Origin of the sequence: Streptomyces sp. NBC_00377, assembly GCF_036075115.1 — a bacterium.
Taxonomy (GTDB): domain Bacteria; phylum Actinomycetota; class Actinomycetes; order Streptomycetales; family Streptomycetaceae; genus Streptomyces.
In genome coordinates, this window is sequence record NZ_CP107958.1 from 1 (window position 1) to 113750 (window position 113750).

96 protein-coding genes and 22 pseudogenes (1 of these 118 running past the window's edge) are annotated in these 113750 nt (G+C 69.2%); 50 read left to right on the forward strand and 68 right to left on the reverse strand.

Annotated elements, in window-relative coordinates:
- Positions 1–423 precede the first annotated feature (423 nt).
- The 7 genes and pseudogenes from OHS71_RS00005 to OHS71_RS00035 all read left to right on the forward strand — a co-directional run.
- A complete protein-coding gene (locus tag OHS71_RS00005; RefSeq protein ID WP_328475491.1) occupies positions 424–807 on the forward strand; it encodes an ankyrin repeat domain-containing protein in 384 nt (127 codons plus the stop codon).
- 91 nt (positions 808–898) lie between these two features.
- Positions 899–1288 (forward strand): hypothetical protein, encoded by a 390-nt coding sequence (locus tag OHS71_RS00010; protein WP_328475493.1) that lies wholly within the window; start codon positions 899–901, stop codon positions 1286–1288.
- Positions 1285–3921 (forward strand): DEAD/DEAH box helicase, encoded by a 2637-nt coding sequence (locus OHS71_RS00015; protein WP_328484347.1) that lies wholly within the window; start codon positions 1285–1287, stop codon positions 3919–3921. Before OHS71_RS00010 ends, OHS71_RS00015 begins: the two co-directional genes overlap by 4 nt.
- 100 nt (positions 3922–4021) lie before the next feature.
- On the forward strand, positions 4022–5032 hold the full coding sequence (locus tag OHS71_RS00020; protein ID WP_328475495.1) for a helix-turn-helix domain-containing protein: 1011 nt from the start codon (positions 4022–4024) through the stop codon (positions 5030–5032).
- Between the two features lie 86 nt (positions 5033–5118).
- A complete protein-coding gene (locus tag OHS71_RS00025) occupies positions 5119–6033 on the forward strand; it encodes a helix-turn-helix domain-containing protein (RefSeq protein ID WP_328475497.1) in 915 nt (304 codons plus the stop codon).
- Between the two features lie 418 nt (positions 6034–6451).
- Positions 6452–6751, forward strand: a complete 300-nt coding sequence (locus OHS71_RS00030) for a hypothetical protein (protein ID WP_328475499.1) — start codon at positions 6452–6454, stop codon at positions 6749–6751.
- Between the two features lie 45 nt (positions 6752–6796).
- A pseudogene (locus tag OHS71_RS00035) lies at positions 6797–7871 on the forward strand (helicase associated domain-containing protein); the annotation flags it as partial.
- A gap of 40 nt (positions 7872–7911) precedes the next feature.
- Here OHS71_RS00035 and OHS71_RS00040 read toward each other — a convergent pair.
- From OHS71_RS00040 to OHS71_RS00070, 7 genes and pseudogenes are all read right to left on the reverse strand, one after another.
- A pseudogene (locus tag OHS71_RS00040) lies at positions 7912–8121 on the reverse strand (hypothetical protein); the annotation flags it as partial.
- The gene (gene tpg / locus OHS71_RS00045) at positions 8097–8645 is read right to left on the reverse strand and encodes a telomere-protecting terminal protein Tpg (RefSeq protein WP_328475501.1); all 549 of its coding nucleotides are present in this window, start codon (positions 8643–8645) and stop codon (positions 8097–8099) included. The gene tpg and the pseudogene OHS71_RS00040, both read right to left, overlap by 25 nt.
- Before the next feature lie 10 nt (positions 8646–8655).
- Positions 8656–10875: pseudogene (gene tap / locus OHS71_RS00050) on the reverse strand (telomere-associated protein Tap).
- A gap of 34 nt (positions 10876–10909) precedes the next feature.
- Positions 10910–11287, reverse strand: a pseudogene (locus OHS71_RS00055) (AAA family ATPase); the annotation flags it as partial.
- Positions 11287–13110 (reverse strand): transposase family protein, encoded by a 1824-nt coding sequence (locus tag OHS71_RS00060; RefSeq protein ID WP_328475503.1) that lies wholly within the window; start codon positions 13108–13110, stop codon positions 11287–11289. The gene OHS71_RS00060 and the pseudogene OHS71_RS00055, both read right to left, overlap by 1 nt.
- A gap of 81 nt (positions 13111–13191) precedes the next feature.
- Positions 13192–13395: a hypothetical protein gene (locus tag OHS71_RS00065; protein ID WP_328475505.1), complete on the reverse strand. Its 204-nt coding sequence runs from the start codon at positions 13393–13395 to the stop codon at positions 13192–13194.
- 1149 nt (positions 13396–14544) lie between these two features.
- Positions 14545–15291, reverse strand: a complete 747-nt coding sequence (locus OHS71_RS00070; RefSeq protein ID WP_328475507.1) for an RICIN domain-containing protein — start codon at positions 15289–15291, stop codon at positions 14545–14547.
- Between the two features lie 147 nt (positions 15292–15438).
- Here OHS71_RS00070 and OHS71_RS00075 point away from each other — a divergent pair, with 147 nt between their 5' ends.
- Both OHS71_RS00075 and OHS71_RS00080 read left to right on the forward strand, forming a co-directional pair.
- On the forward strand, positions 15439–15735 hold the full coding sequence (locus OHS71_RS00075; protein WP_328475509.1) for a hypothetical protein: 297 nt from the start codon (positions 15439–15441) through the stop codon (positions 15733–15735).
- Positions 15736–16475: 740 nt separating this feature from the next.
- Positions 16476–16661 carry a hypothetical protein gene (locus tag OHS71_RS00080; protein ID WP_328475511.1) on the forward strand — a complete coding sequence of 62 codons (186 nt, stop codon included), beginning with the start codon at positions 16476–16478 and terminating at the stop codon, positions 16659–16661.
- Between the two features lie 150 nt (positions 16662–16811).
- On the opposite strand, the gene OHS71_RS00085 is transcribed toward OHS71_RS00080, so the two are convergent.
- The 3 genes and pseudogenes from OHS71_RS00085 to OHS71_RS00095 all read right to left on the reverse strand — a co-directional run bounded on the left by OHS71_RS00085 (position 16812) and on the right by OHS71_RS00095 (position 19932).
- Entirely contained in the window at positions 16812–17369 is a 558-nt protein-coding gene (locus OHS71_RS00085; protein ID WP_328475512.1) for a hypothetical protein, read from the reverse strand.
- Between the two features lie 152 nt (positions 17370–17521).
- Positions 17522–18363: pseudogene (locus OHS71_RS00090) on the reverse strand (IS5 family transposase).
- Positions 18364–18582: 219 nt separating this feature from the next.
- On the reverse strand, positions 18583–19932 hold the full coding sequence (locus OHS71_RS00095) for a cytochrome P450 (protein WP_328475515.1): 1350 nt from the start codon (positions 19930–19932) through the stop codon (positions 18583–18585).
- Positions 19933–20396: 464 nt separating this feature from the next.
- Here OHS71_RS00095 and OHS71_RS00100 point away from each other — a divergent pair, with 464 nt between their 5' ends.
- On the forward strand, positions 20397–20939 hold the full coding sequence (locus OHS71_RS00100) for a hypothetical protein (RefSeq protein ID WP_328475517.1): 543 nt from the start codon (positions 20397–20399) through the stop codon (positions 20937–20939).
- Between the two features lie 194 nt (positions 20940–21133).
- Positions 21134–21300 (forward strand): annotated as a pseudogene (locus OHS71_RS00105) (DNA-3-methyladenine glycosylase 2 family protein); the annotation flags it as partial.
- Between the two features lie 192 nt (positions 21301–21492).
- Here OHS71_RS00105 and OHS71_RS00110 read toward each other — a convergent pair.
- The 7 genes from OHS71_RS00110 to OHS71_RS00140 all read right to left on the reverse strand — a co-directional run bounded on the left by OHS71_RS00110 (position 21493) and on the right by OHS71_RS00140 (position 26866).
- Entirely contained in the window at positions 21493–22563 is a 1071-nt protein-coding gene (locus OHS71_RS00110; RefSeq protein ID WP_328475519.1) for a terpene synthase family protein, read from the reverse strand.
- 19 nt (positions 22564–22582) lie between these two features.
- Entirely contained in the window at positions 22583–23602 is a 1020-nt protein-coding gene (locus tag OHS71_RS00115) for a polyprenyl synthetase family protein (RefSeq protein ID WP_328475521.1), read from the reverse strand.
- Positions 23599–24618, reverse strand: coding sequence for a Rieske 2Fe-2S domain-containing protein (locus OHS71_RS00120; protein ID WP_328475523.1), 1020 nt, complete (start codon positions 24616–24618; stop codon positions 23599–23601). Before OHS71_RS00120 ends, OHS71_RS00115 begins: the two co-directional genes overlap by 4 nt.
- Positions 24615–25115: a polyprenyl synthetase family protein gene (locus OHS71_RS00125; protein ID WP_328475525.1), complete on the reverse strand. Its 501-nt coding sequence runs from the start codon at positions 25113–25115 to the stop codon at positions 24615–24617. The genes OHS71_RS00120 and OHS71_RS00125 overlap by 4 nt, the downstream gene beginning before the upstream one ends.
- Before the next feature lie 280 nt (positions 25116–25395).
- Positions 25396–25827 carry a hypothetical protein gene (locus OHS71_RS00130; RefSeq protein WP_328475527.1) on the reverse strand — a complete coding sequence of 144 codons (432 nt, stop codon included), beginning with the start codon at positions 25825–25827 and terminating at the stop codon, positions 25396–25398.
- A gap of 596 nt (positions 25828–26423) precedes the next feature.
- Entirely contained in the window at positions 26424–26648 is a 225-nt protein-coding gene (locus OHS71_RS00135) for a helix-turn-helix domain-containing protein (protein ID WP_328475529.1), read from the reverse strand.
- Positions 26645–26866: a hypothetical protein gene (locus tag OHS71_RS00140; RefSeq protein WP_328475531.1), complete on the reverse strand. Its 222-nt coding sequence runs from the start codon at positions 26864–26866 to the stop codon at positions 26645–26647. Before OHS71_RS00140 ends, OHS71_RS00135 begins: the two co-directional genes overlap by 4 nt.
- 473 nt (positions 26867–27339) lie before the next feature.
- Between OHS71_RS00140 and OHS71_RS00145 the strand changes: the two genes are divergently transcribed.
- Both OHS71_RS00145 and OHS71_RS00150 read left to right on the forward strand, forming a co-directional pair.
- A complete protein-coding gene (locus OHS71_RS00145; RefSeq protein WP_328475533.1) occupies positions 27340–27672 on the forward strand; it encodes a hypothetical protein in 333 nt (110 codons plus the stop codon).
- Between the two features lie 381 nt (positions 27673–28053).
- A complete protein-coding gene (locus tag OHS71_RS00150; protein ID WP_443046831.1) occupies positions 28054–28770 on the forward strand; it encodes an HNH endonuclease family protein in 717 nt (238 codons plus the stop codon).
- Between the two features lie 376 nt (positions 28771–29146).
- On the opposite strand, the gene OHS71_RS00155 is transcribed toward OHS71_RS00150, so the two are convergent.
- Together OHS71_RS00155 and OHS71_RS00160 are read right to left on the reverse strand one after the other, a co-directional pair.
- Positions 29147–29797 (reverse strand): DUF6766 family protein, encoded by a 651-nt coding sequence (locus OHS71_RS00155; protein WP_328475535.1) that lies wholly within the window; start codon positions 29795–29797, stop codon positions 29147–29149.
- 158 nt (positions 29798–29955) lie between these two features.
- The gene (locus tag OHS71_RS00160) at positions 29956–30378 is read right to left on the reverse strand and encodes a hypothetical protein (RefSeq protein WP_328475537.1); all 423 of its coding nucleotides are present in this window, start codon (positions 30376–30378) and stop codon (positions 29956–29958) included.
- 325 nt (positions 30379–30703) lie between these two features.
- Here OHS71_RS00160 and OHS71_RS00165 point away from each other — a divergent pair, with 325 nt between their 5' ends.
- The 3 genes from OHS71_RS00165 (at position 30704) to OHS71_RS00175 (ending at position 32954) form a co-directional block, all read left to right on the forward strand.
- Positions 30704–31030 carry a plasmid stabilization protein gene (locus OHS71_RS00165; RefSeq protein ID WP_328475539.1) on the forward strand — a complete coding sequence of 109 codons (327 nt, stop codon included), beginning with the start codon at positions 30704–30706 and terminating at the stop codon, positions 31028–31030.
- Between the two features lie 52 nt (positions 31031–31082).
- A complete protein-coding gene (locus OHS71_RS00170) occupies positions 31083–31262 on the forward strand; it encodes a DUF5133 domain-containing protein (RefSeq protein ID WP_328475541.1) in 180 nt (59 codons plus the stop codon).
- Between the two features lie 756 nt (positions 31263–32018).
- Positions 32019–32954 carry a DUF5996 family protein gene (locus OHS71_RS00175; protein WP_328475542.1) on the forward strand — a complete coding sequence of 312 codons (936 nt, stop codon included), beginning with the start codon at positions 32019–32021 and terminating at the stop codon, positions 32952–32954.
- A 26-nt stretch (positions 32955–32980) separates the two neighbouring features.
- Here OHS71_RS00175 and OHS71_RS00180 read toward each other — a convergent pair whose 3' ends face one another.
- Positions 32981–33532, reverse strand: coding sequence for a YceI family protein (locus OHS71_RS00180; protein WP_328475544.1), 552 nt, complete (start codon positions 33530–33532; stop codon positions 32981–32983).
- 326 nt (positions 33533–33858) lie between these two features.
- Between OHS71_RS00180 and OHS71_RS00185 the strand changes: the two genes are divergently transcribed.
- Both OHS71_RS00185 and OHS71_RS00190 read left to right on the forward strand, forming a co-directional pair.
- The gene (locus OHS71_RS00185; RefSeq protein WP_328475546.1) at positions 33859–34281 is read left to right on the forward strand and encodes a CBS domain-containing protein; all 423 of its coding nucleotides are present in this window, start codon (positions 33859–33861) and stop codon (positions 34279–34281) included.
- A 24-nt stretch (positions 34282–34305) separates the two neighbouring features.
- A complete protein-coding gene (locus OHS71_RS00190) occupies positions 34306–34530 on the forward strand; it encodes a DUF6480 family protein (protein WP_328475548.1) in 225 nt (74 codons plus the stop codon).
- Between the two features lie 135 nt (positions 34531–34665).
- On the opposite strand, the gene OHS71_RS00195 is transcribed toward OHS71_RS00190, so the two are convergent.
- Positions 34666–34908, reverse strand: a complete 243-nt coding sequence (locus OHS71_RS00195) for an acyl carrier protein (RefSeq protein WP_328475550.1) — start codon at positions 34906–34908, stop codon at positions 34666–34668.
- 173 nt (positions 34909–35081) lie between these two features.
- On the opposite strand from OHS71_RS00195, the gene OHS71_RS00200 reads away from it, so the two are divergent.
- Positions 35082–35384 (forward strand): STAS domain-containing protein, encoded by a 303-nt coding sequence (locus tag OHS71_RS00200; protein WP_328475552.1) that lies wholly within the window; start codon positions 35082–35084, stop codon positions 35382–35384.
- Positions 35385–35389: 5 nt separating this feature from the next.
- Here the strand turns inward: OHS71_RS00200 and OHS71_RS00205 are convergent, their stop codons facing one another.
- The 4 genes from OHS71_RS00205 to OHS71_RS00220 form a co-directional block, all read right to left on the reverse strand.
- Complete coding sequence (locus OHS71_RS00205) at positions 35390–35734, reverse strand: ANTAR domain-containing protein (protein ID WP_328475554.1); 345 nt, start codon at positions 35732–35734, stop codon at positions 35390–35392.
- A 749-nt stretch (positions 35735–36483) separates the two neighbouring features.
- Positions 36484–36621 (reverse strand): hypothetical protein, encoded by a 138-nt coding sequence (locus tag OHS71_RS00210; RefSeq protein WP_328475556.1) that lies wholly within the window; start codon positions 36619–36621, stop codon positions 36484–36486.
- Positions 36622–36740: 119 nt separating this feature from the next.
- A complete protein-coding gene (locus OHS71_RS00215) occupies positions 36741–37673 on the reverse strand; it encodes an anti-sigma factor RsbA family regulatory protein (protein WP_328475558.1) in 933 nt (310 codons plus the stop codon).
- Complete coding sequence (locus OHS71_RS00220; protein ID WP_328475560.1) at positions 37673–38026, reverse strand: STAS domain-containing protein; 354 nt, start codon at positions 38024–38026, stop codon at positions 37673–37675. The genes OHS71_RS00215 and OHS71_RS00220 overlap by 1 nt, the downstream gene beginning before the upstream one ends.
- Positions 38027–38656: 630 nt before the next feature.
- Here OHS71_RS00220 and OHS71_RS00225 point away from each other — a divergent pair.
- Positions 38657–39030, forward strand: a pseudogene (locus tag OHS71_RS00225) (IS5/IS1182 family transposase); the annotation flags it as partial.
- 128 nt (positions 39031–39158) lie between these two features.
- Here the strand turns inward: OHS71_RS00225 and OHS71_RS00230 are convergent.
- Complete coding sequence (locus OHS71_RS00230; protein ID WP_328475562.1) at positions 39159–39563, reverse strand: ATP-binding protein; 405 nt, start codon at positions 39561–39563, stop codon at positions 39159–39161.
- Positions 39564–39827: 264 nt separating this feature from the next.
- Between OHS71_RS00230 and OHS71_RS00235 the strand changes: the two genes are divergently transcribed.
- Both OHS71_RS00235 and OHS71_RS00240 read left to right on the forward strand, forming a co-directional pair.
- Positions 39828–40358, forward strand: a complete 531-nt coding sequence (locus OHS71_RS00235) for a methanogen output domain 1-containing protein (protein WP_328475564.1) — start codon at positions 39828–39830, stop codon at positions 40356–40358.
- On the forward strand, positions 40355–41935 hold the full coding sequence (locus OHS71_RS00240; protein WP_328475566.1) for a SpoIIE family protein phosphatase: 1581 nt from the start codon (positions 40355–40357) through the stop codon (positions 41933–41935). The genes OHS71_RS00235 and OHS71_RS00240 overlap by 4 nt, the downstream gene beginning before the upstream one ends.
- A 40-nt stretch (positions 41936–41975) precedes the next feature.
- Here OHS71_RS00240 and OHS71_RS41225 read toward each other — a convergent pair.
- Positions 41976–42181 (reverse strand): annotated as a pseudogene (locus OHS71_RS41225) (DUF6417 family protein).
- Between the two features lie 101 nt (positions 42182–42282).
- Positions 42283–42630 carry a hypothetical protein gene (locus OHS71_RS00250; RefSeq protein WP_328475570.1) on the reverse strand — a complete coding sequence of 116 codons (348 nt, stop codon included), beginning with the start codon at positions 42628–42630 and terminating at the stop codon, positions 42283–42285.
- A 101-nt stretch (positions 42631–42731) separates the two neighbouring features.
- On the opposite strand from OHS71_RS00250, the gene OHS71_RS00255 reads away from it, so the two are divergent.
- The gene (locus OHS71_RS00255; protein ID WP_328475572.1) at positions 42732–43796 is read left to right on the forward strand and encodes an IS630 family transposase; all 1065 of its coding nucleotides are present in this window, start codon (positions 42732–42734) and stop codon (positions 43794–43796) included.
- A 69-nt stretch (positions 43797–43865) separates the two neighbouring features.
- Here the strand turns inward: OHS71_RS00255 and OHS71_RS00260 are convergent.
- Both OHS71_RS00260 and OHS71_RS00265 read right to left on the reverse strand, forming a co-directional pair.
- Positions 43866–45379: pseudogene (locus tag OHS71_RS00260) on the reverse strand (transposase); the annotation flags it as partial.
- A 72-nt stretch (positions 45380–45451) separates the two neighbouring features.
- Positions 45452–45554 (reverse strand): annotated as a pseudogene (locus OHS71_RS00265) (methyltransferase type 11); the annotation flags it as partial.
- A 103-nt stretch (positions 45555–45657) separates the two neighbouring features.
- Between OHS71_RS00265 and OHS71_RS00270 the strand changes: the two are divergent.
- Both OHS71_RS00270 and OHS71_RS00275 read left to right on the forward strand, forming a co-directional pair.
- Positions 45658–46407, forward strand: a complete 750-nt coding sequence (locus OHS71_RS00270) for a class I SAM-dependent methyltransferase (protein WP_328475576.1) — start codon at positions 45658–45660, stop codon at positions 46405–46407.
- Between the two features lie 230 nt (positions 46408–46637).
- Entirely contained in the window at positions 46638–46913 is a 276-nt protein-coding gene (locus tag OHS71_RS00275; protein WP_328475578.1) for a hypothetical protein, read from the forward strand.
- Between the two features lie 8 nt (positions 46914–46921).
- Here OHS71_RS00275 and OHS71_RS00280 read toward each other — a convergent pair whose 3' ends face one another.
- Positions 46922–47137, reverse strand: a complete 216-nt coding sequence (locus tag OHS71_RS00280; RefSeq protein WP_328484349.1) for a transposase — start codon at positions 47135–47137, stop codon at positions 46922–46924.
- A gap of 346 nt (positions 47138–47483) precedes the next feature.
- Positions 47484–48301 (reverse strand): annotated as a pseudogene (locus tag OHS71_RS00285) (IS5 family transposase).
- Positions 48302–48591: 290 nt separating this feature from the next.
- Between OHS71_RS00285 and OHS71_RS00290 the strand changes: the two are divergent.
- Positions 48592–49315, forward strand: a pseudogene (locus OHS71_RS00290) (helix-turn-helix domain-containing protein).
- 90 nt (positions 49316–49405) lie between these two features.
- Here the strand turns inward: OHS71_RS00290 and OHS71_RS00295 are convergent.
- The 5 genes from OHS71_RS00295 to OHS71_RS00310 form a co-directional block, all read right to left on the reverse strand.
- The gene (locus tag OHS71_RS00295) at positions 49406–49906 is read right to left on the reverse strand and encodes a cupin domain-containing protein (RefSeq protein WP_328475580.1); all 501 of its coding nucleotides are present in this window, start codon (positions 49904–49906) and stop codon (positions 49406–49408) included.
- Between the two features lie 36 nt (positions 49907–49942).
- On the reverse strand, positions 49943–50365 hold the full coding sequence (locus OHS71_RS41230; RefSeq protein WP_443047146.1) for an alpha/beta hydrolase: 423 nt from the start codon (positions 50363–50365) through the stop codon (positions 49943–49945).
- On the reverse strand, positions 50272–50754 hold the full coding sequence (locus OHS71_RS00300) for an alpha/beta hydrolase fold domain-containing protein (RefSeq protein ID WP_328484351.1): 483 nt from the start codon (positions 50752–50754) through the stop codon (positions 50272–50274). The genes OHS71_RS41230 and OHS71_RS00300 overlap by 94 nt, the downstream gene beginning before the upstream one ends.
- On the reverse strand, positions 50751–51695 hold the full coding sequence (locus OHS71_RS00305) for an NADP-dependent oxidoreductase (protein ID WP_328475582.1): 945 nt from the start codon (positions 51693–51695) through the stop codon (positions 50751–50753). The genes OHS71_RS00300 and OHS71_RS00305 overlap by 4 nt, the downstream gene beginning before the upstream one ends.
- Before the next feature lie 97 nt (positions 51696–51792).
- Positions 51793–52368, reverse strand: coding sequence for an NAD(P)H-dependent oxidoreductase (locus tag OHS71_RS00310; protein ID WP_328475584.1), 576 nt, complete (start codon positions 52366–52368; stop codon positions 51793–51795).
- A gap of 391 nt (positions 52369–52759) precedes the next feature.
- Here OHS71_RS00310 and OHS71_RS00315 point away from each other — a divergent pair, with 391 nt between their 5' ends.
- The 5 genes and pseudogenes from OHS71_RS00315 to OHS71_RS00335 form a co-directional block, all read left to right on the forward strand.
- A complete protein-coding gene (locus OHS71_RS00315) occupies positions 52760–53263 on the forward strand; it encodes a MarR family winged helix-turn-helix transcriptional regulator (RefSeq protein ID WP_328475586.1) in 504 nt (167 codons plus the stop codon).
- A gap of 302 nt (positions 53264–53565) precedes the next feature.
- Positions 53566–55569, forward strand: a complete 2004-nt coding sequence (locus OHS71_RS00320; RefSeq protein ID WP_328475588.1) for an ATP-binding protein — start codon at positions 53566–53568, stop codon at positions 55567–55569.
- A gap of 76 nt (positions 55570–55645) precedes the next feature.
- Entirely contained in the window at positions 55646–56143 is a 498-nt protein-coding gene (locus OHS71_RS00325) for an SRPBCC family protein (RefSeq protein ID WP_328475590.1), read from the forward strand.
- Positions 56144–56281: 138 nt separating this feature from the next.
- Entirely contained in the window at positions 56282–56866 is a 585-nt protein-coding gene (locus OHS71_RS00330; RefSeq protein ID WP_328475592.1) for a terpene synthase family protein, read from the forward strand.
- Positions 56867–57128: 262 nt separating this feature from the next.
- A pseudogene (locus OHS71_RS00335) lies at positions 57129–57956 on the forward strand (TnsA-like heteromeric transposase endonuclease subunit); the annotation flags it as partial.
- A gap of 152 nt (positions 57957–58108) precedes the next feature.
- On the opposite strand, the gene OHS71_RS00340 reads toward OHS71_RS00335, so the two are convergent.
- Both OHS71_RS00340 and OHS71_RS00345 read right to left on the reverse strand, forming a co-directional pair.
- Entirely contained in the window at positions 58109–60643 is a 2535-nt protein-coding gene (locus OHS71_RS00340) for an ABC transporter permease (protein ID WP_328475594.1), read from the reverse strand.
- 27 nt (positions 60644–60670) lie between these two features.
- Positions 60671–61444 carry an ABC transporter ATP-binding protein gene (locus tag OHS71_RS00345; RefSeq protein ID WP_328484352.1) on the reverse strand — a complete coding sequence of 258 codons (774 nt, stop codon included), beginning with the start codon at positions 61442–61444 and terminating at the stop codon, positions 60671–60673.
- Positions 61445–61788: 344 nt separating this feature from the next.
- Between OHS71_RS00345 and OHS71_RS00350 the strand changes: the two genes are divergently transcribed.
- From OHS71_RS00350 to OHS71_RS00370, 5 genes and pseudogenes are all read left to right on the forward strand, one after another.
- Positions 61789–62952 (forward strand): sensor histidine kinase, encoded by a 1164-nt coding sequence (locus OHS71_RS00350; protein WP_328475598.1) that lies wholly within the window; start codon positions 61789–61791, stop codon positions 62950–62952.
- Entirely contained in the window at positions 62949–63632 is a 684-nt protein-coding gene (locus tag OHS71_RS00355) for a response regulator transcription factor (RefSeq protein ID WP_328475600.1), read from the forward strand. Before OHS71_RS00350 ends, OHS71_RS00355 begins: the two co-directional genes overlap by 4 nt.
- A gap of 1001 nt (positions 63633–64633) precedes the next feature.
- Positions 64634–64816, forward strand: a pseudogene (locus OHS71_RS00360) (trypsin-like serine protease); the annotation flags it as partial.
- Between the two features lie 350 nt (positions 64817–65166).
- Positions 65167–66864, forward strand: a pseudogene (locus OHS71_RS00365) (GAF domain-containing protein); the annotation flags it as partial.
- Positions 66865–67174: 310 nt separating this feature from the next.
- Positions 67175–67666 (forward strand): PP2C family protein-serine/threonine phosphatase, encoded by a 492-nt coding sequence (locus OHS71_RS00370; protein WP_328484353.1) that lies wholly within the window; start codon positions 67175–67177, stop codon positions 67664–67666.
- 18 nt (positions 67667–67684) lie between these two features.
- On the opposite strand, the gene OHS71_RS00375 is transcribed toward OHS71_RS00370, so the two are convergent.
- The 5 genes from OHS71_RS00375 to OHS71_RS00395 all read right to left on the reverse strand — a co-directional run bounded on the left by OHS71_RS00375 (position 67685) and on the right by OHS71_RS00395 (position 75654).
- Complete coding sequence (locus tag OHS71_RS00375) at positions 67685–68845, reverse strand: substrate-binding domain-containing protein (protein WP_328475602.1); 1161 nt, start codon at positions 68843–68845, stop codon at positions 67685–67687.
- A 56-nt stretch (positions 68846–68901) separates the two neighbouring features.
- The gene (locus tag OHS71_RS00380; protein WP_328475604.1) at positions 68902–70008 is read right to left on the reverse strand and encodes an ABC transporter permease; all 1107 of its coding nucleotides are present in this window, start codon (positions 70006–70008) and stop codon (positions 68902–68904) included.
- Positions 70005–71597, reverse strand: coding sequence for a sugar ABC transporter ATP-binding protein (locus tag OHS71_RS00385; RefSeq protein WP_443046832.1), 1593 nt, complete (start codon positions 71595–71597; stop codon positions 70005–70007). Before OHS71_RS00385 ends, OHS71_RS00380 begins: the two co-directional genes overlap by 4 nt.
- Before the next feature lie 91 nt (positions 71598–71688).
- Positions 71689–74556, reverse strand: coding sequence for a SpoIIE family protein phosphatase (locus OHS71_RS00390; protein WP_328475606.1), 2868 nt, complete (start codon positions 74554–74556; stop codon positions 71689–71691).
- A gap of 129 nt (positions 74557–74685) precedes the next feature.
- Entirely contained in the window at positions 74686–75654 is a 969-nt protein-coding gene (locus OHS71_RS00395; RefSeq protein WP_328475608.1) for a cyclase family protein, read from the reverse strand.
- Positions 75655–76076: 422 nt separating this feature from the next.
- On the opposite strand from OHS71_RS00395, the gene OHS71_RS00400 reads away from it, so the two are divergent.
- Complete coding sequence (locus tag OHS71_RS00400) at positions 76077–76394, forward strand: hypothetical protein (RefSeq protein WP_328475610.1); 318 nt, start codon at positions 76077–76079, stop codon at positions 76392–76394.
- Between the two features lie 235 nt (positions 76395–76629).
- Here the strand turns inward: OHS71_RS00400 and OHS71_RS00405 are convergent.
- Positions 76630–76771, reverse strand: a pseudogene (locus OHS71_RS00405) (IS701 family transposase); the annotation flags it as partial.
- Between the two features lie 118 nt (positions 76772–76889).
- Positions 76890–78098: a PAS domain-containing protein gene (locus OHS71_RS00410; RefSeq protein ID WP_328475612.1), complete on the reverse strand. Its 1209-nt coding sequence runs from the start codon at positions 78096–78098 to the stop codon at positions 76890–76892.
- Between the two features lie 354 nt (positions 78099–78452).
- On the opposite strand from OHS71_RS00410, the gene OHS71_RS00415 reads away from it, so the two are divergent.
- From OHS71_RS00415 to OHS71_RS00425, 3 genes are read left to right on the forward strand one after another with little or no spacing between them, the layout of a single operon-like run.
- Entirely contained in the window at positions 78453–79826 is a 1374-nt protein-coding gene (locus OHS71_RS00415) for an ATP-grasp domain-containing protein (protein ID WP_328475614.1), read from the forward strand.
- Entirely contained in the window at positions 79823–81829 is a 2007-nt protein-coding gene (locus tag OHS71_RS00420) for a PEP/pyruvate-binding domain-containing protein (protein WP_328475616.1), read from the forward strand. The genes OHS71_RS00415 and OHS71_RS00420 overlap by 4 nt, the downstream gene beginning before the upstream one ends.
- Positions 81826–83280, forward strand: a complete 1455-nt coding sequence (locus OHS71_RS00425; RefSeq protein WP_443046833.1) for an MFS transporter — start codon at positions 81826–81828, stop codon at positions 83278–83280. Before OHS71_RS00420 ends, OHS71_RS00425 begins: the two co-directional genes overlap by 4 nt.
- Before the next feature lie 204 nt (positions 83281–83484).
- On the opposite strand, the gene OHS71_RS00430 is transcribed toward OHS71_RS00425, so the two are convergent.
- The 5 genes and pseudogenes from OHS71_RS00430 to OHS71_RS00450 form a co-directional block, all read right to left on the reverse strand.
- Positions 83485–84126 carry a hypothetical protein gene (locus OHS71_RS00430; protein ID WP_328475618.1) on the reverse strand — a complete coding sequence of 214 codons (642 nt, stop codon included), beginning with the start codon at positions 84124–84126 and terminating at the stop codon, positions 83485–83487.
- A gap of 49 nt (positions 84127–84175) precedes the next feature.
- Positions 84176–84277, reverse strand: a pseudogene (locus OHS71_RS00435) (IS5/IS1182 family transposase); the annotation flags it as partial.
- 481 nt (positions 84278–84758) lie between these two features.
- Positions 84759–84992 (reverse strand): annotated as a pseudogene (locus tag OHS71_RS00440) (hypothetical protein); the annotation flags it as partial.
- Positions 84993–85091: 99 nt separating this feature from the next.
- Entirely contained in the window at positions 85092–85544 is a 453-nt protein-coding gene (locus tag OHS71_RS00445) for a hypothetical protein (RefSeq protein WP_328475620.1), read from the reverse strand.
- A gap of 266 nt (positions 85545–85810) precedes the next feature.
- The gene (locus OHS71_RS00450; RefSeq protein WP_328475622.1) at positions 85811–86518 is read right to left on the reverse strand and encodes a nitroreductase; all 708 of its coding nucleotides are present in this window, start codon (positions 86516–86518) and stop codon (positions 85811–85813) included.
- A 406-nt stretch (positions 86519–86924) separates the two neighbouring features.
- Here OHS71_RS00450 and OHS71_RS00455 point away from each other — a divergent pair, with 406 nt between their 5' ends.
- The 5 genes and pseudogenes from OHS71_RS00455 (at position 86925) to OHS71_RS41235 (ending at position 90092) form a co-directional block, all read left to right on the forward strand.
- Positions 86925–87620: a TetR/AcrR family transcriptional regulator gene (locus OHS71_RS00455; RefSeq protein ID WP_328475624.1), complete on the forward strand. Its 696-nt coding sequence runs from the start codon at positions 86925–86927 to the stop codon at positions 87618–87620.
- A 219-nt stretch (positions 87621–87839) separates the two neighbouring features.
- Positions 87840–88982: an FAD-dependent oxidoreductase gene (locus tag OHS71_RS00460; protein WP_328475626.1), complete on the forward strand. Its 1143-nt coding sequence runs from the start codon at positions 87840–87842 to the stop codon at positions 88980–88982.
- 50 nt (positions 88983–89032) lie between these two features.
- A pseudogene (locus OHS71_RS00465) lies at positions 89033–89390 on the forward strand (Tn3 family transposase); the annotation flags it as partial.
- Positions 89379–89792, forward strand: a pseudogene (locus tag OHS71_RS00470) (SARP family transcriptional regulator); the annotation flags it as partial. The pseudogenes OHS71_RS00465 and OHS71_RS00470, both read left to right, overlap by 12 nt.
- Before the next feature lie 18 nt (positions 89793–89810).
- Positions 89811–90092: a Tn3 family transposase gene (locus tag OHS71_RS41235; RefSeq protein WP_443046834.1), complete on the forward strand. Its 282-nt coding sequence runs from the start codon at positions 89811–89813 to the stop codon at positions 90090–90092.
- Positions 90093–90242: 150 nt separating this feature from the next.
- Here OHS71_RS41235 and OHS71_RS00475 read toward each other — a convergent pair whose 3' ends face one another.
- Positions 90243–90365 carry a hypothetical protein gene (locus tag OHS71_RS00475; protein WP_328475628.1) on the reverse strand — a complete coding sequence of 41 codons (123 nt, stop codon included), beginning with the start codon at positions 90363–90365 and terminating at the stop codon, positions 90243–90245.
- Positions 90366–90551: 186 nt separating this feature from the next.
- On the opposite strand from OHS71_RS00475, the pseudogene OHS71_RS00480 reads away from it, so the two are divergent.
- Positions 90552–91385 (forward strand): annotated as a pseudogene (locus OHS71_RS00480) (IS110 family transposase); the annotation flags it as partial.
- Between the two features lie 9 nt (positions 91386–91394).
- Here the strand turns inward: OHS71_RS00480 and OHS71_RS00485 are convergent.
- From OHS71_RS00485 to OHS71_RS00495, 3 genes and pseudogenes are all read right to left on the reverse strand, one after another.
- Positions 91395–91592, reverse strand: coding sequence for a transposase family protein (locus OHS71_RS00485; RefSeq protein WP_328475632.1), 198 nt, complete (start codon positions 91590–91592; stop codon positions 91395–91397).
- Between the two features lie 87 nt (positions 91593–91679).
- Positions 91680–93386 (reverse strand): M4 family metallopeptidase, encoded by a 1707-nt coding sequence (locus OHS71_RS00490; protein ID WP_328475634.1) that lies wholly within the window; start codon positions 93384–93386, stop codon positions 91680–91682.
- Between the two features lie 418 nt (positions 93387–93804).
- Positions 93805–93957, reverse strand: a pseudogene (locus OHS71_RS00495) (IS630 family transposase); the annotation flags it as partial.
- 42 nt (positions 93958–93999) lie between these two features.
- Between OHS71_RS00495 and OHS71_RS00500 the strand changes: the two are divergent.
- Positions 94000–94488, forward strand: coding sequence for a DUF6882 domain-containing protein (locus OHS71_RS00500; RefSeq protein ID WP_328475637.1), 489 nt, complete (start codon positions 94000–94002; stop codon positions 94486–94488).
- A 101-nt stretch (positions 94489–94589) separates the two neighbouring features.
- Here the strand turns inward: OHS71_RS00500 and OHS71_RS00505 are convergent, their stop codons facing one another.
- The 9 genes from OHS71_RS00505 to solA form a co-directional block, all read right to left on the reverse strand.
- Complete coding sequence (locus OHS71_RS00505) at positions 94590–95615, reverse strand: hypothetical protein (RefSeq protein WP_328475639.1); 1026 nt, start codon at positions 95613–95615, stop codon at positions 94590–94592.
- A 120-nt stretch (positions 95616–95735) separates the two neighbouring features.
- A complete protein-coding gene (locus OHS71_RS00510; protein WP_328475641.1) occupies positions 95736–96719 on the reverse strand; it encodes a D-2-hydroxyacid dehydrogenase in 984 nt (327 codons plus the stop codon).
- Position 96720: 1 nt separating this feature from the next.
- Complete coding sequence (locus tag OHS71_RS00515; protein WP_328475643.1) at positions 96721–98172, reverse strand: NAD-dependent succinate-semialdehyde dehydrogenase; 1452 nt, start codon at positions 98170–98172, stop codon at positions 96721–96723.
- Between the two features lie 41 nt (positions 98173–98213).
- Positions 98214–99494, reverse strand: a complete 1281-nt coding sequence (locus OHS71_RS00520; RefSeq protein ID WP_328475645.1) for an NAD(P)/FAD-dependent oxidoreductase — start codon at positions 99492–99494, stop codon at positions 98214–98216.
- A gap of 318 nt (positions 99495–99812) precedes the next feature.
- On the reverse strand, positions 99813–100580 hold the full coding sequence (locus tag OHS71_RS00525) for an amino acid ABC transporter ATP-binding protein (protein ID WP_328475647.1): 768 nt from the start codon (positions 100578–100580) through the stop codon (positions 99813–99815).
- Positions 100577–101533 carry an amino acid ABC transporter permease gene (locus OHS71_RS00530; protein WP_328475649.1) on the reverse strand — a complete coding sequence of 319 codons (957 nt, stop codon included), beginning with the start codon at positions 101531–101533 and terminating at the stop codon, positions 100577–100579. Before OHS71_RS00530 ends, OHS71_RS00525 begins: the two co-directional genes overlap by 4 nt.
- Before the next feature lie 7 nt (positions 101534–101540).
- The gene (locus OHS71_RS00535; RefSeq protein ID WP_328475651.1) at positions 101541–102479 is read right to left on the reverse strand and encodes an ABC transporter substrate-binding protein; all 939 of its coding nucleotides are present in this window, start codon (positions 102477–102479) and stop codon (positions 101541–101543) included.
- Positions 102480–102666: 187 nt separating this feature from the next.
- Positions 102667–103347, reverse strand: a complete 681-nt coding sequence (locus OHS71_RS00540; RefSeq protein ID WP_328475653.1) for a haloacid dehalogenase type II — start codon at positions 103345–103347, stop codon at positions 102667–102669.
- 120 nt (positions 103348–103467) lie between these two features.
- A complete protein-coding gene (gene solA / locus OHS71_RS00545) occupies positions 103468–104604 on the reverse strand; it encodes an N-methyl-L-tryptophan oxidase (protein ID WP_328475655.1) in 1137 nt (378 codons plus the stop codon).
- A gap of 277 nt (positions 104605–104881) precedes the next feature.
- Between solA and OHS71_RS00550 the strand changes: the two genes are divergently transcribed.
- Entirely contained in the window at positions 104882–106504 is a 1623-nt protein-coding gene (locus OHS71_RS00550) for a PucR family transcriptional regulator (protein WP_328475656.1), read from the forward strand.
- A 422-nt stretch (positions 106505–106926) separates the two neighbouring features.
- Here the strand turns inward: OHS71_RS00550 and OHS71_RS00555 are convergent, their stop codons facing one another.
- The 4 genes from OHS71_RS00555 to OHS71_RS00570 all read right to left on the reverse strand — a co-directional run bounded on the left by OHS71_RS00555 (position 106927) and on the right by OHS71_RS00570 (position 111491).
- Positions 106927–107985, reverse strand: coding sequence for a tartrate dehydrogenase (locus OHS71_RS00555; protein ID WP_328475658.1), 1059 nt, complete (start codon positions 107983–107985; stop codon positions 106927–106929).
- Positions 107986–108077: 92 nt separating this feature from the next.
- Complete coding sequence (locus OHS71_RS00560; RefSeq protein WP_328484356.1) at positions 108078–108962, reverse strand: LysR family transcriptional regulator; 885 nt, start codon at positions 108960–108962, stop codon at positions 108078–108080.
- Positions 108963–110043: 1081 nt separating this feature from the next.
- Entirely contained in the window at positions 110044–110226 is a 183-nt protein-coding gene (locus tag OHS71_RS00565) for a hypothetical protein (RefSeq protein ID WP_328475660.1), read from the reverse strand.
- Positions 110223–111491, reverse strand: coding sequence for an aspartate aminotransferase family protein (locus tag OHS71_RS00570; protein WP_328475662.1), 1269 nt, complete (start codon positions 111489–111491; stop codon positions 110223–110225). Before OHS71_RS00570 ends, OHS71_RS00565 begins: the two co-directional genes overlap by 4 nt.
- A 246-nt stretch (positions 111492–111737) precedes the next feature.
- On the opposite strand from OHS71_RS00570, the gene OHS71_RS00575 reads away from it, so the two are divergent.
- Entirely contained in the window at positions 111738–113363 is a 1626-nt protein-coding gene (locus OHS71_RS00575) for a PucR family transcriptional regulator (protein ID WP_328475664.1), read from the forward strand.
- 351 nt (positions 113364–113714) lie between these two features.
- A protein-coding gene (locus tag OHS71_RS00580; RefSeq protein WP_443047147.1) for an IS6 family transposase crosses the window boundary here: on the forward strand, positions 113715–113750 show its 5' end (the start). It continues 675 nt past the right edge of the window; only the first 36 of its 711 coding nucleotides appear in the window; it begins with the start codon at positions 113715–113717; its stop codon lies off the right edge, out of view.

Here is a 113750-nt window from a genome sequence, read left to right on the forward strand (position 1 = left end):
GCGAACCACCGCGCTGCGCGCGGTGGCTGCGCTCCGCTCCGCGGGAGCGCTGGCGGGTGGCTGCGCCACCCGCGCACCCAGCTTGCGCAGCAAGCTGGGTGACGGCCCGTCCGCTGCGCTCCCGGGCCTGCGGGACTTCCGTCCCGATTTCAGGCCTCCGCTTTGCTCCAGCCTGGTCGGCGGGTCCGCTGCGCTCCCCCGCCTGACGGCTCTTCCGGCTGCGCCTCCAGAACCGTTGAGCCCGCTTACGCGGGCCGGGCTGGCTAGGGGGAAGGGGGGTGCTCGTTCGGGTCGGGTTTCGGTGTAGTGCGTGCCTAAGAGTGATGCAGCATGTAGCGTTGGAGAAAATACGGGATACCCACCAACCACTCGTACGGAGCCGGTGACTTAGCGGCCTGCGGACTGGGTGGGGAGAAAGGCGTTATGGTTTCCGATGTGCTGAAAACTGTTCGTGACGTGGAGCCGTGGACGCCCGCGCATCAGGCCGTGGAGACAAGTGACTACGAGACACTCGCCGTGCTCTTGGACTCCGGGGCCGACCCGAACGAGATGTGCTTCGGGCACACGCTGCTGACTCACGCGATCGACCTCGAGGGGGACAGTCACCTGCAGTCGGGGCATCCACTTCACACGGCCACCACGGCGATCCTGCTGGCGTACGGTGCCGATCCGCGTCTGCCAGCCGCCGATGGGGAGACTCCTCTACAGATCGCCGAGCACTACGACCACGAGCCGGCGCAGCGGTTGCTTCAGCGCTTCCTGGCGCCCACGACGGTTGAGGCTCCAGGGAGTGCGCGTGGCGAATGATCGGGAACCTTCGGTACCTTCCCTCCACGGTTCGGGCTGTTCTTACGAGGATGTCTCGATCTATGTGGATGCGGTGGACGGGGCTCGGGTCGTGACCTGGCTTCAGGGCTCTCTCGGTCTCGAGGACAGCGGGCCGTGCCTGGCCGTCGGGCCGCTGTGTGTGTCCGGCGAGGACAACGGCTACGCCACGGGCCAGCGGGCCCATCCCTTCGACTTCCTTGAATGGCCGGCCGTGCTGGAGTGCGAGGCCTCCGCAGGAGCGCCGGCCGATGTGGTGCAGGCCGTCGCGGTCGTACTCGAAGCACTGTGGCGTGGCGGCTTCAAAGCTGTGGCCGCCTGTGACTTCGAGGACGAACTGCCCGCACGCGGCGGGGCGGACAGATACCCCTTCCCTCCTGCCTCCGACAGGTCACCAGCTTCTACTTGCTCGTGGTGGAGGAAACTGATTTCTCCCGGGAAAAGAAGGGGTGGAATTCTGTGATCAGCCTCCGGGAGCATCAGGTAACACAAAAAGCAAAAATTCGGGAGTGGGCTAGTTTCTTTGCAAGATCGCCTATGCCTGCCCGGGGAGCGCGGGGCATGCTGGTGTCCGCGACCGGATCCGGGAAAACGATCACCGCTGCCGCGAGTGCGCTCGAGTGCTTCCCCGGCGGGCGGATCCTCGTCACCGTCCCGACCCTTGACCTGCTCGTGCAGACCGCCCAGGCGTGGCGGCTGGTGGGCCACCGGGCACCGATGGTCGCGGTGTGCTCGCTGGAGAACGACCCGGTACTGAACGAGCTGGGAGTGCGCACCACCACCAACCCGATCCAGCTCGCCCTGTGGGCCAGGTCCGGGCCGGTGGTCGTGTTCGCCACGTACGCCTCTCTCGTGGACCGCGACGACCCGGAGGACCCGACGGGCCAGCGGAAGGTTCGCGGGCCGCTGGAGGCCGCCCTGACGGGCGGGGAGCGGCTCTACGGACAGCAAATGGACGGCTTCGACCTCGCGATCGTGGACGAAGCGCACTCAACCGCAGGCGATCTTGGCCGTCCGTGGGCGGCAATCCACGACAACGCCCGCATCCCCGCTGACTTCCGGCTCTACCTCACCGCCACCCCGCGCATCCTCGCCGCGCCCCGGCCGCAGAAAGGCGCGGGCGGCCAGGAGGCGGAGATCGCGACCATGGCCGACGACCTCGACGGCACCTACGGCGCATGGCTCGCCGAGCTCGGACTCTCGGAGGCGATCGAGCGCGAAATCCTCGCCGGTTTCGAGATCGACGTGCTGGAGATCCGCGACCCCTCACCCGTCCTCGGGGAATCCGAGGAGGCGCGGCGCGGCCGGCGCCTGGCCCTGTTGCAGACCGCGCTCCTGGAGCACGCCGCCGCGTGGAATCTGCGCACCGTCATGACGTTCCACCAGAAGGTCGACGAAGCCGCCGCGTTCGCGGAGAAGCTCCCCGAGACGGCAGCCGAGCTGTACATGAACGACGCCTCCGACGAGGACCTGGCGGCCGCGGACCGGCTCCCCGCGTCGTCGATCGACGCGGCCTTCTATGAACTGGAGACCGGCCGGCACGTGCCGCCGGAGCGGGTGTGGTCGGCGTGGCTGTGCGGCGACCACCTCGTCAGTGAGCGGCGCGAGATCCTGCGGCAGTTCGCCAACGGCATCGACGCGGCCGGGCGCCGGGTCCACCGCGCCTTCCTCGCCAGCGTTCGCGTTCTCGGGGAAGGCGTCGACATCACCGGCGAACGGGGAGTGGAGGCCATCTGCTTCGCCGACACCCGCGGCTCCCAGGTCGAAATCGTGCAGAACATCGGCCGCGCGCTCAGGCTGAACCGCGACGGCACCACGAAGGTCGCCAGGATCATCGTGCCGATCTTCCTGGAGCCCGGCGAGGACCCCACCGACATGGTCGCCAGCGCCTCCTTCCGCCCCCTCGTAGCGGTCCTTCAGGGCCTGCGTTCGCATGACGAACGTCTGGTCGAGCAGCTCGCTTCCCGTGCGCTCACGAGCGGGAAGCGCAAGGTCCACGTCCGGCGAAACGAGGACGGGCAGATCGTCGAGGCCGGCGGCGAGGACCAGGAGCAGGACGACACCGACGCCGCTGCCGAGGCGGCCCTGCTGCACTTCTCCAGCCCGCGCGACGCCGCGACCATCGCCGCCTTCCTGCGCACCCGGGTCTACCGGCCGGAGTCCCTGGTGTGGCTGGAGGGCTACCAGGCCCTGCTCCGGTGGCGGAAGGAGAACGAGATCACCGGCCTCTACGCCGTTCCCTACGACGTCGAGACCGAAGTCGGGGTCACGAAGGATTTCCCGCTAGGGCGCTGGGTCCACCAGCAGCGGAAGGCACTGCGGGCCGGAGAGCTGGAGGAGCGGCGCAAGACCCTGCTCGACGACCCGGAGGCCGGCATGGTGTGGGAGCCGGGCGAGGAAGCCTGGGAGAACAAGCTCGCCGCGCTGCGGTCCTACCGACGGGCCATGGGGCACCTCGCTCCGCGTCAGGACGCGGTGTGGGGCGAGGGCGAGGCGATGGTGCCGGTCGGCCAGCACATGGCCAACCTGCGCCGGAAGGGCGGCCTGGGCAAGGACCCGGAGCGGGCGGCACAGCGCGCGAAGCAGCTGGCCGCAGTCGACCCGGACTGGAACTGCCCCTGGCCACTGGACTGGCAACGCCACTACCGCATCCTCGCCGACCTCGTCGAGGACGAACCCGGCGGTGTCCTGCCCGAGATCCAGCCGGGCGTGCTGATGGACGGCGATGACATCGGGCGGTGGCTCCAGCGGCAGTCCCAGCCGGCTACTTGGGCCCAGCTGTCGACCGAACAGCAGGAGCGGCTGTCCAAGCTGGGCGTGAAGCCCGTCCAGGCACCGTCTCCCGCCCCTGCTGCCACGCGTGCGACTAAGGGCCCAGGCAAGGCGCAGCAGGCGTTCCAACGCGGCCTGACAGCCCTCACGCAATGGATCGAGCGCGAAGGCCACCGACCGGTACCCCGTAAGGCGGTGGAGACCTTGCCCGACGGGACCGAGACCAAGCTCGGCATCTGGTACAGCAACATCAAGACCAGGCGCGACAAGCTCACCCAGGAGCAGCTGGTCGCGCTCCGGAAGTTGGGCGTCGAATGGGCATGACAGACACCCAGTCCGTCATGGTCTTTCGATCCGTACACGCAGAGCCGGCGGCCCTACCCTTCGATGGCTTGATGAGGACATGATGGGAGGGGGTGGTCACGTGATCGAGACCGTGTTGCGCAGTGAGGACCTACCAATAGCCGATCGCTTCGCGTGGTGGCGGGAGATGACGTCGCAGACACTCACGCCCACGGAGATCACCAGCGACCACGCCGATGACTTCCGTGCCTGCTTCCAGCTGCTGGACCTTGGGGCCGCTCAGGTGTCGGTGCTGTCCTATCCGTCATTGCGCTCACGTCGCACGTCGGCGCTGGTGCGTCGCTCCGACCCCGAGCTGTACCACCTGGCCCTGACAGTCAGAGGCCGACAGAGCATCTCCCGTTGCCAGCGTGACGCGTCAGTGGGGGTTGGGGATCTGTTGCTGTACGACAGCTCGCAGCCGTGCGACGCCTCGGCCTTCCCCGACGACGCCGGTGCCGTCGAGGGGATCGTCGTGAACGTGCCACGTACGGCGATTCCTCTCCCTGCGGCGAAGGTGGACCGCCTCCTCGGGGCTCCGTTACCGGGCGACAGCGGTATGGGGGCCCTCCTGTCACAGTTCTTGATCCGCCTGGCACCTGAGTCCCACGCATGCCGGCCGCAGGACGCCATACGTCTGGGCGGACTCACCGTGGACCTGATCACCGCGTTCCTCGCGCACCACACGGACACCGAGGACAGCGTTCCACGTGAGAGCCGTCAGCAGGCGCTGATGGCCGGCATCCACTCCTTCATCGAACGCAATCTGGCCGACCCCCAGTTGTCGCCCGCCACCGTCGCCGCCTCCCACCACATCTCCGTGCGGTACCTGCACCGACTGTTCCAGGCTCAGGGCGTCACCGTAAGCGCCTGGATCCGGCACCGGCGCCTGGAGGGCTGCCGCCGGGACCTCGTCAGTCCCCAACTGTCCGACAGGCCCATCGGCTTCCTGGCCGCACGCTGGGGCTATGTCCGTGCTTCCGAATTCACCCGCGCATTCCGCAGGGCCTACGGGATCCCGCCGAACACGTATCGGCAAGAGGCACTCCTCGGCACACAGCGCACCGACCGCCAACCGAATGTAGGGCCCTGAGAGAGAGGAACGGCGGGACAGTGATCTGGACGGCATTTTCGACGGAACACCTGTCGGGAACCGAACGATTCGACCACTGGGAAGCGATGATCTCCCAGGCGCACTTTCGCACCACGATGGCCAGCGATCACCTGGATGACTTCCTCGCCAGCTCTCAGGCACTGAACCTGGGCGACATCCAGACCTTCGCGCAAAGCTACCCGCCCATGCATGCGCGCCGGACCCCGGCGATGATCCGGCAAGGTGATCCGGAGGTGTTCCAGCTGTGGCTCACCGTCCGTGGGGAAGTCGGGCTCAGCCAGTCGGGCCGGCACGTCGGCGTCGGCGAGGGCGATCTGGTGCTCTACGACTCCTCCCGGCCCTGCCAGGCCCAAACCGCGGCCCGTGACCACCCGGACGTCTCATCACTGATCGTGCAGATACCCCGGGCCAGACTGCCCCTGCACTCCAACACCCTCGACCGGCTCACCCTGACCCGCATCCAGGGACAGACAGGCATCGGCGCACTGTTCCGCCACTACCTCACCGACCTGATGAACCACGCGCCCCAGTACGAGGAATGCGACGCACCCCGCCTGGCAGGCGTCACCCTCGATCTGCTCAGCGCCATGCTCGCCCAGGCCGCCCGGACCGAAGACCTCCTGCCGCCCGAAACGCAGCACACCGCCCTACGTACCCGGATCAACGCGTTCATCCAGCAACACCTCGAGGACCCCGGCCTCACACCGACCTCCATCGCCGCCGCCCACCAGATCTCCGTCCGCTACCTCCACCAGCTCTACCAGGGCCAGGGAACCACCATCGCCGACGGCATACGCCGCAGCAGATTGCAACGCATCCACCGCGACCTGGCCGACCCCCGCCTCAACGCCCGGTCCATCAGCTCCATCGCCGCACGCTGGGGATTGCTCGAGCCCACATCCTTCAGCCGCGCCTTCAAGACGCTGTACGGCATCACACCACGCGACCACCGCCACCAGACCCGGTACCGCGGGTTATAGGCCGTGCGCTGAGTGCCAACAACCGTGCACGCGATGCCAACAACACCACGAACACATCCAGCACCATGTCTATTCAACCGCCCGTTAAATCGCGGGTAGACAGCCACGGATCTCAGAGGGAGGCAGTGACAATTGCGCCGTCCTCAGTTCCGGCCGATACAGGCCACACCATCTGGCCGTCGGCTCGGCGCACTGAAAGCCGTCTGCACACCGTCCGCAACCGCTGACGGCCGCGCCACTGCCGCCATACCTGCGGCCCCCGGGCGTCCCGCCCGAAGGGCGAGGGCAGCATTGAGGGCCCATGGCCAGCCCGCTCCAAATTCTCACGTCCACGACCAAGGGGGAAGTCATGCGCAAATCGCTCCGAATTGTGACTGCAACGCTCGTCACTGCTGTATCGTCCGCGAGTTTGATGCTGATGCCGACCGCAGCTGTGGCTGCCCCAGCATGCACACATCCGAGCCACACCAATAACAGTTCCTCGTACGGCTACGTGCTCGTCGACGCACTCGCCCGCCGCAGCGGCCCCTCCACATCCTGTGACGCCTACGGCTACGCGAACAGGAACGCGAAGGTCTACTTCCACTGCTACGTCGTTGGCGAGTCGATCGACGGCGAACCCAACTGGATATGGGGACGGATCGAGGGCACCCAGCAAGAGGGCTGGTTCAGCATGAAGTACCTCAACAACCGAGGCGTCTTCACGAACCACTGCTAATGGGAACGTCGCGGACTCGCAACGGCCCGCGGATGGGCCTCCGAAGCGGATCTGCGCCGGAAGGGCGGCCTCGGGAAGGACCAGGAACGGGCGGCGGAGCGCGCGCAGCAGCTGACGGCGATCGACCCGGATAGGAACTGCCCGTGGCCACTGGACTGGCAACGCCACTACCGCGTCCTCGCCGACCTGGTCGACGCCGACGGCAGCCTCCCCGACATCCAGCCCGGCGTGCTGATGGACGGCGACGACATCGGGCGGTGGCTCCAGCGGCAGTCCTAGCCGGCTACTTGGGCGCAGCTGTCGACCGAGCAGCAGGAGCGGCTGTCCACCCCTTGGTGTGAAGCCCGTCCAGACGCCGTCTCCCGCCCCGGCGGCCACCCGCGCGACGAAGGGCCCGGGCAAGGCGCAGCAGGCTTTCCAGCGCGGCCTGGCGGCCCTCGCGCAGTGGGTCGAGCGGGAGGGTTTCGACCGGTCAGTGCCGCGCGGCCACAGCGAGCAGATCGCGGTCGACGAGGAAGCGGAGCCGGTGGCCGTGAAGCTGGATGTATGGACTTCGAACACCCGTGCCAGGTGGGACAAGCTCAGCCCCGAGCAGCAGGCCGCCCTCGCCGCCCTGGGCGTGCCCTGGGCGAAGGCAGCGGTGCCGGCCCCGTCCAGCCCGGCATCGGTCGACGACGGTCCCCTCCAGCCCGCGCCATCGGACGCACAGGCGCAGAAGGGCCACGACCAGGGCGACACCGTGACGGAGAACGAGACCCAGGCGGCGCAGGGCAGTGCGCGGGCGCGGCGCATGAACGAGCTGATGCGCAAGCACACCAAGGCCGAACTGCTGCGCATGGCCTACGCAGGCGGCCTGATGCCGTACAACAACCCCGAGAAGTGGAGCAAGGACGAAATCGCCTCCACCGTGGTCGACACCGAGTTCCGCGCCGCCCACCAGCCCGCCCCGGCCCGGCCCGGAGCAGTCACCGCACGGACCGTCCCGGCGCAGCTGCTGCCGCAGCCGCAGCCGCAGCAGGACCACCATGACGAGTGCGACAAGTCGGTGTACGACGGCGGCACCTGCACCTGTGACCTCATCGAGCAGTACGGACCGCCCTCCGAACAGGACGATCACTGAGACAGTCACCCGATCGGGGAGGCACGTTCGGCGCCACGGCTCAGGCGCGGCTCCGCGACGCGATCAGCCGGTTGGTCAGCTCTACCGTGGCGAGGTACCACCAGAAGATCCAGTCGAGGAATGCTTCGTCGTACTCGCCGCGCTGGTCGGCCCGGCGGTGGCGCAGGTCGAAGCGGTTGGCGATCTCGAACAGCGCGCCTTCGTCCTTCCCGAGGTGCTGCTTGATCAGGGCACGGCGTTCCTCAAGGATGCGCGGACCTCCTCCAGCTGGCCGGCGCGGCGGCCGTTGTCCTGGAAGTACATCTCCTTGAGTGCTTCGGCGGCGATCTGCTGGAGCTGCCGGTCGGTGGCGCCGGCCTCTTGGCCGTCGGAGAGGCGGGCGGCGTAGCGGGGCGGCAGCGCGACGGTCAGGTGTCGAAGGCGGTCCTCGTCCGTCGTGCCGATTGGTGCGGTGTAGCCGATGCGGGCGCGGGTGTCGATGACGATGCCGCCGGTGGTCGCCGCCTTTTGCCGCGCCTGGGCGCGGATCTGCGGCTGCCACCGCTTCTTCACCTCCCGCTCCAGGCGGGCGGCGAGGTCCGGGCGGGGCTTCTTGATCTGGTTCTTCACGTACCGCTCGACCGTGCGCTGCGAGATCCGCAGCATCTGGGCGACCGCTTTGGTGCCCTTGAGCTGCTTGACCAGGTACCGCATCTGCGCTCCCGCGCTCTTGGGCGCCGGGCGGGTGAACGCCTTGTGCACTGCGGCGTCCAGGCCGTTGCCGAACAGGCTCATCGCGCTCTACCTACTCCCCGGTGTCCTGGTCGGTGACGGTACCGTCCTTGATGTACCGCGCGAGGTTGAGGTCCGGGGCGTCGAACTGCTCGCGGACACCCTCGCCCCACAGCACGCTCTGAGTGCCCTCCCACTTCACCAGGCCCGGGTTCACGCCGAGCCTGAATCCGCCGGGCAGCGGCTTGCCGTCCCGGTAGGGCAGGAAGTCCAGCGGTGACGGCCCGTCGGAGGCGTAGACGGCGCAGTCCGAGAGGATGGCCACCGGGTACTGCCCGGTGAAGGCGGCGTGCTTGACGATCTTGCGGTGCATGTTGATCCGGGTCCGGGAGATGACGGCGGCGCGGATGTCCGGGCGCCAGGTGGGCCGGGCAAGGGCCCGCCACGGCTGGCCGGGTTTCCAGCCCTCCCCGCGCGGGCGCTCGCGCAGCTTGCCGATGCCGCCCTTCACGGTCGCTTTGATCGCGGACACCACGATCGCCAGCTGGGGGTCCCGCTGCCGGTAGCCGTCCATCGCTGCGAGGAAGTCGGCCGGCTCCATGTCGGCGTGCACGCCGAGGTCGGCCATCGTGGCGAGGTAGGCGTCGCGCAGCCGGTTGTACCAGGCGTCCAGGTAGCGGCCGTTGTCGTGGCGGACGTACGCCTCGACCGGCGCGACGTCGTAGCCGAGCTCCACTGCGTACGCCACGGTCGGCGTGGCGTACCAGGCCGAGCCCTCGGGCCGCTCCCCCTTCGGCGTGAACGGACTGGGCAGCAGCCCGGCGTCCAGCTGCGCCCACTTGTCCTTGGCCACCTTCACGCGGGACAGGTCGACGTGGGACAGGTCGACCAGCCAGGAACCGGGCAGCTTCGGATCGAAGACGGGGTTCTTGACGTGCGTCGGCGCCCCCAGACCGACCGTGAGTCCGTTCGCGCCAGCGGCGAAGGCCATGTTCACGTCGACGCCCACCAGGTGAGGGCGAAGGCATTCGGCGTCGGTGAGCGGGCGCGCCCAGTCGTACGCCTCCTCCACCAAGACTTCAGCCGGGGTGCGGTGGTGGAAGCGCGGCAGGTCTGCGAGCAGCGGGTGCCCGTCGGGGGCCTCGCACGGTGCGCAGTCCACCGGATCCTTGCCCAGAGAGCCGGGGTTGTGCTCGGAGTGCCGCTTGCCCGTTGCGTCCGGTTCGGAGGCACGAGTCGGCGGGTGCAGCGCGGTCATCAGCTCCAGGCCGGTCACGGCGGTCGATCCGCGCGGCGTCATCACGCGGGCCGCATACGTGCCCAGCAGCCTGGCCAGGTCCGCAGGCGGCAACTGCCCTGTGTCGGCCCAGTGCCGGGTGTCGAGCGCGTCCCACGACGGAATGCACAACTGCACGCAGGAGCGCTCCGAGCCCTGCGCGGGGCGGTAGATCCTCGCCCACGGCCCGAACCCGCGCTTGGTCAGCTGCCAGTCGGCGCGCGTCAACTGCTTGATGACCTTGTGGCCCTCCGGGATCCGCCCGGCCAGGCGCTCCTCCTTGGTGAGCGTGACCGGCAGGCCGTAGTGCTCGCACGCGGCCCCGGTCAGCACGATCAGCGGGTCGGCGTCCTTGCCCGGCCCGGACAACTTCGGCTGACCGAGCCGCCCCTCGCTCAGCGTCCACTCCACCAGGGCCGCAATCGACTTGGCCGGTACGTCCAGGACCAGGCCGCCGACGCAGTACGCCAGCACCTGACCGTCCTCAACGTCGACGACCGCGAGCGGACCGTTCTCGAACCGCGCATCGGCGCCACCGGCTGGGCTGCTGGCGGGGGCGGCCTTACGCGCGGGCGACCGACGCGACGTCGGCCTGGTCGTGGCCCCCGGATGCGGCACAGCGGCAGGGCGCAGCGCGGTGTCCTCAGAAGCCGGCTCCTGGATCGAGCCTGTGGGTTCGGTGCGGGCTTGGGCCGGTTCAGCTGCCGATGGCGCAGGAACGGCCACAACGTCAGGCGTCTCGGGGACCGTCGTGTCCTCAAAGCGCACCGGAGCGTTGGCGGGGTAGAGCCGGGCGAGCTGCTTGAGCATGCGGGCATAGGCGTCGCGCTCCGGCGGCCGCGGCTCGGTCTTACCGGCCTCTCAGCCGCCGACCGTCGCGCGCCGCACCTGTAGTGCGGCGGCCACCTCGTCCAGCGTCAGGCCGTGCGCCTGGCGCAGCCGCCTGCGCTCCGCCGGGGGCGGCAGCGGGGAACGGGACGCGATGAGCGCGTCGACTGCGTCGAACAGCTCGGACATGCAGCACCTCCAGTCCCGCAACTTCGAACGCCTCCCCGTTGAGCCACTGGGCCTCGTCCACGAGGAAGGTGCGGGGGTGTTCAGCCAGGGCGTTCTTCAGCAGGCGGTCGAACTCGCTGGGGTGGCGGGGCGGCTCGCCGGGCAGGTCGAGGGCGGTGAACAGCTCGTAGCGCACGGCCCGGGCGGTGGGGCGGGCGCGGAAGGTGACCCGTCGGACGTCCTCTGCGGGTTCGAGTTCGTGCAGGCAAGTGTTGACCGCGAGCGTCTTGCCGTGGCCGGCGCCGCCGTGGATGCACATCATGGCGCGTGCGGCGACGGTGTCGGTGATGTTCTCCCGGGCGGTGAGCAGGGCGCGGGTGGTGACCACGGACGCATCGGGCAGGTCGACGTACTGGTAGGTGGCCGCGGTCATCAGGTGTCTCCTGCGGGTCGGGAGCCGGGATCCGGCGCAACGTCCGCTGGCGGGTCTGCTGGAGCGGCGGCGGGCGGGGGCGTCGCTGTGCCGGCCGCAAGGGCGGGCGGGGTGCGCCAGTGCGCCGGAGGCGGGGCGGGCGGGATCAGGTCGGGCAGTGCCAGCCGTGCGACGTCGGTGTAGTCGGCGGCGGCGAGTTCACGCTCGGCCTGGGCGGCCGTGACGGCCCCCAGCCGCTGGGCGGGCTCCGCACTGGTGGCGGGGGCGAAGCGCTGGCGGCGCAGGCGTTCAGCGGCCTTCACGTCGGCGCGCAGGCGCCGGGCGCGCTCCGCACGTGCCTCGCGCAGCGCCTGCAACTGCTCGGGAGTGGCCGCGTCCGTGAGGTGCGCCGGGCCGAGGTGGCGGCCACGGGCGTCGCAGACCTCGATCTCGTGGTCGTGGTGCGGCATGTAGCGCACGCGGACCTGGCGGCCGGCCTGGCCGGTCATCCACGCGGCGGTGTAGGTGCGGCCGCGCCAGCTCACGCCGTGGCTGGTCAGCTTCCGGGGCCGGCCGTCGTCCTCGAGGGTGAAGGCCCACAGGTCGGCGGCGGGAATGTCGGTGACAGGGGTCGGATCGGCCTGCCACGCCTCCAGCGGCGTGCGGCCGGACAGGGCTTTCGGGCGGTGCGCGGTGTTCCACCAGTTCGTCCACGCCAGGACCTCCGCGGTGAAGTCCTGGAACGACAGGGCGGACACCGCCCCCGCAGTACGTCCGCGCCGCTGCGAGCGGGGCCCGGTGGGCCCGGCGGTGTAGCCGGGCAGGGCGGCGAACAGCATCCGGTCCGCAGCCCGGTTGAGGCTTTCCACCGTTCCTTTCAGATGCGGGCTGTAGGCGGGCAGGTCCTTGACCGTCACACCCATCGCGCCGAGCGCGGTGGTGACGGCGGCCGACAGGAAGTCCTTGCCCCGGTCCATCCTCACCAGCTCCGGCACTCCCCCGGCCGGGCCGTAGGGCTCATCCCGCACCACTGCAGCGCGTAAGGCAGCCAGCACCGACGCGCGGGAGGGATGGCCCGGGGTGACAGCGGTGCCGGTGATGACCTTGGTGGCGGTGTCGATGAACCAGGTGATCCACGGGCGCACCAGGTCGCCGTCGGCGTCGACCAGCAGCGGGGCCTGGACGTGGTCGGTCTCCCAGGCGTGGTTGCGCCATGCCGCCGGACGCTTGCCGAACACGTCATAGGCGCGTGCTGCCTCCGGTCCGATGGCGAGACCGGCGCGCTCCCCCGCCGTCAGATCACGGCGCAGCGCGCGCAGGAACGTCGACAGGGACGGGACCGGATCCAGCAGCGGCACCTGCGGCAGGGCTGCCCCACCCGGAACAGCCACCGGGTCCGGCGGGACGGGCGCGGCAGTACCGGACGTTTGCGCGCATACGCCCCCGGCCTCGGCCGCGGCGCGCTCCATGAGCTGGCGGTGGACTGCGGAGGCGTTGCCGTGCCAGTACGCCAGCAGCACCCGGATCTCTGCGGTGATCTCGAACCGGCCGGTGTGGCGGGCTCCGGGGTGCGCAGCCGCCGCCGGGTTCTGGGATGCCTCGGCCAGCCACCGCCACACCGTGCGCTCCGATGCCCCCAGGCACTCCCCCGCCAGCCGCACGTGCTGTCGCGAAAGACCGCCCCGGGCCCGCAGCGCCAGCAGGCGACGCACCGCAGGCGCCCGCAGCGCAACCAGCGACTGCTTCCCGAGCACACCCGCCGGATCCCCCGGCGGTGGCAGCCACTGCCCTCCCGCGTCAACGCCGTGGCCGCCGTTGGTGTCCTGCGGTCCGTTGTCCGTCATCGCGCGCTTCTCCTCCTCGCCGAACGGGGTGAGGTTCTCTGCCGTCGGAACCGGTGTGCCCCGGGCGCGTGAGAGTGGCCGTCATGAGTACGGACCGAGCCGGGCGCAGGCCTGGTCGATTGCGTCCCGATCCACGCCCGCACCGGGGTCGCGGCCCCGGGCTGCACAGACATGCGAGGTGATCTTCGCCCAGGTACGGAAGTTGCCGCGGGCGGTCCGCTCATCCGTCCGCCCCAGGTCGGCCGGATCGGCGTCCTCCCACACCGGGGTCTGTAAAGCCGTCACACGGCCAACCCCACCCGCCCCGGCCACCCACCCATACAGAAACAGGCAAACCCAACACAATTGGACCGCGACCTGCTAGCCACACCGTGACAGCCACCCGGTCACCCCATGACAGCAACCAGTTCCACGACCCGGCCCCGTGGTCTGCTGCCAGCACCCCACCCCACTGACATCGGCCTGTACTGCCCCTGGCTCACCCACGAAGGCACCTGCATGCCGGCAGTGACGGCAACTACCATCCCGGCACAGCGAGCCTCATATCCGACCGGTCAAAAGGCGTCTGCGACAAGAAGGCGCCCCCGCGCCTCTTCCCCAGTCAGAGGTGGGGCGCCGGCAATCAGCGACGTGCCCGGTGGAGGCGTCTGTCCAGTGTCGGCTTATGGCGTCCGGGCCGACTCTCCTGGATGTGCTCGCACGTTCGGGCCCCTGCTGAGAACTCGGCGCCGGTGCGTTCCGTCATCGCCCGGAAGAACGCCCGACCATCCGGGGACTGGCTACTGGTCGTCCAGCGATAGCCGGGACCATCCAGAAGTGCCCTGTCGACAAGGCGTGTACCAAGGCCTTGCCGCTGCACTTCCGGGGAGAGCGAGATTTTCGAGATGACACCCCGCTCGCACTATGACAGACCTTCCACACGAGCCGCGCATCCGATATCCCGTCACGCCCGTAGACACGAATATCCTGGAACCCAGCAGGCACCGTCGCGGCGTGGAGCAGGAAGAACCACTCGGTCCTCGGACGGCGAAGAAGCATCCACCGCCAACGAAACTCATCCAGCCCGTCAGGCGTCCTCATCGGAGCTCCCTCGCCGGCCCACTGCCGAGTCCAAGTCTCGCGGGCGTCACTGCCGTTGTCCTTCAAACCACAGGAACAGCCACCCCCACGACAGCCGACCTACCCCACACTGGCCGGAAAAAAGCAGCCACTTGGTCACCTCATGACAGCAGACCGGGCCGCAAACCCTCCCCATGACCAGGGCATCGAGCATCTCATCCCGCTGACACCCACCCAATGCCACCAACGCGCCCACTCACACTGAAGGAGGCCCGTCGGCATCCCGCCGATGGGCCTCCTTCATGCGTCTGGCGAGACTGCACGGGGTCAGCGGCGGTACAGCTGGCCGGCGAGTCCCTGCACCGTTGCTCAGGCTCAGTCTATGGGCACGCCGACTTGCTGTAGGGTCCAGCGGCGCGAGGGGTGCGTGTCGCAGGTGTATTGGACGAGCTCGACGTTGTTGGCGGTGGAGACACCACCCGCGACCGTCGCACACTTGTGGGTCTGCACGTTGATGATCTGGTAGGAACTGCCGTTCCAGGCGATGATCCAGCGGCGCGAGGGGTGCGTGTCGCAGTTGTATTGGACGAGCTCGACGTTGTTGGCGGTGGAGACACCACCCGCGACGGTCATGCATTTGCGGGTCTGCACGTTGAAGATCTGGTAGGAGCTGCCGTCGAAGTTGGTGAAGACCCAGCGGCGCGAGGGGTGCGTGTCGCAGTTGTATTGGACGAGCTCGACGTTGTTGGCGGTGGAGACACCACCCGCGACCGTCGCACACTTGCGAGTCTGCACGTTGACGATCTTGAAGTCTCCCCCTACCCGTGCCGAGGTATTGGGCGTGGCCAACTGCGCAACCGCAGTATCGGGCCAGAACATGGCCCCGGCTACAAGAACTGCAGATGCCGTCAAAAGACGGCGCGTCCGGTTTTTGCGCATAGTGGGACTCCACTTGTGAGGGAGTTGAGAAAGACATTGGCTCGTCCGCTGGGCCCCGGTCCAGGGCTTCTGCGACTGTGGCCGACGGGCTCCGGCGCCTCGGAGACGGCCTGACAGTGGGGCACCGATAAAGGTGCGCCATTCTCTCCCGTCCATCGAAGCACGACGCGTACAAATCGGCATCCGAGCACATCGAGCGGATCGTCGGCGAGGACCAGGAGGAGCGGCAGCACAAGCGGGGGCATGGATCGGCAATCAGCGGAGCAGGGCCGCGACGCTGTCCCCAGAGCGGATGGAACAGCTGTCCGCGATCGGAATGCGGTGGACGTGATGGGCGCCGTCGTCACCGCGGCCGGCGCGCTCGCGGCCGGCTATCTGCTCGGGCGGCTGCGCCCGTGGCAGCGGCTGGGCGACTGGGCGACCGATCAGGTCCGCTTCACCGGGGCGTGGGTCCGGGGTGGCGTCACCCGCCAGGCCGTCGTCGTCCTGGTCCACGCCGTCACCGCGCCGCGCACCAGCTGGCGCATCATGCGCACCCCCGCCACCGAGACCCGAACGCCGACGCCCGTACGCGATCCGGACTGGGTCGCCAACCGCACCCGCCACGACAAGGGAGGCACCGCGTGAGCACCGAGCAGCACGACGCCGACGCGTACGGCCAGGAGCTGGGCCGCCTCAGCCACCACCAGCACGAGGCCACGGCGGCGCGCTTCACCGTCTTCCAGGCCCTGGCCGCCCGCCGGGATCGGACACGAGCAGGCCGACGACATCGTGGCGAAGCTGGAGGCCGGGGCGGTGGCCGGCGCCCAAGGAGGAACGGCGCGGTCTCCATCCGCTCCAGGATGACCAGGGTCTCGGGCTGCCCGACCAGCGGGTACCGGCGGTGCGAGGCGGGCCTGCTGCCCGGCCCGTACGCGCGCAGCAGCTCCTCCAAGCGGGCTCGGTACTGCTCCAGGAACGCCTCCAGGGGCTCGATGTACCCCGCGCGTTCCTCGTTGCCCACCGCGCTCAGCGCGACGTCCAGGAAGTCCGACCCGTCCGGCCAGTGGCGCGTCCCCGGTGCGGCCACGGCCCACGGGAGCGGCCGAGCGCAGGACGTCCGTCGCCTCCAGCGGCGGCACCGGGTCCGGGGTGGGTTCGTCCGCCGTCGTCTCCTCCGGGGCGGGGGAGGCCGGCTGTTGGACGTGGGCGAGCAGCATGGCGCTGGAGGCGACGCGCCCGCGCCCGGCGGTGGCGGTGGTGTCGGCGATGCGCAGCAGGTAGCTGGCGACGTCGCGGACCCTGCGCGGCCACTGGGAGAAGGAGCTGGAGACCGTGTTCCTGGACGACCTCGAGTTCGCGTGGGGGCCGCGCATCCGACTCAGCCGGTGAGCAGCCGGGAACGAGCAGCGGGGCCGGACAGGGTGATCCTGTCCGGCCCCGCTGTCGTCGGGTCAGCCGAAGTCGAGCGTGTCCTGGCGAAGTCGGCCGGGGCCGGAGTGGGCGGGGGCGCCGTCGCCTACGCGCTGGGCATCGACCCGGCCGAAGCCGTACGCCGCATGCTCGGCATGTAACTGCCGTCGTGCCCGGAACCCGGCCGCCCGCGGTTCCGGGCACGACGGCGGTACGCCACTCCGCTCTGGTTATCCGAGCGGTTCTCGGGACGCCAGTCCAAGGACATCTGCACCTGGAAAGACGCGGCCTTGGTAGTGGGAGAGTCCTTCTCAGAAAGGAGGTTCGTCGCTGTAGCCACCTGGTTGGGCAGGGGCCTTGACCGGGACCGGGAAACTGGTAGCCCATGGGTCGTCTGCCGGGGGCGATGCAGAACCACCCCACCCGCCGGAAGGCTGCCGGGCCGGGGGCACCGGCGCCGGCGCGGCGGGTGGAGTTGCCGGTGCTTCGTCCGGTTCGAGGCCGTCAATGTCGTCGTTCCACAGTCGGCGCAGATGTTCGCGGCAAGTCGTCGGATCGTTCTCGTCCCAGCGGCTGTCTTCCGGCTCCGGCCAGCGACGGCCGTCGGGATCCCGATCTTGCAGCTGGCACAGAGCGATCAAGAGGGCATCGACGACCGCCCATTGGCTGGTCGTTGTCCCGGTGAGCAGACGCCGGATGGTTTCCCTACTCACCTTGTGAGGGTTGGACTCGGTGCCGGTGAGCGCCGCGATCTTCGGAAGCGGAGGACGCGCTGCAAGCCGGTAGTGCACATAGAGCTCGGCGACGAGGTCCCGCTTGGGACCGGGCGGCAGCACATCTTTACCGGGCATTCGAAGCATTCGCGGCATCCGACAACTCTGCCACGAACGAGCTCAGTTAGACACAGGAAAGCTCAGTCTCACCTGGTATCGCGCCACACGACACCCCATGTGATCTCATATGGCCCCGCTCAAGCCGCACTTGACCTCACCTGAACTCACATCAGCTGGTCTTAGAACTCCTAACAAAGGCGTTGGACGTGGCGGTGGGTGATCAGGCAGACGGCGAGGCCGAGGAAGGCTTCGTGGATGTCGTCGCGTCGCTCCCATCGGATGCGGAGTCGGCGGAAGCCGTGGAGCCAGGCGATGGTGCGTTCGACGACCCAGCGGAAGGTGCCCAGGCCGGTGCCGTGCGGTTGTCCCCGTTCGGCGATCGCCGGCCGGATGCCGCGCTCGCGCAGGAGGCGCCGGTATTTGTCGTGGTCGTAGCCGCGGTCGGCGAAGAGCATGTCGGGCCGTCGGCGCGGCCTGCCGACAGCCCCGGCGACAGCCGGCACCTTGTCGAGCAAGGGCAGGAGTTGAGTGACGTCGTTGCGGTTCCCGCCGGTCAGAGACACCGCGAGCGGGATGCCCTGTCCGTCGGTGAGGACGTGGTGCTTGCTGCCCGGCCGTGCGCGGTCGACCGGGCTGGGACCGCTTTTGGGCCCCGGCGGGCGGCCCGGACGTGGGAGGAGTCGATCACCGCCCTCGACCAGTCCAGCTGGTTCTTCGACCGCAGCTTCTTCAGCAGCACCGCGTGCAACTTGTCCCAGACGCCGGCCTCGTTCCAGGCGGCCAGGCGCCGCCAGCACGTCATGCCCGAGCCGAAGCCCAACTCCTGGGGCAGGTACTCCCACTGGATGCCGGTATGCAGCACGAACAAGATCCCGCACAGAGCCTGCCGGTCCGGCACTCTTGGCCGGCCCTCAACCTGCTTCGGCCCCGGCTCGGGCAACAACGGCTCGATCAGCGACCACAGTTCATCCGAGACGATCCACGGCCGCGACTGTCTCTTCCCCACGCAGAGAACAACGAACAGACCCACCGACAGTCACATGATCAACAACTTTTGTTAGAGCCCGTAAGCGAATCCACCAGGCGCGCCTGGTGCGCGCCCACACGGTGAGCAACGACCCAGAAGAAGCCCGGTTGTGGCCCCTTGCGGTGCCGCTTCCGCTGAACCGCCTACGGCACCGGAACGGCTCGCCCGGTCGCAGCAACAAATGCCGTGCCGGGCTCGGCTCTGGGATGCGGGGCGGTCGGGTCATCGGGTTCGCAGGGTGGCGTGCAGCCGTGTGGCCGGCTGGAGTTGCAGTCCGGCTGTGGGTGTCGGGTCTCCTTCGATGTCCAGGTGGAAGCGCTGGGCAAGTGTGGCGAGGACGAGTGCTGTCTCAACCAGCGCGAACCGTGCGCCGAGGCAGGCGCGTTGGCCGCCTCCGAACGGGAACCAAGCGCAGGTAGGCGTGGTCTGTGCGGGGCCGGCGTCCCAGCGTTGGGGGCGGAAGGCAAGCGGGTTCGGGAACCAGCGGGGGTCTCTGTGGGTGACCCATTGGCTGCACCAGAGCGTCGTCCCGGCCGGGATCGGGCTTCCGTGCAAGGTGGCGCCGTTCTGCGCGAGTCTGGGCGGGATCATCCATCCGGGTGGGTACAGACGCAGGGCTTCTTTGATGATCTGCTGAGTCCAGGTCAGCTGTTCGTAGTCGTCGATGGTCGGCGGGCGGCCGCCGAGTACGCGGTCGAGCTCTTCATAAAGCCGGTGGCGGGCGTCCGCGGATGCCGACAGGAGGTACCAGGTCCAGGTCAGCGCCGTGGATGTGGTCTCGTGGCCGCCGATCCAGAGGGTGACGGCTTCGTCGCGTACCTGCGTGGTGGTCAGGAGCCGGCCTTCCTCGTCCCGGGCTGTGAGCAGTGCGCTCAGCAGGTCCTCACCGTGGCCATGTCCGTCCCCTGCTGTCTGGCGGGCGTGGATGAGCCGGTCGATCTCGTGGTCGATGGTCGCGACGGCGGCGAGCAGTCGCCGTCGGGCAGGGGTGCGCACCCATGGCGGCAGGAAGAGCCCGATCCCTCGTAGTTCGGCGCCGATCTCCCGTCCTGCCTGCGACATCGCCTCACCCAGCGCGCGGGCCTGGTGCCCGAGGTCGTTGCCGAACAGCGTGCGGACCACGATCCGCTGGGAGAGCAGCGACATCTGGCGCAGCACGTCGACGCGGCTGCCGTCTCGCCAGTCGTCGGCGAGCGCCGCTGCGCAGTCGACCATCGTCGTCGCGTATCGGCGTACCTGGCGGGGCCGGACGGTGGGCTGGACCATGGATCGCTTGCGACGCCATTCGGCTCCTTGGCTGCGCATGACGCTGTTGCCGATCAGTCGTTTGAACGCCCAGCCGGCGTCCAGGGTCTCGTAGTCTCGCTCGTCGGCTGCGAGCAGTTCCGCGATGTGCTCGGGGTGCGCGAGGAAGAGGATCCGCATCGGGCCGAGCGACCAGGTCACCGCGTCTCCGTAGTCGTCGCGCAGACGCTCTAGAAACGCCAAGGGGTCACGCCCGAAGGCGGGCAGGTTTCCCAGCAGCGGTAGTCCGCGCGGGCCGGCTACGGGACGGAAGGGAGGGGTGAGCACTCCTGGCCAACGAGCCGCGCCTGGCACGGTTGCGCCACAAGGAAAGCAGAGCCGCAGCGATGCCTCCGGTCTTGCTGGCCATCACCGGCGGTCTCGGTCAGCGGCGGCGAAGTTCCTCGGACCAGTACCGAAGCTGGTCTTCGAGGGTGAGGTTGTCGCCGCGGGCCACGGTCTGCAGCAGCTCGGTGCACACGGTCCGATCGTGCGAGGACGCCGGGCCGGAGCCCTTCCGGGAGCAACCCAAATCGGCGGCCGGACGGGCAGTGGGGCGACGTGCCGGGGAGATCACCATGGTTACCCAGGGGCACGGCGCACCACGCCCTCGGCGGGTTCATCCTTACGGGGGCCACCCGGCACGGCGGCAGGGTGGTGCACGGCCCGGTCGGTAGCGTGCGGCGCATCAATGCTCGGGCAGCGTGTCAGCGCCGCCCGGCGTGGACCGCCCACACTCGGAGGCATTCCCCGTGACCACCCTCAGTGGCGTACTCCCCCCGATCGGGCTGGAGATCCCCTGCTCCAGCTACGCGGTCAACGTCCCGCTGCAGATCAACGTGCTCGGCCTCGTCACCTTGGACATCAAGGGCGGCATCAGGTTCCGCGTCGAGGAGAGCATCCCCGGCGGCCAGGGCGGCGTGAAGATGAGGATCATCGGCGAGGAGTACAGCGCCGACTCCCCCATCCTGGGCAAGGTCACCCTCTCGCAGGCCGACGTCGACACCACCCCGCTCAGCCTCCTCGAAGTCACCAGCACCATGCCGCCGGTCCTGCGCCACACCCTCTTCCACGACTTCACGCTCACCATCGAGAAGCCCCCGGGCGGCGGTGGCCCCGCGGTCCTGTCCAACACCCGGACGATGACCACCCTGTGCGACCGGCTCACCGTCTTCCCCCCGCAGGGCAACATCTACCAAGTCCAGCAGCCCGTCGACTTCGCCCCGCTCGACAACCCCGGCCAAGTCGTCGCCCAGCTCCTGCCGTTCCCCATGACCAGGTCCCACAACCCCTGACCGACACCCCCGCGGGGCCGGTCGCCGGTGCCCTGGCGACCGGCCCCGCAGACGGCGCTGTCCTCGGGGCACAAACCGCAGCCGCACCCGACTCAGCCGCCGACGGACCGGAAACGTGCTGGCCACCGGACGGATAGCAACGGCCGACGGCGGGAGTCCCCCTCCACACCCGCATCGCCGATCGACCGCTCGACGGTGCCCCGGCTCCCGGCCCGCTGCCCGCGCTTCGGGCGGTGCCCTCGGCACGCGAGTGGGCGCTCATCCCCTCCTGGGAGTGGCAACAGGCGGGCGTGGACCCAAGCGGGCGGACACGGTTCAGAGGGCCGTGCGGCTCGCCTCGCGGCTGGCTGCACGTGCCGCCGGTCTGTGTGGAGGTGCGAGGTAGAACGCTTCCGGGAGTCCATCCGCGCTTAAGGAGCGGCGGGGCCAGGACGTCGACTGCGTCGGTGATCCGTACGTCCTCGGCCTCGGGTCGTCGGCGTCCCGCTGCGGGAAGCCCCACGGGTTGTTGGCCGCGGCGTCGAGAACGTCCCGGACCATCTGCTCCTCGACCTCACCAGACAGCCCCGCACCTCGCCGTCGCGCTGAGCTGGTCCCACCACCAGGAGATAGCCGGGTACGGAGGGGCTGTGAGGCCCGTTCCCGGCGGCGCGTGTTCGGACACGGTCACCTCCGGCCCGCCCCCGGGGGCGTAGTAGCGCAGGGCGTGCGTGCCGAAGTAGAGGTTCCCGGAGACGACGTTTTCAACGTAGTGCAGGTAGCGCTGCAGGTCCGGGCTGGCGGTGGGCAAGATTTCCGCGCGCAGTCTCGTGTACAGGTGCAGGATGCGGTCGCGCAGGGCGATGCCGTCGGTGATGGACTGGGCTTCGGTCAGGTTCGGGTCGTCGATGCGCAGGGCGCTGAAGATGTTGTCCTTCGGTCTGCCGGCTTCCTTGGCGAGCGAGTAGCGGTCGTTGTCCAGGGCGGCGGCGAAGAGTGCGGCCAGGCAGGCGGCCCGCACCTTGGGGGTGCTCAGTTCCGCCTCGGGGAGATTCGTCATGGCGAGGCCGTCGATGTAGCCGAGGGTCGCAAAACACCCGACGGCGCCGATCCGCATGGCGATGTACTCGTTGACGCCGGGGTGGTGGCCGCGCTCGCGCATCGCCACTTCCCACAGCATGGTCTGAAGCCATTCGGCCTGAGTGCGGGTGAAGCGGACGAACTGGATCGGCGTCAGGACCCGCTTCATGCGGTCGAAGACCTCAGCGGCCGCGACCACCACGGGCGTTGTGCAGTCGGGCAGCGCCCCGGCTGTCCAGCACACCTGCACGCACCGGGCGATCTCCTCGACGACGTCGCCGAGCGGCCTGTCGGCGTCTGGGGGAATCACGGAGTCGTTGATGAGGAAGGCCCAGGCTGAGTAGTCGGACAGGGCTTGCCCGGCTTCCCCTCGGGCCCAGGGGAACAGGTGGGCGGTGAGGAGGGCCCCGCCGCCGCCGTAGGCCAGGAGCTTTTCGGGCGGGTGTCCGAACCCGAACTTCTGTGTCCACCGGATGCTGTTTTCGGCGAGTGCCGCCTTTTCCGGGCTCTCCTCGGGCGTAAAGGGGCAGTAGAAGTCGAAGGGAACGTGTACGGATACGGTCATGGCGCCTCTTCACCGGGGTTCAGGATGACCGTTGGAGGATCATCTTCGTCAGCTCGGCCAGTTCTTCCACGGTGACCGGGTCGGGGTCGCAGGAGTTGAGGGCCGCGAGCGCTTCCCCGGCGTTCTCCCGTGCGAGTTTCACCACCGCCTCGCGCACCCCATCGCGTTCCAACTCGTGTGCGATGGTGCGGCATTCGGCTTCCGTGGGGGGTTCCTTCCTGCGGTACAGGGCACGCAGGCGCTCTGTCGGCGGGCCGTTTTCGTTGATCGCGAGTGCTATCGGGACGGACAGTTTCCGTGACCGCAGATCCGACATGGCCGGCTTCCCGGTGGACTCGGGATCGCCCCAGATTCCGAGGACGTCGTCGGTGCACTGGAACGCGACGCCCAAGAGAAGACCAAACCGGCCCAGGTGCTGTACGCGCTCGTCGTCGGCGCCGGACAGGATCGCCCCGAGGGTGCAGGCACACGAGAGGAGCTCGGCGGTCTTGCCCGCGATCATGTCCAGGGCATCGTCGAGCGTTGCCGTGGTGTCCTTCTCCATGAGCGTGTCCACGAACTCCCCTTCGATGAGGGTCTGCACGGCGGACAGCAAGACGGGAACCGTACGGTCGGCGTGGGGCGCGCCGGTCAAGGCCTGCACGGAGCCGAAGAACAGGGCGTCTCCGGCGAGGATCGCGGCGGGTACTCCCATGGCCGACCACAGGGATGCGCGGCCTCTGCGCAGCCGGTCGTTGTCGATGATGTCGTCATGCAGCAGTGAGGCGTTGTGCACCATCTCCACGGCCAGGGCGGCGGGCAGGGCCTGATGGTCGCTTCCGCCCAGGGCCCGGCAGGAGAGGATCACCAGAGCGGACCGCAGGCACTTTCCCGGGTTCGACCGAAGTGAGTTGCCGTCCCGGTCCCACCAGCCGAAGTGCACTCCCACCGGGTGCTGTATCGCTTTGGGAAATTTGCTGACCGCCGAGCGCAGTGCCGGGGAGGCGAGCGCGTAGGTGTCCTCGAGTATGTGACGGGCGGTTCGCCGAGGCGCCCTCATACGGTGTCCTGGGGGTAGAACTGCCTGCACCATTTCCGGTACCGGCCGATGGGACCGTCGCCGGCTGCCAGATGTGGCGGGTCCTTGTATCTCTTCGCGTTCCACAGGGGAACGTCTCCGCCGTTGTCAGGAAGCATGACGGTATTGAGGTTGGCCCACAGGGCGGCGTGCGAGGCCAGTGCCGCATACACGCCCTTCACGGGACGCGGGAGGGTGGAGCGGACGCTGAACAGGAAGGTGGAACGGACGCGCCATGCGCCGGACGGGATGTTCATCAGCCATGCCCGGAGAGATCCGTAGGGGATGTCGATCTCTGCCAGCAGGTATCCCAGCCCGTGGATCTCGGAGGAGAAGGCGTGGGCAAAGGTGTGGCCTCCGGGGAGTCTGAGGCGCAGGGCGAAGTCCGCCGACCAGCTTTGGCCGTCCGGCTTCAGGCCGGTGACTTCGCATCCGACGATCGTGTTCTGGTGAAGACGGGTCACGGGGCCGGTGTCGACGAAGTTCTCCATCACCTCCTGCGGGTGGGAGGAGAATTCAATGGACGCCTGGGCGGGGGCGCTCCATCCGGTGTCGTTCAGGCGGGGGATCTCCCAGACGGGTGGGGCACCGGCATGGTGGTTCCAGGCAAGGATGAACCCGCACATCTCACGTACCTCGACCGTACGCAGGGCCGCCTTCACGGGAGCCGCGTCGTATGACCGGACGCAGGCGCCGGTGGCGTCGAAGCGGAAGCCGTGGAACGGACAGACAAGCGTGTCGCCTTGCACTGTTCCGCCCACTCCGAGGTGCGCTCCGAGATGGGGACAGTAGGGGCGGTTCCCGTGAAGCGTGCCTTGAGCCGTGCGCCACAGAACCACGTCCTCGCGCCCCAGCCTCCTGGTGACGACCTGGCCGGGCTTCACCTCGCCGGCCAGGCCCATGTACCAGCCGTCCGGTATGGGGAGAGGGCTGACTCCCGGCGGGTAGGCGGGGCTCGGCTTGTGGTCGTGGGCTTTCCAGGTACGCAACCGCTTCATGGCCTGCCCCCCTCGGTGAGCTTCAGGGCTTCGTCGATCAGCGCCTGCACGGCGGCCGGCAGCACCGGCACCGTCCGGCCCGCGTCCGGCGCCTCGGCCATGGTCTGCACGGCGGCGAAGGACAAGGCGTCGCCCGCGAGGATCGCCGCCGGAACACCCTTGGCCGCCCAGAGCGCGGGCCGGCCGCGGCGCAGCGGATCCTCGTCGATGACATCGTCGTGAAGCAGGCTGGCATTGTGGACCAGTTCCACCGCCACAGCCGCCACCCGCGCGGCGCCCACCGCCCGGCACGCCAACAGGGCAAGGGCCGCGCGCACTCCCTTGCTGACAGCCGGCGCGTCCAGGACCGTGCCGTCGTCACTCCACCACCCGAAATGCAGCCCCGCGACATGCCGGACCTGAGGAGGCAGGGTGTGTACCCGGGACCGGACCAACGGCGCAACCAAGGCCGCGGCCTGCGCGAGAATCGTCTCGCAGTCACGAGGTGAGTCAGCCACTCGAACCCCTTCCAGGCATCAGGCCGTATCCACGCCAGGATCAGGGTGCAAGCGGAACGAGGGGCAGGGAGTGACGACCGGTGCGCGACGCACACCCCCCGACCCACTCCACCCCCGTGCACGACACCCTGCGCCGCACGCGCCCACCTCATACCGGCCAGCCAGCTCACCCCGCCCGATCCCAGCCGGATGGGTCGTGCCGGCGTCTCCACCGTGCCTTTCGTTCCTGGACTGGCAGACGCGCAGCTCAGGAACGAAAGGCGGGCGCTGGAGCAGTGGGCTAGAACCCGGGGCTCACCCAGTGCGCCATGACTCCCGTGCGTCCGTCGCCGTTGCTGAGGACGGCGGCGTCGGTCGTCCCGATGCGGTAGGCGTGGAGGGTGATGACGTCATTGACGTCGAACTTCTCCAGGATGGTCTGCCCGGCGGTGGTCTGCATGACCGTGTTCCCGCCGGTGATTGCTTCCGTGCCGGCAATGAGCTGGGTGCCTTTGAACAGTGCGGTGCGGACGAGCGCACTCGCCGATGCGGACCCCCCGGTGTACGAGCGGGCGTGGTAGGAGATCTCCCACACCCCGGGGTGGGGGATCGTGAGTTTTTCGACCTCGGAGATCAGCTGATCGGTGCGGTCGCCGGTGAGGTTGTGGGTGAAGTCGACCGGGCTGGTCTGGAGCCACGTCGAGCCCCGCCGGTAATTCGCTGGAGTCGTCATGCCATTTCGTTCCTTTGCCGCGCTGGGACACTGACCGTGCCGGGTGCTCTTGCCGCCGGCACCGGCCCTATGAGAGCGGCGGCACACGCGGTGGCGGTAGGCGGCCCGGGCCCCTCCAGGCCAATTCGGTCTTACGGGTTTATCCGACCCTTTCGATCCCGCGCCAAGGGCCTCCCGCACGCAGAAACCCTTCTCCATACAGGCGTTCACCACGTCGTGGAGCTCCACAACGGCGGGAATACGGCCCCGCCGCCACCCCGCCCACCCCCCGCAGGGGTGAACGACGCCACGCCCGTATTGACGCCGGACACGGTCACTCGTGCAGGCGGTAGCCACCATCACGCTGGTGCCGGGCTCCCGTGAGCGCCTCCCCGTCCGCATCCGGTTCGAGGCCGGTGAGGGCGGTCATGGCCCTCACCCGCCTCCACTCAGGTCCGGGAAGGGTGACGGACTCCCCGGACCGCTCAGACAAGGTCGGCCCGGAGCTGCTGCCCGACAGCCAAGCACGTCCCACGACGGTGGTCGGGGACGCAGGACTCCGGCCCGTTCAGGTCGGCCCGACCCCGCCGTATTCACACCACGCGGCCCCATCCTTGCTAGCTGGTCAAACGGCAACTCTGCCAGCTGCGTCCGTCGCGGGTGAGTGCACCGCGCTCCTCCAGGTTCGCCAGGTGATAGGCCACCGACGCCGGGCTACGCAGCCCGAGCTCCCGCGCCAGCTCCCGTACCGACAGCGCCTCTCCGCGATCTCGGATGGAGTGACGGATGCAGGCGAGGACCTCCTCCTCGCGCACCGTCAGATGCTGCGGCCGGCGGTTCACTGCTGCCGCTCCAGCGCACGGCCCTGGCGGCGCAGCTCTTCCCGGCCGGCCGGTCCCTGGGTCCAGTACGGGTGCCACCACAGGCGTACGGACAGCCGGAGCAGACGGCGGCGCAGCGCCGTGACATTGCGGGGCCGGGGCGCGGCGAGCGCGCGGTAGGTCGCGTTCCAGGCGTGCTGCATCTGCATCAGGTCGTCGGGGAAGTCGGTGCCGTCCACACCCATATTAGATCTCTTGTTCGATTTCCTTGCCAAGCGACACACCCGGCACCGCCCGCCACAGCCGGACAGACGGGGTTGCGGAGCTAAGCCGGCCCCGGTGGAAGATGCACACCGCCTCCAGGAACCGGCAGGCAAGCGACTCACTAGACCCACCGTGAAGGCTTCACGCGCCGCCGCCCTAGCCACACCGGGCATTCGACGCCGGCCCCGCCGGCAGGTCACCGACTCCCTTATCCGTCACAGAACACGGATTCAAGATCTCGCCCGGCCAGGAAGTCGCAGCTCACAGCTATCGAATACGCCTGCACAGCAGGCGAGAGTGCTGCCCGTCCAGCGGGGTTGCGCGGCTAACCGCCACCCCCTTCAACCTGCCTGCACACCCCCGCCGCTCCCGACGCTGTCCCTGCCCGCGGTTCCGCCCAGAAGGGGTGACATACCAGCGATCACTGCACCCCGATCAGGAGCCGATCATGAACACCCCCACCCTCCCCGGCCACGCCCTCTCCGGCCTCGCCGCCGGCACCTCGGCCCTCGCCCACGCCCCCTGGTGGATCGTGCTCCCGCTCCTGCTCCCGACCACCGCCACAGCCATCACCACCCTCGTCACCACCTGCACCACCGCCCGCACAGAAGCCATGCGACGCCGACACGAGGACGCCTTCCTCGACAAGGCCGTCCAAGCCGCGGACTACACGGCGGGCCTGGACCACATCGCCCGCGTCCGGCAGGCCGCCGCTCCCCCGCCACCGGATCCCGCGGCGCAGACACAGCAGCCGGCCGAACCCCCGACACTCCCGCCATGACGGCTCTCCCTGCTACTGGACTGAGCCCCCGATGCACCGCCGTGCAACGAGGGCTCAGGAGCATGCCGCCTTCCCGTATCCCTCGCGCAGGCGGCCGCTCGGGCGGTCCTCGTCTCCGAGCCCCGCTCCCAGGTAATCCGGGACTGCTCCATGCGCGGATTGGTGACAACGGCTATGCACCGCGTCGCCGGCGGTCCCGGCGGGTCGCCGACAACCACAACACGGTCCCAGCCGCTATTTGTTGGCCACCCTGCGGACACCGAGAGGGACAGCCGCGCGTCCTTGCTGTGGCGTTTCTCCAGGTGAACCCATACACCCGCCCGGGTGAAACGGTCTGCACCACCCTCCCGGCTGCAGGGCGCTGGCCGCAACAACCCGGATGTGATCAAGAAACTGACCCGCATCGCCGCCGTACTCACCCTCGCCACGCTGCCCCTCACTGCCCCGGCCTCCGCAGCAACGGCCCAGCCGTCATCTCCTGCCGCAGGTCCGGTTGTCATGTCGCTGGCGCCTGCTGGCGCGCAGGATGTGCCGCTGTTCCAGGCCCTGGAGTGGATCGGCGAGGCGCCCGTGAGCCGGGACGGCTACAGCCGGGACCTGTTCAAGCACTGGAACAAAGGCCTCAACCCCACCGACGGGTGCGACACCCGCAAGGAAGTCATCCTGTCCGAGGCCAAGCTCGCCCCGGAGACCGGAGCACGGTGCGCACTGTCGGGCGGGCGCTGGTTCTCGGAGTACGACCAGGTGTGGGTGACCGCGGCGTCCTCGCTCGACGTCGACCACATGGTCCCGCTCGCCGAGGCGTGGGACTCCGGGGCGTCGGCGTGGACGGCCGCCCGGCGTGAGGCGTACGCCAACGACCAGGGAACACCGACCTCGTTGATCGCGGTCTCGGGCAGTTCCAACCGTTCCAAGAGCGACAAGGACCCCGCCGACTGGCTGCCCGTCGACGCCTTCCGCTGCGAGTACGCGACCGCCTGGGTGGCCACCAAGCCGCGCTGGCAGCTGCCCGCCGACCCGGCCGAACGCGACGCCCTCACCCACCTCGCGGAAGTCTGCCCGGACGCCACCGTCACCTACGAGCAGGTACCGAGGTGATACCGGCCTGCACATAACACCAGGCGGCGCGCCCACCCCGGGAAGGGAAGGGCGCGCCGCCGAGGTGCCGTGTCTGCCGCAGCCGCCGCGCGGCATTCCCCCGCAGGAGGTGGGGTGGGTCAGTGGCGGCCGCCTCGGCGGTGGCCCCAGGACTGGTCGTCGACGAAACGGCCGTGGTCGTTGCGCAGGGTCGACGCGGCCCTTCCCCACTCTTCTGATCGTGGCTCTGGCTGCAGAGGCATCAGGCGAGCCGGTCCTCGCTTCGCGCGGCTGACAGGGTGCCGATCCCGGCGATATTCGTGGCACGAATGAATACACGCGCCCTTCAGCCGAATGCCTTGTCCGAGCTCTCTGACGAGGTGAGGACACGTTGCGCTCATCCCTCGACGCCGGTGGAGGTGTGGGGGGTGCCCACAGGTTTGGACTCCGGGGAACCACGCTGGCGCAGGTAGACGGAGAGGATGGCCATGGATGCAACGGCCAGCAGCTCGGACTGCCAGTTCTGCAGGCTGCGGCTCCAGAAGTCGGCGGACACGACGTACTGCGTCCACCCGATAGGGGCTTGCAGCTGCCTCAGCTGCTGCTCGTTGTAGGCGGCGACGCCCCCGATGGACTGAGCCAGCCAGGACAGAAGGAACAGCGCGGCCATCACCAGGCCGAGCGACCGGGAGAACACCGCCTGGCGCACTCCGCCCACTGCCGCCCAGCGTGGGGAGTCCGGGCCCGCGTGCTCGCCGACCCGCTGGTCCTCATCCGATTCAGGGCCGGCCTTCTGCATCTCCTTCGACTCCGGTGAGCCGCGTTGCAGCAGCCAGACGGTGGCGAAGATGTACAGGAAGAACTGCAGGTACTCCGACTGCCAGTTCTCCGTCACGTCCACGGCGAAGTCCGAGGACGCCGGGTAGTCGAGGAAGCCGATCTGCGCGAGGCCGTCGGTGGTGAGCGCGATCGCCTGCCCGGCCAGGGCGAGCAGGAAGGCCAAGCCGAAACCCAGCGTTATGCCGTTGTCCCCTACAAAGCGGCGCATGCCGTGTTCCCTGACGGTGCCGGCGTCGTCCCGGTGCGAAGAGCCGGACGGGGGCGGCGGCGTGGCGGCGGTCATCGCTGCATCAGGCCCACCGCAGTGAAGTAGGCCAGTCCTCCCAGGACGACGGTCAGGCAGAGGGTGAACATGGTGCGCATGCGTCAACTTCCCTTGACCGAGCACTCGTAGGGCTGACCGGGGCGAGGCTTGCATCCGGCGGCAACGATTTTCCAGCCGTCCTGGAACTGCGAGAGGAACAACGTGTCCGAAGCCAGCACGGCGCGTGCCTGACGGCCATGGACGTCCACGCCGCGGACCGGCCCCCCGGCGGGGAGGTTTTGGGCCTCAATGGCGTCGACGCATACCTTCTTCGCTGCACTCTCCACCTCCTTGCGTGTCTGCGGCGCGAGAGCCGTACACAGTGCTGCCCGGTCGCCTTCGTTCAGTGCCTCCTCGAAAGCCGTGGCCGCAGTGGAGACGTTCGCACTGCGCTGCTCGGTGCCGCCGCAGGCGGCCAGGACCAGCAGGAACAGGCAGAGCGACGGGGGCCGGGCCCTGGTGAAACGCCGGCCTTGTCCACTCACGCTGGCACTCCCCTTCGCAGATGCACGTCCTGTCTCATCGTGGCGGCCGTCTACCCCGGCCACTGCCGGACACGCCTTGTCTCCCCGCCCGCAACACGCGCATGGGCGTTCACCGACCTTGAGGAGAAGCCTCCGCCACGGGGGCGCGGTGGCCGTGTACTCATCCGTTCGGTGGCTGCCTGCTCGCACACCCCGGCCTCCCCGCATCAGATGGAATCAACGCGTCCCGGATCCAGGTGAGGAGCGCCGGACGGCGGGTACGCAGGAGATCAACCGGAGCGCCTGCGCGGCCGAGCGGGCCGCGCCTGCCCGAAAGGAGAGCGTCATGCCGCAGGGCTCCAGCGCGAAGCGTGAGCGTCAGTACGAGCACATCAAGGAGAGCGCCGAGAAACGCGGTACCTCCAAGGGCCGTGCGAAAGAGATCGCGGCGCGCACCGTGAACAAGGAACGGGCGCGCTCCGGCGAGTCGAAGACAGCGAGCAAGACGTCCACCCGGGACCCGAAGTCCGCTCCGCAGCGCGGCGGTGAGCGCTCGCACCGCGGCGCTCAGGGGCCGACGAAGGACCAGCTGTACGCGGAGGCGAAGAAGCGCGGCATCAGCGGCCGTTCGTCGATGAACAAGAAGGAATTGGCCAACGCTCTGGGGCGCTGACCGAGCCGGGCCGCCCCGACAGAAGCGGGGGCCGCTGCTTCCCCGTGGCGGGATGCCGACCCACGTCCGGCACGCCGAGAACGGCAGCGAGCAGACCCGCCAGCGGATGGACGACGTCGCCTACACGCTGTGCGTATCGACCGGCACCCGCGACATCGACACCGCCCTCATCGCCGCCCGCCACCAACTGCCCGGAGCCCGCGCCAAGGACGACTCCCTCCTCACCGCCTGACCGCTTGTCTCCCTGCCTCGGTTCTGCCAGCCATGAGCAACAGGGTGAGTGCCCACATGTACAAGGGGCCGGTCCGCGACCGGCCCCTCAGCGCACCGAATCCGACCGACCTCGGGCTGGGACAAGCAACAGCATGATGTTGCGAGGCCGAGAGGGCCACACGGACCGGCCAGCAGAGGGCGTGGGCTGGCACGCTGGTCGCCATCGTAAGTGCGGCGCGTCGTCTAGTGCGTTCAGGTGGGCAGCCGGAGGAGCAGGAGGTCGTGGCGCGATTGCGGAGGCGAGCCCAATTCCACCCTGCCGCCGCCGGTCCACGCACCGGATACACGGTGGAGTCCACCGTGCCCACTCACCTCTGGCGGCGTCGGCGAGGACGTGCGGACCACCACGGGTTCGGCGGCTCGCGAAGGAGAGCCTGGCGGGTACCTGGCGAGTCTTCCCCCAGACGCTCTGGAAAACGTGGACAGGCTCAATCCACGTCCAGGGCTGCGCCGCTGGGTTTACGACCTGGGATGCCGCGCCGGCCGCCCTGGCCTACACGGAGCTGGAGGAGCGCGCCGCGCTCTGTGTCTGCCTTGACCGGGGGCCGACCGCCCACGTCGCCTCGTCCACGGTCGGACGACGGCGTGACCTGGGCGGTGTCCGTGCGGTGGTCCGGGCTGAACCGCTCTCTCGGCGGCGTGCCGGATGTTTCCTGCGGGGTCATGATGAGACTGCCCGGCCGCCGCGTGAGCGCCGGGCGGGAAGGGGCAGGCGATGGATCTGTTCCCGCCGGTGCCGCTGGCGGAGTGGCGGGACACCAAGGAGACGCTGCACCGCTTCGCACAGATCGTCGGCAAGATCCGCTTGGCCGCGAGCGCCCGGCGCAACCACTGGTGGAACGTCCCGTTCCATGTCACTGGGCGCGGTATCACCACCCGTCCGATGGGTCAGGTCGACGGGAATCCGATCTTCACGCTCGACTTCGACTTCGTCGACCACCGGCTCGTTGTCATGACGCTGGACGGCGAAGAGCGGTCCGTTCCGCTTCCGGGCCAGTCCGTCGCGTCCTTCTACGACCAGACCCTGGCCGCTCTGGCAGCGCTGGGCATCCGAGCAGACATCGCCATTCCCAGGCCCTTCGATCTGCCTGACACCGGCCGGCCGTTCATTGAGGACACCGAGCACGCGGTCTACGACCCGGTGGCCGCGAACCGCTACTGGCGGGTGCTGAGCCAGGTTGCGTCCGTGCTCGAGGAGTTCGCGGCGGGCTTCTCGGGGAAGACCAGCTCGGTGCACCACTTCTGGCACACCTTCGACATCGCCCACAGCCGGTTCTCCGGGCGCCGGGTCGACCAGCCCGGGCAGGTCGACCCGGTCACTCGGGAGGCGTACTCCGCGGAAGTGATCAGCTTCGGCTTCTGGTTCGGCGACGACACCTTTGCCGAGCCCGCGTTCTACTCGTACACCGCGCCCGAGCCCATTGGCCTGGCCGAAGCGCCGCTCAGCCCGGCGTCCGCGCAGTGGGTGGCGAAGGGCGACAGCCACCTGGCCGTGCTGCGCTACGACACGGCCCGCGCCGAGGCCGATCCACGTGCCGCCGTGCTCGCCTTCTACGAAAGCGCCTACCAGGCCGGGGCCAAACGCGCCGGATGGGACATCGCGGCGCTTGCGTGCCCCGGCGGAATCACGGACCCGGTCCGTCACTCCTGACGGGTGTGTCGGCCGGTCGGGCGCTGCTAGCCCTGTTTGATCGCGGAGATGTCGAACTCCAGGACGATCTTGTCGCCGACCAGCACGCCGCCGCCTTCAAGGGCCGCGTTCCAGGTCACGCCGAATTCCTTGCGCGAGATGGTCACCGATCCTTCCAGGCCGACCCGCAGGTTGCCGTACGGGTCGACGGCGTTGCCGGTGTACTCGAAGTCGACGGTGACCGGGCGGGTGGTGTCCTTGATGGTCAGGTCGCCGGTGACTCGGTATTCGGTGTCGGAGCGAGGCTCGACCGCGGTGCTGCGGAAGGTGATGTCGGGGAATTTGGGAGGGTCCAGGAAGTCGTTGGTGCGCAGGTGCTGGTCGCGCTGTTCGACGCCGGTGTCGATGCTCTCGGCCTTGATCACCACCTGGGCGGTGGACCGGGTCGGATCGGCGCCGTCCAGGTGGGCGGTGCCTTCGAACTGGTGGAACGCGCCGCGGACTTTGGTCACCATGGCGTGGCGGGCGACGAAGCCGATCCGGGTGTGGGCGGGGTCGAGGACGTAGTCCCCGGTGAGTTCAGGGATTTTGACGGTCATGGTCAGGCGCCTCCGAAAGACCGGGATCCTGGCGGCGGTACGCCCGGATCGTTCCGGCCCCACGTTAGGACGCGGCCGATTCTCGTCCCGGCCAGACACACGGGGTGGCGGAGTGCACTCTGACCGGCGTCCTCGGGCCGTCGGCTTGCCACTGCCGGCCTTCCTTGCACCTGTGACCGAGACTGAGCCGGGCAGCTCCAGGGCATGGTGCTGTCGAAACTGCTGAACAGTCGCTCTGGCGACGCCGTGGGGGCTGGCCCTCCGCGCGGGTACTCGGTCTGGGAACGGTGGTGGAAGAGCACCGCCCACACCTGGAGGGATGTCCCATGACCCAGCATGTCAGCGACGTCATGACGAGCGCCCTGGTGACCGTCGAGCCGCAGGCCTCGGTGACGGCTGTGGCCCGGAGGATGCGGGACGAGAACATCGGCGCCGTTCTCGTCACCGACGGCGAGCAGCTGCGTGGCCTGGTCAGCGACCGTGACCTGGTGGTGCGCGCGCTGGCTGAAGGCGGCGACCTAAACAACATGACCGTGGCCGAAGCGTGCAGCGAGGATCTCGTCACGGTGGGGCCCGACGACGATCTGACTCTCGCGGTCGAAGTGATGCGCGAGCATTCCGTCCGCCGTGTCCCGGTGATCGATGAAGAGCAGCATCCGGTGGGCATCGTCTCCCTGGGTGACCTGGCCATCGAGCGCGACTCCGGGTCTGCCCTCGGCGACATCAGCGCCGCGCGGTCGAACCAGTAGCGAACCCTGAAAGGAGTGTCCGTCATGACGACTCCTGATCCCGACCCGCGGCGAACTCCGGGAGTCGGGCCAGGCGGCGATGTACCACCCGGTGAAACGCCACCCGCCGAGGGAGGCACCTACGGCATCTCCTATCCCGTGCCTGAACTGCGCAAGGGATGGGGACCGATGCCGCTCACCCTGATCCTGGTCGTGGTGGCGATGGTAGCGATCGGGCTGATCGCCATGGTGGTGGCCCTGGTCGCGTAACCGCCCTGAGGTCAGCACCACGTAGTCAGGGCCGACGCCACTGCTGCCCAGCGTCTGCGTCCCGCCTTCCCACGGACTCGGCTGCGGGCCGCACCGCCCGCAAGCGGGTGCGGCCCGCGCTCTCTCCGTCAGAGCTCAGCTGACAGCCGGGCCGGCTTCCTCGGTACCGGACAGTTCGGCCAGGAACTGATGACACCGGGCTGCGCGTTCCGAGTCCTGCTCCATCACGGTGCGGAAGAACTCGGCGATCTCCTTCTTCCCGGCGTTCTCCGCGTCGCGCACATACTGACCGTAATCGTGTCCAGCCTTCAAAGAGTGGTACTGAACGGATACGAGGTCGTACACGACGTCACTGAATCCCGTTTCACCTGTCGCCATGAGTCCTCCTTGTATGAAAATCGGAACAATGACCGTGTATCACCACTTTGGCGACTGAAACGAACTGCCGCCGGTTCCATCAGGCGCGCGGCCGAGGCCCGGCGACAGGTTCTTCGCCGGTGTCCGACGGCGCGGCACGGCGTGGGCATGGCCGCCGACCTGTGAGCCTGGTGATGATGACGCCGATCGCGCAGGCCCTTCACGGCCGGGGCCCGCTCCCGGCCGCCGCCGGGGCGGGGCTCTCCGGGTACGGCTCGGCGCCGCCGTCACGGATCGTGGTGGACCTGGGCGGCGGCACCTTCATGGACTCCAGCGGCATCAACGTCTTCGTCACCACCCACAAGGCCGTCAGCAGCAAGGCGGGGTGGCTGCGCATCGCCGCCGCGCAGACGCCCGTCCTGCGCGTCCTGCGCCTGGTCGGCATCGACACGTTCATCACCTGCCACCCCACCGTCGAGCAGGCCCTCGAACCCTGACCGCTCTACTGGGGCCGGCCTGGAACACCGTCCTGACCCGGGCGGCGCTGCACGGCCTGGCCCAGCGCGCGCTCCACCGTCTCCGGAAGTGGCTGCCCCAACGCCCAGTCGATCATCATCTCGGCGATCGTGTGCAGTTTGATGTTGGTGTGCTGGGAGACCTCACGCAGCACCTCGAACCCGGCGGCCGGCGCGATCCGGTGGGCCGCGACCAGGACACCGATCGCCTGGTCGACCACCGCATGAGAGTCGACGGCTTGCCGCAGCTGCGCGTTCTCCTGCTCCAGCCGGGTCACCGCAGGATCACGCGTTCCGTCGGGCAGCTGCTTCTGCTCGCGGGAGGTCGTCATTCCGGGTCTCCATACAGGGGCCGACGTTTCCAGTACGCCTGCCCCGGACCGGAACGGCAAGACACCCTCAGCGCAATATGAAGATCACATAGGACAAGAAGGGGAACCCTTCGCCGACCATGGACGGCGAAGAGCCCGGGAGGCTGACTGCCCAACCCCTGCTCATGCGAGTCTCCCTCGCGCAGGCCCTCACACCTGGCCCCCTGGTGGCCATCGCAAAGCGAGGGCTGATGCCGTCACGGGGATACGTAGACAGCATCAGCACTGCACACAGAGTGTGGCAGGTGCTCCTCGTGCCCGAAAGGTGGCACAGCTCGTCCACGGTTGGCCGGGGGTCGCCCGACTTCGCCGGACGACGCTTCGGCTCTGACCAGCCGGTGGTGAGACATTCCCGGATGCGTGGCCGGCGGCACGGGGTCTGCCAGCGGAACCCCCTCGTACACCCCGCCCCGCCCCACCTCTCAACAAACCAGCAACACACCAGGTCAGCCGTCGCCCTGTACACGGACAAGCCCCCCTCCGAGCGTCAGGTGGTCCGCTATGGGCAGTGCGAGGGGAGGCAGGGGCCGTAAGTCGTGTCGCTGTGTATCCCCAGGATCCGGGTGCCGGCGTCCTCCAGCATGAGCCTCAGCGCGCGACGAGCCAGATCTCCGCGGTAGGCCTCACTACCGAAGGGAGTCCGCGTGCCTTGGCTTACCCCGTCGACGCGTTGTTCACCGTGTACTCCCACGCGAAGGACAACGACAGCATCAAAAGCCACGACTCCTGCCGAACGGGTGGACCTGCACATCGCCGCTGACGGCAGACCAGGCGGCCATCGCGGCGGTGCGGTCGAAGGCCCCGTCGGGCCCGGTGTCGAGGGTGTCGTAGCGGCGTACTGCCTCCATCCGGGCTGCCTCGTCTGCCGCGCTGTGCGCTGCTGGGGGTGTTGCTACACCGGGCCGGGTGCCCTGCTCGCGGCCATCGTGGGCGGCCGCCCGGACAGGGTGGCCGCCCACGCGTGCGGTTACAGGCTGAGGTAGAAGCGCACCGTCGTGCCGTCGTCGCCGGTGTGCACGCGCACCAGGTCGGCCACGTAGTGGACCAGCATCAGGCCCCGGCCGCCCAGTTGCCCGCGCTCCGGCGGGCGCCGGCCGGCCAGCGGATCGGTCAGCCGGCCCGCATCGCGGACCTCACACACCAGTTGCCTCTGCTCGGCCCAGATGGCGAGTGTCCCGCGGCTTCCGCCGTGGACCACGCTGTTGGTCGTCAGCTCCGCGACCGCCAACTCCACATCCATCAGCCGCTCCCCTACCAGGCCCAGCCGCATCGCCTGAGCGAGAGCGAACTGGCGGACGGCCGGAAGGTCCTCCCCGCCGTAGGAGAAGGCCGCGGCGTCCGGTGCCGGCGCAAGCGCCTGGTTGTAGCGATCGACGATTGCCTGCCAGTCGTAGGCGTCGCTGACCGACTCGCGGCCATCCCCGCTGATGAGGGTCGGGTGGGTGACCTTCGCATCGGCGATCACCTCCGGGTCCAGCCGCACCTCGTCGTAGGGGCACAGGATCGTCACCGCCCTGCCCTCGAACGCGGCGTTGATCAGCGCCTCGTGCTGCGCGCATGCCGGGTACTCCACCGCGCTGCGCCCGGCCCAGATCGGTTCACCGATGATCCGCACACGCCCCTTGGGGTGGGCGTCGGCGAACCCGCGCAGCACCTTGGGGATGATCCGCCCCGGGTTGCGGCCGGCCTCGGTCATGTCCAGGAACAGGATGCCCTCGGCGTCCCCGCCCAGACCGGCCTTGATCAGGTCCAGGTTGGGGCCGGGCACCGCCACGGCCATCGGCTCGCCGCTGGCCAGGCCCTCGCGCAGGAAGGCCACCGTCTGCTGCGTGTACTCCTGCTCGGTGCGGTAGAACAGGGCAGGGTGCACAAACGCCTCGTGGGTGGTCACCGTGCTCATCACAGAGCCACCTCGATCCGATCCAGGCCCGGCCAGAACATCTCCAGAACCCGCGGCAGCTGCGGCGGGGGATTCTCGACCACAACCCTCCCGTCGGGCAGGTTCATGGCGGTGACCGCCAGCGCACTCACCCCGGCCACGTCGACGAACGCCACATCCGACAGCTCCACGTACGACACGCCGGCGTGCCGCTGGGCCAGCTCGGACAGGGCCTGCTCCCACGACGGACGCGTCAGGGCGCTGATCTCACCGCGGGCACGTATCCCGGAACGACCGGGCAACGGGCTCACCTCCAACGCGACCTTCCCGGGCGCCACCGCGCCGGCACCGCCCACCGGATGTGGGGCATCCACGCTCGGACTCCTTCACATCAAGCCACCTGCCGGCCGCCCCGGCCCGGGCAGGAGAGAAAACTCCCCCAGCGGCGGAGTGTATCCCTGCAACAGGCCAACCCCGGACGGCCGGACAGACGCAGTCTCTCCCCAAGGCGCTACCCGGGGCGGACCCCTACTCCATGCTCATCATGCCCAGGGCAGGCGGCAGCAAGTGCGTCGATGCCCCAGGTCCCGGCTCCGAGCTGGCCCGGCGTACCTTGCCTGTGAGCTGGGCGTGACCCTGTTCGCGGCGCGCAGTTCGAGGCGGCTGACGGGCTGACGGCCGGGCCCGCCTCAGCGGTCGTCGAGGGGAAGGACAGGGCTGCACAGGATCTGGCGGACGACCGGCATCAACTGGCCGGGCCCGCTGGCGCTGGGCAACTCCCTGGGGACGTCTCGTCGCTGAGCCAGGTCGGGCGACCCGTGACGCCCGACCGGCCCGGCCCTTGATGTGCCGCAAGCCCGCTGCGCAGCGCCGGTGACATTGGCGGGAAGAGCGATCCGTCGGCTGACCGAGCGGGCGCTGGCCCAGGTGGGCGGGCGAGAAGCCGTCCAAGAAGACGTTTATGCAGGTCCGGTCCTATATGCAGCTCTCGTCCCTGCCCCACTCTGACCGTCACCGCCGTCGGCCTGTCGGAGAACGCCCTGGGAATACGCCTGCTCGACGAGGCGAAGGAGAAGTACCCGACCATCTCCAAAAACCGGGTCGACACCGGCTGCAAGAACACCGTCGTCGACCAGGGCGCCCGCCTCGGAACCGATGTCGAAGTCGTCAACAGAAACCCGGATACCCGTGGGTTTCACGTCGCGAGAAGACGCTGGATGGCCGAGCGGAGTATCGGTTGGATCATGCTGCACGCCGTCTCGCCCGCGACTACGAGACCCACCCCCACCGCTCCGAAGCCATAATCCACGTCGCGATGATCCACCTCATAAGCCGACGACTCACCCGCGAAGCCACCCCGAACTGGCGCGACACCTGAACCTCGAAACAAACATCGTCTCCTGCACAAAACGCTCTTTAAGGCGAGCTGGTGGCGGGGTCTCGCGACCGAGTTGGAGTCTTCCCGGAGCGGCGACACTATTGATCCACGGGTGGTAGGAGGCGCGCTCAGGGGGCGGGGCTGAGTTCGGCCCAGACCGTTTTGCCAGGGTGGCGTGGGGTGACGCCCCAGCGTTGGGAGAGTCGTTCGAGGAGCTGCATACCGAAGCCGCCGGGCTCGGTGTTCTCGGTGGCGCGTATGCGCGGCCAGCTGTCGCTGTAATCGCTGACCGCGATGCGCAGCAGCCTGCCGTTCCAGGTGAGTCGGATCAGGGGTGGGCCGGCGCCGTGGCGGATGGCGTTGGTCATCAGTTCCGAGACGAGCAGTTCGACGGTCTGGATCATCCGGTGCTGGCGCAGCGGGCCGCCAAAACCTTCCACGCAGTCGCGGACCCAGTGCCGGGCAGCCGCGATGCTCGCTGTGGCTGCGGGGAAACGCGACTCGCAGGATGGGAGGGTCGGTTCGCCGTTCATGAGGTTCCTCCAGCGGGGGCCCTGCGCCGCCGCCGACTGGTGCTGTGCACGGCCGGTGGCAGTCATCTGTCGGGTTACCCCTGCCTGTGTGGCGAACCATCAGTGCCTGTCGGGTGACCGGCAGATCCTGTGAAGGTCGTTTGCTGCTCTCGACGGGACTGGTGGTGGCGGGCTGGAGGGCGCTGGCAGAATCAGATCCCGTTACACGAAATTGAGGCCACGCCGGTCGCGCTGCCGCCGGGGCCCGAGGGCGAGGGAGCCGGTATGGGACAGGTTTCGGATGTGGAGATTCCTCTGGACCGTGATGTGTTCCTGCGGACTTTGGTGCGTGAGCTGGCGACGTCGCTGGAGTCGGTGATCGGTCTGGAGGAGGCGTCCGGCTACGTCAGCCTCGTGGGGCAGGCCGTCGGCACGCAGATCGACGAGATGTACCTCAAGGCACTGGGAGCCGACCGGCTCACGGGTGAGCAGGTCGCCGAGGCGCTCGTGGACCTCAAGCGCCGCATTAACGGTGACTTCTACGTCATCGAGCACGACGAGACGAAGATCGTTCTGGGCAACCGGGTGTGCCCGTTCGCGGAGAAGGTGATGGGCCGGGAGTCGATGTGCATGATGACGTCCAACGTCTTCGGCACCATCGCCGCCCGCAATCTCGGCTACGCGCGGGTGGAGCTGGAGGAGACCCTCGCGCGCGGCGACGCGGGCTGCCGCGTCGTGGTGCACCTGGTCCCTGACGTGGACATCGAGACGGTCAGTGGCCGTGAGTACTTCGGCGACCGGGCTGTGGCCCCATGACCGTTGGCCTCTTCCGGGCCATCACCAAACCGCTGCCTCATCCGGTGCTGCTGTGCGGGGCCGACGGCCGCATCCTGGCCGCCAATCCCGCGGCCGTCCGCTGCGACGACCGGTTGCGCCCGGGCACCAGCCTGTTCGACCTGCAGTCCGACGACACACCGCAGCTGCGTCAGCAGCTGAGCGTGTGGCTGCGCAGCGGCAGCCCCGTGCCCGGCGTACTGGTCCTCAAGGACGCTGACGGCCGCATACGGCGCTTTCGCTGTCACGGGGCGCGGGCCACCTGGTGGTACGGCCCGCAGCCGGCCCTGCAGCTGCACCTAGTCGAGGCCGGGGCGTCCGACCGGTTCGCCGTGCTCAGCCAGCAGGTGGAGGCGCTGAACCGAGAGGTGGCCTTCCGCCGGGCCACCGAAGTCGACCGGGCGCGGCTGCTGGCCGCCGAACAGGCCGCTCGCGGCCAGTTGCAGCACCTGTACGACCTGACCGCCGCCCTGGCCGGTGCGATCACCCTCGCGGAGGTTTCCCGCGTCGTCACCGAGGTGGCGCCGGCTGCCCTGGGAGCCACTGCGGCGGAGCTCTATCTGCACTCGGCGCGGCTGGTACCGCCCCTGCAGCCGGAGGACAAAGGCCTTCCGGTCGGCGCGGGCGGCTGGACCGACCTGGACCGGCCGTCCTGCGCGGACGGATCGCTTCCTCGTGAGGCCACGGACGCGGTTCCGCTCGCGTTGTCGCTGGAGGCGGACGGCGTCCAGCTGGGCATGCTCATCGTGCACGGCTCACTCACGTCCACCGCGTCCGCGCATGTGACGGCCGTGGCCCAGCAGGTCGCCCAAGCCCTGCGCCGGGCGGGCCTGCACGAGCACGAGCACCGGGTCGCCGAACGCCTGCAGCTCAGCCTGCTGCCCCGGCTGCCACAGCTTCCCGGCCTGCAGACGGCCACCTGCTACGCCCCGGGCAGTGACCTGCTCTCGGTCGGCGGCGACTGGTACGACGTCTACGACGTGGACGCCGATCACATCGGCCTGAGCATCGGCGACGTCGCCGGCCACGGACTGCACGAAGCGACCGTCATGGCCCAGACCACCGCCGCCTTGCGCAACATCGTGCCGCGCTGCGGCACCGACCCTGCCGCCGTCCTCGACGAAGTCAACACCTTCCTGGGCCGCTATCACCCGGAGCGGATGGCCACCGCCTGCTACCTGGTCTTTAACCGCCGCACCCGCACCCTGACCTACGCCACCGCCGGCCACCCCCCACCGCTGCTCATCCACGCCGACGGCTCCAGCGTCTACCTCAACCACGCCACCTCCCCGCCCCTGGGCCCCGTCCGAGGCGTCCGCTACCGGCAGGCCGAGACCACCGTGGCCGAGAGGGACACTCTGCTGCTGTACACCGACGGGCTGATCGAGCGGCGTCGCGAAGACCTCGCCATCGGAATGGAACGGCTGACCGAGTTCGCCCGCACCACCAGCGGCCTGAACATCACCGAGCTATGCGACCGCTTCCTGCACCACCAGCCCGAGGCGGCCTTCCCCGACGACCGGGCCCTGCTCGCCGTCCGCTTCCCTCCATCGGTCTGACCGCCCCTCCCTCCAGCACAGAAGGCAAGGGCGTTACGCGTCAGCTCTTCGACGGGATGCGTGCGCCGATCTCGCGCGCCAGGCGGTCCGCGTCCTGCGCGGCCGCCCCGCCCTCCTCGGCGGCTGTGCGCAGCACTTGGACCAGCTCGTAGCCTCATCCAGCGTCAGCAGGCGCAGCCGCTCGGTGTCGTGCTCCATGGGCGCGAAGTCGATCTCATCGAGGTCAAGGTGTTCGTAGCCGTCCATGATCAGGGCAACGTCACAGACCGTCGGCAGGACACGGCACGACTACCCCTGCGGCCCCGGCCTTCAGTAGCCCGTCAAGTCCCGGGCGGCGTACTCGGCCTCTACTGGTAGGCCTGGTTCAGCGCCCAGATCGCCCAGACGATCACGGCCAGCGACAGCACAACGGCCGTCGTGCCGAGTGCGACTCCCGCCCGCGCCCGGGAGGGAGTCGCCCCCTCCTGGCTCCGCGCCCTGTGCAGCGCGACGAGGCCGCAGACGACCGCACCGATCCCCGCAGGCACGATGAAGTACACGGGAAAGAAGCGGACCCCGTTCGGGACCCAGGCAGGCAGAAACGGGCACATCAACATGGCGACGGCGGCAGCGCCCAGCACAAACGATGTCGTGCCCCTGTGCTTACGTGCCGTCAGCTGTTCGCTCGACCCGACTGCCTGCTCAACGGAACTCATGCTCCGGAGGCTAGTGCCGCATCAGGCAACGTTCGCCCGTTGTGAGTTGACTCGCCGTCCGGGTGCTGTGCCGGACGGCGAGGGGCCGTCATTCTGTCCGGATGGCAGAGCGTGTACGGGTCCGCGAGATCGATGACGATGAGGGACGGCGGCTGCTGCGGATCGTCCGCCGTGGCACGGGGTCGGTGGTGACCTGGCGGCGGGCCCAGATGGTGCTGCTGTCTGCGCAGGGCATGCCGGTGGCGAAGGTTGCCGAGGTGTCGTTCACCAGCGGCGACCGGGTCCGCGACGTGATCCATAACTTCAACGCTGATGGATTCGACTCGCTGTATCCGAAGTACTCCGGAGGCCGGCCGAAGACCTTCACGCTGCCCGAGCGCCGCGAAATCAAGAAGCTCGCCAAGTCCAAGCCGACCGAGCACGACCTGCCGTTTTCGACGTGGAGCCTGACCAAGCTGGCGGACTTCCTGGTCGCCGAGGGGGTGGTCGACGACATCAGCCACGAGGGCCTGCGCACCCTGCTCCGCGAGGAAGGCGTCTCCTTTCAACGCCTGAAGACCTGGAAGACCTCCCGTGACCCGGACTACGCGGCCAGGAAGGCCCGCGTCGAGCACCTCTACGCGATCGCCGACGGCGAGGTCATACCCGAGGAAAGCGAGCCCGAAGTCGTCTTCTGCATGGATGAGTTCGGCCCGCTCAACCTCATGCCCCATCCCGGGAAGCAGTGGGCCGAGCGCGGAGGTAAGCAGAAGGACCCCGATCGTGAGCCGCGTCGGCGGCGCCGGGCGACCTACAACCGCTACGGCGGAGTGCGGCACCTGTTCGCCGCCCTGGACCTGGCCAAGGACAAGCTCTACGGCCACATCAAGCCCATCAAGCGGCGCACCCAGTTCCTGGAATTCTGCCGCTACCTGCGCACCCTCTACCCTTCGACGGTGCGGATCGCCATCGTCTGCGACAACTTCTCCCCGCACCTGACCACGAAGAAGTGCCAACGCGTCGGCACCTGGGCGGCGACGAACAATGTCGAGATCGCCTACAGGGGAGCCGCCCCGGTGTTCGTCGGCTGCGGCATCTTCGCCAGCCTGGGCGTGGGCATCGCCCTGGCCTCCGACGCCGTGCGGCACGCCGAACTGCCCCGGCGGCAGCCAGGCGTGACCATCTAAGCAACCCAACCGCAGCCCCGCCGACCAGCCCGCAGCAGGGGCTGGTCGGCGTCTCCCGATGAGCGGCGGTCACTCGCCGTCTACGGCATCCGGATCACGCAGTGGTCGCAAGCCTCCGGGCAGGTCGGGGAGCTGGAAGGAGTAGCGGCCGAGCATGTTGATGTGGTGCCGCACGAATGGCGAGAGGCGGGCCACGTCCTCGTCGCGGACGTCGAAGCCGTCCGTGCGCAGCTGGTTCACCGCGGCGTCCGTGTACCGCGTCGTGAACAGCACGAGGGCGTTGAGGACCAGGCCGAGCACGCCGAGCTGGTCTTCCATGCCGTCCTGGTAGCGCTGGTAGAGCTGCCCTGAGCGGCCGTGGAAGATGTTCCGGGCGAGTGCGTGGCGGCCCTCCTGGAGGTTGGCCTGGGCCTTGATCTGGCGGCGGTAGCCGGGCTCGTCGGCCAGGGGCAGGATGTGCAGGGACTTGGCGATCCGCCCGTAGTGCGCAATCGCGTCCCCCAGCGGGGTCGGCCGCCCGTCCCGGGACAGCATGCGGATGACGTCGTAGGCGCGCACGCCGGTGTGGATGGAGCCGATGATCCGCAGGATGTCCTCCCACTGCCGCTCGATCCGGGCGAGGTCCACCCGACCACGGGCAGCGTCAGTGAATGCGCCGTAGTCGGCGGTGCGGTCGATGCGCCACATCTTCTGGTCGGGCAAGTGCGCCAGTTGCGGCGCGTACGCGAACCCGGCGAGGGTGAGCAGGCCGAACACGATGTCGCTGTAGGAGGCGGTGTCGGTGACGATCGTCTCGGGGCGCTTGCCGCCGTCGCGGTCGTAGAGGACGTCCAGCACGTACAGCGAGTCGCACGGAGTGCCAACTACCACCTTCCCGCCCAGCCCCGCCGCCTGGTCATTGATCATGTTGAGCCAGGTGGCGCCGCCCCGGCGCCCGAAGTACTTCGGGTTCGGCCGCGCGTACACGCTCGGCACCGGCACGACGAACCGCATGCCGTCCACGGAGGCCACCAGCCCGCCGCCCCACGCCTGCGCGAGCGGGATCGACGCCTGGTAGTCGATCAGCGCCGCGTTCGCAGCCCGGTACGTCGCCAGGCGCAGATAGGTCTGGTCGACGTGCGACAAGCGCCCGTACTTCAGCGCGTCCGCAGAGCCGATGACCGGGGTGTAGCCGACGTTGCACGCGTGCGCCACCAGCAGCGCGGCGATCGTCACGTTCAGGTCCTTCAGCCTCGCCTCGCCGCCGGTGACGGACGTGAACGCCTTGTCGGCGCCGGTCCACGAGAACACCTCCAGCAGCACCTCGGGCAGGTCGACCCGGGGCAGCATCGCCTCCACCGCCTCCCGCAGGGCACGCAGGGAGGCTCCAGGGCGGCGAAGTGCAGGCGGCCGTCGTCGTCGAACACGATCTGGGAGTTCGCCGGCACCCGCCCGGCGATCTCACGGTAGGTGCCGTCCAGCAGCGCGGCCCGCGCTGTCAGGTGCTCGCCCGCCTCAGCGGGCAGGTTGAGCGAGGCCAGCACGGTGGGCTTGGCCTGCTCCCACGCCGCTCCGTCCAGCAGCTTCGCTCGCGGGTCGCCCCCGGGCCTGATGTGATGGGTGAATGCCTCGGCCGGCGAATACGCAAAGTGATGACTGGCTCCCAGGTCACCGTCGCGCATCGAGGTGTCGAGGCCCAGACTGCGGGCGCCGGGCAACTGGTCGAGCACGCCAACCAGGTAGTAGCCCGTGCCCGCAACCGATGTCCAAGACTGTGCCCCGGTCGGGAGGATTCGAACTGCTCCGCAAGAGGATCCTGCTGCAGTGACCCACTCTCGATATTCGGGTGAACGGAGGGAAGGGGCTGCGTAGGGTGACGGGCGTGGACCCAGCTGACTTCTACACCGGCATCGTCGCGGAGATCTACGGACCGCTGAAATCCTTCTCCCAGGACCCCGAACCCTACGCAGCCTTCATTCAGCAAACCGGCATGCCGGCACTGGAGCTGGGGTGCGGAGACGGTGACCCCCTGCTCGAACTGCGCCGACGCGGCCTGGACGTCGACGGCGTCGACTCCTCCGCCGACATGCTGGAGCGGCTCCGACGCCGGGCAGCCGAACAAGACATCCGTGCCACCGTGTTCCACCAGCGCATGGAGGCCTTGAACCTGCCCCGCCGCTACCGGGCGATCTTCCTTGCCGGGCCGACCTTCACCCTGCTCCCCGACGACGCCACAGCGCTCGCCGCCCTGCGCGGCATCCGCGCTCACCTGGCTGAGGGCGGCACCGCCCTGGTGCCCCTGTTCACCCCCGCACCGACCCCCGCTGAACAGATCGGCCGAGTGCGCACGTCCGCCGCACCCGACGGCGCCGAGCTCCGGGTATCCGTCGTCGCCGAGCAACGCGACGAGACAGCCCGGACACAGACGACGCTTCTACGCTACGAGCGGCACCACGGCTCAGACAGCACCATCGAAGAGCGCCCGTGGACCATGCATTGGTACACGCCGGAGCAGTTCGAGAAGTTGGCCACGCCCGTCGGCCTGGCCCTGACTGCGGTAACCGATTCGGACGGCAAACCAGCCTCTGCTGATGGCACCGACTTGCTGCACTTCCGGCTCCAAACCACCTGACTGCGACCTCGATCACCCTCCGCAACCGCTCCCCAAGATCTGTGCCAGAACCCAAAACTCGCTGACATTGATCTTGCTGAGCCCCGCGAGGTGACTCCCGGAAGCACCTCCAAATGACTCCCCACCGAAGGCTCTGGTCCACTTTCTGTGGACGCCTCACCGACAGTGATGTCAGTGGCATGTGGTGAGATGGCCGCGCTCTATCAGCCGCCTGGTGGGAGGTCGTTCCGATGCCTGTGTACTCTTCGCTGACCCGTGCTCTGGCTGAGGCTTTGGTCGATGTCCTCTGGTTCGTTGAGGGGTGCGAGGACGAGCAGATGGATCCGGATGACGCGGTCAAGGTCTTGGAGGGTGTCGCTCATCTGGTGGCTCAGCTGTCGAGTGATCAGCGAAGCGAGTTCATCGACCTACTCGGTTCGATGGCTGCAGAGGAGGCCGATCCTTCGCGCCGTGAGTTCTTGGAGGGGTTCCCTTATGGTTTTGGACTCGTTGTGGACGACTCCTGACCTGGGATCTATGCGTAGAGCAGGACGTGCTTGCGGAGGAGTTCGAAGCCCGCGCGACCGAACATCTGGCGCTTGATCATTTTGAGCCGGTTGACGTGGCCTTCGACGACGGCGGAGTTCCAGGGTTGTGAGAGGCCGGCGATGACGGCGTCGAGGTCGCGTTCGAGATGCTGGGCGAATCGGCGGAGACTGGGCAGTTCGGTGGTCGCGGTCGCCGCTGCGATCCAGTCGGGTAGTTGGTCGCCTTACAGGTGGGTGAGCATGTGGGCGAAGGAGCGCACGTGCTCGGCGAGTGCTGCGAGTTCGGGGCAGTTGGCCAGGGCGGCGTTGAGGTGAAGTCGGTCGTTCTCATTCAGTGCGTCGGGATTAGTGAGGACCCAGCGTGTGACGGCTCGGGCAGATGGCGGCCGGGGCCCGACCGGCTGGGGCTTGCCGCGAAGTGTCCTGCTGACGTAGTCGCGGACGCTGCCGTAGCCGCGTGGATAGCCCTGTTCTCTGATCTCCTCCCATAGTTTCCAGGCGCTGGTGCAGCCTTCCTGCCAGCGCTGGTCGAGGTATGGCTTGCTGTCCCTAACAAAGGCGTTGGACGTGGCGGTGGGTGATCAGACAGACGGCGAGTCCGAGGAACGCTTCGTGGATGTCGTCACGTCGCTCCCAGCGGATGCGCAGGCGGCGGAAGCCGTGGAGCCAGGCGATCGTGCGCTCGACGACGTAGCGGAAGATGCCCAGGCCAGTGCCGTGCGGCTCGCTTCGCTTCGCGATCACGGGGCGGATCCCTCGCTGCCAGAGCAAGCGGCGGTACTTGTCGTGGTCGTAGCCGCGGTCGGCCAGCAGCGCGTCGGGGCGTCGGCGCGGTCTGCCGACCCGGCCCGCGACTGCCGGAATCTTGTCCAGCAGCGGCTCGAGTTGGGTGACATCATTACGGTTGCCGCCGGTCAGCGACACCGCGAGCGGGATGCCCTGCCCGTCGACGATGAGGTGGTGCTTGCTGCCCGGACGTGCGCGGTCGACCGGGCTGGGTCCGCTTTTGGGCCCCTTCGGGCCGCGCGGACGTGCGAGGAGTCAATCACCGCCCGGGACCAGTCCAGCTGGTTCTTCGACCGCAGCCTCTCCAGCAGCAGCACGTGGAGCTGGTCCCAGACGCCCGCCTCGTTCCAGGCTGCCAGGCGCCGCCAGCAGGTCATCCCCGAGCCAAAGCCCAGCTCCCGCGGCAGGTACTGCCACTGGATGCCGGTATGCAGGACAAAGAGGATCCCGCACAGGGCCTGGCGGTCCGGCACTCGAGGTCTGCCCTCGACCAGCTTCGGCGCCGGCTCGGGCAGCAACGGCTCGATAAATGACCAGAGTTCATCCGACACGATCCACGGTCGCGACTGGCGTTTCCCCACGACCAGACCAACGAGCGGACAAGCCAACAGTCACATGATCAACAGCTTTTGTTAGAGCCAGCAATCGCACCGCCTGGAAGAACCGCTTCCTGCCCGAGCTCCGCGCGGGTCACCTGCACCCCGCAGCCTGGTGCGACCAGAACGGGTGCCAGCCCCGGCGGGAGGACAGCATCAGCAGACCGTTGACGGCAGTCAGCAGCGCCAACCGCAGCTCCCAGGGGAGCTGGATGTCATACCCGAGTTCTAGTCTTCTGAGTCGGGAGTTCCTTTTATATATGTAGGCTTGCGGTATGGCTCGTACGGGGCGGCCGAAGGCCGAGTTGGTGCTGTCGGTGGATGAGCGGGCGGCGCTTGAGGGGTGGGTCAGGCGTCGCTCGACTCCTCAGTCATGGGCGGTGCGGTGCCGGATCATCCTGGCCTGCGCGGACGGCATGTCGAACAAGGATGTCGGTGCCCTGGTGGGCATGACGGGTCAGTCGGTGGGCCGGTGGCGGGCGCGATTCAACGAGCATCGCATCGCCGGTCTGGGTGACCTGCCCAGATCCGGCGGCCCCCGCTCGGTGAGCGACGAGCAGGTTGCCGCAGTGGTGAAGCGGACGCTGGAGTCGACACCGAGGAACGCCACGCACTGGTCGACGAGAGCGATGGCCAGAGAGCTGGGCCTCTCCCAGTCGACCGTGTCAAGGATCTGGCGAGCCTTCGGCCTGCAACTACGCCACCCACAAGACACCGGCCGTCAAGACCTGGCTGCTCGCCCACCCCCGATTCCATCTGCACTTCACGCCTACCGGCTCGTCCTGGCTCAACCTCGTGGAGCGGTGGTTCGCAGAACTGACGAACAAACAGATACGGCGAGGGGCCCACAAGAGCGTCCAGGCCCTTGAGAAGGACATCCGGACCTGGATCGCCGCATGGAACACCGATCCCAAGCCCTACGTCTGGACCAAGACGGCGGACGAGATCCTCGAACGCCTCACCTCATATCTGAACAGAATTCCTGACTCAGAAGACTAGGCGATGGACCCCGAACGATCTGGTCCTGCTGCTCAGCTCAGCGGGGAACCTCGCCCTGCCGGCCGGTGCCGGGTTTGCCGGCCCTGCGAGTCACAGGAATTCGCTCCGGTAGGTCGAGGCCAGCTCGGCCGCACGGCGGCGACGCTCCATGACCTCGCCCTCGGACAGCTGCGGCGGCGGCGCGTCCTTGCCTGCGACGACATCGCCGATGCGCAGGAAGTATTCGTCCTGGCCTGCCGGGGTGCACATACACAGCATGCGGGCCGGCGCACCCGAGATGTTGCGGAAGTTGTGCGGCGCGTTGGCCGGAATGTTGACCGTGGCCCCGGCCCTCACGGTGTACTTCTCGCCGCGGAAGGTGAACTCGATCTCGCCCTCGAGGATCGTGAACATCTCCTCGAAGTCGTGCCGGTGCGGGGGCGGGCCGCCGCCGTCGGGCACACGCATGTCGATCAGGCAGTACCGGCCGTCGGTCTGCTCGCCGGTGACCAGCATGGCGTACGTGTTGCCCACCAAAGAGATGTACGTCGTGGCGGGATCGTCGGGGTCCGCCACGGTCAGCGAGCGGGACAGGTCGTCGTCGGGGATCATCGGAATCGTCTCCTTCAGAGGTCAGTCAGGTGAGGATCAGGTGCCGGGCGGGTCGAATGGAGTCCGGCAGTCTCCCGGCCGTAGATGCGCATGCTGCGCGAAGTGGGATTCCGGCCCGGCCGCGCGGTGCTTCAGTGTGTTCGTGCCGGTGTCCGAGAGACTCCATCGTGCCGGGCAACGGGGTGCGGGCCACCTGTGCGGAGCGCCTGCATACCCCTCCTGGGGCATGGGGCGAGCGCGCTCGGTGGCGGCTCTGATGGATTTGAGGACGCGGATGCGGTCGGTGATGGCGCGGCGGGCGACGTCGGAGGTGAAGGCGATGGAGTCGAACTCGTGCGGGGCGCCGGGGCGCAGGTGGAATTCGACTAGCACGCCGGCGCGGCTGAGTTTGGTGGCGTAGGCGGTGTCTTCGTCGCGGAAGACGTCGAGCTGGCCGACCTCGATGTCGGCCGGCGGCAGGCCGGTGGCGTCCTCGAGCCGGGCCGGGGCCGCCTGACCGGGACGTCGGGCCCGCCGACGGCCTCGCCGAGCAGGGCGGGCCAGGCGGTGAGGCTGTCGTCGTAGGACCACAGCAGGTAGGGCGCGATGTGGGGATCGGGGGTGGTGGTGCGGTCGTCGAGCATCGGCATCATGAGGATCTGGCGGGCGATCTCCGGGCCGCCACGCTCGCGGGCGAGGATCGTCAGTCCTGCGGTCATGCCGCCGCCCGCGCTGTCCCCCATCACACCGATCCGGTCGCGGTCGACACCGAGTTCGGCGGCGTGTGCGTGCAGCCAGCGCAGTGCGCTGTTGGCGTCCTCGAGCGGGGTGGGGAAGGGATTTCCCTTTCGGTGGAGGATCGGCGTCAGTCGGCGGACGGGACGACGATGACCTTGCCGTGCACCGCGCCTTCGGAGGCCCGGGTGTGGAGCGCGGGGAGTTCGGCCAGCGGTACCCGCTCGGCGACGTCGACGCGCAGCTCGCCGCGGTCGATCAGCGCCACCAGTTGGGCCAGTTGGTCGGCGTCGCTGCGGACGAAGAGGTCGATGCCGCGCACGTCGCGCTCCTCGTCGCTGGGGGCGGGCATCCACACCGTGGTGTTCACGACGACCCCGCCGGGACGGACCAGGGTGATGAGCGCGGCCAGTTCGTCCGGGGCGACCGGTGCGAGGTTGAGTGCGATGTCGACCGGTTCGGTCACCGCTGCGGGCACGCCGGTGGTGGTGTGGTCGATGACTTCGTCGGCGCCGGCCGATGTGACCGCCTCGCTGCTGCGCGGGCCGGCTGTGGCGATGACGTGGGCGCCTGCGTTCTTGGCCAGCTGCACGGCGTAGCCGCCGACCGCTCCGCCGGCTCCGTTGATCAGGACGCGTTGCCCGGCCGTCAGCTTGGCGTGGTCGAAGAGGGCCTGGTACGCGGTCAGGCCCACCAGCGGCAGCGCGGCGGCGTCGGCCAGGGGGACGCTCTTGGGGGCCGGGGTCAGGACGTCGGCCGGCGCGAGAACGTACTGCGCGGCGGCTCCGGTGCCGTCCATCGGCAGAAAGCCGACGACGTCGTCACCGACCGCTATGCTGTCGACGCCCTCGCCCAGGGCGTCGACCGTTCCGGCGACGTCGATGCCGGGCGTGTGGGGCAGCGTCACCGGGATGGGGCCCTGCATGAAGCCCCCGCGGATGTTGCCGTCGACGGGGTTGAACGACGTCGCGGCGACGCGCACTCGGACCTCGCCGGCCGCGGGAACGGGCTGCTCCACGTCCTCATAGCGCAGGACGCTCGGGTCGCCGTACTCGTGGAAACGCACTGCCTTCATGGGAGTTCTCACCTTCACCGCGATCCAAGTTGCTTCGAATTCGAAGCAACTGTTGCTAACGGTACATCTACTTCGAATTCGAAGCAAGTGTTGTGGGTTACTGCCGGTGCGAGCGCATCGCAGCGGCGAGTTCGACGGCGGCTCGGCCGATGCAGGCGCGCAGCCGCGCCGCATCGCTGCCAGCCGTTGTCCGCCAGTCGGCGGGACCAGCGACGACGACCGTGGGCACGGGGTCGGCGTGCACGTCGGTCAGGCGCCTGCGCATCACCTTCGCGAGGTCGGGTGGCTGCCGGTCGGATCCGCTGTTGAGCGCCAGCAGCACCGGTATGCCGGAGAGGACTTTGTCCCCGAGGACGGCGAGGAACGAGTTGAACACCTCGCTCGGAGATGCGGCGCGCACCGGGGTCGCCACCACCAGCCCGTCGGCCGCCACGACCGCCGCGATCGCCTCCCACAGGTCGAGACTGACGCGGCCCTGGATGGAGTGCCGGGCGAGGTCGGCCGCCAGCCGGTGCAGCTCCAGCACCTCCACCTCGGCGCGCGCACCCCCGGCCGCCAGTGACCGACACACCGCCTCCGTGACCCAGTCCGCGAGCCGGCGAGCCTGACGCGGACATCCGACACCGGCGCTCACCACGGCCAAGGACACCGGAGCCCACGCGGCGGTGCTCATCCCGGCATCGTGTTCATGGCTTCTGCGCTGCGGCCGGGCTGTCGTGCCGTCACCGGGGAGGGCCGAGGACGACGTTGCGCCAGGCAGGGGATGTTCATGGCCGGTCCTCGGGATACGTGGGCGGCGGCGCCGTCCTTCTGCTCGTAACCCTGTGCCGCGGCACTGCCCGATTTCCATGTTCCGCGGTGCTCAGTCGGGCTCAACGCTGCCCACACCGTGCGCTCACGAGGTCACGCCTCACGCCATCGGGCCTGGGAGACCCTCGCGCCCGCCCACTCCACCTGCCGGGGGTGGCACCGGAACTCGCGGAGGAGTTCAGTTCCGGTTTCCCCTGCAGTGACTGGACCGCACCCCGCCACATTCTTCGAATTCGAAGCAGTAGACTTCGGGCATGTCTGATTCACCGCCGTCGCTCGACCCCGTGCAGCTCGGTGCCTACTTCGACCTCATCGAGGTGACCAGCCTGCTCCGGCACGCCGTCGAGCAGCAGCTGCGCGAGGCCGGTGATCTCAGCTATGTGCAGTTCCAGCTGCTGGCCCGCCTCGGGGACTCACCGACGGGCAGTCACCGCATGACCGACCTGGCCGACGGTGTCGTCTACAGCCGCAGTGGCCTGACCTATCAGGTGGATCTGCTCCAGAAGGAGGGCCTGGTCGTCCGCGCTCCCTCGCCGGACGACGAGCGGAGCATCACCGTCACCCTCACCGATGCCGGGCGTGCGCTGCTTGCGAAGGTGCTGCCGGGGCACGTCGAGGTGGTCAGCCGCCTCCTGTTCGAGCCGCTTTCGCGCGACGACGTCAAAGCTCTCGCCAGCCTGCTGGCTCCGGTGCGCGACCACATGCGCTCCATGCCGTCCCGCTCGGCCGCGCCTCGCCGCCGTAAAGCCGGAGCATGAGGACTCGGCCCAGGCCACGGGGTAGGGACACGGCATGTTCCGCTCGGCGCAGGGCCAAGGGGAAGCGACGAGTCACGCCGAGGACAGGGACTGAGGCGTAGCACCTGGACGACGTCGAGTCGGTGCTGCATACCTGCGAGTAGCGCTCTCCGTCCCATGAGCTGCCCCGCACTCGGCGCTACTCACGTAGAAAGCGCTTCATCGAACGATCTTCGAGGGCAAAATGGGCCTGACGAAAGGAGCTCGGATTGGGTGCGAGGGGCTTGGCGGACCGGTTGGCGGAGGCTCGAGCCGGAGCGCTGGTGGGCAGGGAGCAGGAGCGGGCGGTGCTCGACCGGATGGTGTCGGGTGCGGCGCACGCTCCGCTCGTCGCCTACCTGCACGGCCCCGGCGGCATCGGCAAGTCCTCGCTCGTGCGCTACGCCGCCCGGCAGGCGGAACTCGCGGGCCGCCGTGTGGTGCACGTGGACGGACGGTTCCTCGACGCCGACCCGCGCAGGCTGGAGGAGGCCGCCGCCCCGGCGTGCGCCGAACCCGGGGCGGTGCTGCTCATCGACACCTTCGAACAGTGCCAGCCCCTTGAGACGTGGTTGCGCGAGACCTTCCTGCCGCGGCTCGCCGACCATGCGATCGTGGTGGTTGCCGGAAGGACCGCCCCCGACGCCGAATGGTCACTGGACCCCGGGTGGGCGCAACTGTTCACCGAACTGCCGATACGGCCGCTCGATCCCGCCGGGTCCGACGCCCTGCTCGCCGCCCGGGGTGTCCCCGCCGAGCAGCGCGGCGCCTTCGTCGCCTTCGCCGGAGGCAGCCCGCTCGCCCTCTCGCTGGCCGCCTCCGTGCCTCCGGCGGCACCCGGCGCACTGTGGGAGCCGGCCGGCGACATCCTGACGACCCTGGTCAAGCGGCTGGTCGGCGACCTGCCCAGCGCCGTCCACCGACGCGCCCTCGAGGTCGTCGCGCAGACCTACGTCACCCGCGAGCCCCTGCTGCGCGCCGTACTGGGTGACGAGGACACCCATACGGTGTTCGCCTGGCTGCGCCAGCTGCCCTACATCGAGGTCACACCGCAAGGGCTGCACCCGCACGACGCGGTGCGGGCGACCCTCGAGGCCGACCTGCGCTGGCGGGACCCCGAGCGCTACGACGACATCCGCGCCCGCATCTCCCTCGCCGGCCTGCACGCCGTGCGCTCCGCCACCGCCGACGACGCGCTCTTGCGAATCGCGGAATGGATGTTCCTCTTCCGCGACCACGACCGCCCGGACAACCTGTACGACCACCGGAAGCACCCCCACATCGAGGACGCTCCGCTGCGGCCCGAAGACGTGCCCGCCGTGCTGCGTATGGCCGAGGAGGCCGAGGGCCCGGCATCGGCAGCCGCGGTCGCGCACTGGCTGCGCCGCCAGCCGGAGGGCTTCCGCGTCCACCGCTACACGAGCTCCACCACACCCGCTGCATTCATGGCCATCCTGCGGCTGGACGCACCGCTGCCCGAGGACCGCGCCGCAGACCCGGTGATCGCAGCAGTCTGGGACCTCGTGGAGACGGCCGCTCCCCTGGGACCGGGCGAGCACCTCGGCATCCGCCGCTTCGCGGTGCAACCCGGCGGGCGACAGCGGCCCTCACCCCTGATGGAACTCACCAGCCGGCGCACCATCGCCGAGGAGATGAGGAGCCACGGACGCGCGGTGACCTTCACTGTCTTCGAAGACGCCGACCGGTGGGGACGCTACCTCGCCGAGGCCGGACTACCGGAAGTCGCGGCCGTGGACGTCGGCGGCCTGCGACAGCACGTCTTCGGCCGGGACTGGCGACGGCAACCAGTGGAAGAGTGGGCGCAACACCGGGCGCGCACCGCACTCACGCCCCTGACGACATGGCCCGCAACCGCCTCCGCAAGTGGCCCGGGCGACCAGCTGCCGCGACCCGCGTTCGAGGAAGGCGTACTCGAGGCACTGCGCACCTGGCACACCCCGCGTGAATTCGCGACCAGCGCCCTGCTGCACTCCCATCTCGTGACGCCCGGCTCACCCGACCCCGCCGCGGAACTGCGCGGCGCCATCACCACCGCCCTCAACGCGATACAGATCGACCCAGCGGGCGTCAAAGCCCACGAGGCCCTCACCACCACCTACATCACGGCCTCCCGCACCCACAGGGCTGCCGCCCGACGACTCGGGGTGCCCTACGGCACCTACCGGCGTCACCTCGCTCTGGCCAAGGAACGCCTCACCGAACAACTGCTGCGACAACCGGCCACGACACCCACACCGACCCCGCCACGCCAGTTGCCGAGGGAGTGACCTGCGGGCAGCGCTGAGCACGGCTGAGCAGCCCACATGTGTGCCTCGGGCAGGCGCTGGCCGCGATGCTCGTGGCATGACCAAAACGAGTGTCCCGATCACCGTCTTCGCCCGTACAACGTCCAGCCCCGCCCACACCTACCAGGTCATCGTGCCGATCGACCTCGCCCAGGTGTTCAAGCCGTGGGGACCGCTGCCCGGCGTCGCGGAAGTGCGCGACCAGACCGGCACCTGGAACCGGCCGGGGACAGCGCGCCAGACCTGGTTCACCGACGGCTCCAAGGCCGACGAGCGGCTTACCGAGATCGCGGAGGGGCACGGATTCGCCTACGAGCTGAGTGGCTTCACCAACGTGCTGGCCAAGCTGACCTCCGGGGTGCGCGGCGAATGGTCGTTCCTGCCCGATGGCACCGGCACGTCGATCCGGTGGACCTACGACTTCCGGCCGCTGCCCGGCCGCCGCTGGATCGTCGCGGGGCCGTTCAAGCAGCTCTGGATCCGCTACATGCGCGCCGCACTCACCAGGATGGTGACCGTGGTAGAGGAAACGCCCAATGCCACCATGGTGGAGTGAGCGACCTGAGCTTCGCCGCATTACTACTGTAATCGAGACCCTGGTCGCGCAGATGTACCCCGGCCGCTGGGCCGACGCCCTCCCGTTCCCGGCGACCGCGTTCCGGGACCTGTGGCAGACCGCTATCCACGGCACGTCATGGCACTGGCAGGGCCGGATGGCCGACGCGTGGACCCGCTGTCTGTGGGCGAATCTCGCGGAAGCCACGATCGCCGGCGCGGCGCCGTACCGAGGTCACTGGAGCAGTATCTGCGGATGCGGCGTACGAGCATCGGAGTGTCTCCCTCGCTCGGCATGGTGGAGAGGGCATCACGCTTCGAGATCTGCGCCCGCGCCTACCATCAGAGCGCTATCCAAAGGCTGGAGACCCTCACCTGCGAGATCATCGCCCTGTGCAATGACATCGCCTCCCTGGAGAAGGAAGAGGCCCAGGGCGACACCTACAACGCTGTCCTCATCCTGTACCGCTTCAACGGGCTCACCCGGGACCAGACCCTGGACCACGTCATCGCGATGGTGGGCGACCGGGCCGAGGAGTTCCATGCCCTGCGCCTGCAGACGCCCCGACTGTGCGAGGCACTCGAACTCCCGCCACCGGAGCGGATCGCGGTCTCGCGGTGGATCGACGGCGCGCGGACCTGGACGGCGGCAACCTCGACTGGCAGCGCGAGACATCCCGCTACCGCACGGCCCAGCCGGTCCAGCGCGCAGCGCCCGCCTTGAGCCCCACCCGGCAGCCCTTACCAAAGCGCCGGCACGGGACACCCGCCGACGCAGCCCAGGCCGGGTTCAGCACTTCGCTGGCAACCTTCGCACGACGATGCCGTTGCGCGGCTGTGCACGGGTGCTACGCACGATCCAGGTCAGGTAGTACCAGCCCGCTACGGCTCGTGTGGACGCTCCCACGCCGGGATCGCCGCGGTGGTCCCGGCGGCCCGGTACTGGGGCATCTTCGCGCCGGTGGCTGGCGGTCGCCCCAGGGGGCATGGCGCGGTACGAGGGCCCCGCCCACGACAGGCACGCGCGGACCCGGCTGCGCCGCCCACGCCCCCCACAGCCCACGCACTCCCAGCTCCCACGATCAGGGAGTTTGAGCGTCAACCACCCCCCGACACCCACCCCCCTCCGGCAGCGTTCCTCCCGCAGCGAGACACCACCACGGCGTCCCGCACAGCAACGAGGAGACACATGCGAGGCACGAGGGCCCTCACCCATCGATCCGGTGTCGGCGTTCCCGGTGGTGCCGGGCCGGCGGTGGGGGCCGGATCTGTGGTGGTCGGCCACCACCGGGCGGCACGTGGCCGCCGGATCGAACGCCATGCGTACCCAGCTGATGGTCCTGGACCGCGACCCGCAGGTCACCGGCATGGCCGGGCGGCCGGTACGACTGCTGTGGCACGACCGCCGGGGCCGGGTGCGTTCCTGGGTGCCGCAGCTCTTCGCCCGCTGCACCGACGGCTCCAGCATGCTGGCCGACTGCCCCGGCCGCCTTGGCACCGGCGGTGAACGCGCCCTGAAGGCCGCGCAGGCGGTGGCTGCGGCGTGCACGGACATCGGCTGGAACTACCGGCGCCTCGCGCCGCTGGACGAGGTGGTGGCAGCGAACCTGACATGGCTGGCCGGCTACCGCCACCCCCGCAACCAGGGCAGGCCCGGCCTCATGCCCGCCGTGCTTGAGGCCTTCGCGCGGCCGCGGCCGCTGCTCGAGGGCGCCGAAGCGGCCGGCGACCCAATCGAGACCCTCCCGGCCGTCTTCCACACCCTGTGGCACCACACGCTGACGACCACGCTCAAGACGCCGCTGCACGAACGGGTCCTCGTCCATCCCGGCTCCTTTGGCGAGGGCAGTGGCGCAGCGTCGGCCGAAAGCCTGCACGATGACGTCGCCGACGACCGTGGCGAGGACCCTCCCGTCGGGAACGTAGTACCCAAGGGGCGTCCATCGAGCACGTCTCTGCTCAAGGCCTACTGGGCTTTGATGACCTGGAGGGTGTTGAGTGCTGCGGCACGGCGGGCTGGCCACAGGGCCGCAAGTACGCCGACGGCCGCCGAGGCCGCCAGGAAGAGGAGGATGCGTTCCCAGGGGATCTGCATGGTGTAACCGCTGAGCAGTTTGGAGTGGGAGAAGACGGTACCCATCGCCCATGCGGTGAAGGTGCCCACGACGATGCCGAGCACCGAACCGAAGAGCGAGATCACGATGGACTCGAGCCGGATCATCCGCTTGATGCCCTCTCGGCGCATGCCGATCGCGCGTAGCATTCCAATCTCTTGGGCACGTGCGAAGACGGACAAGGCCATGGTGTTGACCACGCTGAGCACCGAGATGATCAGCGCCATGCCGAGTAGCCCGTAGACCATGTTCAGCAGGAGGGCGACGCTTCCGGTGACCTCCTGCTGCAATGCCTGGGGGCCCTGCAGTTTGAGCAGGGGGTTGTGCAGGGCGGTCTTGACGCGTTCCTGCACGTCGTTGGCATGGCTGGCTGTGGCCTTGACCAGGATGATGTCGTCCCGCTGCGCCGCCATGTGCGGGGCGAGGGTCTTTAGCGACATCAGATAGTTGGACAGCAGTGGGTTGGCCTTGATGATGCCGCTGACGATGAGGGGCTGCTGCGTGCCGTCGGCGAAGGTCACGGTGACGCTGTCGCCTGCGTGGAGGTGGCCGCGTTCGGCGGCGGCTTCGGTGACCAGCAGGCCGGAGTCCAGGTGGGCGGCGCTTCCGGCCGTGTAGCGCAGCGTCAGGAGCCGGGTGATTACGGTTGGGTCGACTGCGGTCACTTTGTAGCCGGTAACCGTGCCGATGGATGCGACGGCTCCGGTACGGATTGGGGAGGCGTCGGTGACGCCGGGGACGGAGGAGATCGTCGCGGTGACCGAGGGGTCGAGCGGCTGGTCGTTGATCATTCTGACCATGAAGTCCGCCTTGAGATTGCCGGTGGTCTGCTTGGCAAGGACGGATCCGATCGAGGTGCCGATCACGGTGACCGCGGTGACCAGGGTCAAGCCGAGCATGAGGGCCGCCGTGGTGGAGGCGGTGCGCCGCGGGTTACGGCGAGCGTTCTCGGTAGCGAGCTTGCCGTCGATGCCGAACCACTTGGTGAACGGCTTGTTGAGCAGTCCGAGCAGCGGCCTGGACAAGAACGGAGTGAGGATGACTAGCGCGATGTTCAGCAGTCCGGCGCCGGCACCGATGTAGTAGCCGCCCGAGGTACTGCCAACGGCCATACCCCGGGCACCCAGGCCCACGCTGATCGCGGTGATCAGGAAGCCCACGGCGTTGCGGATTCGCAGACTGGCTTGAGTAGGCGTGATGTGCGCGCTGCTCATCGCGGCGATCGGGGGGATCTTGGACGCCCGGCGGCCAGGCAGCCAGGCAGCCAGCACGGTGACGGCGGTTCCCACAAGTAGAGAGCCGGCGATGGTGCCGGGCGAGACCACGGGGTCGGTGCCGGGCAGACCGGTGTCCATGAGGTCGTTGAGCACCGTATGCAGGCCGCTGGCGATCAGGACGCCGAGGACTAGACCGATGGCGGAGGAGATCAGGCCGACGATGAGTGCTTCGAGCTGGACGGCCCGGGTGACCTGGCGGCGGGTGGCACCGATGGCGCGGACGAGGGCGAGTTCGTGGGTGCGCTGGGCGACCAGCATGGTGAAGGTGTTGGCGATGAGGAAGATGCCGACGAACAGGGAGACCACGGCGAAGGCCAGGAAGACGTTGCTGAGGGTTTTGATACTGGAGGCGTCGGCCTCTTTCTCGTCGCTGATGAGCTTGGCGGCAGTGATCGCTTCGCTGTTCCTGCCCAGCAGAGGCGTGATCTCTTTCAGCAGCCGCTGGTCGCTCGTCCCGGCTGCCGCCCTGACTACGATCCGGGCGTACTGGCCGGGGGACCCGAACAGCCGCTGGGCCGTGGCGGTGTCGAAGAGAGTGAAGGTCGCGCCCGTGGTAGCCGCCGGATCGGTAGCGGTGAAGACGCCCACGAGATGTTCCGTCATGACCGGTCCGTCGACGATCACGCGCACGGTGTCACCTACGCGGAAGCCGGCCTTGGCGGCGGTGTGGGTGTCCAGCGCGATCTCGTCGGACTGCTGCGGGGCCCGCCCGTCGGTGAAGGAGCGGTCGGGGTCCTTGCCGTCTACATCGGGGGCGAAGTTGGCGCCATGGGAAGCGTTGCCGACGACGTCGCCGGACCTGTTGACGACATAGGTGTCACCAGAGACCTGACCCCGGGCGGAGGCGACACCCGGAAGCGCGCGGACCTTCTCGAGCACCGTGCCGGTCAGGCCTGAGGACTGTCCGTGTTGCTGGGCCTGCGAGGTGGCTCTGACTGCGACGTCGACACCGACGTTCTCCCTAGTGGCCTGGTCCTGATAGCCCTTGCTGACCGTGGCGCTGAAGATCAGGGTTGCGGCCACGAAGGCGACACCGAGGACCACGGCGAGCATGGTCATCAGCAGCCGGAGCCTGTGGGTGGTGATGTTGCGTACGGCAAGACGGAACATGACGTCTTCCTTCCTCGTCCTGCCAGGTCAGCGGGTGCGGGTGCGGGTGTCGAAGCGCTTCATACGGTCCAGGACCACGTCCGCCGTGGGCTGTGCGAGTTCGTCGACGATCCGGCCGTCAGCCAGGAAGAGCACGCGGTCCGCGTAGGAGGCAGCCACCGGATCATGGGTGACCATGACGATCGTCTGTTCCAGGTCGCGCACCGAACTGCGCAGAAAAGACAGGATCTCCGCCCCTGCCCGGGAGTCGAGGTTGCCCGTGGGCTCGTCGCCGAAGATGATCGCGGGCCGGGACGCCAAGGCACGGGCGGAGGCGACGCGCTGCTGCTGACCGCCGGAAAGTTCGGCGGGGCGGTGTCCCAGCCGGTCGGCCAGGCCAAGGGTGGCCACGATCCGGTCCAGCCACGCCTGGTCCGGCTTGTGGCCCGCGATGGCCAGCGGCAGCGTGATGTTCTCTATCGCGGTGAGCGTGGGGAGCAGATTGAACGCCTGGAAGATGAAACCGACCCGGTCGCGCCGCAGCCGGGTCAGCTGCCGGTCCTTGAGGGTCCCCAGCTCGACACCGTCGATCTGCACGGAGCCCTCAGTGAGCGAGTCCAGGCCGGCCAGGCAGTGCAGGAACGTGGACTTGCCCGACCCCGACGGGCCCATAATGGCGGTGAATTCACCGCGCCGGAACTCCGCGGAGACCTGGTCCAGGGCCACCACCCGGGTATCCCCGCTGCCGTACACCTTGGAGAGCAGGGTGGCACGAGCAACGACGTCTCCGGTCGGCCCGGGGGCCGCGGCAGGGGTGGACATGTTGTACGCGGTGGACATCAGAGCACTCCGTAATCGGTGGCCGTGGGTACACCGAAAAGGTAGGCCGGGAGGGTGGAGCGGGGGATCGCGCTCCGGAGCCAACCCGGTCCCGTACTGGAGTACGACCCGCACCCCTGCGGCACCCGCCGGACTCATACCGGGGTATGAGTCCGGACGTGGCTCTGTGGGGTGAAGAGGCCGTCCGATCAGCCGCATACGCTGGCCCTGCTATGAACCTTCCTCACTGGCCACGCGCTCTGTTCGTCTCCGAACGGCCAGCCCCCGTGTCTGCCACCGCCTCCCGCCACGGCCGCGGGCCTCTGCTGCAGTACACCGTCGCAGCTATGTTGACCGCTCTGATCGGCACGCTGGGATTCCGGACCATGTTCCACGGATACGGTGTCGGCGTTGCGTCCGCCGTGCTCCTGGCTGCCGTCCAGTCCGCCCCACTGCTCTTGGCAGTCACCCGCCCGTTGCAGGCGTGGTGGATCATGATGGCCGCAGACCTAGCGTCCTGCGCAGTGCTGTTCCACGCCCCGAGGCTGGAGGGAAATAGCTGGCCTTGGCCCCCAGCCGTGATCCTCGGACAGCTTGTGCTGCTGGTGGCCGTGGCCCGCCGGGAACGACGTTCCGCCCTGGTGGCTGTCTGGGTGGTCCTCACCTCCTCCGGTCTGGCCATCGCGGCCGCTTCACCGCACAACCGCGATAGAGGCGACGTGCTGCTGGCCGTCGTCGGCGGCGGGATCCTGCTGGTGGGTGGGGTGTTGCGCGAGCGGCACGAGGCGCTGCAGCGGCTGGGTGAACAGCAGTTGATCGCCCAGTCGGAACGGGCCCGGCACACCCTCCTGGAGGAGCGGGCTCGGATCGCCCGGGAGCTGCACGACGTGGTCGCCCACCACATGTCGGTGATCACTGTCCAGGCCGACAGCGCGCCCTACCGGATTCCCGGGACGTCGGCGGCTGCGCAGGAGGAGTTCGCCGCGATCGCCGTCGCCGCCCGCCAATCCCTGTCCGAGATGCGCATACTCCTCGGCGCGCTGCGCGGCGAGGACTCAGACGACGAGCGTCGCCCGCAGCCGGGCCTGAACGGTGTGCCGCACCTGGTAGAGGCCATTGCCCGGGCCGGTGTCCCGGTGAACCTGGTTCTCGACGAGGGGGTCGTAGAGCTCAAGGAGCTGATCCCGCCGATAGTGGAGCTGTCGGCGTACCGGATCGTGCAGGAGGCGCTGGCGAACGTCGTGCGGCACGCGCCGGGAGCGCGGACCCGCGTCGAAGTGGAGCTGCTGCCGGACCGCAGCTGCCTGACGGTCCTGGTCGCCAATGCCACTCCGCAGCACTCCTCGGGTTCCCTGGAGACCAGCAGTACCGGGCAGGGCCTCGTGGGGATACGCGAGCGAGTCCGCCTGCTCGGGGGTGCCCTGGAGACTGGTCCGACCCTGGACGGTGGCTTCCAGGTCACCGCTCGACTTCCGCTGCCAGCCCTTCCCCGCAAGGAAAGCAACACATGACGATCCGGGTAGTCGTCATCGACGACCAGGCCATGGTCCGCGCAGGCTTCACCGCCGTGCTGACCGCCCAGAGCGACATCGACGTGGTCGGCGAGGCCGCGAACGGGCGCGAGGGCATCCAAGTCTGCCGCGACCTCCAGCCCGACGTGGTCCTCATGGACGTGCGCATGCCGGAGATGGACGGTCTGGAGGCCGCCCGCCAGCTCCTGAACCCGCCGCTTGGGGTCACCTACTGCCCCAAGGTGTTGATGCTCACCACCTACGACATCGACACCTACATCTATGAGGCGCTCAAGGCCGGCGCCAGCGGCTTCCTACTCAAGGACGCGCCCATCACCGACCTGACCCGCGCGGTCCGTGTCGTCGCGGAAGGCGACGCACTGCTGTCGCCCTCGGTCACCCGCCGCCTCATCACCGACTTCGCCAGCAATTGGCCCGCGGCGCACGCGGATGCGGGCGACAACGTTCGACTGAGGAGCCTGACTCCACGGGAGACCGAAATCCTCCGGCTCGTCGCCCGCGGCCAGAGCAACACGCAGATCGCCCAGAACCTCGTCGTCGCCGAGCAGACCGTGAAAACCCATATCGGCAACATCTTCGCCAAACTCAATCTGCGCGACCGCGCCCAAGCGGTGATTTTCGCCTACGAGTCGGGACTGATAACCCCCGGCGACCGGTAACGCGGGGTCCGTACGGTCAAGTGGACGGGGATCCGTTGCTGATTACGGACGCTTTCCGCATCGCTGCGCTGCGGGGTGAATGACAGCACCGCGGGCGTTGATGCGCAGTTCCATCAGAACGGGGCCGGGGGCGTACACGCCGCCCCGGTCGACGGAGGTGTCGGCGCTGATCCGGCCGATGGATCGTCCTTCGCGTCGCGGATCCCGGTGCGCCGTCGCTACCGGCGGCGGTGCACTCGCCACAGCAGCGAAAGCCAGTTGCTGCACGTCGGGCATGACGCGTTGTCCGTCTCATCGAAGGCGGACAGCAGGCCAGCCACCAGTTCGAAAGTGGAGCCGGAGTCGGCAGTCACCGTCGATGGTGCGCCGCCCTCCGACGCCTGAGAGGCACCTGCCGATAAAACGACCGTAGCCTCGCGCTGAGGCCGAGGCCCTGGCCAAGTGCTCGATAGATCGGGCGTGACCAGCGCTCCCGCGCATCGGTACACCTTCGGTGAGACGGGTCGGCTGCGCACCTATACCGAGGCGATCGGCTGCGGACCGGGCATCACTCCTGGGCGGAGGCGGTCCACCGAGCGCCGGCACGCGAAGGTGGCGGAGCTCGCGGCCCTGGACCCTGCGCACGCGAAGCTGCTCGGGCTGAGCTCGGTCGGCTACCGCACACTGATCCGCTGGGAGAACGCCCGCCGGCGGTTCGGGCTGGTCGGCTGCGCGGACGACCGCTGGCTGCGTCGAAGCGGCGGTACGCGCACGGCCTCACAGGAGGTGCGGGAGGCGTCTTCGCGGTCCGCGAGGAGACGAAGCGGATGGCGAAGGTGTCGATGCGGACGAAGGACCGCATGATCCGCCACCGAGAGGTAGGACGCCCGTCCCCGGAGAGCTGGCGATGCGTGAGAACACAGTGCCGCCTGGGTGAGCTGATCGCCCCGCCACGCTGCTTGCGGATCATGATCGACTGCGCGGCCCACCGTGAGGTCATGCCCTCGGTGGAGCACCGCACCGTCTCCGGGTTGATCCGGACGAACATCTGCGCCGAGCCGGGCGACAGCGGCGGCCCGCTCTACGCCGGCGACAAGGTCGTCGGAATCCTCTCCGGCGGCTCCGGGAACTGCACCACGGGAGGAACCATCTACTATCAGCCGATCCAGGAGGTACTGAACGCGTACGGGCTGTTCGTCTACTGACGGGACGCGAGGGATCCTCTCCGCCGGGCAGGGCCACGGCCCGCCCGGCTCCCCCGCCGTACGGCTCAGAGACGCCTCCACACGCAGCCCACGCCCGACCCCCAAGGTGCCGGCCGCCCCAACGGCGCGAGCACGCCCGCATCCGTGGTGAGAGGAGCTCCCACTGGGGCGGCCGACTCGCTCTCGCTCATCATCGGCAACCTGGCGAACGTTCCCCGCTCCGTCTGGCCTGCGGGGACAAAGTCGACTCATTCATACCGGCCCGACGTTCAACCACAGAGAGGGTGGAATGGCCATAAACTGTGAAAGATACTCCATGGATGATCGAGGGCAGCGTGTCGGCCAACGGTATGGCATCGAGCTCATACCCGCTCAGCGCCGCGGGTGTCGGCGAAGCGCCCGAGCGCGACGATGCGTTGGTGAGGGCCGTCCTCCGTGCCGTGGAGGTCACCGGAGCACATACCGGAAGCGTGTTCCTGCTCTCCGGCGACCATCGCTCGCTCGTCGTGGCCGCTTCCTGCGGGACGCCGCCCTCGCTGCTCAGCGGGTGGCGTCGGATCCCGGTCAACAGCCGTATGCCGGTGGCGGAGGCGTGCCGCTCCGGGCGCATGGTCCACCTGGCCGGCGCGGAGGAGACGATGCGGCGTTTCCCCCAGCTCTCGATCGCCCTGCCCTACCCGTTCGGCTCTGCATCGGTCCCCGTACAGGCGGGCGGGCGGACCTTCGGCGCCATCGCCGTGGTGTGGACGCCCAGGCCGGACGGGACCGGACTGTCGAGGGCACAGTGCGGGCAGTTGCGCTCCGCCGCCGACCGGCTGGGCACCGCCCTCGCCGGACTGCGGGCCCGCGGCACGCTCGGTGAGTACGACGAGCGGACGGCTCCGGTGCTGGTCCCGCTGCCGTCCGCTCCGGCGGTCCGGGTGGGCCTGTTCGACTGGAACCTCGACACCGGAGCCCTCACTGCCGACGACGAGCTGTGCGCGATCTTCGGGATTGCGCCCCGCATGTTCAACGGTCGGGCGGCCATACTGGCGGCCTGCATCGAGCCGGGGGATCTGCCCGGTTTTGGGTCCGCCGCCCGCGCCGCGGTCGAGGAAGGACACCTCCTGGCGCACCGCCTACGCATCCTGGACGGCCGTGGTGGACACCGCGTCGTCGAGCTGTGGGGCCGGGTACCGGAGAGCCCTGACGACTCGGAGGCCTCTTGCCACCTGGTCGGCGCCGTGCTGGACTCCGGCAGCGGCATGGCCGCCGTGGCGGCGATCGAACGGCTCGCGGACGGTTTCTTCGCGCTCTCTCCCGACGGACGCCTCTCCTACGCCAACCACAGCCTGGAGGATCTGCTGCGGGTCCGCCAGGACGAACTGCTCGGCCGGCGCCCCTGGGACATCCTTCCTTGGCTGGCAGATCCCGTGTACGAGGACCGCTACCGGGCCGCCGCCGTCTCCCAGCAGCCGGTCTCCTTCCTGGTCCGCCGCCCGCCGGACGAGTGGCTGGTCTTCTCCCTCCACCCGGGCGCTCAGGGCATGACGGGATGGGGCTCACGAGTGCGTCAGCCCGTACCGGCCGGCACCGTACCCGGTGCACCGGTCACCGAGGAGGGGCCGCCCATCTCCTCGGCGCCTGCGCCCGCGGCCCCCCGCGTGGGTTCCCTCTACCGGGTGCTCACGCTGGGCAGCGCCCTCACCGAGGCGGCCACCGCGGACGAGGTGTTCGATGCCGTCGCCGAACAGTTGCTGCCGGCGTTCGGCGGCCAGAAGCTGGCGATCGCCGTGGTCGAGGCACGACGCCTGCACCTGCTCGCTCAGCGCGGCTACTCGAAACGCTTTCTCGCCCGGTTCGAAGGCACCCCGCTGCACGCCCGGCTGCCCGTGACGGACGCGCTGACCTCCGGGGTCCCGCTGTTCGTCGAGTCCCGGGAGCAGCTCCGCGAGAGCTACCCCGGGCTCATGGTGGGTCACACCAACTCCTGGGCGTTCCTGCCGCTGATCGCCTCCAACCACCCGGTCGGCGCCTGCATTCTCGGCTTCGACGACATCCACCGGTTCCCCGACGAGGAGCGCGGAGTCCTCACCGCGCTGGGCGGTTTGATCGGCCAGGCTCTGGAACGCGCCAGACTCTACGACGCCGAATTCGCCCTCGCCCGCGGCCTGCAGGACGCGCTGCTGCCGCACCGGTTGCCCACTCTGCCAGGGCTGCACGTCACGGGGCGCTATCTACCGGGCACCAGGGGGATGGACATCGGCGGCGACTGGTACGACGTCATCCCCACCGGCGACGAAGTCGCACTGATCGTCGGGGACGTTGAGGGGGCACAACGTCCCCGCCGCGGCCGCCATGGGCCAACTGCGCAGCGCCATGCGGGCATTCGTCGCCGCGGGCCACCGACCGAGCGACGTCGCCGCCGGCACCAACCGGCTCCACATGGACCTCGACCCGGTGCTCCTCGCCAGCTGCTGCTACGCCCAATTCCATCCCCGCTCGGGGATCGTGCGCATCGTCCGCGCGGGCCATCTCCCGCCCCTGCTGCGCCTGCCCGACGGGCACACCAAGATCCTGGATGTGCCCGGCGGCCCACTGCTCGGCATCGACGCGACGGCACGCTTTCCGGAGTCGGAGCTGCGTCTCGCTCCCGGGTCGGTCCTGGCCCTCTACACGGACGGGTTGATCGAGAGGCGCGACTCGGACATCGGCTCCGACGTCGAGCGACTCCGGGGGTCGCTGGCCCGGCTTGGCGGGGGCGGCCTGGACGATCTGGCCGACGGGCTGCTGCGGGATGCCTGCCACGCTTCCCCCGACAGGGCGGACGACATCGCGCTCCTGCTCACCGAGTACGCCCCGCCACGTTGACAGTCCCCACCGCCACTGTCACGTGCCCCAAATCTTCCGGTACGCCTCCCGGTATCCCGCCGGATCCCAGGTCGTGGCGCCGTGGCTGTTGTCGGCCGTGCTGATGTGGACGGGGGCCACATACCCGCTGGCCGGCCGGCCTGAGAAGGCGCGATTGAACTCGTCGACGATCTGCCAGCCCTGCAGGGACAGCGGCTCCGGCACGGTGGCCGCCTGGTACTGCCTGCTGTTGATGCGCTGGAAGGCGGAGGGGTCGCCGTCGCCGGCGCCGATGTTGAAGGGCGGGCCGGAACCCTTCTTGCCGGCCGCGCGGAACGCCGGGGCGGCATCGGCGAAGTACAGGTCGTTGATGGCGACGGAGTGGGTCCATCTCTCCTGGAAGCGGGAAAGCAGTGAGGAGATCTCCCGGGGCGTGCGGCTGCCGGCATCCGGGATCGGGATGTTCTCGTACGCCAGCAGCTCTACGCCCGCGCAGGTGGCCAGCTCCTTCCTGATCAGGTCGGACTTGTACTTGGCGAAGGGGACCGAGGCATCGGTGAAGACCACGGCCCCGGCTGTGCCGTCTGAGCTCGAGATGACCCACTGCGCACTGACTCTGGCCACGTCCTCGACTTTGGTCGTGACGTTGGTGAAGAGCCTGGGGCGCCGGCTGGGGCCGGGGGAAGCGACCGCATGCCAGCCGATGAGCGGGATGCCTGCCGCGTTCGCACGCGCCACCTGCTGCGAGGTCGAGCCCGGGTCGAAGCCCCCGATGACGATGCCCGAGGGTCTGACGTCCACGGCCTCGCTCATTGCCGCCTGGATGCCGGCGGGGGTGCCGCCACCGTCGATCACCCGGACGTGCCAGCCGATGACTCGCGCGGCTTTCCGCACGCTGTCCGCGGCGCCCGCGACTCCGGGATTGGTCATGGTCTGGGCGACGTAGACGATGGTCTTGCCGGCCACCGCGGTGGGACCGCTGGTCGGTCCGTTCCAGGGGATGTCGATCCGCTCCGCCCGGCTGACGGCGGCCTGGGCCCTGGTCTGGGCCGCGGGGCAGCCGCTCGGACCCGAGGTGGAGTGCGCCGGGCCGCTCGACGAGCCGCGTTCACAGCCGGCCAGCACGAAGAGCGCGACCAGCAGGGCGGTGGCAGTGGACCGCGCGTTGCGGACGCTGGGAGTGTTGCGGTTGCGGTGCACGGAAGCTCCTTGCGGAGGATGCCGCCCGGGCACTTCGGCGGTGCGCGCGGCGTGGGTCATGGCGGGCTGCCCGGCGTGTCGTCGTCCTGTGTCACGGCGGGCGAATCGCGGGCGACGACCGCACCGGTGCGCAGTCGGCGACGAGCGGAGTAGCCGGCCAGTCCGACGGCGAGGAGCAGGGTGCCGCCGTAGAACAACGGGACCGTCCAGAAGTCGCCGCCCATCTGGGCGATGCCGGTGAGGCCGACGGCGAGGACGGCGACGGCGACGAGGGTGCCCAGGGCGTTGGGGCGCCCCGGTTTGACGGCGGTGGAGCCGAGGAGGGCCCCGACGAACGCGGGCAGCAGGTAATCGAGGCCGACGCTGGGATTGCCGATCTGCTGCTGGGCCGCGAGCAGCACTCCGTCGAAGCCGACGATCAGTCCCGACGCGGCGAAGGCGTAGACGGTGTACTTGCGGGTCGGGATGCCGACGAGGTCGGCGGCGCGCGGGTTCGACCCGACGACGTGCAGGTACCTGCCGAGCGGCAGCCGCTCCAGAACCACCCAGAGGGCGACCGCGAGCGCGAGCACGTAAAAGGCGGGAACCGGCAGGCCGAGGAACGTCGAGTCGTAGATGTCGGTGAAGGCGGCCGGGAGGCCTTGCGGGCCGGGTACGATCCGGCTGCCGCCGGTGACCCATCCGGTCACCGCGTACATCATGCTGCCGGTTCCGAGCGTGGCGATGAACGAGTCGATCCGTCCGAATTCGACGACGACACCGTTGAGGACGCCCACGACACCCCCTCCGGCGATCACCGTGAGGCAGGCGAGCGGCCAGGGCCACCCGTCGCCCACGACGAGCTGCATCACCATGACGTGCGCCAGGCCGAGACCGTAGCCGATGGAGAGGTCGAACGCGCCGGTCACGATGGGGACCATCGCGGCGAGTGCGAGGACGGCCGGGATCGACTGGTTGGACAGGATCGAGTCGACGGTGTCCCGGGTGGGAAAGGTACGCGGCAGGGTGAGGGAGAAGATCAGGAAGAGCAGGGCGGTGAGGGTCAGGAGGCCGTAGGCGCCGATGAATTGCCCGCTACGGCCGTGCAGTCGGGCGAGTCGCCTCGGTGGTCCCGAGCGACGCGGCCGGGGCGGGGGCGCAGCCGGAGAGGGGGAGCCGGTCACGGATTCGCCGCGGTTCCGGAGGAGGGCAGGGCCGAAGCCGCCCGCGTGAGCTCGGTGACCGTGAGGGCCGGGCCGGTCAGCTCGGCCGTCACTGATCCGCGGACGAAGACCAGGGTGCGCCGGCACACGCCCACGACCTCCTCGAAGTCGCTGGAGATGAGGAGGACCGCGAGGCCGCCGGCGAGCGCCTCGTCGAGCAGGCGGTGGATCGCGGCTTTGGCACCGATGTCCACGCTCGCCGTCGGTTCCTCGAGGATCAGCAGGCGCAGGGCCGGCCGCAACCACCGGCCGATCATGACCTTCTGCTGGTTCCCCCCGGACAGGGTGGCGATGGCAGCCTCGCTGTCGTCGGGACGCACCGAGAACCGTTCGATCAGGGTGCCGGCATCGGCGCGTTCGCGGCGGGGGCTGATCCAGCACAACGCCGACATGCCTCCCGCCCGGGGGTTGGCCAGGAGGTTCTCCCGTACGGTCAGCTCGGCGAGGCAGCCCTCCCGCTGTCTGTCACCGGGTACGAGGGCGACACCCAGTCCGACGGCGTCCGCGACCGTACGGGGATGGTACGGGCGACCGCCGAGAAGGGCCCGTCCGCCGAGGAGGGGCCGGGCGCCCGCAAGGGCTCGGGCGAGGTCCATGTGTCCGGCGCCCGTGAGGCCGACCAGGCCGAGGGCTTCCCCCCGCCGGAGCTCCAGACTGACCGGTCCCGCGTCGGGGGTGCGCACCCCGTCCAGGGTCAGGATGGCCGGGGCGCCGGCCGGGGTGGTGGCGGGGTGGTGATCGGTCGGCCCCTCGCCGGTGATGGCGCGCACCAGGCGGGCAGGAGTGTGGCTCGCCGGCGAGCCGTGGCTGACCAGGCGTCCGTCGCGCAGTACGGCGAAGGTGTCGGCGACCTCGTACACCTCGTCCAGGCGATGGCTGACGTAGAGGATGCCGTGCCCCCGGTCGCGCAGGGTGTGCAGCACCCGGAACAGCCGGGTGCAGTCCGCGGCGGGCAGGCGGGCGGTCGGCTCGTCGAGGACGATGAGGCTCGCCCGTGCCGCCAGGGCTCGTGCGACGGCGACAAGCGAACGCTCGGCCGGGGCGAGGCGGGAGATCGGCGTGTCGGGGTCGAGATGTCCGGCGACGACCCGCAGGGCCTCGGTGCAGTGTTCTCGGGTGAGCCGCCAGGAGATCAGTCCCGCGCGGCGCGGATACCCGGCGCTCAGAGCGATGTTCTCGGCTACCGTCATCCACTCCACCAGCCCGAGATCCTGATGGATGAAGGACATGTGCCGGGAAGCGGCGCGGCTCCCGAGCGGGTGCCCGGCCACGGTGACCTGCCCCGAGTCGGCGTGGTGAACGCCGGCGAGCACCTTGATGAGCGTGGACTTCCCGGCTCCGTTGGGACCAAGGAGGGCGAGGACGCTGCCGGCGTGGACATCGAGGTCGAGCCCGGCGAGCGCGAGGGTTCCCCCGAAGCGCTTGGCAAGTCCGCGGACACGGACCAGAGGTTCCGCCCCGAAGGACGGCACCGCATGCGCAGAGGTGTCGTGGGCCTCGTGCACGGGCCTCTCCGGGGTCGGACCTGTCGTGTTCTTCCCGATGCGCATCAGTGACATTAGCATCACATGTCGTATATTTTGAGACATCTGGCTACTCTCTGTCACCCCAACGGAGCAGCAAATCGCCGGGGTCGGCGCCTCAGGCCCCCTCAAGCCCGCATTCGGCCCAGATGACCTTGCCCTGCTTGGTGTAGCGCGTTCCCCAGCTCTGCGTCAGCTGTGCGACGAGGAACAGGCCGCGGCCGCCCTCGTCGGTGCCGGCCGCTCGGCGCAGGTGCGGGGCGGTGTTGCTGCTGTCGGAGACCTCGCAGATCAGGGTGCGGTCGTGGAGCACCCGTACCCGGATGGGCTCTGCGCCGTGGCGGATGGCGTTCGTGACCAGCTCGCTCAGCACCAGTTCAGCGGCGAACGCGGCCTCGTCGAGTCCCCAGTCGGTCAGTTGCCGGGTGGCGGAGGCGCGCACCTCGCTGACCAGGGCCGGATCGGCGGGCAGGTCCCAGGTGGCGATCCGCTGGGGGTCGAGGGCGTGGGTGCGTGCGACGAGCAGGGCGATGTCGTCGCAGGGGTGGGCGGGGGCCACCGTGTCGAGTATCGCCTCGCAGGTCTCGTCGGGCGTGCCGTTCGCTTGGGCCAGCGTGGCACGAAGCTGATCGAGGACCATGTCGACGTCGCGGTGACGGTCCTCGATGAGCCCGTCGGTGTAGAGGACCAGCCGGCTGTTCTCGGGGAGGTCGAGCTCGGCGGCTTCGAACGGCAGACCGCCGAGGCCGAGCGGCGGTCCGGCGGGCAGGTCGGGGAACCACACGGTGCCGTCGGGGCGGACCAGAGCGGGCGGGGGATGGGCGGCCCGGGCCATGGTGCACTGCTGTGTGGTCGGGTCGTAGATGGCGTAGAGACAGGTCGCGCCGACGATGCCCGCATCCACGGCGCCGGGGTCCTCCCGGTCCAGGCGTCCCACGAGTTTGTCGAGGTGGGTGAGGACCTCGTCCGGGGGGAAGTCGAGTTCGGCGAAACTGCGGGCGGCCGTGCGCAGCCGCCCCATGGTGGCGGCGGAGAGCATGCCGTGGCCGACGACGTCGCCGACGAAGAGCCCGATGCGGCTGCCGGACAGGGGTATGACGTCGTACCAGTCACCTCCCACGTCGGATTCGGCGGGCAGGTAGCGATGGGCGACCTCGACGGCGTCCTGGTCCGGCACACCGTGCGGGAGCAGGCTGCGCTGCAGGGCCAGGACCATGGCACGTTCGCGCGTGTAGCGCCGGGCGTTGTCGATGGACAGTGCGGCACGGACGGCCAGTTCCTGGGCCAGCGACCGGTCGTCGTCCCCGAACGCCGGCGAGTCCTGCGCGCGGTAGAAGCCGGCCACGCCCAGGACTGCGCCTCGGGCGACCAGGGGCACCGCGATGAGGGAGTGGACGTGGCTCAGCAGCTGTGCAGAGTGCTCAGGGTCCTGCGCGAACCAGCCCGCGGCAGCCTTCAGGTCCGGTTCAAGCACTGCCTGGCCGCTCGTCAGACACCGCGACTGCGGCATCGTCGGACCGTAGTCGACCTGTTTGCCGACCGGGTGGAAGGGACAGTCGTCATGGATGCCGTGGACCACCGTACGGCGTAGGTCACTGCGGGGATCGACGGACTCCTCGCCGCGGAGCACGGCTCCCGGCAGGTCGATGGTGACGAAGTCGGCCAGTTGCGGCACCGCCGACTCGGCGAGCTCCCTGGCGGTACTGCGCACATCCAGGGTGGTGCCTATGCGGACGCCGGCCTCGGACAACAATTCCAGGCGGCGGCGCGCGGCCAGGGCGTAGGTCCCCACGTGCGGCTCCCCCACCATCATGAGCCCTCTCGCCGGGGGCGGGGAGTCGGAGTGCTCGTCCGTCGTGCCGTCGCCGGCCGTGACGCCCGGGGCGACAGGGCCGTGCTCTGTGCCGGGCAGATCCTCCGCCGACGGGGTGACGTAGAGCTGCCCAGGCGCCACGTCGCGAACAGCCCCGGAGAACGTGAGGGAGGTGGCGACGGCAGGCTCGGCAGGGAGGCCCGGCGGCTCGTGGACCTGACGCGGGAGCGCGAGGGGCTCGCGCGGTGAGGGACCGGGGACAACGGCCTCGACGGCGAAGCCCTCCACTCCGGAGGCACTCGTCATCGGCCGGCTCACGAGCGCGACCCGACGGCCGTCGGACAGGGACACGTCGACACAGGCCCGCTGCGCGCACGCGATCAGCTCGGTGGCCTTCTCCATGAGGATCGCCCGGTCGCGGGGGCTCATCTCCACGGCCAGTTCCCGCACCCCTATGCGGTGTCGCGGACCTGCGGCGGCCTCGGCTCCGCTGTCCAGGTACGCCTGCAGCAGAGCGCGCTCACGCGAGGAACTCTGCCCCAGCAGCCGCCGCTCGATGGTCTCGGCCGCCTTGCGTATCACGGTGTCCAGCGCCGGGTCCTCAGCGCTGCGCGGATAGCCGAGGCACAGGACGCCCTCGATGCGGCCGCTGAGCGGGTCGCGGACGGGAAGCGCGCGGCAGGCACTGCCCTGGGAGCGCTCGGCGAAGTGCTCGGCACCGTAGACCCGGATGGGTTGGCGCTCGGCCAGGGCGAGACCGATGCCGTTGGTACCTGCGACCTTCTCGGCGAACACGAACCCGGGGACAGTCTGGATGGCCGGGAGAACTCCGGCCATCGACGCTTCTCCGAAACGGCGCAGGAGAACCGTCCCGCTCGCATCGGCGACGGAGATGTTCATCACGCTGCCGGCGAACATGGCCTGCAGCCGGTCGAGCACCGGAACGGCCGCGCGGACGATCCGTCCGTCCGGTTCGAAGTCCTCCCGGAAGGGAAGGTCGGACTGGTCCGGTGACAGCCCCAGGGTCCGGCAACGCCGCCAGGAATCCAGGATCGACGTGCGCACGCCAGGCTCGACCGGCTCACCTTGCAGGAACCGCTCACGGAAACTGGCGGGACCCGTGCCGCCTGGCGCACGCCCCGCCGGTATCGGGTCTTCGCCGGCCTGAACCACGCTCCGCCTCACTCGCGCCTTCGACAGTCAATTCTTGTGAAATGTCTGATATGAACAAGGATACGGGCATTGGAGGCGCGAGTCACCGTTCACAAGCCCCTCACACACGGTGACCGGACCGGGTCGGCGTCACAGGACCGCGACCGGATTGACGGGCGAGCCCGTCCCGCCCGGGACGTTCAGCGGCGCCACGACGAGCATGAAGTCGTAGCGCCCCGCCGTCGCGGTCGCGGCGGACAGCGCTTCCAGGTCGAGGTTGTCCAGCAGTGGCATCCCCATCGCGGCCACAGCCAGGGCGTGGACCGGGGAGTGCACGCCGTCCACGGGTGAGGGCCGCACGTCACTGTCGCCGTCTCCGCCGAGCAGCGCGATGCCACGCTCGGCCAACAGCGGCAGGGCGTCCACATGAAAGCCCGCGCTGGCCGTGTCGGGGTCCCAGGCGCCGAGTTCCTCGCGGCGCCGGACCTGTCCGGAGCGCAGCAGTAGCGCGTCGCCATCGCCGATCGTCACATCGAGCGCCTCCTCCACCGCGACGATGTCCCTCGCGTGCACCGCTCGCCCCGGCTCCAGCCAGGGGATCCCGAGGACGGCGGGCAGGTCGAGGAGCACTCCCCTCGTGACGAGGGACCCGAGCGTCGACACCGCGCCGAAGCGGGCGCCCGCGGCATCGACGACCTCATGTGCCGTGCGGCCGTCGTAGAGCTGCCCCCGATAGGCGATGTGGCACAGCGCGTCGAGATGGGTGATGCCCTTGCCGTGGTAGTCGGCGGCGATGAAGTCCTTGTGGGTGGAGGGTTCCGGCGCCTCCACGTCACCGAGGTCGGTCATGTGGTGCAGGGCGGGCTTGCGGTTGCCGGGGCCGGGCCGGGTGTTCCACGGCAGTGCCAGCGGGACGACCGTCCCGGCCCGCACGCGCGCTGCGGCCCGCCGCACATGGTCCGCGGTGACGCGGTTCCAGGCACCGCGGTCGGCCGGAGACCAGCGACCCCACGTGCGAACCGCCTCGAAGAGTGCGTCGAACTCCTGACGGGAGACGGCGGGCCCGTTGCCGACGCCGGTCGGCGCAGGATTCGCGGCATCGGCGGAACTCGGACTCATCAGTACTCACCGCTCCCAGGCTGGAACGGCTCCGACGGCAGGACGTCACCGGACGCGACACGAATCGAGCTGACGGGGTGTGCGCCCGGCTGACGCCGTGACACGGAGAAGCACCGTCCTCGTGATCGGAAAACCAGCTTCGCACATTCACGGGCGCTTTGGAGAGGTGTGCCCCGGATTCAGCCGGGTCATCGGGGCGGTGGCGTGGCGAGTTTCCTCCGCGACCGCGCGAGACTATTGCTCAGCCCAGGAAGTCGCCGCCGTCGGCGACCAGTCGCAGGGACCGACACCACAGGCGCGGGTAGCAGCCTCGCCGTCGAAACCTCCGACGAGCCGATATTGCCCGTCGTCGTACCTGCCAGCCGGCTTTCAGCGGCCGGGACACCGCCGTCCGCGCCGTCATCGAGGCGGAGGACGCCTGGGTGCCGCTGCCGTCCCTGGGCGACGATGCCTGCCGGCGCATCCCGGCGGGGATGCGCTCCAACGTCTACGGCGCGGCATACCGCATCGACCTGCGGCGCGGCCGGCTCGCCCAGATCCAGCCCGGCGCCTACCCCTGCGCAGCGACGGCGCCGGGCGCCTCGACCTCGACGGCCGGTCCGGGCTCGGGCGTCCGGGCGGTGCTGGGCAACCGCGTGACGCCATCGGCCTGCTCGGCCGGCAGTTCACCCCGCCCGGTGAGCGCCCCGTCGCGCCCGCCCTTCGCGGAGGCATCCGTGGCCTGCGCGGACGCGGTGTGACCGCGCCCCGCGGCGGAACCCCACCGCTGGCCAGGGGCTTCCTCGGAGCCGACGCCCATGGACTGGCCCACAGCGAAAGCTACTTGGTCGGTCCCGGCCAGGACGGCCAGGACGGCCAGGACGGCCAGGACAAAGACAACAGCAAAAACCAGCGGACGTGCCGGACGCACGGAATCCCCCCACCCAAAAGATCACGAGTGGGTAATTCCAGCCCGGCGTGGCGCCGATCCACGGAGGCGACGCTACGGCGGCCGATCACCCGGTGCCGGCGTGCTTCGCGGTGCCGGGGCCTCACCTCGACGCGGGCCCAGTCGTAGAAACCGCCGGCCGTGGGCTACCTCGCCGCAGGATCGGCGTGTCCACTTCTGCCGGGGCAGGTCTACTGTGACGTAGAGGAGAACGTCCCGCGCTCGAGCAGGGTGCTCAGCCCGACGTCGCCGGCACTGGCGCTGGCGCTGGCGCTGGCGCCGAGGCGAGTCTTCCCGACCGCGGAGGTCATGCGGTGCTGAGGGGGTGGGCCGCCGTGGCCGAGCGTGGGGGCCAGGTGTGGGGGGCGAGTATGCCGAGGACGTAGGCGCGGGCCACGAGGGCCGGACGGGTGGCGGCGCCCAGCAGGTGCCGCAGGCGGCTGAGGTGGTAGTCGAGTGTCTGCCGCGACAGTTTCAGCGAGGCGGCTATGTCGCTGTTGCTGCTGCCCTGCGCCAGCAGCGACAGGATGCGGATCTGCGCTGCGGTCAGCGGCGGATGCGCCTCGTGAGCGAGGCTCTGATGGGTGATCACGGCCCAGACGTGCCGTGCTCGGCTGGCGGAATGGCCGATAGTCGTCAGGTGGACCTCCGCCCGCCGCTGCAGTCCTCGGGTGTCGACGAGCACGGCGGTGGTTTCGACCCGTCGAGTGCGGCGGGCTATCAGACTGTTCCAGCGGCGGTGCAACCGGTCGAGGTCGGGCCCCGGTTCGGGGGCGAGCAGCGTGTGGGCGCGGCTGCCCACGAGGTCGGTCAGGCCGAGGTGGAAGAGTTCGGCGGCCGCCACGCTCGCCTCGATCACCCGCCCGCTCGCCGACAACAGGGCACAGGGCAGCCCGCTGTGGTCACGCAGGGCGCTGAGGTTCTCCTCGGCCTCCTGGCGCTGCGCCGTCGCCCGCAGGTGGTCGGTGATGTCCACGTAGATGCCGGCGATGCACGTACGGGACTGTTCCCGCACCGGGAAGCGGTGGCCGACGGCGCGGCCCGTGGTGCCGTCTGGACGGCGGTAGCGGAGAGTGTGACGGACGGGCGTGCCTCGGGTGAGTATCTGCTGGTCCAGGGCCCGGAACCGGTCGGCCTCGGCCGGGGCGTCGAAGTCCTCGATGTACCTGCCGACCAGTTGCTGCGGCACGGTGCCGTAAAGGTGTGCGTAGGCGTGGTTGGCCCACAGGTAGCGCCCGTCGCGATCCCGGATGAAGGCGGCCGCCGGAGCGAGATCCACAAGGTCCGCGAAGGCAGCGTAGCCGGGGGGCGCCGCGAGCGCTGCTCCCCGCTGCCGCCGGTCAGGGGCGCGCTGTGAGCTGCCCGGGTCGGCGGGGCCTCCGGGGTCGTCCGACTCGTCTGTCTGCTGGGGCCCGTCGGCGTCGCCCTCCCCCGCCTGCCACGGCTGGTCGGCTTCGGCTTCCCTCCAGAACACGGGAAGGTTCTCGAGCAGTGTCTTGAGGCTTGGGTCGCCCACAACGGTCTCCGTCCGTATACGACTGGCTGACGCACAGTCACATGACGTGGATAGCCCGCGTGGTACAGCACAAGCTCCATTCCCGGCCGAGTTGCCGAAAGGGGACGGGGAACCCCGCCGCCCTACCGCTCGGGCCGGGCTCAGGGGACGAAATTCTGCGCATCACGTCTGCGACTCAGGCGTTTGCCTGAGTCGCGAGCGCCCTCAGCAGCGATATGGACGGGTACAGCCTGGTCCCCTGGAGTGTGCGGGAGGGACGCCGGACGCCGTCCCCGCACGCGCCCCCGGGCCCGTCGCCGCACCAGTGGTGCCGAGGACGGCCCCTACCGATCAGGTGAATGGAGACGAATTTCTGTGAGTACGGTGCTGTTGGTGCATGCCAAGGGTGGTCCGCCGCTCGGCCATGTCCTGTCCCGGACGGCTGCGAGGGCGGACGTGCACCTGCTGGCGCTCAGCGCTCTTCCCGCCGCCGTGGCGGGTTCCGCCGCCAGACTGTGCGCCTCGGTCACGACGCCGGACAACGCCAGCCGCGGCGACCTGGTCTCCCTGATCGTTTCGCGGGCCCGGGAGGTGGCCGCGGACGCCGTGATCACCTTCTCCGAGTACGCGGTCGTGGCCGTCGCCGAAGCCTGCGAAAAGCTCGGCCTGCCGGGCGCGGGCGCAGCCGCCGCACTCGCGCGCGACAAGCGGCTGATGCGCAGCACCTGGCAGCGAAGCGGCCTGCCGCAGCCCGCGTTCCGCCCCGTCGCCACGGAGGCGGATCTGCGGGCGGCGGTGAACTCCCTGTCCTGTCCGCTGCTGCTGAAGGCGGCCTGGAGCGCGGGATCCACCGCCCACCAGATCATCACCTCTCCCGGCGACGCGTCCGCCGCCTGGGCCCGCTCCCGGCAGGTCATGGCGGAGTCCGCCCAGTTGGGATACGCGGAGCTGCACGTCGCCGAGGCGAACGCCGACTTCGTGGTCGAGGAGATCGTCAGCGGCACGGCGGCGGACTGGTTCGACGAGCCCGGCTGGGGCGACTACCTCAGCGTCGAGGGCGTCGTGGCGGACGGTGTGTTCCACCCCGTCTGTCTCAGCGGCCGGATGCCCACCATCGAGCCCTTCACCGAGCGCGCCGGCATCACCCCCGCCCTGCTCTCTCCGGACGCGCAGGACCGCGTCGTGGACCTTGCGCGCCGCGCGGTCGACGCGCTGGGCCTGCGCGACTGCGGGACGCACACGGAGATCAAGCTCGGCCCCGACGGAAGCATGTGGCTCATCGAAACCGCTGCCCGGTTCGGCGGTGCGATGACGGTGCCGCAGATCGAGGAGGTCTTCGCACTGGACCTGGTGGGCATGCTCGTCGACCACCTCCTGCGACGCCCTGTCGCCTGGCCGGAGCAGGCTCTGACACCGGCGCAGGGCCGGGGTGCGGCCGGCTCCCTCGTCGTCCTCGCGGTCGACGGCCGCGGCGAGGCATGGCAGGACCGCAGGGTCTGGGACTTCCCCGTGGTCGCGTCGGACGTGCCGCTGAGCCCGGACAGTGAGCTGTCGGTGGTGGCGGAGAGCTCCCTGCCCGACGGCCACGTCGTGCCGGTCTACGACCCCGCCGCGGGTGCCAACACCATGGCGGCCCTGTGCCTGCTCTCCGCCGCCAACCCGCGGACGGTGCTGCGGGACTTCGAGACCCTGGTGGACGCGCTGCCCCGGGTGCTGCCCGCCGCGCAATCCGAGGAGGCCCCCGCATGAGCGTCCACCTGGCCACCGGTGCCGTCGAGCCCGCCACGGACCGCACGGTCGTCGGCGAGAATCTCTCCCTGCCGCTCTTCCGGACGCTGTCGGGAGTCCTGGCGGGTCACCCTTACCTCAAGGTCGTCGTCGATCGCGCGCAGAACACCTGGCACCTGCTCGACACCGGCGCGCACCCCTTCCACGTCAACTACATCGCCACCCGGGTGCTGGGCATGGACCTGGCCACGCTCGACGCGCAGCTGGACGCGTTCAACGCCTCTGTCTACACCGATCCCGAGCGCCGGTTCCTGCTCGGTGTGCTGTCCCTGCACACCGAGCAGGAAGAGGGGAGGGAGCGGCCCTTCCTCGTCCTGGAGACGACCGAGGCCGACACCATGCACGGCGAACTGCTCGCATTCTTCTACGCGTTCGTGCGGGCCCGGGTCGACAGCAGGCTGCCGCTGCTGCTCAAGCCCGCCAACCACGGGCAGGAGGAGGAGCTGTCGGCGATCAGCGAACAGCGTGTGCCCCGCATCTCGAGCCACGAGCTGTTCGGTTCCCGAGAGCGCACACCGCTCAACCCCGGCGAGGCCACCGGTCGACTGCGGTTCTTCCGGACCGCCGAGGAGTACACAGCGGCGGAGAGCGGGCTGGGCTGGGCGGACATCGTGGCAATGCCCTGCCTGCCCGACGACGTGCCGCGTGTCGCCGGCTTCATCAACACCGCGCCGATCACGCCCCTTTCGCACACCAACGTCCTCGCCTCCGGGTGGGGCATCCCCAACGCGATCGTCCGCGACCTGGAGCAACTCGTCGACAAAGACGGTCTCGACGACGCGTGGGTGCGCTACCGGGTCGACGAGGACGACATATCCCTGCAGCGCCTCGACCACGAACCCGACCTGCGGGCGCCGGCCTGGCACCAGCAGCGCATACGCCTCGAACCGCCACTGCTCGAAGACGCCCCCGTGCTGTCCCTGCACCGGCTGCGCAGTGCCGACCGCGACCGCTACGGCACGAAGGCGGCCCACCTCGGCGAACTGCACCACGTCCTCGACAGCCGCACGGTGGACCTGACCTCCTTCTACGGCCGGCCCCGTCCGCCGCGTGAGGACCTCTACGGCCACCTCGCCGCCCGACTTGGCCTCACCTCCGTCACAGCCGAGCAACTCCGCTTCAGGGCAGCCGGGTTCGTCGCCGAGGCGGTCGGCGCCCCGGAGGGCGTCGCACTCCCCTTCGCACTCCAGCAGCGGTTCCTCGCCTCCTCCCCCGCCCTCCAGCAGGGCATCGGCAAGCTGAAGATGGCCCTCGAACTCGACGCCACCGACGTCCTGGACTCGCTGTGCCTGCACCTGCAGCACCTGATCCGGCACACCCCCGTCCCCGAGGCGGTCACCCGGCAGATCGACCAGGCCTTCCCTGCCGCGGCGGCCTCGCGCGGACGGCTGGTGGTGCGATCCTCCTCCAACGCCGAGGACCTCCCCGGGTTCTCCGCAGCGGGCGTCTACGACTCCGTCACCACCGTCCACGGCACGGGCGAACTCCTCGATGCCGTACGCCAGGTGTGGGCCTCCCTCGTATCGCCCCGCAGCGTGCGGCTGCGCCACCAGGTCGGCATCTCCCTCGACGACACCTACATGGGTGTGATCATCCAGGAGTACGTGCCCGCCTCCCTGGGCGGCGTCCTCGTGACCTGCAACCCGACCCGCCGGGAGGACTTCCGCAACGTCTACCTCAACTGTTCCCCGGGCTCGCCCGAGCAGGTGGTCGACGGGACGGTGCTGCCGCAGCAGTACCTGTACAACACCGTGGAGGGCGGCGGCCGTACCGTCGCTCTGGGCTCGTCGGGCCAGAAGCTGTCCGCCGCCGTCCGCGCCCGGCTCGCCGACCTGTCCCTGACCGGACGGCTCCTGCAGTCCCACTTCAGCGCAACCGACGTGGACAAACCCCTCGACATCGAGTGGCTGATGACCGAGCAGGGCGACTTCCGGCTGGTCCAGATCCGCCCCTACGCGCTGTGAGGGTGCGTGCCGGCCGGCCGCGCCCCGGCACCGGAGCGGCCCCGGGCCCGACCGACACCGCCCGCCGGATCATCCGGCTCAACTACGGCTTCCAGCTGCTGTTCAACCTGCTGTGGTGGATGCCGGTGTTCTACGCCTACCAGAAGGCGGCCGGCCTCTCGGACGGACAGATCTTCGGCATCCAGAGCATCTACTACGTGGCCTTCTGTCTGCTTGAGATTCCGACCGGGCTGATCGCCGAGCGGATCGGGACCCGCAATTGCCTGCGGGCCGGCGCGGTGGTGATGACGGCCGCGAACCTGGCCCCGGTGGTCAGCGCCTCGTACACGGGGTTCCTTCTCCACTTCCTGGCCATCGCCGCCGGCCGGTCGCTCACCTCTGGCGCGGCGAGCGCCTACCTGTACGACGGGCTGCGGTTGCAGGGCTGCGACGAGCACTACCTGCGGGCGGAGGGCACCGCGCGGGCACTGGGGCTGGCGGCGAAGGTGGTCTGCTGGCCGCTGGTCGGCCCCTTGATGGCTCTCGCGCACCCGGCCCCGTACCTGCTCAGCGCGGCGAGCGCGGCAGGCTCCCTCGTCTGCGCCGTGCTACTGCCCCGCCTCGCCGGAGCGGAAGCCGGAGCGGACACGGGCCGGAGTGACGGCGGGCGCCGGGGCGGCGCCTTCCTGCGGGACGCGGGGACCGCGCTGCGCTGCGTCGCCTCCTCGCCGTGGCTGGCGCTGGTGATGGTGCAGGGCGTGGCGGTCTTCACGCTGTCGCGCATCTGCCAGGTCAATCTCTTCCAGCCGATCCTGCTGGACCACGGCATCGGCGAGGCCTCGCACGGTGGCGTGCTGGCCGCGATGACCGTGGCGGAGGCGGTGGCGTCCGCGCGGCCCCAATGGCTCAGCCGCAGACTGCCGCCGGTCGCCTGGGTGTCCGTCCTCAGCCTCGCGCTGGCGGGCACCCTGGCGGCCATGACCCTCGGCGGGCCGTGGGTCGTCGTCGTGCTGCTCTGCCTGTTCGCCGCCGCCACCGGGTTCGCGTTCCCGGTCCAGCGCAAACTGGTCAACGACGCGGTTCCCGCGCACGCACCGCGGGCCACCCTCCTGTCGGTGGAGAGCATCGTGGACCGCGCGGTGTGCGCCCTGGCCGCGATCGCCGCGGGCGCGTACCTGTCGACCGGGCATCTCGACGCCCTGCTGTGGCACTCCGCACTAGCCACGGCGGTGCTGCTCGGAGCCTTCCAACTGCTGCTGCGCAGCGGGGTGGTCTCCTACGGGGGCCCGGATGGGGATCGGGCGGTGCCACCGCGGGCGGGCGGCCGCGCGGGAGCCGGCGGCCCAGCGTCGGCGGAGGTGGGCGACGGCGCACCCGACCTGGCGGACGCGGGGGACGCCGGACGCAAGGAGGCCCTCGAACCAAACCAAACTTCCGGATACCACGAACGACCTCACGGCCGGACGCCCTGACTCGTCGGCTTCTCGGGCCACCGCGACCGTCGGGCCACCGGCAGATCAGCCTGACAAGCGGTGCCGACACGGTAGCCGTGGCACAGGCGCCGATCCGTCGTCGTACGCCCGGGACCAAGGGCGTACGCGCGGGCCCAGTTGCGGCCGCGGCTGCGGCTGCGGCTGCGGCTGCGGCTGCGGCTGCGGCTGCGGCTGCGGCTGCGATCAAGCGAAGCGACGTCCGAGGAGTTCGACCAGTCCCGCCGGCAAAAAGGCGGGCCGCTGCGGCAAACCGATCTGGTACGCCACGTAGCCCAGCGAGGAGGCGACCGCCACCTCCTGGGCAGTCTCCGCCTGGTAGACGACCCGGCAGCCGGCTGAGTCGTCCTTGGCGCGCTGCCACAGGACCGGGGACGGCTTGCGTTCGGCCTCGGTGCGCGGTGTACGGATCCGGTCGCCGAAGTCCGCCCAGGCAAAGGCCGCCGGGCCCCGCCACGTCGCGTCCACCTCCCTCCGGAGCCGGGCGGCACGCTCCGCGTCGGTCGTGCCCCAGGAGGCCGGGACATTGGTGATCAGGCCGACCCTGATGTGGCGTGCCCGCAGGGTCCGCAGGTACGAGGACGCCCCGGGCAGGTAGGTGGTGCTGCCGTCTTCGGCGGTGTGCACCAGGGTCTCTCCCAGGTCGAAGTACAGGACGGGACACGCCCGTTCGCCGTGCCCGGGCGTGGTGACGGGCGCACCCGGGCCCTCGCCGGCCTCCTCGGGGGCGGCCGCGGTCGCCTGCGTACAGAGCAGCATCGTCGACACCAGGACCGCGCCCAGTGCGAGGCCCACACGGGCCGAACTGTTAGAGGCGGATCCATTCATGTACACCGTCCCTTCATTGCCCTGGACATGACATATTAATGCTTCCGTGCAGCAGGAGCCCGTGCAGTTGCTCCGAGACGCCGGCCCCGTTCCAGGCCGCCACACGCCGCCAGCAGGTCACGCCGGAGCCGAAGCCCAGCTCCTGCCCCAGGCGGCTGATGGCCGGCGGTGCCGCCTACGCGCCGCACGGAGCGCACGCGGCCCTTCCTGTGGAGCTGTCTCCTCAGCGACCCTCCCGACCCACCAGATCCGCCCGACGCGGCATGGAGGGCGCTTCTGAGTCCGGGGCAGCAGGCTGCCCCTTTCCGCTTGGCAACCGCCCATCACTCCATGCTGCGTTCAGGCAGGACCCGGCGCAATGCCACAAGCCGGATCGGCGGAGCGCATCGAAGGGGCCACACCCGGAGACACGGATGAGGCGGCGCAGAACGCCCTCCTGCACTCAACAAAACGGCATCCTTCAAGCGCGGTTGAGCCATAGGAACTGCGGCCCGCTTTGCAATCGTGCACTGTTGCCGCATTGCAACCTGCGATCCCCGCCGGTCAAACCTGTGTTGAGCGAAATCCGCAACGCGTTACGGCTTCAGCAACGACCGACGCATCGGGACGCTTCATGCACCCCGGCAGCAGGACCGGGAGCACGCTACGGAGGTCTGGATGAGGTCGCGGGCCACTCCGCGGTCGGCCAGGGCGCGGACCTCGGTCCCGATCACGTCCGCTTCCGCGAGGTCGGGTCTGTACGGGCTCTGGGCGACCGGCCGCCAGAAGATCTCCTTGAGGATGTCGACTTCGCATGCCTGCCCGGTCGCCGGGTCGGAAACGGTGAAGCGGGCAGACAGCGGGGTGGCCTCCAGTGCATGCACCCGGCGGTGGAGTACGCGTCGGTTCCAGCGCGTTCGGCGAGCAGTCTTGCCACGCACTGCTGGTGGCGCCGCACGGAATCTGTGCCCCTGCTGTGATCACGGTCAACGAGTCGAGGGCCGGTGTTGGACACGCAGCACTCGAACGATGCCATCGCTGCCGGCTGCCTCGCGCAGTTGCTGATTCTCGACCTCCAGGACGTGTACGACCCGCACCAGCTGCTGGACGTCTGTGCGCAGTCGGTTGCGCTCGGCAGGCAGGCGGGTGATCTTCTGCTGCAACTCGTCGTTGGTCCGCTTCAAGCCGTCGACGACCTTAGGCCGCGCATCCTGCATCCGCACCAGGGCGTAGAACAGGTCCTTCAGGCCAGTGTGCTTGTGGGTGAGCTTGTTGCGTTTGAGGCCTGCCTCCTGGGCGAGGGATTTGATGGTCAGCTGGCCGTCCGAACGCAAGGGCGTGCCCACCGAGAGGCGGATCATCGCGTCGGCGATCGCCTCAATCTCGGCGGTATCGCCGGGGCGCGACGCACTTGCCGCCCCGGCGGCCATCGCAAGCACGCGGCCCACTGTCTAGTGCCGCGGCGGGCAACGTTTGCCCGTCAAGGAGCGGCGTCCGGTGCGTGCTCTCGGCGTGCCGGCCGGAAGTCCTCGTACTGGACGTACCTGGGCTTTCGGCCGGTACGGCGAGAGTGCGTGCCGGGCGTCGCGACGGGGCGAACGTTGCCTGTCGCGGCACTAGCCAATACCCGCATCGGCCGGCGCCGGGAGATCATCCGTGCCATCGGCCTGTTTATTCAAGGTCGAGCAGTCGTCCTGGGCTGTCGTCATCTGCTGTCCTCGCCGGCTAGCCGGCCGGCTGCGTCCTCATGCGCCCCGATGAAGCTCACTGTTTCCGTCATATCCGCTCGCCCGGTACGCAGCCGGGGCACGCCTTCCTTCTCGAATCCCACCGAGACACCGCAGAACAGTACGAGCCCGTCATCGGCTCCGACTATTTGGCTGACGGTCTTGCGATGCATTGTCCACATCACCTGGGGACAGCTGTGCACCCCTTCCGCCCTCAGCAACAGCATGACCGTCTGCAAGTACATGCCCGCATCCCCCCACTGCCCGGGACCCATCGTCCGGTCGAGGTAGCAGAACAGCACGACCGGTGCTCCGAACGCCCCCGCGTTCAAGGCGGCGATCTTCATGGGCCTGTCGGGGGCGTCGCGCTCGATTCCCAACGCTTCGTACCGCTGGGCGGCCGCAGCGGAAAAGCGGTCCAGATACGGCGAAGGCAGCTCGGCCGGATACATCGGATACTCCCGCTCATCGCCCGGGTCTCCCGCAAGCGCCCTGGCCGTCGCACGCTTCTTCAGTTCGGCCAAGGGATCGCCGGCCACGACATAGACATGCCACGGCTGGAGATTTCCACTCGACGGAGCCCGAGTGGCAGCGGTCAGCACTCGTTCGAGAACCTCTTTGGGTACCGGCTCATCGCTGAACGCCCGCACGGCCCGCCGACTGCCCACAGCTTCATACACGTCCACGTGGTTCTCGTCCTCTCACTCAACGACAACCACCTCTCTACCCTCTTGAGCACGCGCCGGAGGAGTTCATGGGCGGGGCAGAGGGACGACGCCTGCGGGGGCGGTGGGGCTGATTGTGCTCAGTTGACGGCGGAGCCGCTGGAGTTCGTCGTCCTGGGCGGCCAGGGCCGACAGGGCCAGTTGATGGCGTTCCTTGAGCTGGGCGAGTGCGGTGTGAGTGCGGGCGAGTTTGCTGGTGACTCGCTGGTTGTGTGCTCGCAGGCGGAGGATTTGAGCCTCGCGCGGGTCGGGCTGCTGACCGGCGGCCCGGGTGGAACGTCGTTGCTCGAACTCGTCAACCGCCGTCCGTGGAGGCCGAGAGTGAACCGGGCAATCCCGCTGCGAACATGTTCGTTACGATCGGGTTATGACTGCGAGAAGAGAGCCGATCAGCCGCCGGGAGCGTCCGGCGAAGCCCGCCCTGTCCCGGCGCTGGATCGTTGACACCGCCGTGCGGATCATGCGGGCGGAGGGGCTGGGGAAGGTCACGATGCGCCGCTTGGCGCAGGAGCTGGACACCGGCCCGGCGTCACTGTACGTCTACGTCGCCAACACCGCCGAGCTGCACGCAGCCGTGCTGGATTCCCTGCTTGGCAAGGTCGACCTGGCCGGGCGGGACGGTGCTGAAGACTGGCGCGAGCAGCTGCGTGCCGTCATGACGTCGTACACCCAGGTGCTGTTCGAGCATCCGCAGCTCGCGCGGGCTGCGCTCGTCGCCCGCCCGAGCGGCGAGAACTACCTGCGCCTGGTGGACCGCACCCTCGATCTCCTCTCACAAAGCGGCGCCGGACGCGAGCAGGTCGCCTGGGGGGTGGACAAACTGCTCCAGGATGCGACAGCCACCGCGGCCGAGCACTCGACGCGTGAGCACGATCCCGCCTCCGAGGACGACTGGAACGCCACCCTGCGTGCACTGCACGCCGTGGACGCCGCCACGCATCCGGCGATCACCGCACACATGCCCGCACTGATCGGCGGCTCGGTGCCGGACAGGATCCGCTGGAGCTTCGACGTCCTCGTCAACGGCATCACGCACACACCCGTCCCGGGCGTCGTGGACTGATCCCCGGGCGGGGTGGCCCGCGCCTTGCCGACGAACGCGGGACGGGGAACGGCAGTGCTCCCGCCCGTCTGCCGACGAAACGAACGAACTTGTTCGCAACGAACATGTTCGTTACGCTGGTGGAGTGAACGAGGCATCCCTTGCCTCCTCGCCGCGCAGCCGCCCTGCAAGGAGCCTTGCGGCGCAGCGAGGTGTTCCCCTACTGCCTCCGGAGGCCCCATGAACACCAGCCATTTCCCGATCGCGATCATCGGCGCAGGTCTGGGCGGCCTGACCGCCGCCCGTGTCCTGCACGTCAACGGCATCGAGTCGGCGGTCTTCGAGCTGGAGGCGTCGGCGGCGGTCCGCACCCAGGGCGGGATGCTCGACGTCCACGAGAACAACGGGCAGAAGGCCCTGCACGCCGCCGGCCTCCACGACGAATTCCTCAAGATCGTCCACGAGGGTGGTCAGGCCATGCGCCTGCTCAGTTCCGACGGCACGGTGCACATGGCCGAGGAGGACGACGGCACCGGCGGCCGGCCTGAGGTGGACCGCGGCGACCTGCGAGACCTGCTGCTGGGCTCCCTGCCCGACGGCACGATCCACTGGGGCCGCAAGGTCACCGAGGCCCGGGCGCTGGGCGACGGGCGCCACGAGGTGACGTTCGCCGACGGCTCGGCCATCACCACCGATCTCCTGATCGGCGCGGACGGTGCCTGGTCCCGGATCCGGCCGTTGGTCTCCAACGCTTGGCCCGCCTACACCGGCATCTCCTTCGTCGAGACCGACCTGTTCGACGCCGACACCCGCCACCCCCGCAGCGCCGCGGTCATCGGCGGCGGGTTCTTCATCGCCCTGGGGCACGAGCGCGGTGTCCTCGCGCACCGGGAGAGCGACGGCAGTCTCCACGTCTACACGGCGCTCAAGGTCGACGAAGGCTGGCTGGACACGGTCGACTTCACCTACAACGCTGCCGCCAAGGCTGCGGTCCTAACCCACTTCGAGGGCTGGGACGAGGGCCTGCGCGGCCTGGTCGCCGACGCGGAGACAATCACCCCGCGCCGTATTCACGCCCTGCCCGTCGGACACCGCTGGGACCGCGTCCCGGGCGTGACGCTGCTCGGTGACGCCGCTCATGTGATGTCCCCCTTCGCCGGGGAGGGAGCCAACCTCGCCATGCTGGACGGCACCGAACTCGCCCTGGCCATCGCCACCCATCCCGGCGACACCGAGGCCGGTTTGGCCACGTACGAGGAGGCCCTCTTCCCGCGCAGCGAGGCGTCCGCCGCCGAGTCCGCCGCCAACTTGGACACGATGTTCGGTGAGCGTGGCCTGGAGCAGATGGTCGCGTTCTTCACCTCTGGCCCAGCAGCCCAGTGAGGCCCGCCCCGACGGCCACCGCCCCTCAGCCCGCCTGGATCCAGGAGGAATCCATGAACCGGCAGCTCACCGTCCAGGAGGTCACGCCACCGGCTAGCCCGCGCGATCTGCCACGGCGGCCGCGGCCAGATCCGCCAGGCGTACCGCGAGGGCCAGGAGGACCAGCTGTCCGCCCTGGGCCTGGTCCTCAATGCGTTGGTGCTGTGGAACACCCGCTGCCTGGATGCCGCCGTGGCCCGGCTCCGCGCCGAGGGCCACGACATCAAGGACGAGGACGCAGCTCGCCTCTCCCCGCTCAAGGACCGGCATATCAACTTCCTGGGCCGCTACCTGTTCAACATCACGGCCAGCGGCCCCGGCCAGGGCCTGCGCCCCTTCCGGAAGAGGACTGACCGGGACCTTCAGCGCCTGGAGAGGGACATCCTCAACGGGTCCGCGCCCCCCGAAGCAGCACGTACCGCGTGGATTGGCCCTGGTGTCCGGCTGGGCCCGCGCACCACCGTGGATCTGGCTCGCACCCTCGCACTGGCGGGTGGCGCCGCCCTTGTCCGCTCGCGGCGCGACCGCCTCGCCGCCATCCAGGCGGCGGAACGCACGGGAGACCTCTCCCTGACCGCCCGGATCGTCGGCGCCTACGACGTGCCCGCTATCTGGAGCCGGGCCGACGACCCCGACCAGTCCCGCGCCGTCGTCGCGGCTGCCGAGCGCACGCTCACCGGGCTCGGCCCAGACGGCCCCGTCGACCTGCGCGCCCGTCTCCTGGCCACGGTCGCCGTCGAGAGCCGCAGCGCCGATCTGTCCGGGACCGAGGTGTAGCCGTCAAATCTTTTGACGGGCCGTGAGTTTGGCTGCCAGGGTGCGCTTGACGGCCTCTTGGAGCAGGAGTCGGCCCTGCGCCCGGTCAAGATCACCTCGGACACGCACGGCGCCAGTGAGATCGTCTTCGGGCTCTTCCGCCTCGTCCCAGCCGATCCGGTTCCGCGCACTCCGGGCGGCCCTTGCCCGGCGCCGTGCGGCCCGCCTGGCACCGTCGCGCGGGAATCACGCCGACGGATCAAGGAGCGGTCCGGTCGGCGCCGCCGGGCGAGATCATCGAGACTGCCACGGTGAACAGGACCTTGGCGCGGCCTTCACGGACTTTGGTCCGGGTCACGAAATCGGCGCACGATCAGCCGGACCGGGATCCGTCGGCTGATCGTGCGCCGGCGAACGCGATGTTCACGAAGCGGTGTGTCTGGTGTGCGTCTGGCTCGTGTGCGGTCAGCGGGCGGCGAGGGTCTCGGCGGTTTCTGCCTCGGCGGTGACCGCAAGGGTTGTGTTCTTGGGGCCGCGGAAGACGATGTAGACCAGCAGGGCGCCCATGACGGCGGCGCCTGCCCACATGGACCGCTGCCAGCCGTCAACGAAGGACTGCTGGGCTACGTGGAGCAGGTCCTGGGCGTGCGGGCCGGCGTTGCTGGCTGCTTCGACGGCGTTGGCAACGCCGTCGCGGGCGGTGTCCGCGGTTCCCTGCGGGATGCCGTGCAGCCGGTTGTCGATGGCGCTGCGGTAGCCGTTGGCCAGCAGCGGCTACGCACTGGCGGCGAGACGGTCACCGACCTCAAGATCCTCACCGGCCGTCGCACGGACCTGGTCGCCGACCGCACCCGCACCGTCAACCGGCTCCGCGCCCAACTCACCGGCACCTTCCCCGGCCTGGAGCGGGCGCTGGACCTCACCGACCCCGGCCCGCTCACCCTGCTGACCGGCTATCAGACCCCGGCCTCCCTCCGTCGGGCAGGCAAGAAACGGCTCGAAGCCTGGCTGCGCAACCGCAAGGTCCTGCGCGCCGACCGGCTCGCCGAGACCGCTCTGGAAGCTGCCGGGCGCCAGCACACACGCCTGCCAGGGGAGAAACTGACCGCTCAGATGGTGCAGACGCTCGCGCGGGAAGTGATGGCCCTCAACCAGCAGGTCGCCGAGCTCGGCAAGGCGATCGAGGCCCGATTTCGCGAACATCGGGACTTCGAAGTGATCACCAGCATTCCGGGCCTGGGCGTGATCCTCGGTGCCGAGTTCCTGGCCGCGACCGGCGGTTACATGACCACCTTCGGCACCGCAGACCGTCTCGCCGGCTTCGGCGGCGTTGCACCCGTCCCCCACGACTCCGGCAAGATCAGCGGCAACCTCCGCCGGTCACGGCGCTACAACCGCCGCCTCCAACGCGTCTTCTACATCTCCGCACTGTTCAGCATCCGAAGCTGCGACGAGTCCCGCCGGTTCTACGAACGCAAACGAGCCGAAGGCAAGCGCCACACCCAGGCCGTCCTCGCCCTGGCCCGCCGCCAGGTCAACGTCCTCTGGGCCCTCCTACGCGACGGACGGACCTACGAACTCGTGCCGCCCATCGCTCTCGCGGCTTGACAGACCGCATTAGGAATCAGTGTTCGCCAGGACGAGCAGGGCCCGCAGGAGGGTGGTCGCGTGCCGGGCGTTCATGCGGACCGTGGTGAGGAAGCGCCAGGACTTCAAGTTCGCGAAACTGTGCTCGACGACGGCGCGTTCGCGGTTGAGCAGGCGGTTCGCTTCCTTCTCGGCGTCGGTTGCGCGTGGCCTTGCGGCCGGTGACAATCACCGGGTCGTCGGGGTCGTCGTCCAGGCTGACGAAGCCGAGGTCGGCCAGGGCTGGGAGATGGCCGGGAGAACGTGCCGCGAAGTTCAAAGGATCCCAACCGCAGTGAAGGCCGCTTCGACTGCGGTGACCTTGAAGGTCAGCTGGTTTGCGGGCAGTGCTCGGAACAGAGTCCGAGCGCTGGCCACGACCGCGCGTCGGCTGTCTGTGAACTGCGAGGTTCGCGATAGCCGCTGCGTGAGGGCCAGATAGAACATGGCCGCCACCTCCGCTGGGCTCAGTTTGAGTGAGCCATCGTCGGCCTGTGCGGTGAACAAGTGGAAGGCCGCCTTGTTGTGGATCCCGCTGTTGACGTGCACCCCGCCCCAATCACCAACCTGGGTATTGGGCCGCACGCGGAACTGATCCATGTGTGCCGGCTGCCCGAATCGAGGCGGGTCCGACATGTCACGGAGCGGCTTGTCCCCGGGCAGGAGGTTCTCACCCAGCAGCCAGTCCCAGGTGCGGGGATCCTCCTTCTCCGAGTTGGCGACGATCGTTCCGAAGATGTCGGAGTAGGACTCGTTAAGGGCCCCCGATTGGAATGCATACTCCAGACGTGAGGTGTGGTCCGTAACACCGTGGAACATCTCGTGCGCCACCACGTCAATATTGGCGGACAGAGAGCGTAGTTCGTCTCCACGCAGCACTTGGCCGTAGACCATCTGCTGGCCATCCCAGAAAGCATTGCCCCATTGCTTGGGGCCGGGACTCCAGTCGGCGACGACACAGTTGATGGTCGACCGCATTGGACCACCTCGTCCGTCAATGTTGTCCCGTCGCAGCACATTGCGCAGAAACTCTGATACCGCGACGGCGTTGGCGTGGGCGCTGACGGCTTCTGGTGTCCAGGTCGGCGGATTGGTGATGCGGTCACCCGGCAGCAGATCACTGTCGACGGAGGGGTCACCGAAGTTGAAGCCGAAGGTTTGCACGTTGTGGACGGGGTCGTTCATCACCAGGCTTTCGCCTTGCCGTGAGACGAGGAAGGTGCGCTTGACGTCGAAGCTGTCGGTCGCCGTCTGCTCTTCACCAACGGTCATGCTGGGTGTGCGCGGCAGGATGGATACGACTTGTCCGTCGTGAGCGTCCACCACGTAGTCGACGAACCGGGGTGGCTCGAATTTGCTTTCCTGGCCCAATTGAAGCTCAACCGTGTGCTCCAGGGTCACCGGCACGTCTTCGAGGATGTACACGAGCCGCCAGCGAGACTCGGTAGCGTCGAAGTAGTGGTTCAGGCGGGGAACCACACCGGCCAGGACGGGTACATAACCATGCGGCGCGGTGGCGACCGCTGCCAGGGCGTCGCCCGCCGAGATGGTGGCAACCGGGTCGACCTCCTGGGGCTCGCCGAGGGCTGAGTCGATGCCGATCAGATCGTTGGCCTTGTCGACTTCTACGGTCACCAGTGAGCCGTAGACGGGGATGTCGTTCAGTGTCTGACGGAACTTCACCGTGCGGGTGTCGGTGAGCGGGATTGTCTCCGTGCCGATCGTCTTGAACCGGCTGATGACTCCGTTCGCCACCGGAGCATTGAAGGACGGCATCCTCGCGCTTGCCAGGGCCTGGTCGAGGTAGCGACGCGCCGCCGACTCGGGATCGAGGTCGCGCTCACTTTCGAGCCCCTCCGGCCTGACGCCGGGACGTACAGCTTGCTCCTCCTGCAGTTGCGCGATGGTGCGGGACGACGACTCGTCGAAGGTGTGCAACGAGAAGCCGCTCAGGCCGTTTTCTGCAACTTGTTGGTTGGGCATGACGCTATTCCTTCCCGAGAGGGTGCGGGGTTTGACGAAAAACTCGCTCTCGACGAGGTGCAGCGCATGCAGTGGGTGGGGCGATACCCGGGAGCTGGCCGAGGTTGCCACCGCCCTCTCTGCCGCGCTCCAACCCACGAACAGGCAGTGGTCGACGGGGGCAGCGGCCGGTTTGTCCCATTTCACCAGGACCGACGCACCCGCTGGGGTCGCCGCTCTACCAGCGTGGTGTGTGAATCTCCCACATATCCAAGCTAGCTTCAGCACATCCGTGTCGCATCTGGGCGAGTAATTAGGGATACCCGACCACGAATGCAGGACACCAAGTCGCCAATCCCAGAAATGCGAGCGGGACCTTGGAAAAAGCCACGCGGTGCTCGTGTGCGATCTGGAGGGGCGGCGTACTGACTTCGGCACGTCAAGGTGCCGCTGGATCGCCGAGGATCAGGCCGGTGCCTGCAATGAAGCCGTCGAGGGTGTGGGGCCGGTACTGGAGGTGTTTGAGCCGGTTGCGGACCAGGATTTCGAGCCGGTCGAGGGAGACCAGGCCGGTAATCCTGGCCATAGACCGGGGTGGCAGGATCTTGCCGACAGTTCTGCACGAGGAGGCAACGTGGACGACCGCTCGAAGCATGACCACTCCGGCTGGGAGGCGGTCGTGCTCGCGGCTCGGGAGCGCGCCCGCTCGCGACAGGTACTCATGGTCGAGCGCTTCGGCCTGTCAGGAGACGTGCAATACGACTGGTCGATGGACGACGCGCAGATCACGTGGTCGCGCGACGCCAAGGTGTTCCTCACCGGCCGGCTCACAGTGATCGGAAGCGTCAGCGTTTCCCAGCAGACCTGGCTGTGGTCCTGGGCGAACGAGTCACTCCCGGCCGCCGCCCTGGGCGACATGGAGAGGGTTCGGCAGTTCGGCGAGGAGAACGACTACCCCGTCCTTCCATGGCCAGGCTTCACGTACGACCCCGAGCTGGTTGCTGAGGCTCGGATGGTCGCGGCCTGCGTGCTCGACGCCGAGGGATTGTGGGCGGAGTCGATAGACGACGTGCAGCTCCACTTCATGATCCACGACCTGGTGCTCGCTGCCGAGCGACAGTGACGGCTGCACGAATTCCCAAGCTATAGGCATCCTGAGCCTCGCGGCCACCGGCGTCACGGCATGCCCGCACCGTGACGCCCCGGCTGCGCACTGCGGACGGGCTACGTCATCAACTCGATGTGCGGATGCTCGGGCTCCGCCGGGCAGACGAACAGATGCTGCCGGTAGCCGCTGCCTATCTGGACACCGGTCGCGTTGTAGCCGCGGTGGCCGGGGTACGGTCCAGCACCTGGGTGGGGGTGCGGAGACCAGCTGTTCCCGGCGTCGTCCCCTTTCTCGAACGTGGCGATGGTCATCAGGACCTCCATGTCGGTGCCGCACTCGGAGCAGGGCTGTGGGCAGGGGTCGGTGGAGTTCCAAGCGGGCCAGCCGCCGACCTTCCAGCCGGGTGCGTTGGACAGCACACAGTCGTAGTACGTGTCCGGGTCCATGTCTTCCTCTGCTGCCTGCGGCACACTCCACTGCTTGAGCTGCTCCCGCAGTTCTTCGCTCAGCTCCAGATGGTCGGGGTACTCGGTGATCTGCTCCGGTTCGAGCACGCACGGTTCCGGTAGATAGCCGTCGAACTGCACTGCGGGCGGCTCGGGGGGCGTGTCGAGGATGTCGGTGACGGCGGCTGCCGAGCGCCAGAAGAGCAGGGTCCTGGGCATGATCGGATGATCGAAGGGGCACCACAGAACCTGCAGCAGGTCCTTGCCCTCCGGCGGGCTCAGATCGGGCACATCCCGTACGTACAGCTGCGCGACGGGCAGCATCGCTATAGGGCCGTCGTACGCCTGGACCGCCAGTCTCACCGGATACGTCTGAGGGGGCCGGATCCGCTCGAGAGTCTCCCGTTCCTCCGGAGTCAGGTCCCGGCCGTGCGAGGCGGTGAAGATCCGTCGCTCCAGCCGCAGATCCGCCGGGGACTGGGCTGGGTTGATGCCATCCACCACATGCGGTTCCTCGCAGTGCGGCCACGGCTCCTCAGCGGGCCACAGCAGCGGCCCGCCGATCGAGCTGTCGTGCCACGTCGGCGCCCCAGGGCGGGGGTGCAGGCGGGTCGCTGTGCGGGCCAGCGGAGCCAGTTGGGGAAAGACCGCGGCAACGTCGATCGGCCGTGGCGGAGTGACAGGAGTGACATTCATGGCCGCAATCTTGCCAATCGCCTCTGACAACGGCCCTCGTGGCTGCCCCACGAAGAGTTCCGGCACGGGCGTCACCCGGGAGAGTGCTACGGCCGGTCCGTTGCCGGCAGATGGCCGCCTTCAGGCAGGGTGCGTGCCGTCGACCACGTATCCGCGCCGCTTGTCCACCACGTTGCGCAGCGGCCGGCCCTTGATGTGCCGGGTGAGGTTGTCGAGGAACACCTCGAGGAGCGCCTCCCGTTCGCTGGTGGTCTCGCCCGCCGTGTGCGGGGAGATGATCACGCCGGGCAGGTTCCACAGGGGTGATTCAGCAGGCAGGGGTTCCTGTGCGAACACGTCCAGGGCTGCGCCGGCGAGCCGTCCGGCGGCGAGGTGGTCGACCAGCGCCTCCTCGTCGACGAGTCCGCCACGGCCTACGTTGATCAGCCGCGCCCCCGGCTTCATGGCGGCGAGCACGGGGGCGTCGACCATGCCCCGGGTGTCCTGGGTGAGGGGGGCGGACAGGACGACGTAGTCCGCTTTCGTCAGGGCGGAGCGCAGGGTCGTTGCACCGTGGACCGTGCCGAAGTCGGGGTCGTCCGTGCGGGCCTTGCGGCCCGCACCGCTCACCCGCATCCCGACGGCGCGCAGCAGCCGGGCGATGGCCCGGCCGATCGGCCCGGTCCCCCAGACCAGGACGGTGCGTCCGGTGATGCCGTCACTGGGGCGCGGACGCCACTCGCGGCGCCGCTGGTGCTCCCAGGTGCCGGGGAAGTCCTTGGCGAGGGCGAGTATCAGGCCGAGGACGTACTCGGCGGTCGGCTGCTCGTAGACCCCGCGGGCGTTGGTCAGGACAACGCGCGGCTCGTCCACCAGGGCGGGGAACAGGAAGGAGTCCACGCCCGCGGAGGACGCGTGAACCCAGCGGGGCGCCTTTTGCGGATCGTCGGGCCACGCCTCCCGGATGGCCGGGGTGATGGTCACCCAGGCCAGGAGGACGTCGGCGCCGGGGAGGAGGTAGGGCAGTTCCTCCTCGGTGGCGTAGACGGTGTCCGCGAGGCTTTCGATGCGGGCGGTGGCGGGGGGCCGGTTGCCGCGGTAGAGGACGACGAGTCGGTCGCGCATGTCAGGCTCCGACGGGGACGGCCAGGTACTTGTACTCCAGGAACTCGTCGATGCCGACGCGCCCGCCTTCGCGGCCGAGGCCTGACTGCTTGACGCCGCCGAAGGGCGCGGCGGGGTTGGAGACCAGTCCGGTGTTGATACCGATCATGCCGCTCTCGAGGCGTTCGGCGACACGCAGGGCACGGTCGAGATTCTGGGTGAACAGGTAGGCCGCCAGACCGAATTCGGTGTCGTTGGCGGCGGCGAGGGCCTCGTCCTCGGTCTCGAAGGTGCGGATCGCGGCCACAGGGCCGAAGATCTCGGAGTCGATGATCGCGGAGTCGGGGGCGATACCGGTGAGGACGGTGGGCGGGTAGAAGCAGCCCGGCCCTTCGGGGAGTTCACCGCCGGTCAGAACGGCGGCACCGCGCTTGACGGCGTCCTGCACCAGGTCGTGTGCCTTGCTGCGGCCGGCGACGTCGATGAGGGGGCCGACATCCGTGCCGGGTTCGGTGCCGGGCCCGACGGTGAGGGCGGCCATGCGGGCGGCGAGGCGGGAGGCGAACTCTTCGGCGACGGAGGTGTGGACGAAGATGCGGTTGGCGGCGCAGCAGGACTCGCCCATGTTGCGCATCTTGGCGACCATGGTGCCCTCGACGGCTACGTCGAGGTCGGCGTCGTCGAAGACGACGAGGGGGGCGTTGCCGCCCAGTTCCATGGAGGTGCGGATGACGGTGTCGGCGCACTGGGCCAGCAGGATCCGGCCGACCTGGGTGGAGCCGGTGAAGGAGAGCTTGCGGATCTTCCCGCCGCGAAGGAGGGGTTCGACGAGGCGGGCGGCGTCGGAGGTGGTGACGATGTTCAGCACACCGGCCGGCAGACCCGCTTCCGTGAGGATCTGAGCCAGTGCGAGGCTGGTCAGGGGGGTCTGGGGGGCGGGTTTGAGGACGATGGTGCAGCCGGCGGCGATGGCGGGGCCGATCTTGCGGGTGCCCATCGCCAGGGGGAAGTTCCAGGGGGTGATGAGCAGGCAGGGGCCTACGGGCTGACGGGTGACCAGCAGACGGTTCCTGCCGTCCGGGGCGGTCATCATGCCGCCGTCGATACGCACGGCTTCCTCGGAGAACCAGCGGAAGAACTCCGCGCCGTAGGCGACCTCGGCACGCGCTTCGGTCAGGGGCTTGCCCATCTCCGAGGTCATCAGCAGCGCGAGCTCCTCGGTGCGCGCGACGATGATGTCGTAGGCGCGGCGCAGGATCTCGCTGCGCACGCGCGGTGGGGTGGCGGCCCAGGCGGCCTGGGCGGCGACCGCCGCCTCGACCGCCCGTCGGCCGTCGTCGGGTGCGGCGTCGGCGACCTGGCACAGTTCCTCGCCGGTGGCCGGGTTGTCGACGGACAGGGTCCGGCCGGACTCCGCGTCCTGCCAGCCACCGCCGATGAACAGCTGCTTGGGAACATCACGGACGACAGTCATCGTGGGTATCTCCTTGTAGGTGTAGAGAGGCTGCCGACCGGTCAGCGGATGCGGTCGAGCGTCTTGTAGTAGGCGCCCGCGAAGGGCAGGAACCAGGCGGTGCCGTTGTAGAGGGGGATGCGGGGCGGGGTGAGGTCACGGACGGGGCTGGCCTCGGGGTGGCCGTCCATCACCTCGGCCATGACCTGCCCCATGTGGGTGGCCATCTGCACGCCGTGGCCGGCGTATCCCATGGAGTAGTGGACGCCGTCCTCGGTCTGCCCGGCGTGCACGATGCGGTCCATGGCGAAGCCGACGGAGCCGCCCCACACGTACTCGATCCTGGCCCGGGAAAGCTGGGGGAAGATGCCGCACATCTCACGGAACAGGACGGCCCCGCTCTTCTTGTCCGAGGTCGGGTCGGACGGTGCGAAGCGGGCGCGGCCGCCGAACAGCAGCCGGTTGTCCGGGGTGAGCCGGAAGTAGTGGCAGACCTGGTTGGAGTCGACGATGAGGCGGGCCTTGGGGATGATCTCCCGGGCGAGTTCCTCGCCGAGCGGCTCGGTGACGATGATGAAGCTGCCCACGCAGACCTGCTGGCGGCGCAGCCACGGGAAGTTTCTGTCGGTGTAGGCGTCGGTGGCCATCATGACCTGCCCGGCGCGGATCACACCGCGCTCGGTGCTGATCTCGAACCGTCCGGCGGCGGTACGCCGCACGCCGATGGCAGCGTTGCGCTCGTGGATCTCGACACCGGTGCGCTCGCACGCCTCGGCCATACCGCGCACGAAGCGGCCGACGTGCAGGGCGGCGCTGAACGGGTCGAGCAGGCCGCCGTGGTAGACGTCGGATCCGATCTCGGACCGCAGCTCTGACTTACCGACCAGAGTCGTCTCGTGTCCGAAGTACCTGGCCAGGTCGCGCTGTTGGGTTTTCTTGCTCTCGAAGTGCGCGGGGCGGGACGCGACGCCCAGGCGTCCGACGCGACGGAACTGGCAGTCGATGGACTCCTCGTTCACGAGCCGCTCGACGGTGTCCACGGCCTCGCCGTAGGAGTTGTAGATCTCGCGAGCCCGCTCCAGTCCGTACCGGCGGACGGCCTGGCCCACGCCGATGGTGAAGCCCAAGTTGGCCATGCCGCCGTTGCGGGCGGAGGCACCCGAGCCGATCTGTCCCTTCTCGACGAGGGTGACGCGGGCACCCTTGCGGGCGCAGTGCAGGGCAGTGGACAGACCCGTCAGGCCGGCGCCGACGACCACCAGGTCGGCGTCCTCGGTCAGCGGCTTGCCGGACCGGTCGGGAAACGACCCGGCGGTGTCTATCCAGTAGGGAATCGTCTTCATGTCGGTCCTTAGCGGGGAGTTTCGAGGTGGGGGGTGGCCGGACACCACCCGGGCGCTGTCAGCACCTGCGCGGCCCGTGTCGGCGGGAAGGCTCCGGTGAGGGGCTCTGCGGGCAGGACGTGCTGACTTGCCTGTTGGCCGCCGAGTTTGCGGACGAGCGCGACGAGGGGAGCGCTGGGGACGGTGAGGTTCAGTTCGACGTCGAACTGAAGGTGTTGAAGACGCGGACGGGCAGGGTGCGGAAGTTATGTCACCCGCGGTCGGCCGGCACCTTCTCCGGACTTGCGGACAGGGCCGCTGCCGCAGGTCCGTGCCCTGCTACAGCACTCGTTCGAGGAAGGCCTGGGTGCGTTTCTCGCGTGGGTTGGCCAGGACTTCGCGTGCGTCGCCGCGTTCGACTGCGATGCCTTCGTCCATGAAGAGGATCTCGTCGGCGACCTCGCGGGCGAAGGCCATCTCGTGGGTGACGAGCAGCATGGTCATTCCGTTGCCGGCGAGGTCGCGCATGACGGCGAGTACTTCGCCCACGCGTTCGGGGTCCAGTGCGCTGGTGGGTTCGTCGAACAGCATGATGGTGGGTTCCATCGCCAGCGCGCGGGCGATGGCCACGCGCTGCTGCTGGCCGCCGGACAGTTGGGCGGGGTATTTGTGGCCGCAGTCCTCGAGGCCGACCTTGGCCAGCAGTTCTTGTGCCTGTTCCCGGCAGGTGGCGCGGTTCTTCTTCTGCACCAGGACCGGTCCGGACATGACGTTGCTCTCGGCGGTCATGTTGGGGAACAGGTTGAACTGCTGGAACACCATGCCGATGCGGGCGCGCTGTTCGGCCAGGCGTTTGGGGCGGACGGCGTGGTAGGCGTCGTCCTTTTCGACGTAGCCGAAGTCCTCTCCGTTGACTTTGAGGACTCCGCGGTCGACGGTCTCCAGCCCGTTGATGCACCGCAGCAGGGTTGATTTGCCCGAGCCGCTGGGCCCGATGATGCAGGAGATCTCCCCGGCCGCGACGGTCAGGTCGATGTCACGCAGGACCTGGTGACGTCCGAAGCTCTTGCACAGCTTGCGTGCGACGATCGTTCCGTCCGGGTTCACAGCAGGGACTCCCTCGTGGTGGGGACGGGCCGGCCGGCCCCGGGCTCGGCCGAGGTGTCGGCCGGGGTCAGCCGTGCCCGGGTGGAGCGGGAGAACCGGCGCTCGATCATGGACTGGGGCACGCTCAGCACCAGCGTCATGATCAGGTACCAGAGGCTGGCCACGATCAGCAGCGGAATCGTCTGGTAGGTGCGGGCGTAGATCGCCTGGGCGCTCTGCAGCAGGTCGGCGACGCCGAGCACGCTCACCAGCGAGGTCTCCTTGAGCATGCCGATCACCTGGTTGCCGGTGGCCGGGATGATGGCCGGCATGGTCTGCGGGATGATCACGTGCCGGAGCTTGGTGAACCCCGACATGCCCAGCGACTCCGCGGCTTCGTGCTGCCCGCGGCTGACCGAGGCGAACCCGCCGCGGATGATCTCGGACATGTAGGCGGCCTGGTTGAGCGTCAACCCCACGATGGCCGCGGTCATCGGTGTCATGATCGCGTTCACGTTCACTGGTGTGGAGATGTCGGTGAACGGGATACCGATCGAGAGGTGCGGGTAGAGCGCCGCGATGTTGAACCAGAAGACCAGCTGCACAAGCACGGGGGTGCCGCGGAAGAAGGTGATGTAGAGCTGGGCCAGCCCGGAGACGGGCCGCTGGTGCGACATGCGCATCACCGCCAGCACCAGCCCCAGCACCGTGCCCAGAGCCATGCTCGCCACGGTCAGAATCAGCGTGACCAGCAGGCCGTTGAGGATGGTTTCCGTGGTGAAGTAGCTGAACACCACCGGCCAGCGGAAGTTCTCGTTCGTCACTGCGGTCCACACCAGACCGGCGACGATCGCGATCGCGACGGCCCAGGCGACGTAGTCGCGCGGCCGTTTCGGCGTGATCCGCTTCTTGTCTTCGGCCCGTAGTTGTGGCACCGGTCCGCTCCTGGTCGTCGTGGTCTCGATCACGTCCATCGGCGTCTCAGTCCTGTGGGACGGCCATGGCCGCGGACTTGGCCCCGAGATCCTGGAAACCCCAGCGGCCCAGCGCCTGGGCGTACTTGGGGCTGTCGATGATCGACTGGACGGCGGCCTTCACCGCGGGGGTCAGCGGTGAGCCCTTCTTCAGGGCGACGGTCACGGGCTTGGTGGTCACCAGGGGCTTGAGGGCGTCGAACGTCTTGGGCTGCTGCGCGGCCGCCCACTCGAGCGCGATGAAGTCGTACATGACCGCGTCGATCCGCTTGGAGACCAGCTGGGTCAGAGCGTCGTTCACGCTGGGCAGGGGCACCGCCTCGATGGCCGGTTTGCCCTTGCTCGTACAGTCCTGCTTGGACAGCTGGGGCAGCCACTGCAGCTGCTGGGTGGTGCCGGACGTGACACCGACGCGGTGCCCGCACAGCGTGTGGGTGCCCAGCCTCTGCGGGTTCCCGTAAGGGACGGACACTCCGGTCCCGGAGTTGACGTAGTCGACCATGTCGAGGGCCTTCAGCCGGTCCTTCGTGGCGCCCATGGTGGAGGCGGTGAAGTCGTACCGATCGGCCTGCAGTCCGGTGATGATGGTGTCGAACTTGACGTTGTTGATCTGGAGCTTCAGGCCGAGCTTGGCGGCGATCAGCCGGGCCATGTCCGGGTTGAACCCGATCGGGGTCTTGTTGTCCGATGCCATGAACATGGTGGGCGGGTAGGCCAGGTCCATGGCCACCGAGAGCGTGCCCTTGGCCTTCACCGCCGCGGGCAGCAGCTTCACCGCGTTCGGGTCCGGCTTCACGCCGACCGAGATGTCGTCGGTGTGCTCGACGGAGGGGCCTGAACCTCCGCCCTGCGCGGTGCTCTTCGCCCCCACGTTCTGCCCGGTGCCACCCGCCCCGCACGCGGCAAGCGCGAGGGCCAGGGCCGACGTGACGATCGGGACACTCAAGTTTCTGCTGACCTGCAGGGCGGCAGCCCGGGCGCCTGCGGTGCGGAATGCGGTTCTGTGGCCTGTCCGGTTACTTTCCATGGCGGTGCCTCCTGGAGAACGCTGGGGATGCGGCGGTTACGGGGAGTCCGGGATACGGGGGACGGTGTACGGATCGGACCAAGGGGTGGGACCTCGTCGTACGGCGTCAGATGCCCAGCATCTGGTTGAGCTCGTTGAGGGACTTGACGGTTACGTAGTCGTAGCCGTGGGTGACCGGGTCGCAGCCGCGGTCCAGCAGGACGAGGTTGCGGAAGCCCATGTCGTGCATCGGCATCAGGTCGTAGCGGGTGTGCGACGAGACGTGCACGAAGTCCTCGGGGAACGCGTCGAGCTGGTCGAGCATGTACTCGAACGCCGCGTAGCGGGGCTTGTAGTAGCCGGCCTGCTCCGCGGTGAAGACCGCATGGAAGTCCGCTCCGAGCCGGGGCACGCTCTCCGCGAGGTAGGAATCCTCGGCGTTGGAGAGGATCACCAGCTTGTAGTTCTCGCCCATCTTCTTCAGCGGTTCCGGCACGTCCGCGTGCGGGCCCCAGCTGCGCACGCCGTCGGCGAACCGCTTGCCTGCGTCCGGGGCGGCCTTCACGCCCCACTTGCGGCAGACCCCCTCGAAGGCGTCCTGCAGAGTCTGCTCGTAGGGATAGAACCTGCCGAGGACCGAGTCGTAGCGGTAGCCGCGGAACTCCTTGACGAACTGGTCCCAGTGCTCGGCCGGAATCTGGTCGCCGACGAGTTCACGCGTGATGGGGGTCATCGGCCACTCGATCAACGTGCCGTAGCAGTCGAACGAGACGTACTTCGGGCGGAACTGGAACGAGGGAATGGGCATGGCGGTACTCCGTTTCTTGGGCTTGGGAGACTGGTCAGGGCCGGCCGCGAACAGATTTTGGGCATGCCCACGACAGAACGGTCGGAACGCTGGGTTGAGGGCGTGGACGATCGCCGTGGATCAGGCGGCGCCGACTCCCGCCGGAGCGAGGAAGGCGACGGGGTGCTGGGTGGTGCCGTCGAGCGCCAGGTCTGCGGCGATCTCTCCCATCGCGGGCGAGATCTTGAAGCCGCTGCCCGAGAAGCCGGCCATGACGATGATGTCGTCCTCGCCGGGAAGATGACCGACGAGCGGGTTGCCGGACCGCGTGTAGCCCTCCATGTAGGCCGACGTCCTGATGGGGTCGGGGTTCAGGTCGGGCATGAGTTCACCGATGAGCTCGCGGAAGGTGCCGAGTTCCTCGGGGCGGACGGTACGGTCGAGCCGTTCGGGCTCGGGCACCGGGGCATGGTATTTCGGGGAGAGACCGAGCTTGACGGAGATGCCGTCGGGCGACGGGATTCCGAAGCAGTCATGCGGTGCGGCGCGCACGAAGGGAGGCGCACCGCCCGCGAACCAGTCGTGGCGGGTGGGCAGGTGCCAGGAGCAGACCACCCGGCGGACGTCGATCGTTTGGGGAAGGTCCGGGAGCAGGGTGTTGATCCAGGGACCCACGCTCACCACGGCGGCGTCCACGTGGTCCGTGCCCTGGTCGGTGACGATCCGCACCCCACCGCCCGCTGCGGGGACGACGTCGCGCACCGTGGTGTAGCGGTGCAGCCGGGCGCCCAGGTGCTCGGCACGGGCGGCGGCGGCCTGGATGGACGCCTCCGGCCTGATGATGGCGCCCAACCGGTCCAGGACGGCGATGTGTCCGTCCGGCAGCCGGTGCTGCGGGTAGCGGCGGGCGAGTTCCCCCTGCTCCAGTACTTCGTGATCCAGCCCCTGGGCGGTGCTGGTGGAGAGGAGGAGGCTCATGGAGGGTGAGGACGCCTCTCCCATCACCAGGCTGCCGCTGCGGCGTCGCAGCGTCCGGCCCGTCTCCGCTTGGAGCTGCTCCCACATCCGGTCCGCGAGCCGCAGCAGAGGAATGTACGCGGGCTCTCCGAGATGGGCGGCCCGGTAGATACGGCTCTCGCCTCCGGCCGCGCCGCGGTCGTGGCCCGGTGCGTACCGGTCGTAGCCGATGACCTCGGCTCCGCGTGCGGCCAGTCGCCACATGGTCTGGCTGCCCATGCTGCCGGCACCGATCACGGCGACGCGCTTCGGGATGCGCATGAGGTCGCTCCTCTCGATGGTGTGGTCTGGGTGGCAGTCGGGCCCCAGCACGGTGCGGATACCGTGCGGACCTTCGCAGTTCGGATCCTGCTGGGGATGGCGTTCACTTTCCGCCCGGCGGAACCCGCAGGTCAACCCACACTGTGTTCCGCCTTGGGGTCTTCTCGAGACGGTCTGTCACGGCGGACGAGCGGACTGCCCAAATGACGGCCGCTTCTTGTCACGATGAGTTGCCGGTGCCAAGGTGAGCCCGATTCCTTCAGAAGAAAGACCCCCTATGCCGCCCAGACACACCACAACCGGGCACTTTCCCACGCTCAGGGAGGTACTGCTCCTGCCCGTGCTCGCCGAAGGGATGCCGCGCGTGCTGGCCGGCGAGTCACAGCTGGACAGCCCGGTGCGCTGGGTGCACGTCACCGAGCTGCTCAACCCAGCGGACTTCCTGGAGGGCGGCGAGCTGGTACTGACGACCGGCATGCCGCACCCCGAGGACGCCTCCGAGCTGCGCGGCTACGTCGACCAGCTCGCGGACGTCGGCGCGGCCGGCCTGATCGTGGAGCTCGGTTACCGGTACCAGAAGGTGCCCCAGGAGCTGGTGGCGGCGTGCCGTGCTCGTGACGTGCCGCTGGTCGAGCTGGCTCGTGGCGTCCGGTTCATCGACGTCACGCAGATCGTGCACGCGCTCATCCTCGACGCCCAGGGGGCCCTGCTGCGCCGCGGGAGGGATATCCAGGACATCTTCACCGCCCTGACGCTGCGGGGCGCGGAGCCCGAGGAGCTGGTGCACACCACCGCGGAGCTCACCGGCGCCCCCGTGGTGCTGGAGGATCTCACCCACCGGGTTCTCATGTGCGAGCTGCTCGGTCGGCCGTACGAGCCGGTGGTCTCGGCCTGGTCGCGGCGTTCGCGGGCCGCACCCACACCGGAGAGGATCCAGCCGAGCGGCCCGGAAGGATGGCTGATCGCGCCGGTGCGGGACCACCAGGGGCCCTGGGGGCGGCTGGTCCTGCTGGAGGGCCGACTGAACGCCGAGCCCGACCCGGAACACGTCCTCGTCCTGGAAAGTGCGGCGGTCGCGCTGACCATGGCCCGCCTGGCAGGGCAGGCCTGGTGGGAGCGCCGGGCCCACCGCTCCGTACTGCGAGACCTGTACGAGCGGCGTTTCCGGTCCCCCGCCGACGCGCGTGCCCGCACCGAGGCTCTGGGTCTCCCGACCTTCGGACACCGGCTCTTCGCCGTGGTCATCCGGCACCCGTGCACGGGCACCGGGGATGAGCATCTCGACGAGCGGATAGCGAAGGCGCTGACGCATACGGGCGTGCGGGCTCTGGTCGGCGAGACCGCCCCGGGCCGGATCGGCGTGCTCATGGCACTGGCACAGGCGAGCGCCTGGCAACCGGTCGCCGAGCGGATCGGCCGTCTGACCAGGGAAGAGCTCGGACCGCGGGCAGTCGTGGCCGTCGGCCCCGGGGTGACCGACCTCGGCGGGATCGCCCGGTCGTGGCAGGAGGCGGAGCAGACGGCCGAGGCCATCACCCCGGCCTCCCCGCAGCGGTGGTTCTACGTGCCCGCCGACGTCCGCCTGCCGGACCTGCTGGGCGTCCTGCGGGAGGACACCCGTCTCCAGCGGTACGCGGAACGGCAACTGAACCGCCTCATAGAGCACGACGACCGCAACAGCGGCGATCTGCTCCCGGCGCTGCGCGCCTATCTGGCGGCGGCCGGGAACAAGTCGGTGGCGGCGAAACACGTCGGCATGTCCCGGCAGGCGTACTACCAGCGCCTGCACACCATCGAACGGCTCCTCGGCTGCGACCTGGAATCAGGTCTGCAGCGCACGTCCCTGCATATCGCAGTGCTGGTCCTGGACGCCGGTGAGACTCCCGCTCCTGGCGCATGACCCCGGCGCCATATGAGTTCACGCCCCTCGGCGAGGGGTGGCCAAGGTAGGCAGGCACGCCCGGTATTGGACTGAAGGACGTAGACGGCGATCAGGCCCCCGAGAAGGGCGCGACAGAATGTGCCCGCCTGGAATCAGAACGGGGCTATCACCCCACCAAGGGGCAGGGGTGTCGACGGTACCGATGCCGCAGAACGGCTGCACCACCCCGCTCGGCAGGTTCGCCCTGAGCTGGTCGGGCGGGTGCGGGTGGCGCCATGGCGCTCGCCTCGGTCAGGAACGGGGCGCGACCAGGACGCGGAACGGCCCCTGCCACGACGGCCAGGGGCTGGTGGGACGCGGCTCGCGAAAAGCCGCAGCGCGCGGGAGTGCCCGGCGGCCGGTGGGCGGCGTCACCGCCGCCCACCGCGGAAGCAGACGGCTCAGAGGAGCTCGATCAGCTTGTCGGTGAACTCGGCGGTGGTCGCGCTTCCGCCGAGGTCACGGGTGCGGGTATCGCTCTTGGCCAGGATCGACGCGATCGCGTCCGTGATGTCCCTGGCCGCTGCGGGATGGCCGAGGTGGTCGAGCATCATGGCCGCGGACCAGATCGCGCCCAGAGGGTTGGCGATGCCCTGGCCCGCGATGTCGGGCGCGGAGCCGTGCACCGGCTCGAACATCGAGGGGAAGTCCCGCTCGGGGTTGAGGTTGGCTGCCGGGGCGATGCCGATGGATCCGGCGACCGCGGCCGCGAGGTCGCTGAGGATGTCGCCGAAGAGGTTGGAAGCGACGACGACGTCGAAGCGGGCGGGGTCGAGGACGAACTTGGCCGCCAGAGCGTCGATGTGCTCCTGGTCCCAGGTGACGCCGGGGTGTTCGGCGGCCCGCTCGGCGATCAGCTCGTCCCAGAACGGCATGGTGTGGATGATGCCGTTGGACTTGGTGGCGGAAGTGAGCTTCCCCCGGCGGCGAGCGGCGAGCGAGAAGGCGAAGTCGGCGATCCGGGTGACCCCGGCCCGCGTGAACACCGCTTCCTGGACGGCCAGCTCCTCGGACGTGCCCTGGTTCAGCCGTCCGCCAATCTCGCTGTACTCGCCTTCGGCGTTCTCCCGCACGACGACGATGTCGACCTCGCCCGGACGTGCGCCGCGCACCGGACTGTCGATACCTTCGAAGACACGGATGGGCCGGAGGTTGACGTACTGACGGAAGCTGCGCCGGATCGGGATCAGCAGACCCCACAGCGAGACATGGTCGGGCACACCCGGGTACCCCACGGCCCCGAGCAAGATCGTGTCCTTGTCGCGCAGTTGGTCGATTCCGTCGGCGGGCATCATGGCGCCCTCTCGCAGGTACCGCTCGCACGACCAGTCGTACGACGTGTAGGAGAGGCTGAAGCCGTGCCGGCGGCCGAGAACATCGAGCACCTGCTGTGCTGAGGGCAGCACTTCGGCGCCGATGCCGTCGCCGGGGATCAGGGCAATGCGGTGGTGTGTCGTCATGCCGTCGATTGCAGCAAGGCGGCCCGTGGGGTGTCCAAGACGCAAAACGGATATCCCTTATAAGCTCCGCCTATCAGCCACAGCGGCGCCCATCAGCGTGCGGAGTCCGAGGTGGCGGCCGTGACGAACGCGGCGGCTGCCGGCGACAATGTGCCGCAGCGGGTTACGAGAGCGATGTCCAAGCTGGTCTCCGGCTCGATGTCCAGGACGCGGGCGCCCAGCCGCCGGGCGAGGTCCCGCCAGGAATCCATGACCACCGCGAGCCCTACGCCGGCCAGTACCAAGGGCATGAGCGACACCCGGTGCTCCGTCTCGGCGGCGATGGTGAACTCGATTCCCTGGTCCCGCAGCGCGTCCACGTAGGCGCGCATGCCGGTACCCGGCTGTCCGACGATGAGCCGCTGTCCAGCAAGTTCGCGGCACTCCACCGCGGTCCGACCAGCGAACGGACCGTCGGCCGGCACCATCAGCACGAAGCGCTGTCGCTCCAGCGCGTAGGAGACGACCTCCTTGTCGGAGAAAGGCCCGGTGGACGCCAAGAGCCCCAGTTCCACGGCGCCCGTGCGCACCATGTCGATCACATCACGTGCGGTGAACGCCGCTTTGATGGCCACGGAGACGCCGGGGTACCGGTGGCTGAAGGTGCTCACCAGACTCGTCAGCGGCTCCACCGCCTGCGACGGCACGGATGCCACGTCCAGGCGCCCCTCACGTAGCTCGTGCACCGCCACTACGCTCGCCCGCGCCGTCTGCAGACTCCGCACGGCCTCCCGGGCAGGCTCGATCAATGCCCTTCCGGCCTCCGTCAGCACCGCCCTGCGTCCGATGCGATGGAAAAGCTCGGAACCGAGATCACGCTCCAGTGCCCGCACCGCCTGCGACAGTGACGGCTGAGACAGGTACAGAGCCGAGGCCGCCCGGTTGAACCCACCGCGGTCGACAACCGCAAGGAAGTACTCCAGCTGCCGAACGTCCATACACGCCCTCTGTCCCTGGAAGAAACAAACCGACAAATCGTCGATCCCAACCATGGTGGTCCGAAGGATCGCCTCGACGAAGTGCGGACCACCGTTGCGCCCTCGAACGGCGGTCACAGCCGACGGAGGCACCCAGTCGCTGTCGGCGGGCTGGAGCCTGACGCCATCGCCCCATGGTCATCAGGACCTATCGCAAGTTGCCTGATCCCTGATCGCACCACACCCGTGGCGCTCACCACCCTCTCAGACTCCGGCGCTGAGCTGCATCGATGCAAGAATCACCGGCTGACGGCTTGCTGCCATGGAGAATCAGTCGTAATGCCGGCGGCATCAGCGCACTCGTCCGGCTCCGCTTACTCTGCGGGCAAGGCGGGCAAGGCGGGCAAGGCGGGCAAGGCGGGCAACCGGATGGTCACCGCCAGGTCCTGCGCCCTCACGCCGCTCCGGCGGAGTACCGTCGTCGGCGACTCCTCGAGGCAGTCGCTCAAATTCCTGCCGACCCGGCCCATACGGGATCCACCAAGGGGCTCTGGCCTGCCGCAGCGGCTCCAGCCGGACGCGGACCACCTTGACGGTGGATGAACCCTGCGCCCGCGCGCAGCACCTGGCGCAGGCAGACGACGGGTCACCCAGGCTCGCCGAGTGTCGACGCGGAGATCACCGGCCCCCCGTGGCCGGGAACGCAGAGGGCGACGAGTGCGCAGGTTGGGCCGAACACGGCCCAGGGTGCCCGTTCGGCATACGGCTGACTCTCCGACAGCAGGCAACGCCGTGCGCCGTGAGCGGCTGCTCGCCCAGACAAAGGAAGCCGAGGGAAGCCGGGACGAGCACGGTAGTGGGCATGTGACCGCTGACCCGGTCCCGGAGCCCCCTACCTGTGCGGTCGGACCGAGTACCAGCCCGGTGAGCATGTAACGGCGGTGCCCACGAGCGCCACGCTCACCGTGTTCGGCACCCCGTGCCCCAGCCGGGCCAGCAGGTCACGACAGAGCGCGTGCGAACCGAACGGGTGCGGCCGAGGGCGGGAGCAATCAGGCCGCCGTGTCCACGTGGAGCGGATCCCGGAGCCGTGCAGCTGTGATCAGAGCGAACAGGGCAAGGGCACGACGACGGGTCCGACGGCGTTGCCCGACGTGCTGGTGCCGCTGCGGACGGTGGCCCCCTTCGGACAGCCGTAGGTGGAGGCGTTGCAGGCGTGGAAACCGGTGGAGTCGGGGCCGCTCTCCACCCGCATGCCGGGCGTGGCCGTGGTGGCGTCCGTCATCGCCCTGCCGCTTCCGACGTGCCGGCCTCGACCGCGCTCGCCCATGCCCGCAGGCCCTCGTCCACCGCCGTCTCGTCGATGACGAGGGCCGGGATCATGCGCACGACCTGGTTCCAGGCGCCGCACAGCAGCAGGAGCAGGCCCTCAGCGACGGCGGCTCGCTGGACGCGTGCGGCCGTCTCAGGGTCGGGGCTGCCGTCCTCGGTGACGAACTCGGTGGCCAGCATCAGCCCGAGGCCCCGCACCTCGCCGATGCCCGGCGTCCGGTCGGCCACCGCCTCCAGGCCTTGGCGCAGCCGCTCGCCCATCGCCTCGGCGTTCTCGACGAGCTTCTCGTCGCGTACGACGTCGAGGGTGGCGCAGGCCGCGGCACAGGCGACGGCGTTGGCACCGTACGTACCACCCTGCGAGCCGGGCCACGCCTTGGCCATCAGCTCCTCGGAGGCGGCGATGCCGGACAGTGGGAACCCGCTGGCCAGGCCCTTGGCGGTGACGAGGATGTCGGGCGTGACGCCGAAGTGGTCGTGGCCCCAGAAGCGGCCGGTGCGGCCGACGCCCGTCTGCACTTCGTCGAGGATCAGCAGGAACCCGTGCCGGTCCGCACGCTCCCGAAGTCCCTCCATGAACGTGCGGTTGGCGGGCACGTACCCGCCCTCGCCGAGGACCGGCTCGACGATGATCGCGGCCGTGTCGGCGGGCGAGGAGATCGTCTGGAGCGTGTAGTCGAGCTCCTTCAGGGCGAAGCGGGTCGCGGTCTCCTCGTCCCAGCCGTATCGGTAGGCCGCCGGGAAGGGGGTGACGACCACGCCGCTCATCAGCGGGGAGAAGCCGGAGCGGAAACGAGTACCCGAAGTCGTCATGGAGGCGGCGGCGACCGTACGGCCATGGAAGCCGCCGTGACAGACGATCACGTTCGGGCGGCCTGTGGCCTGGCGGGCGAGCCGCAGGGCAGCCTCGACGGCCTCGCTGCCGGAGTTGGTGAAGAAAAGGCTGTCCATGCCTGCCGGCAGCACCTCACCGAGTTTGTCGACCAAGCGACGCAACGGCTCATGCATGACGGTCGTGTACTGGCCGTGGATCAGCGAGCCCACCTGCTCCTGGGCCGCCGCCACGACCTTGGGGTGGCAGTGACCGGTGCTGGTGACGCCGATGCCGGCGGTGAAGTCGAGGAAGCGGCGGCCGTCCTGGTCGAAGAGGTGGACCCCCTCGCCCCGGGACGCCACCACGGGCGTGGCCTGGCGAAGGTGCGGCGACAGTGCGGTCATGTTCGTCTCCCAGCCTCGGTGCTCGGTCTACTGCGGACTCCCGAGCATCCCCGCCAGCAAGGGTGGCGCCCACACGCGATCTGTCCGACCGGCACACGACATCCGGACGTTGTGCCAGGCCATCGGCGGCGCACCGGACACAGACCATTCCCTGACCGCTCTTGTGCAGGTCAGGGACGCTTGTCACAGTGACCGGACAGTCCCCGAACGCCGGGTCACGTCCGCGCAGGAACCCTTGGAGAGACCGTGAACGACAACCACCCGGCCGGCCAGGGGCCCACCCGTCCGCTCACCGTCGCCGACGTCCTGGCCCTTCCTGTCCTGGCTGCCGGACAACCGACGGTCGTCACTGGCGCGCCGCATCTGGATCACCCGGTCCGGTGGGTGCACATCACCGAGCTGACCGACCCCGCGTCGTTCCTCAAGGGCGGCGAGCTCGTCCTGACCACCGGGATGCCCCTGCCGCAGGACGCGGCAGGCGTGCGCCAGTACGTCGACGAACTCGCCGACATCGGGGCTGCGGCCCTGGTCATCGAACTCGTACGCCGCTACCACCGCCCGCCGGACACGCTCGTCGACGCCTGCCGACGTCGCGGCCTCCCCCTCGTCACCCTGGCCAAGGACGTCAACTTCCTGGAAGTCACGCAGATCGTGCACTCGCTTCTGCTCGGCAACCAGGCCGAGGCGATGCGCCGCAGTCAGCGCATCCACGAGGCGTTCACCGCCCTGACCCTGCGCGGCGCCGGACCGGAGGACGTGGTGCGTGCGGCGGCGGGCATGAGCGGACGTACGGTGGTGCTGGAAAATCTGGTGCACCAGGCTCTGATCTGCGAACCATCCGGGCTCACCGTGGACGAGGCACTCGCCGACTGGGAACGACGCTCCAGAACGACCAGCCCCGGCGACACCACAGCCACACGCGGCCCGGAAGGCTGGCTCACCGCCCCGGTCGAGTACCAGGGCGAGCGCTGGGGCCGCGTGGTCATGCTCCCGGTGCGCACCTCAGGAGCAGCGTTCGGGCCGGAGGACATCACCCTGCTGGAGAGGACCGCGATGGCACTGACCGTCGCGCGTCTCATCCACCCCACCCCATGGGAACGCACCGCACACCGCAACGCCCTGCTCGATCTTACGGAACAGCGCCACCGCTCCGCGGAGGACGCCCGCGCCCGTTGCACTGCCCTCGGCCTGCCAACTGATCGAGGCCACTTCGTCGCCGTCCTGGTGGACCTGCGTGCCAGGAAGGGGGCGGTCGAGACCGAGTCACGTCTTGAGCGGGAGCTGAGCACGGCAGGGGTGGCGGCCCTCGTCGGCGAGCTGGCCCCCGGCCGCCTCGGCATCCTGCTGGCTCTGCGCACCGGCCAGCCCTGGCGTCCCATTGTGGAGCGCCTGTCCGAAGCGGTACGGGGGCTGGCCCCAGAAGCGATCGTGAGTGCGGGTTGCGAGGTCGCAGACCTCACCGACAGCGCCCGATCCTTCCGCGAGGCGGCTCGCGTCGCCGAGGCCACCCCGCCCGGCCAGCCACTCCCCCACAACCGCTCGTTCCATGAGCTGTCCGACATCGGCCTGAGCCGTGTGCTGTACGCCCTGCGAGAAGACCCTCGTGTCCAGGAGTACACCGAACGACAGCTCCGGCGCCTCATCGACCAGGACGCTCAGCACGGCACCGACTTGCTGACCACCCTGCGCCACTACCTTGAAGCGGCCGGCAACAAGACGACCGCCGCCCGCCGGGGCGGCCTCTCCCGCGAGACCATCTACCAACGCCTGCGCACCATTGAGCGTCTCCTCGACCGTGACCTCGAATCGGGCGACCAACGCACGGAGCTTCACGTGGCACTCACAGCACTCGATGTCCTGCGAGCCGGCTGACGCGGACTCCCTCTGGGGCGGCGCCGCGCACAGGACCAAGCCACCGCCGACTTGAACGACAGCCGGGAGTCCCAGAACAGGCCGTTGGCAATCTGCGTCAACTGATCGCCCGCCATCACACCCCGGCTGCCCCTGCCCCAAAGCGGCTCACCGCGGTGTCTCCGAGGCGAACCGCGCGCGGTGTCCAAGGCAGCGCTCCAAGCCCGCCGGGGTGGGGCGGCTGCGGGCCTGGGTGCGCAGTCGTGCGTCTGTTCCATGCCGTCAGCTCACCGCCGGGCACTGTCACGTTCGCTGGCCGGGGTGGGAAGATCTTCGGATTGATCACGGTGGAGGAGGCTGTCCGTGGGGAACGTGTCACCGTTGTACAAGGGGCACCGGTACCCGGTC

Excerpts from the sequence above, each read along its gene's own strand:
- OHS71_RS00130 (WP_328475527.1), bottom strand. The coding sequence starts at position 25,827 with ATGACGACTCCAGCGAATTACCGGCGGGGCTCGACGTGGCTCCAGACC.
- OHS71_RS00295 (WP_328475580.1), bottom strand. The coding sequence starts at position 49,906 with ATGATCCCCGACGACGACCTGTCCCGCTCGCTGACCGTGGCGGACCCC.
- OHS71_RS00075 (WP_328475509.1), top strand. The coding sequence starts at position 15,439 with ATGGGCGCCGTCGTCACCGCGGCCGGCGCGCTCGCGGCCGGCTATCTG.
- OHS71_RS00170 (WP_328475541.1), top strand. The coding sequence starts at position 31,083 with ATGCCGACCCACGTCCGGCACGCCGAGAACGGCAGCGAGCAGACCCGC.
- OHS71_RS00350 (WP_328475598.1), top strand. The coding sequence starts at position 61,789 with ATGTTGACCGCTCTGATCGGCACGCTGGGATTCCGGACCATGTTCCAC.
- OHS71_RS00550 (WP_328475656.1), top strand. The coding sequence starts at position 104,882 with ATGCCGCCCAGACACACCACAACCGGGCACTTTCCCACGCTCAGGGAG.
- OHS71_RS00315 (WP_328475586.1), top strand. The coding sequence starts at position 52,760 with ATGTCTGATTCACCGCCGTCGCTCGACCCCGTGCAGCTCGGTGCCTAC.
- OHS71_RS00570 (WP_328475662.1), bottom strand. The coding sequence starts at position 111,491 with ATGACCGCACTGTCGCCGCACCTTCGCCAGGCCACGCCCGTGGTGGCG.
- OHS71_RS00165 (WP_328475539.1), top strand. The coding sequence starts at position 30,704 with ATGCCGCAGGGCTCCAGCGCGAAGCGTGAGCGTCAGTACGAGCACATC.
- OHS71_RS00030 (WP_328475499.1), top strand. The coding sequence starts at position 6,452 with ATGCCGACCGCAGCTGTGGCTGCCCCAGCATGCACACATCCGAGCCAC.
- OHS71_RS00520 (WP_328475645.1), bottom strand. The coding sequence starts at position 99,494 with ATGAAGACGATTCCCTACTGGATAGACACCGCCGGGTCGTTTCCCGAC.
- OHS71_RS00275 (WP_328475578.1), top strand. The coding sequence starts at position 46,638 with ATGCCTGTGTACTCTTCGCTGACCCGTGCTCTGGCTGAGGCTTTGGTC.
- OHS71_RS00185 (WP_328475546.1), top strand. The coding sequence starts at position 33,859 with ATGACCCAGCATGTCAGCGACGTCATGACGAGCGCCCTGGTGACCGTC.
- OHS71_RS00115 (WP_328475521.1), bottom strand. The coding sequence starts at position 23,602 with ATGAGGGCGCCTCGGCGAACCGCCCGTCACATACTCGAGGACACCTAC.
- OHS71_RS00155 (WP_328475535.1), bottom strand. The coding sequence starts at position 29,797 with ATGCGCCGCTTTGTAGGGGACAACGGCATAACGCTGGGTTTCGGCTTG.
- OHS71_RS00565 (WP_328475660.1), bottom strand. The coding sequence starts at position 110,226 with ATGACGGACGCCACCACGGCCACGCCCGGCATGCGGGTGGAGAGCGGC.
- OHS71_RS00530 (WP_328475649.1), bottom strand. The coding sequence starts at position 101,533 with ATGGACGTGATCGAGACCACGACGACCAGGAGCGGACCGGTGCCACAA.
- OHS71_RS00120 (WP_328475523.1), bottom strand. The coding sequence starts at position 24,618 with ATGAAGCGGTTGCGTACCTGGAAAGCCCACGACCACAAGCCGAGCCCC.
- OHS71_RS00560 (WP_328484356.1), bottom strand. The coding sequence starts at position 108,962 with ATGGACGTTCGGCAGCTGGAGTACTTCCTTGCGGTTGTCGACCGCGGT.
- OHS71_RS00345 (WP_328484352.1), bottom strand. The coding sequence starts at position 61,444 with ATGTCCACCCCTGCCGCGGCCCCCGGGCCGACCGGAGACGTCGTTGCT.
- OHS71_RS00240 (WP_328475566.1), top strand. The coding sequence starts at position 40,355 with ATGACCGTTGGCCTCTTCCGGGCCATCACCAAACCGCTGCCTCATCCG.
- OHS71_RS00325 (WP_328475590.1), top strand. The coding sequence starts at position 55,646 with ATGACCAAAACGAGTGTCCCGATCACCGTCTTCGCCCGTACAACGTCC.
- OHS71_RS00505 (WP_328475639.1), bottom strand. The coding sequence starts at position 95,615 with ATGAATGTCACTCCTGTCACTCCGCCACGGCCGATCGACGTTGCCGCG.
- OHS71_RS00190 (WP_328475548.1), top strand. The coding sequence starts at position 34,306 with ATGACGACTCCTGATCCCGACCCGCGGCGAACTCCGGGAGTCGGGCCA.
- OHS71_RS00145 (WP_328475533.1), top strand. The coding sequence starts at position 27,340 with ATGAACACCCCCACCCTCCCCGGCCACGCCCTCTCCGGCCTCGCCGCC.
- OHS71_RS00255 (WP_328475572.1), top strand. The coding sequence starts at position 42,732 with ATGGCAGAGCGTGTACGGGTCCGCGAGATCGATGACGATGAGGGACGG.
- OHS71_RS00475 (WP_328475628.1), bottom strand. The coding sequence starts at position 90,365 with ATGTGGGCAGGCGCCGCCGTCATGGGCGCCCTGCTGGTCTACATCGTC.
- OHS71_RS00180 (WP_328475544.1), bottom strand. The coding sequence starts at position 33,532 with ATGACCGTCAAAATCCCTGAACTCACCGGGGACTACGTCCTCGACCCC.
- OHS71_RS00205 (WP_328475554.1), bottom strand. The coding sequence starts at position 35,734 with ATGACGACCTCCCGCGAGCAGAAGCAGCTGCCCGACGGAACGCGTGAT.
- OHS71_RS00005 (WP_328475491.1), top strand. The coding sequence starts at position 424 with ATGGTTTCCGATGTGCTGAAAACTGTTCGTGACGTGGAGCCGTGGACG.
- OHS71_RS00210 (WP_328475556.1), bottom strand. The coding sequence starts at position 36,621 with ATGGAGGCAGTACGCCGCTACGACACCCTCGACACCGGGCCCGACGGG.
- OHS71_RS00230 (WP_328475562.1), bottom strand. The coding sequence starts at position 39,563 with ATGAACGGCGAACCGACCCTCCCATCCTGCGAGTCGCGTTTCCCCGCA.
- OHS71_RS00420 (WP_328475616.1), top strand. The coding sequence starts at position 79,823 with ATGAGCGTCCACCTGGCCACCGGTGCCGTCGAGCCCGCCACGGACCGC.
- OHS71_RS00395 (WP_328475608.1), bottom strand. The coding sequence starts at position 75,654 with ATGAGTCCGAGTTCCGCCGATGCCGCGAATCCTGCGCCGACCGGCGTC.
- tpg (WP_328475501.1), bottom strand. The coding sequence starts at position 8,645 with ATGAGCCTGTTCGGCAACGGCCTGGACGCCGCAGTGCACAAGGCGTTC.
- OHS71_RS00025 (WP_328475497.1), top strand. The coding sequence starts at position 5,119 with ATGATCTCCCAGGCGCACTTTCGCACCACGATGGCCAGCGATCACCTG.
- OHS71_RS00060 (WP_328475503.1), bottom strand. The coding sequence starts at position 13,110 with ATGACGGACAACGGACCGCAGGACACCAACGGCGGCCACGGCGTTGAC.
- OHS71_RS00110 (WP_328475519.1), bottom strand. The coding sequence starts at position 22,563 with ATGACCGTATCCGTACACGTTCCCTTCGACTTCTACTGCCCCTTTACG.
- OHS71_RS00070 (WP_328475507.1), bottom strand. The coding sequence starts at position 15,291 with ATGCCGATTTGTACGCGTCGTGCTTCGATGGACGGGAGAGAATGGCGC.
- OHS71_RS00555 (WP_328475658.1), bottom strand. The coding sequence starts at position 107,985 with ATGACGACACACCACCGCATTGCCCTGATCCCCGGCGACGGCATCGGC.
- OHS71_RS00305 (WP_328475582.1), bottom strand. The coding sequence starts at position 51,695 with ATGAAGGCAGTGCGTTTCCACGAGTACGGCGACCCGAGCGTCCTGCGC.
- OHS71_RS00235 (WP_328475564.1), top strand. The coding sequence starts at position 39,828 with ATGGGACAGGTTTCGGATGTGGAGATTCCTCTGGACCGTGATGTGTTC.
- OHS71_RS00175 (WP_328475542.1), top strand. The coding sequence starts at position 32,019 with ATGGATCTGTTCCCGCCGGTGCCGCTGGCGGAGTGGCGGGACACCAAG.
- OHS71_RS00460 (WP_328475626.1), top strand. The coding sequence starts at position 87,840 with ATGAACACCAGCCATTTCCCGATCGCGATCATCGGCGCAGGTCTGGGC.
- OHS71_RS00340 (WP_328475594.1), bottom strand. The coding sequence starts at position 60,643 with ATGTTCCGTCTTGCCGTACGCAACATCACCACCCACAGGCTCCGGCTG.
- OHS71_RS00385 (WP_443046832.1), bottom strand. The coding sequence starts at position 71,597 with ATGCGCATCGGGAAGAACACGACAGGTCCGACCCCGGAGAGGCCCGTG.
- solA (WP_328475655.1), bottom strand. The coding sequence starts at position 104,604 with ATGCGCATCCCGAAGCGCGTCGCCGTGATCGGTGCCGGCAGCATGGGC.
- OHS71_RS00455 (WP_328475624.1), top strand. The coding sequence starts at position 86,925 with ATGACTGCGAGAAGAGAGCCGATCAGCCGCCGGGAGCGTCCGGCGAAG.
- OHS71_RS00490 (WP_328475634.1), bottom strand. The coding sequence starts at position 93,386 with ATGCCCAACCAACAAGTTGCAGAAAACGGCCTGAGCGGCTTCTCGTTG.
- OHS71_RS00085 (WP_328475512.1), bottom strand. The coding sequence starts at position 17,369 with ATGCCGCGAATGCTTCGAATGCCCGGTAAAGATGTGCTGCCGCCCGGT.
- OHS71_RS00330 (WP_328475592.1), top strand. The coding sequence starts at position 56,282 with ATGGCACTGGCAGGGCCGGATGGCCGACGCGTGGACCCGCTGTCTGTG.
- OHS71_RS00515 (WP_328475643.1), bottom strand. The coding sequence starts at position 98,172 with ATGACTGTCGTCCGTGATGTTCCCAAGCAGCTGTTCATCGGCGGTGGC.
- OHS71_RS00370 (WP_328484353.1), top strand. The coding sequence starts at position 67,175 with ATGCGGGCATTCGTCGCCGCGGGCCACCGACCGAGCGACGTCGCCGCC.
- OHS71_RS00355 (WP_328475600.1), top strand. The coding sequence starts at position 62,949 with ATGACGATCCGGGTAGTCGTCATCGACGACCAGGCCATGGTCCGCGCA.
- OHS71_RS00195 (WP_328475550.1), bottom strand. The coding sequence starts at position 34,908 with ATGGCGACAGGTGAAACGGGATTCAGTGACGTCGTGTACGACCTCGTA.
- OHS71_RS00540 (WP_328475653.1), bottom strand. The coding sequence starts at position 103,347 with ATGCCCATTCCCTCGTTCCAGTTCCGCCCGAAGTACGTCTCGTTCGAC.
- OHS71_RS00250 (WP_328475570.1), bottom strand. The coding sequence starts at position 42,630 with ATGAGTTCCGTTGAGCAGGCAGTCGGGTCGAGCGAACAGCTGACGGCA.
- OHS71_RS00310 (WP_328475584.1), bottom strand. The coding sequence starts at position 52,368 with ATGAGCACCGCCGCGTGGGCTCCGGTGTCCTTGGCCGTGGTGAGCGCC.
- OHS71_RS00430 (WP_328475618.1), bottom strand. The coding sequence starts at position 84,126 with ATGAATGGATCCGCCTCTAACAGTTCGGCCCGTGTGGGCCTCGCACTG.
- OHS71_RS00510 (WP_328475641.1), bottom strand. The coding sequence starts at position 96,719 with ATGCGCGACCGACTCGTCGTCCTCTACCGCGGCAACCGGCCCCCCGCC.
- OHS71_RS00215 (WP_328475558.1), bottom strand. The coding sequence starts at position 37,673 with ATGAGCACGGTGACCACCCACGAGGCGTTTGTGCACCCTGCCCTGTTC.
- OHS71_RS00200 (WP_328475552.1), top strand. The coding sequence starts at position 35,082 with ATGATGACGCCGATCGCGCAGGCCCTTCACGGCCGGGGCCCGCTCCCG.